The sequence below is a fragment of the Roseburia sp. CLA-AA-H209 genome (assembly GCF_020687575.1).
In the GTDB taxonomy this organism is placed as follows: Bacteria; Bacillota; Clostridia; order Lachnospirales; family Lachnospiraceae; genus Roseburia_C; species Roseburia_C amylophila.
The window spans coordinates 345,753-459,549 of the sequence record NZ_JAJEQU010000001.1 but is presented as its reverse complement, the minus strand read 5'-3'; the positions used below and the strand labels follow the sequence as shown (position 1 = coordinate 459,549).

130 protein-coding genes (2 of these 130 only partly in view) are annotated in these 113,797 nt (G+C 45.0%); 75 read left to right on the top strand and 55 right to left on the bottom strand.

All coding sequences use genetic code 11. From position 1 onward, the window contains the following. The 47 genes from LKD41_RS02345 to LKD41_RS02115 all read right to left on the bottom strand — a co-directional run. A protein-coding gene (locus LKD41_RS02345) for a baseplate J/gp47 family protein (RefSeq protein ID WP_227700268.1) crosses the window boundary here: on the bottom strand, positions 1-696 show its 5' portion. Its footprint begins 441 nt before the window's first position; the window shows 696 of its 1,137 coding nt (coding positions 1-696); it begins with the start codon at positions 694-696; its stop codon lies off the left edge, out of view. After that, positions 689-976, bottom strand: coding sequence for a hypothetical protein (locus LKD41_RS02340; RefSeq protein ID WP_006855481.1), 288 nt, complete (start codon positions 974-976; stop codon positions 689-691). The genes LKD41_RS02345 and LKD41_RS02340 overlap by 8 nt, the downstream gene beginning before the upstream one ends. A 13-nt stretch (positions 977-989) precedes the next feature. After that, positions 990-1,625, bottom strand: a complete 636-nt coding sequence (locus LKD41_RS02335; protein WP_024725538.1) for a hypothetical protein — start codon at positions 1,623-1,625, stop codon at positions 990-992. A 13-nt stretch (positions 1,626-1,638) separates the two neighbouring features. After that, on the bottom strand, positions 1,639-1,842 hold the full coding sequence (locus tag LKD41_RS02330; RefSeq protein WP_006855479.1) for a hypothetical protein: 204 nt from the start codon (positions 1,840-1,842) through the stop codon (positions 1,639-1,641). After that, positions 1,842-2,759 (bottom strand): phage late control D family protein, encoded by a 918-nt coding sequence (locus LKD41_RS02325; protein WP_227700267.1) that lies wholly within the window; start codon positions 2,757-2,759, stop codon positions 1,842-1,844. Before LKD41_RS02325 ends, LKD41_RS02330 begins: the two co-directional genes overlap by 1 nt. Further along, positions 2,756-2,983 (bottom strand): tail protein X, encoded by a 228-nt coding sequence (locus LKD41_RS02320; RefSeq protein WP_006855477.1) that lies wholly within the window; start codon positions 2,981-2,983, stop codon positions 2,756-2,758. The genes LKD41_RS02325 and LKD41_RS02320 overlap by 4 nt, the downstream gene beginning before the upstream one ends. Then, entirely contained in the window at positions 2,976-5,246 is a 2,271-nt protein-coding gene (locus LKD41_RS02315) for a phage tail tape measure protein (protein WP_227700266.1), read from the bottom strand. The genes LKD41_RS02320 and LKD41_RS02315 overlap by 8 nt, the downstream gene beginning before the upstream one ends. Positions 5,247-5,366: 120 nt before the next feature. Further along, positions 5,367-5,789, bottom strand: coding sequence for a hypothetical protein (locus tag LKD41_RS02310; RefSeq protein WP_044998488.1), 423 nt, complete (start codon positions 5,787-5,789; stop codon positions 5,367-5,369). Between the two features lie 57 nt (positions 5,790-5,846). Then, entirely contained in the window at positions 5,847-6,353 is a 507-nt protein-coding gene (locus LKD41_RS02305) for a phage major tail tube protein (protein WP_006855474.1), read from the bottom strand. Positions 6,354-6,355: 2 nt separating this feature from the next. Beyond that, complete coding sequence (locus LKD41_RS02300) at positions 6,356-7,837, bottom strand: phage tail sheath family protein (RefSeq protein ID WP_227700265.1); 1,482 nt, start codon at positions 7,835-7,837, stop codon at positions 6,356-6,358. A 15-nt stretch (positions 7,838-7,852) separates the two neighbouring features. After that, the gene (locus LKD41_RS02295) at positions 7,853-8,473 is read right to left on the bottom strand and encodes a hypothetical protein (protein WP_227700264.1); all 621 of its coding nucleotides are present in this window, start codon (positions 8,471-8,473) and stop codon (positions 7,853-7,855) included. A 10-nt stretch (positions 8,474-8,483) separates the two neighbouring features. Then, on the bottom strand, positions 8,484-8,807 hold the full coding sequence (locus LKD41_RS02290) for a sugar ABC transporter ATP-binding protein (protein ID WP_227700263.1): 324 nt from the start codon (positions 8,805-8,807) through the stop codon (positions 8,484-8,486). Further along, positions 8,800-9,282, bottom strand: coding sequence for a hypothetical protein (locus tag LKD41_RS02285; RefSeq protein WP_227700262.1), 483 nt, complete (start codon positions 9,280-9,282; stop codon positions 8,800-8,802). Before LKD41_RS02285 ends, LKD41_RS02290 begins: the two co-directional genes overlap by 8 nt. Before the next feature lie 25 nt (positions 9,283-9,307). Next, complete coding sequence (locus tag LKD41_RS02280; RefSeq protein ID WP_119216785.1) at positions 9,308-10,396, bottom strand: major capsid protein; 1,089 nt, start codon at positions 10,394-10,396, stop codon at positions 9,308-9,310. A 19-nt stretch (positions 10,397-10,415) separates the two neighbouring features. After that, entirely contained in the window at positions 10,416-10,790 is a 375-nt protein-coding gene (locus LKD41_RS02275) for a head decoration protein (RefSeq protein ID WP_117696813.1), read from the bottom strand. A gap of 13 nt (positions 10,791-10,803) precedes the next feature. Then, a complete protein-coding gene (locus LKD41_RS02270) occupies positions 10,804-12,063 on the bottom strand; it encodes a head maturation protease, ClpP-related (RefSeq protein ID WP_117696817.1) in 1,260 nt (419 codons plus the stop codon). Further along, positions 12,029-13,693 (bottom strand): phage portal protein, encoded by a 1,665-nt coding sequence (locus LKD41_RS02265; protein ID WP_134523082.1) that lies wholly within the window; start codon positions 13,691-13,693, stop codon positions 12,029-12,031. The genes LKD41_RS02270 and LKD41_RS02265 overlap by 35 nt, the downstream gene beginning before the upstream one ends. A 13-nt stretch (positions 13,694-13,706) precedes the next feature. After that, complete coding sequence (locus tag LKD41_RS02260) at positions 13,707-13,955, bottom strand: DUF6148 family protein (RefSeq protein ID WP_006855435.1); 249 nt, start codon at positions 13,953-13,955, stop codon at positions 13,707-13,709. 11 nt (positions 13,956-13,966) lie between these two features. Further along, complete coding sequence (locus LKD41_RS02255; RefSeq protein ID WP_227700261.1) at positions 13,967-15,859, bottom strand: phage terminase large subunit family protein; 1,893 nt, start codon at positions 15,857-15,859, stop codon at positions 13,967-13,969. Continuing rightward, the gene (locus LKD41_RS02250) at positions 15,843-16,433 is read right to left on the bottom strand and encodes a hypothetical protein (protein ID WP_006855432.1); all 591 of its coding nucleotides are present in this window, start codon (positions 16,431-16,433) and stop codon (positions 15,843-15,845) included. Before LKD41_RS02250 ends, LKD41_RS02255 begins: the two co-directional genes overlap by 17 nt. 442 nt (positions 16,434-16,875) lie before the next feature. Next, positions 16,876-17,487, bottom strand: coding sequence for a phage tail protein (locus LKD41_RS02245; protein WP_024725551.1), 612 nt, complete (start codon positions 17,485-17,487; stop codon positions 16,876-16,878). A 173-nt stretch (positions 17,488-17,660) separates the two neighbouring features. Then, the gene (locus LKD41_RS02240; RefSeq protein ID WP_118337604.1) at positions 17,661-18,212 is read right to left on the bottom strand and encodes an RNA polymerase sigma factor; all 552 of its coding nucleotides are present in this window, start codon (positions 18,210-18,212) and stop codon (positions 17,661-17,663) included. Next, positions 18,213-19,655, bottom strand: a complete 1,443-nt coding sequence (locus LKD41_RS02235) for a DNA methyltransferase (protein WP_227700260.1) — start codon at positions 19,653-19,655, stop codon at positions 18,213-18,215. Further along, a complete protein-coding gene (locus LKD41_RS02230; protein ID WP_227700259.1) occupies positions 19,656-20,033 on the bottom strand; it encodes a SprT-like domain-containing protein in 378 nt (125 codons plus the stop codon). It lies immediately after the preceding gene. Between the two features lie 73 nt (positions 20,034-20,106). Continuing rightward, positions 20,107-20,850 carry a hypothetical protein gene (locus LKD41_RS02225; protein WP_227700258.1) on the bottom strand — a complete coding sequence of 248 codons (744 nt, stop codon included), beginning with the start codon at positions 20,848-20,850 and terminating at the stop codon, positions 20,107-20,109. Positions 20,851-20,863: 13 nt separating this feature from the next. Then, positions 20,864-21,541, bottom strand: a complete 678-nt coding sequence (locus tag LKD41_RS02220; RefSeq protein WP_227700257.1) for a replication protein — start codon at positions 21,539-21,541, stop codon at positions 20,864-20,866. Beyond that, positions 21,516-21,749, bottom strand: coding sequence for a hypothetical protein (locus LKD41_RS02215; RefSeq protein WP_151197073.1), 234 nt, complete (start codon positions 21,747-21,749; stop codon positions 21,516-21,518). The genes LKD41_RS02220 and LKD41_RS02215 overlap by 26 nt, the downstream gene beginning before the upstream one ends. 243 nt (positions 21,750-21,992) lie before the next feature. Beyond that, a complete protein-coding gene (locus LKD41_RS02210) occupies positions 21,993-22,424 on the bottom strand; it encodes an ASCH domain-containing protein (RefSeq protein WP_227700256.1) in 432 nt (143 codons plus the stop codon). A 12-nt stretch (positions 22,425-22,436) separates the two neighbouring features. Beyond that, on the bottom strand, positions 22,437-22,802 hold the full coding sequence (locus LKD41_RS02205; protein ID WP_227700255.1) for a hypothetical protein: 366 nt from the start codon (positions 22,800-22,802) through the stop codon (positions 22,437-22,439). Then, positions 22,803-23,060 carry a hypothetical protein gene (locus LKD41_RS02200; RefSeq protein WP_006855709.1) on the bottom strand — a complete coding sequence of 86 codons (258 nt, stop codon included), beginning with the start codon at positions 23,058-23,060 and terminating at the stop codon, positions 22,803-22,805. Beyond that, positions 23,041-23,652: a Holliday junction resolvase RecU gene (locus tag LKD41_RS02195; protein WP_006855708.1), complete on the bottom strand. Its 612-nt coding sequence runs from the start codon at positions 23,650-23,652 to the stop codon at positions 23,041-23,043. Before LKD41_RS02195 ends, LKD41_RS02200 begins: the two co-directional genes overlap by 20 nt. Position 23,653: 1 nt before the next feature. Further along, a complete protein-coding gene (locus LKD41_RS02190; RefSeq protein ID WP_134523092.1) occupies positions 23,654-24,220 on the bottom strand; it encodes a DUF7768 domain-containing protein in 567 nt (188 codons plus the stop codon). 13 nt (positions 24,221-24,233) lie between these two features. Further along, complete coding sequence (locus LKD41_RS02185; RefSeq protein WP_227700254.1) at positions 24,234-24,797, bottom strand: class I SAM-dependent methyltransferase; 564 nt, start codon at positions 24,795-24,797, stop codon at positions 24,234-24,236. Between the two features lie 11 nt (positions 24,798-24,808). After that, a complete protein-coding gene (locus tag LKD41_RS02180) occupies positions 24,809-25,714 on the bottom strand; it encodes an ATP-binding protein (protein WP_227700253.1) in 906 nt (301 codons plus the stop codon). Further along, positions 25,653-26,504, bottom strand: coding sequence for a hypothetical protein (locus LKD41_RS02175; RefSeq protein WP_227700252.1), 852 nt, complete (start codon positions 26,502-26,504; stop codon positions 25,653-25,655). The genes LKD41_RS02180 and LKD41_RS02175 overlap by 62 nt, the downstream gene beginning before the upstream one ends. 110 nt (positions 26,505-26,614) lie before the next feature. Then, the gene (locus tag LKD41_RS02170) at positions 26,615-27,037 is read right to left on the bottom strand and encodes a single-stranded DNA-binding protein (protein ID WP_227700251.1); all 423 of its coding nucleotides are present in this window, start codon (positions 27,035-27,037) and stop codon (positions 26,615-26,617) included. Then, complete coding sequence (locus tag LKD41_RS02165; RefSeq protein ID WP_006855701.1) at positions 27,034-27,837, bottom strand: ERF family protein; 804 nt, start codon at positions 27,835-27,837, stop codon at positions 27,034-27,036. The genes LKD41_RS02170 and LKD41_RS02165 overlap by 4 nt, the downstream gene beginning before the upstream one ends. 49 nt (positions 27,838-27,886) lie before the next feature. Next, complete coding sequence (locus tag LKD41_RS02160; RefSeq protein WP_227700250.1) at positions 27,887-28,516, bottom strand: DUF6273 domain-containing protein; 630 nt, start codon at positions 28,514-28,516, stop codon at positions 27,887-27,889. After that, positions 28,509-28,928, bottom strand: coding sequence for a DNA cytosine methyltransferase (locus LKD41_RS02155; RefSeq protein ID WP_227700249.1), 420 nt, complete (start codon positions 28,926-28,928; stop codon positions 28,509-28,511). Before LKD41_RS02155 ends, LKD41_RS02160 begins: the two co-directional genes overlap by 8 nt. 297 nt (positions 28,929-29,225) lie before the next feature. Next, on the bottom strand, positions 29,226-30,227 hold the full coding sequence (locus tag LKD41_RS02150) for a DNA cytosine methyltransferase (protein ID WP_227700248.1): 1,002 nt from the start codon (positions 30,225-30,227) through the stop codon (positions 29,226-29,228). After that, positions 30,228-31,019: a spore cortex-lytic protein gene (locus LKD41_RS02145; protein WP_227700247.1), complete on the bottom strand. Its 792-nt coding sequence runs from the start codon at positions 31,017-31,019 to the stop codon at positions 30,228-30,230. Next, positions 31,006-31,284: a chitinase gene (locus tag LKD41_RS02140; RefSeq protein WP_227700246.1), complete on the bottom strand. Its 279-nt coding sequence runs from the start codon at positions 31,282-31,284 to the stop codon at positions 31,006-31,008. Before LKD41_RS02140 ends, LKD41_RS02145 begins: the two co-directional genes overlap by 14 nt. Positions 31,285-31,388: 104 nt before the next feature. Further along, entirely contained in the window at positions 31,389-32,087 is a 699-nt protein-coding gene (locus LKD41_RS02135) for a 3'-5' exonuclease (protein ID WP_227700245.1), read from the bottom strand. Next, positions 32,062-32,808, bottom strand: coding sequence for a DNA adenine methylase (locus LKD41_RS02130; protein WP_227700244.1), 747 nt, complete (start codon positions 32,806-32,808; stop codon positions 32,062-32,064). Before LKD41_RS02130 ends, LKD41_RS02135 begins: the two co-directional genes overlap by 26 nt. Beyond that, on the bottom strand, positions 32,805-33,014 hold the full coding sequence (locus LKD41_RS02125; RefSeq protein WP_024725574.1) for a hypothetical protein: 210 nt from the start codon (positions 33,012-33,014) through the stop codon (positions 32,805-32,807). The genes LKD41_RS02130 and LKD41_RS02125 overlap by 4 nt, the downstream gene beginning before the upstream one ends. A gap of 141 nt (positions 33,015-33,155) precedes the next feature. Next, a complete protein-coding gene (locus LKD41_RS02120) occupies positions 33,156-33,758 on the bottom strand; it encodes a hypothetical protein (protein ID WP_227700243.1) in 603 nt (200 codons plus the stop codon). A 21-nt stretch (positions 33,759-33,779) separates the two neighbouring features. After that, on the bottom strand, positions 33,780-34,019 hold the full coding sequence (locus tag LKD41_RS02115; RefSeq protein ID WP_006855690.1) for a helix-turn-helix domain-containing protein: 240 nt from the start codon (positions 34,017-34,019) through the stop codon (positions 33,780-33,782). A 178-nt stretch (positions 34,020-34,197) separates the two neighbouring features. On the opposite strand from LKD41_RS02115, the gene LKD41_RS02110 reads away from it, so the two are divergent. The 10 genes from LKD41_RS02110 (at position 34,198) to LKD41_RS02065 (ending at position 42,006) form a co-directional block, all read left to right on the top strand. After that, complete coding sequence (locus LKD41_RS02110) at positions 34,198-34,545, top strand: helix-turn-helix domain-containing protein (RefSeq protein WP_006855689.1); 348 nt, start codon at positions 34,198-34,200, stop codon at positions 34,543-34,545. A 132-nt stretch (positions 34,546-34,677) separates the two neighbouring features. Continuing rightward, the gene (locus LKD41_RS02105) at positions 34,678-35,265 is read left to right on the top strand and encodes a DUF4236 domain-containing protein (protein WP_227700242.1); all 588 of its coding nucleotides are present in this window, start codon (positions 34,678-34,680) and stop codon (positions 35,263-35,265) included. Then, positions 35,252-36,814 carry a recombinase family protein gene (locus LKD41_RS02100; protein WP_227700241.1) on the top strand — a complete coding sequence of 521 codons (1,563 nt, stop codon included), beginning with the start codon at positions 35,252-35,254 and terminating at the stop codon, positions 36,812-36,814. Before LKD41_RS02105 ends, LKD41_RS02100 begins: the two co-directional genes overlap by 14 nt. 463 nt (positions 36,815-37,277) lie before the next feature. Then, positions 37,278-37,958, top strand: coding sequence for a DUF6198 family protein (locus LKD41_RS02095; RefSeq protein ID WP_227700240.1), 681 nt, complete (start codon positions 37,278-37,280; stop codon positions 37,956-37,958). 107 nt (positions 37,959-38,065) lie between these two features. Next, a complete protein-coding gene (locus LKD41_RS02090; RefSeq protein ID WP_227700239.1) occupies positions 38,066-38,419 on the top strand; it encodes a hypothetical protein in 354 nt (117 codons plus the stop codon). A 103-nt stretch (positions 38,420-38,522) separates the two neighbouring features. Next, positions 38,523-38,867: a YlxM family DNA-binding protein gene (ylxM, locus tag LKD41_RS02085; RefSeq protein WP_117946616.1), complete on the top strand. Its 345-nt coding sequence runs from the start codon at positions 38,523-38,525 to the stop codon at positions 38,865-38,867. A gap of 1 nt (position 38,868) precedes the next feature. Then, on the top strand, positions 38,869-40,230 hold the full coding sequence (gene ffh / locus LKD41_RS02080; RefSeq protein WP_022243188.1) for a signal recognition particle protein: 1,362 nt from the start codon (positions 38,869-38,871) through the stop codon (positions 40,228-40,230). A gap of 49 nt (positions 40,231-40,279) precedes the next feature. Further along, positions 40,280-40,525: a 30S ribosomal protein S16 gene (gene rpsP / locus LKD41_RS02075; protein ID WP_022243187.1), complete on the top strand. Its 246-nt coding sequence runs from the start codon at positions 40,280-40,282 to the stop codon at positions 40,523-40,525. A gap of 12 nt (positions 40,526-40,537) precedes the next feature. Further along, entirely contained in the window at positions 40,538-40,765 is a 228-nt protein-coding gene (locus LKD41_RS02070; protein WP_022243186.1) for a KH domain-containing protein, read from the top strand. A 308-nt stretch (positions 40,766-41,073) separates the two neighbouring features. Continuing rightward, positions 41,074-42,006 carry a hypothetical protein gene (locus LKD41_RS02065; RefSeq protein ID WP_227700238.1) on the top strand — a complete coding sequence of 311 codons (933 nt, stop codon included), beginning with the start codon at positions 41,074-41,076 and terminating at the stop codon, positions 42,004-42,006. 108 nt (positions 42,007-42,114) lie between these two features. Here the strand turns inward: LKD41_RS02065 and LKD41_RS02060 are convergent, their stop codons facing one another. Beyond that, entirely contained in the window at positions 42,115-42,555 is a 441-nt protein-coding gene (locus LKD41_RS02060; protein ID WP_022243184.1) for an aspartate carbamoyltransferase regulatory subunit, read from the bottom strand. A 5-nt stretch (positions 42,556-42,560) separates the two neighbouring features. Next, on the bottom strand, positions 42,561-43,475 hold the full coding sequence (pyrB, locus tag LKD41_RS02055; protein WP_227700237.1) for an aspartate carbamoyltransferase: 915 nt from the start codon (positions 43,473-43,475) through the stop codon (positions 42,561-42,563). A gap of 179 nt (positions 43,476-43,654) precedes the next feature. On the opposite strand from pyrB, the gene LKD41_RS02050 reads away from it, so the two are divergent. Continuing rightward, positions 43,655-44,071 (top strand): PH domain-containing protein, encoded by a 417-nt coding sequence (locus LKD41_RS02050; protein ID WP_117698484.1) that lies wholly within the window; start codon positions 43,655-43,657, stop codon positions 44,069-44,071. Positions 44,072-44,157: 86 nt separating this feature from the next. Here LKD41_RS02050 and LKD41_RS02045 read toward each other — a convergent pair whose 3' ends face one another. Next, on the bottom strand, positions 44,158-44,556 hold the full coding sequence (locus tag LKD41_RS02045) for a putative ABC transporter permease (RefSeq protein WP_227700236.1): 399 nt from the start codon (positions 44,554-44,556) through the stop codon (positions 44,158-44,160). A 293-nt stretch (positions 44,557-44,849) separates the two neighbouring features. Here LKD41_RS02045 and LKD41_RS02040 point away from each other — a divergent pair, with 293 nt between their 5' ends. The 26 genes from LKD41_RS02040 to larE all read left to right on the top strand — a co-directional run bounded on the left by LKD41_RS02040 (position 44,850) and on the right by larE (position 72,799). Continuing rightward, positions 44,850-46,304, top strand: coding sequence for a UDP-N-acetylmuramoyl-L-alanyl-D-glutamate--2,6-diaminopimelate ligase (locus LKD41_RS02040; protein ID WP_227700235.1), 1,455 nt, complete (start codon positions 44,850-44,852; stop codon positions 46,302-46,304). Positions 46,305-46,313: 9 nt separating this feature from the next. Further along, positions 46,314-48,539 carry a replication restart helicase PriA gene (gene priA / locus LKD41_RS02035; protein ID WP_227700234.1) on the top strand — a complete coding sequence of 742 codons (2,226 nt, stop codon included), beginning with the start codon at positions 46,314-46,316 and terminating at the stop codon, positions 48,537-48,539. A gap of 27 nt (positions 48,540-48,566) precedes the next feature. After that, on the top strand, positions 48,567-49,037 hold the full coding sequence (gene def, locus LKD41_RS02030) for a peptide deformylase (RefSeq protein ID WP_022243178.1): 471 nt from the start codon (positions 48,567-48,569) through the stop codon (positions 49,035-49,037). Between the two features lie 2 nt (positions 49,038-49,039). Next, on the top strand, positions 49,040-49,981 hold the full coding sequence (gene fmt, locus LKD41_RS02025; protein WP_227700233.1) for a methionyl-tRNA formyltransferase: 942 nt from the start codon (positions 49,040-49,042) through the stop codon (positions 49,979-49,981). Positions 49,982-49,996: 15 nt separating this feature from the next. Then, positions 49,997-50,701, top strand: a complete 705-nt coding sequence (locus LKD41_RS02020) for a zinc metallopeptidase (protein WP_118172710.1) — start codon at positions 49,997-49,999, stop codon at positions 50,699-50,701. Then, positions 50,694-52,004 (top strand): 16S rRNA (cytosine(967)-C(5))-methyltransferase RsmB, encoded by a 1,311-nt coding sequence (gene rsmB / locus LKD41_RS02015; protein WP_227700232.1) that lies wholly within the window; start codon positions 50,694-50,696, stop codon positions 52,002-52,004. The genes LKD41_RS02020 and rsmB overlap by 8 nt, the downstream gene beginning before the upstream one ends. Further along, a complete protein-coding gene (gene rlmN, locus LKD41_RS02010; protein ID WP_227700231.1) occupies positions 52,001-53,038 on the top strand; it encodes a 23S rRNA (adenine(2503)-C(2))-methyltransferase RlmN in 1,038 nt (345 codons plus the stop codon). The genes rsmB and rlmN overlap by 4 nt, the downstream gene beginning before the upstream one ends. Positions 53,039-53,048: 10 nt before the next feature. After that, positions 53,049-53,792, top strand: coding sequence for a Stp1/IreP family PP2C-type Ser/Thr phosphatase (locus LKD41_RS02005; protein ID WP_022243173.1), 744 nt, complete (start codon positions 53,049-53,051; stop codon positions 53,790-53,792). Continuing rightward, positions 53,786-55,849 carry a Stk1 family PASTA domain-containing Ser/Thr kinase gene (gene pknB / locus LKD41_RS02000; protein ID WP_227700230.1) on the top strand — a complete coding sequence of 688 codons (2,064 nt, stop codon included), beginning with the start codon at positions 53,786-53,788 and terminating at the stop codon, positions 55,847-55,849. Before LKD41_RS02005 ends, pknB begins: the two co-directional genes overlap by 7 nt. A gap of 8 nt (positions 55,850-55,857) precedes the next feature. Continuing rightward, positions 55,858-56,736, top strand: coding sequence for a ribosome small subunit-dependent GTPase A (gene rsgA, locus LKD41_RS01995; protein ID WP_022243171.1), 879 nt, complete (start codon positions 55,858-55,860; stop codon positions 56,734-56,736). Between the two features lie 101 nt (positions 56,737-56,837). Then, positions 56,838-57,497 (top strand): ribulose-phosphate 3-epimerase, encoded by a 660-nt coding sequence (gene rpe / locus LKD41_RS01990; protein ID WP_227700229.1) that lies wholly within the window; start codon positions 56,838-56,840, stop codon positions 57,495-57,497. A gap of 1 nt (position 57,498) precedes the next feature. Beyond that, entirely contained in the window at positions 57,499-58,146 is a 648-nt protein-coding gene (locus tag LKD41_RS01985) for a thiamine diphosphokinase (protein ID WP_227700228.1), read from the top strand. A gap of 5 nt (positions 58,147-58,151) precedes the next feature. After that, on the top strand, positions 58,152-58,460 hold the full coding sequence (locus LKD41_RS01980) for a hypothetical protein (protein ID WP_227700227.1): 309 nt from the start codon (positions 58,152-58,154) through the stop codon (positions 58,458-58,460). 66 nt (positions 58,461-58,526) lie between these two features. Beyond that, the gene (locus LKD41_RS01975) at positions 58,527-59,567 is read left to right on the top strand and encodes an ABC transporter substrate-binding protein (RefSeq protein ID WP_227700226.1); all 1,041 of its coding nucleotides are present in this window, start codon (positions 58,527-58,529) and stop codon (positions 59,565-59,567) included. Between the two features lie 48 nt (positions 59,568-59,615). Beyond that, the gene (cobA, locus tag LKD41_RS01970; protein ID WP_227700225.1) at positions 59,616-61,085 is read left to right on the top strand and encodes a uroporphyrinogen-III C-methyltransferase; all 1,470 of its coding nucleotides are present in this window, start codon (positions 59,616-59,618) and stop codon (positions 61,083-61,085) included. Positions 61,086-61,214: 129 nt separating this feature from the next. Then, positions 61,215-62,147, top strand: a complete 933-nt coding sequence (gene cysK / locus LKD41_RS01965) for a cysteine synthase A (protein WP_227700224.1) — start codon at positions 61,215-61,217, stop codon at positions 62,145-62,147. A gap of 113 nt (positions 62,148-62,260) precedes the next feature. Next, positions 62,261-63,226 carry a sulfate ABC transporter substrate-binding protein gene (locus LKD41_RS01960; RefSeq protein ID WP_227700288.1) on the top strand — a complete coding sequence of 322 codons (966 nt, stop codon included), beginning with the start codon at positions 62,261-62,263 and terminating at the stop codon, positions 63,224-63,226. Between the two features lie 14 nt (positions 63,227-63,240). Further along, a complete protein-coding gene (gene cysT / locus LKD41_RS01955) occupies positions 63,241-64,089 on the top strand; it encodes a sulfate ABC transporter permease subunit CysT (RefSeq protein ID WP_022243163.1) in 849 nt (282 codons plus the stop codon). 12 nt (positions 64,090-64,101) lie between these two features. Further along, positions 64,102-64,965, top strand: coding sequence for a sulfate ABC transporter permease (locus LKD41_RS01950; protein WP_118638978.1), 864 nt, complete (start codon positions 64,102-64,104; stop codon positions 64,963-64,965). A 1-nt stretch (position 64,966) separates the two neighbouring features. Beyond that, positions 64,967-66,028, top strand: a complete 1,062-nt coding sequence (locus tag LKD41_RS01945) for an ABC transporter ATP-binding protein (RefSeq protein WP_022243161.1) — start codon at positions 64,967-64,969, stop codon at positions 66,026-66,028. Positions 66,029-66,034: 6 nt separating this feature from the next. After that, a complete protein-coding gene (locus tag LKD41_RS01940) occupies positions 66,035-67,747 on the top strand; it encodes an adenylyl-sulfate reductase subunit alpha (protein WP_227700223.1) in 1,713 nt (570 codons plus the stop codon). After that, positions 67,731-68,045 carry a 4Fe-4S dicluster domain-containing protein gene (locus tag LKD41_RS01935; RefSeq protein WP_022243159.1) on the top strand — a complete coding sequence of 105 codons (315 nt, stop codon included), beginning with the start codon at positions 67,731-67,733 and terminating at the stop codon, positions 68,043-68,045. Before LKD41_RS01940 ends, LKD41_RS01935 begins: the two co-directional genes overlap by 17 nt. Positions 68,046-68,078: 33 nt before the next feature. Then, positions 68,079-68,978, top strand: coding sequence for a sulfate adenylyltransferase subunit CysD (gene cysD, locus LKD41_RS01930; RefSeq protein WP_117840879.1), 900 nt, complete (start codon positions 68,079-68,081; stop codon positions 68,976-68,978). Position 68,979: 1 nt separating this feature from the next. After that, a complete protein-coding gene (locus LKD41_RS01925; RefSeq protein WP_227700222.1) occupies positions 68,980-70,677 on the top strand; it encodes a sulfate adenylyltransferase subunit 1 in 1,698 nt (565 codons plus the stop codon). Between the two features lie 380 nt (positions 70,678-71,057). After that, positions 71,058-71,954, top strand: coding sequence for an Rpn family recombination-promoting nuclease/putative transposase (locus LKD41_RS01920; protein ID WP_227700221.1), 897 nt, complete (start codon positions 71,058-71,060; stop codon positions 71,952-71,954). Positions 71,955-71,965: 11 nt separating this feature from the next. Beyond that, positions 71,966-72,799, top strand: coding sequence for an ATP-dependent sacrificial sulfur transferase LarE (larE, locus tag LKD41_RS01915; RefSeq protein WP_227700220.1), 834 nt, complete (start codon positions 71,966-71,968; stop codon positions 72,797-72,799). 5 nt (positions 72,800-72,804) lie between these two features. On the opposite strand, the gene LKD41_RS01910 is transcribed toward larE, so the two are convergent. Then, complete coding sequence (locus tag LKD41_RS01910; protein ID WP_227700219.1) at positions 72,805-73,563, bottom strand: ABC transporter ATP-binding protein; 759 nt, start codon at positions 73,561-73,563, stop codon at positions 72,805-72,807. Then, entirely contained in the window at positions 73,556-74,560 is a 1,005-nt protein-coding gene (locus tag LKD41_RS01905; RefSeq protein WP_227700218.1) for a FecCD family ABC transporter permease, read from the bottom strand. Before LKD41_RS01905 ends, LKD41_RS01910 begins: the two co-directional genes overlap by 8 nt. Positions 74,561-74,808: 248 nt before the next feature. Between LKD41_RS01905 and LKD41_RS01900 the strand changes: the two genes are divergently transcribed. The 20 genes from LKD41_RS01900 (at position 74,809) to LKD41_RS01810 (ending at position 91,306) form a co-directional block, all read left to right on the top strand. Beyond that, entirely contained in the window at positions 74,809-76,059 is a 1,251-nt protein-coding gene (locus LKD41_RS01900) for an O-acetylhomoserine aminocarboxypropyltransferase/cysteine synthase family protein (RefSeq protein WP_227700217.1), read from the top strand. A gap of 16 nt (positions 76,060-76,075) precedes the next feature. After that, positions 76,076-76,942: a 4Fe-4S binding protein gene (locus LKD41_RS01895; RefSeq protein WP_227700216.1), complete on the top strand. Its 867-nt coding sequence runs from the start codon at positions 76,076-76,078 to the stop codon at positions 76,940-76,942. 77 nt (positions 76,943-77,019) lie between these two features. After that, positions 77,020-77,271 carry a sulfurtransferase TusA family protein gene (locus LKD41_RS01890; protein WP_022243150.1) on the top strand — a complete coding sequence of 84 codons (252 nt, stop codon included), beginning with the start codon at positions 77,020-77,022 and terminating at the stop codon, positions 77,269-77,271. 21 nt (positions 77,272-77,292) lie between these two features. Continuing rightward, positions 77,293-77,616: a thioredoxin gene (gene trxA / locus LKD41_RS01885; protein WP_022243149.1), complete on the top strand. Its 324-nt coding sequence runs from the start codon at positions 77,293-77,295 to the stop codon at positions 77,614-77,616. Positions 77,617-77,645: 29 nt separating this feature from the next. Then, positions 77,646-77,867, top strand: a complete 222-nt coding sequence (gene thiS, locus LKD41_RS01880; RefSeq protein WP_022243148.1) for a sulfur carrier protein ThiS — start codon at positions 77,646-77,648, stop codon at positions 77,865-77,867. Beyond that, the gene (locus LKD41_RS01875) at positions 77,851-78,657 is read left to right on the top strand and encodes a HesA/MoeB/ThiF family protein (protein WP_022243147.1); all 807 of its coding nucleotides are present in this window, start codon (positions 77,851-77,853) and stop codon (positions 78,655-78,657) included. The genes thiS and LKD41_RS01875 overlap by 17 nt, the downstream gene beginning before the upstream one ends. A gap of 60 nt (positions 78,658-78,717) precedes the next feature. Further along, positions 78,718-79,128 carry a M67 family metallopeptidase gene (locus LKD41_RS01870; protein WP_022243146.1) on the top strand — a complete coding sequence of 137 codons (411 nt, stop codon included), beginning with the start codon at positions 78,718-78,720 and terminating at the stop codon, positions 79,126-79,128. Then, the gene (locus tag LKD41_RS01865; protein WP_022243145.1) at positions 79,122-80,024 is read left to right on the top strand and encodes an NAD(P)/FAD-dependent oxidoreductase; all 903 of its coding nucleotides are present in this window, start codon (positions 79,122-79,124) and stop codon (positions 80,022-80,024) included. Before LKD41_RS01870 ends, LKD41_RS01865 begins: the two co-directional genes overlap by 7 nt. Before the next feature lie 16 nt (positions 80,025-80,040). Beyond that, positions 80,041-80,976: a cysteine synthase A gene (gene cysK, locus LKD41_RS01860; RefSeq protein ID WP_022243144.1), complete on the top strand. Its 936-nt coding sequence runs from the start codon at positions 80,041-80,043 to the stop codon at positions 80,974-80,976. Positions 80,977-81,054: 78 nt separating this feature from the next. Beyond that, positions 81,055-83,682 carry an ATP-binding protein gene (locus tag LKD41_RS01855; protein ID WP_227700215.1) on the top strand — a complete coding sequence of 876 codons (2,628 nt, stop codon included), beginning with the start codon at positions 81,055-81,057 and terminating at the stop codon, positions 83,680-83,682. A 73-nt stretch (positions 83,683-83,755) separates the two neighbouring features. Further along, positions 83,756-83,881, top strand: a complete 126-nt coding sequence (locus LKD41_RS15635; RefSeq protein ID WP_255669402.1) for a hypothetical protein — start codon at positions 83,756-83,758, stop codon at positions 83,879-83,881. Positions 83,882-84,105: 224 nt separating this feature from the next. Next, positions 84,106-85,206, top strand: coding sequence for a redox-regulated ATPase YchF (ychF, locus tag LKD41_RS01850; protein WP_022243142.1), 1,101 nt, complete (start codon positions 84,106-84,108; stop codon positions 85,204-85,206). 60 nt (positions 85,207-85,266) lie between these two features. Continuing rightward, entirely contained in the window at positions 85,267-85,518 is a 252-nt protein-coding gene (locus LKD41_RS01845) for a YlmC/YmxH family sporulation protein (protein WP_022243141.1), read from the top strand. Between the two features lie 164 nt (positions 85,519-85,682). Next, positions 85,683-86,135, top strand: coding sequence for a transcriptional regulator NrdR (nrdR, locus tag LKD41_RS01840; protein WP_022243140.1), 453 nt, complete (start codon positions 85,683-85,685; stop codon positions 86,133-86,135). Between the two features lie 93 nt (positions 86,136-86,228). After that, a complete protein-coding gene (locus LKD41_RS01835) occupies positions 86,229-86,636 on the top strand; it encodes a hypothetical protein (protein ID WP_117947613.1) in 408 nt (135 codons plus the stop codon). Between the two features lie 162 nt (positions 86,637-86,798). Then, the gene (rimM, locus tag LKD41_RS01830; protein WP_022243138.1) at positions 86,799-87,344 is read left to right on the top strand and encodes a ribosome maturation factor RimM; all 546 of its coding nucleotides are present in this window, start codon (positions 86,799-86,801) and stop codon (positions 87,342-87,344) included. Positions 87,345-87,352: 8 nt separating this feature from the next. After that, complete coding sequence (gene trmD, locus LKD41_RS01825) at positions 87,353-88,099, top strand: tRNA (guanosine(37)-N1)-methyltransferase TrmD (protein WP_227700214.1); 747 nt, start codon at positions 87,353-87,355, stop codon at positions 88,097-88,099. Positions 88,100-88,152: 53 nt separating this feature from the next. Then, positions 88,153-88,947 carry a hypothetical protein gene (locus LKD41_RS01820; RefSeq protein WP_022243136.1) on the top strand — a complete coding sequence of 265 codons (795 nt, stop codon included), beginning with the start codon at positions 88,153-88,155 and terminating at the stop codon, positions 88,945-88,947. Between the two features lie 24 nt (positions 88,948-88,971). Next, positions 88,972-90,624 carry a putative manganese-dependent inorganic diphosphatase gene (locus LKD41_RS01815; protein ID WP_227700213.1) on the top strand — a complete coding sequence of 551 codons (1,653 nt, stop codon included), beginning with the start codon at positions 88,972-88,974 and terminating at the stop codon, positions 90,622-90,624. Between the two features lie 82 nt (positions 90,625-90,706). Beyond that, on the top strand, positions 90,707-91,306 hold the full coding sequence (locus tag LKD41_RS01810; protein ID WP_227700212.1) for a flavin reductase family protein: 600 nt from the start codon (positions 90,707-90,709) through the stop codon (positions 91,304-91,306). Positions 91,307-91,435: 129 nt separating this feature from the next. Here LKD41_RS01810 and LKD41_RS01805 read toward each other — a convergent pair whose 3' ends face one another. Genes LKD41_RS01805 through LKD41_RS01795 form a run of 3 tightly spaced genes read right to left on the bottom strand, consistent with a single transcriptional unit; the run spans position 91,436 to position 94,051 of the window. After that, a complete protein-coding gene (locus LKD41_RS01805; RefSeq protein ID WP_022243133.1) occupies positions 91,436-91,951 on the bottom strand; it encodes a DUF4364 family protein in 516 nt (171 codons plus the stop codon). A 4-nt stretch (positions 91,952-91,955) separates the two neighbouring features. After that, positions 91,956-92,900, bottom strand: a complete 945-nt coding sequence (locus LKD41_RS01800; RefSeq protein ID WP_227700211.1) for a TIGR01212 family radical SAM protein — start codon at positions 92,898-92,900, stop codon at positions 91,956-91,958. Beyond that, positions 92,900-94,051 carry an NAD(P)-dependent malic enzyme gene (locus LKD41_RS01795; RefSeq protein ID WP_022243131.1) on the bottom strand — a complete coding sequence of 384 codons (1,152 nt, stop codon included), beginning with the start codon at positions 94,049-94,051 and terminating at the stop codon, positions 92,900-92,902. The genes LKD41_RS01800 and LKD41_RS01795 overlap by 1 nt, the downstream gene beginning before the upstream one ends. A 208-nt stretch (positions 94,052-94,259) precedes the next feature. Here LKD41_RS01795 and rho point away from each other — a divergent pair, with 208 nt between their 5' ends. The 18 genes from rho to LKD41_RS01705 all read left to right on the top strand — a co-directional run. Beyond that, on the top strand, positions 94,260-95,738 hold the full coding sequence (rho, locus tag LKD41_RS01790; protein WP_117699010.1) for a transcription termination factor Rho: 1,479 nt from the start codon (positions 94,260-94,262) through the stop codon (positions 95,736-95,738). A gap of 129 nt (positions 95,739-95,867) precedes the next feature. After that, complete coding sequence (gene rpmE / locus LKD41_RS01785) at positions 95,868-96,068, top strand: 50S ribosomal protein L31 (RefSeq protein ID WP_022243129.1); 201 nt, start codon at positions 95,868-95,870, stop codon at positions 96,066-96,068. Positions 96,069-96,148: 80 nt separating this feature from the next. Next, complete coding sequence (locus tag LKD41_RS01780; protein ID WP_227700210.1) at positions 96,149-97,069, top strand: DUF1385 domain-containing protein; 921 nt, start codon at positions 96,149-96,151, stop codon at positions 97,067-97,069. A gap of 18 nt (positions 97,070-97,087) precedes the next feature. Further along, positions 97,088-97,918 carry a peptide chain release factor N(5)-glutamine methyltransferase gene (prmC, locus tag LKD41_RS01775; protein WP_022243127.1) on the top strand — a complete coding sequence of 277 codons (831 nt, stop codon included), beginning with the start codon at positions 97,088-97,090 and terminating at the stop codon, positions 97,916-97,918. Between the two features lies 1 nt (position 97,919). Continuing rightward, positions 97,920-98,993 (top strand): peptide chain release factor 1, encoded by a 1,074-nt coding sequence (prfA, locus tag LKD41_RS01770; RefSeq protein ID WP_022243126.1) that lies wholly within the window; start codon positions 97,920-97,922, stop codon positions 98,991-98,993. A gap of 274 nt (positions 98,994-99,267) precedes the next feature. Then, a complete protein-coding gene (locus LKD41_RS01765) occupies positions 99,268-99,528 on the top strand; it encodes a type II toxin-antitoxin system Phd/YefM family antitoxin (RefSeq protein ID WP_022243125.1) in 261 nt (86 codons plus the stop codon). Continuing rightward, positions 99,518-99,829, top strand: a complete 312-nt coding sequence (locus tag LKD41_RS01760; RefSeq protein ID WP_022243124.1) for a type II toxin-antitoxin system RelE/ParE family toxin — start codon at positions 99,518-99,520, stop codon at positions 99,827-99,829. Before LKD41_RS01765 ends, LKD41_RS01760 begins: the two co-directional genes overlap by 11 nt. Positions 99,830-100,009: 180 nt before the next feature. Further along, entirely contained in the window at positions 100,010-100,297 is a 288-nt protein-coding gene (locus tag LKD41_RS01755; RefSeq protein ID WP_022243123.1) for a hypothetical protein, read from the top strand. A gap of 240 nt (positions 100,298-100,537) precedes the next feature. Then, complete coding sequence (locus LKD41_RS01750) at positions 100,538-101,413, top strand: hypothetical protein (protein ID WP_227700209.1); 876 nt, start codon at positions 100,538-100,540, stop codon at positions 101,411-101,413. Between the two features lie 94 nt (positions 101,414-101,507). Then, complete coding sequence (locus tag LKD41_RS01745; protein ID WP_227700208.1) at positions 101,508-102,050, top strand: DUF3877 family protein; 543 nt, start codon at positions 101,508-101,510, stop codon at positions 102,048-102,050. A 36-nt stretch (positions 102,051-102,086) separates the two neighbouring features. Beyond that, positions 102,087-102,764 (top strand): DUF6198 family protein, encoded by a 678-nt coding sequence (locus LKD41_RS01740; protein WP_227700207.1) that lies wholly within the window; start codon positions 102,087-102,089, stop codon positions 102,762-102,764. A 105-nt stretch (positions 102,765-102,869) separates the two neighbouring features. After that, positions 102,870-103,463 (top strand): ribonuclease H1 domain-containing protein, encoded by a 594-nt coding sequence (locus LKD41_RS01735; RefSeq protein ID WP_227700206.1) that lies wholly within the window; start codon positions 102,870-102,872, stop codon positions 103,461-103,463. A 43-nt stretch (positions 103,464-103,506) separates the two neighbouring features. After that, complete coding sequence (locus LKD41_RS01730; protein WP_227700205.1) at positions 103,507-104,517, top strand: LacI family DNA-binding transcriptional regulator; 1,011 nt, start codon at positions 103,507-103,509, stop codon at positions 104,515-104,517. Between the two features lies 1 nt (position 104,518). Continuing rightward, positions 104,519-107,947: a helicase-exonuclease AddAB subunit AddB gene (gene addB, locus LKD41_RS01725; RefSeq protein WP_227700204.1), complete on the top strand. Its 3,429-nt coding sequence runs from the start codon at positions 104,519-104,521 to the stop codon at positions 107,945-107,947. A gap of 3 nt (positions 107,948-107,950) precedes the next feature. Then, positions 107,951-111,568, top strand: a complete 3,618-nt coding sequence (gene addA, locus LKD41_RS01720; RefSeq protein ID WP_227700203.1) for a helicase-exonuclease AddAB subunit AddA — start codon at positions 107,951-107,953, stop codon at positions 111,566-111,568. Between the two features lie 532 nt (positions 111,569-112,100). Continuing rightward, a complete protein-coding gene (locus LKD41_RS01715) occupies positions 112,101-112,706 on the top strand; it encodes a Maf family protein (protein WP_227700202.1) in 606 nt (201 codons plus the stop codon). Between the two features lie 18 nt (positions 112,707-112,724). Continuing rightward, a complete protein-coding gene (locus LKD41_RS01710; protein WP_022243115.1) occupies positions 112,725-112,985 on the top strand; it encodes a hypothetical protein in 261 nt (86 codons plus the stop codon). A gap of 18 nt (positions 112,986-113,003) precedes the next feature. Then, positions 113,004-113,797 carry the 5' portion of an NAD(P)/FAD-dependent oxidoreductase gene (locus LKD41_RS01705; protein ID WP_022243114.1) on the top strand. Its footprint extends 610 nt past the window's final position, so only the first 794 of its 1,404 coding nucleotides appear in the window; the start codon lies at positions 113,004-113,006; its stop codon lies beyond the right edge, outside the window.

Below are 113,797 nucleotides of genomic sequence, written 5' to 3'. Positions count from 1 at the left end.
GCCCGGGCTCGGCGAGCTTACATGCGCGTCGGCCACGGTTGCGTCAGCAGATACGGCGTAATATTTATATGAGTTTTTAGGCCCGGCCGTGGATCTGCTGGCTGGCGCGAGTCGGATCCTTTCTCTCAGATCCTCGTCGTTTTCCTCGTCGCCGCCTCCGGCTGTTTCCTCAGTGTTGGAAACTCCGTCAATAAATGGGATCATATCAACCAGCACATTGATCTCGCCGACTGGTATGCCGTTGTATGTTGTGCCGCCTTCCTCGCTTTCGACTTCGGCGTCGACATATAAGGAACCAGCCTGCAGGACTGTGGTCTCGGTGGTTTTGAAGTAGCGAGAGTAGTCCGAAGTTATGCGGGTTCCTTTGGTGATAATGATGTTTTGCGTTACTGCTTCTTTGAGAGAAAAGCGAACCGTTGTTGTCGCCGGTAGTGCTTCGATCCTGAACACTCCCGCAAATTCTCCCAGAGCGTCGAGAACGTCGCCCCTTGCATAGCGGAGAGTTGACTGCTTTGCTGAGTCGTTCATCGTGGAGTAAAGCGCTACAACGAGAGTCGCAAGCGTTTCTCCAAAAATTCGGCGCTCGTCTCCGGGGTATAATTCCTCGGTGACGCCATTCTCTAAAACGTACATGATAAAGTCGTAGATCTGGCCGGCGTCTGTTTCTATGAACTGCAATTCGCTGGTGCTACTCATTGTCCTCCTCCTCTCTTAGTTTAATTTGTGTTATAGTTGAAAAATCGCCGCCTTGTGCGTCTGGAGCCTCGAAGTCAATGCCTTCGACTTCGACGCGCGGCTCGTAAGTGTCAAGTACCCACTCAGCCTCCGCGATCGCGTCATATCGCGCCGAGGCGCTGGGTGCGTCTGTTATCGCTGCGTCGATCCCCTTGATACGATCATAGGGGTTTTCGCCTCTCGTAAGTTTCAGGAGATTGGCCGCGCATTGTCGCGGATCTCCGTTGTTGCTTGCCAGCATGTGATCGCCTCCTTTATGACACGAGGGACAGCGTGCTGATATATACCCAGCCGTCGACCTGCGGGAGGTATGCTTTGTTTCCGTTGATTTTTCCAACCTTCAGAACTCGCTTTTTTTCACTATTGAGAATTTTCTCACCGTCCGCATAGTATGAGCCGGTCAACTTCACGCTGCTGCCTACTGATATTGTCACTTTTTTGCCCTTTTTCTTGGCTGCTTTCTTCTCTGCTTTCTTTGCTTCTGAGGCGGCAGCTCGGGCGCCAGATTTTCCGCTGGTTTCTTTCTTGTTTACTTCCTCGAACGTGAGCCCGATCGTAGCGAAGCGGATCCGGCCGTAATCGTCCATAATGACGCCCGAGAGGCTTACCTCTTTTAGTCTGGTTTCTCTGCCAAAGCGACGGCCGTGCAAATATAACACTCCGGTGCTTTTAATGAGAGAGCACCACGACTCGTACTCTTTCTGAGGGTTTACTCCGGCGTTTGCATGTACGTCAATGTCGAAGGTAAAGGGTACGAGCTCGGTTTTTTTCTTTTTGCTCTTGGAGTCGTCGCCCTTGATCGTTGTCGAAGTAGAGAAGTTTTTCAGCGGGTTTACTTTCTTTCTGGAGACTTCGAAGGTTTTGTTTCTCCATTTTGCCATTACTGCCATGTGTGATCGCCTCCTAGCTCAGTGTTGCAAATATGAGGCCGGTGTCGTCCTCGAAGCAGACATAAGCCACGGCGGCGCCTTTTTTCAGCGTTGCCGCGTCGATGTTGTCAGCTATCTGGATATTAGGAGACACGAGCCGCGTGTCCTTCATCGGGGCCACCTTTGCGGTGTTGCCCTCAATGCTCAGGATCACGCCTTTGTTTATGGTTCCGTCCATTAGTAGCCCTCCAGTTTCTTTCTGAAAAATATTTTTGTTTTGTGCTTTCCGTAATCGTGCCGCACTTTGTAAATATAAAAGGCGCCGCTCCATGACGGGGCCTGCCGGTTTAGTATGTTCACCATTATTCCGGGCGCATATATCGGCATGAGGCTCGCCTCAATGCTGCCGCATACGAGCATTTTATTTTTTTCTCGCAATACTCCTGCAGCGAAGCGGATCGCCTCGAGGGTGCTCTGGCACTTAATAGGCTTTTGCGGTACCCATATTCGAGAATTTTCTCCCGGTGCCTTATATGTTCCGGTGTAAGGTCCGCAAGATACCGTTGCCGCTCCATACGATAGGACGCTGTTGTCCTCACATTCTACATGGCAACCGGTCGTGTCGATTGTGATCGCTGGCTCTATTGCCTCGAGATACGGCTCATAGGCTGTGATCAGTTTACCGTCGTATATTGTGAGAGCTGCACGCTCGAGCGCACATAGGCGGCCGAAGAACTTGAAGTCCTCCTCGTTTTCTTGCTTCCTGTATTCGTACACATGATCGGCTACGCCGTAGCTTTCAAACTCCAGCCCGTGCCGTTTTGCAATTTCTTGGCCGATCTGTGAAAAATGAACGCGCTCCCATGCTTTAGAGTTCGGGATCGTACCGCTCGGCGGCATAGAATAGGCGCGCAGGTCGTAGTAGCCGGAGTCAGGAGCCGAGGAGTACAAAAACATTTTTCCCGTGCCGGTTCCTGAGTCCTTAAATTCAACCGGTGATCCGGTTCTTAAATTCCATTTGTCGAACTGTCCGTCTGTGTCTGATATTCTGACGCGCAAAGAGTCAGAGCGTCCTCCCGCATACATTTCATGCACGCAGGAGGAGAGCGCCACCTTTTCGGAAACGTCCGTATGATTTAATAACAATTCGCTCATGCTGTCGCCCTCCACGGTGGTACTGTCTCCGAGGTTTCTGCCTCCTCAACAACGGGGAGCTTTAACTGCACGCCGCCCTCGAATACGATCACGTCGGCATAGTCCGGGTTGTATTCGATGATGTAATGAGCCAGACGCTCGTCGTTATACATATCTAACGCAAGCAGGTCGAATGTGTCGCCGTCTTGTGTGGTGTACTCGTAGTATGATGTAACTCTACGCAAAAGCAGTCACCTCCCTTGTTTGGATCCAGCGCTCCAGCCAGTCGAAGAATTCGGCCTCGTGAGCTTTGAGCCTCTGCATGAGGTCGTCGTTGTCCTCTGTAACCTTACCGCCAGCAATAACCGGGCTCCATGTGAAGCCGCTAAAATCGTAAACGATAGTGGTAGAAGGCTGAGATAGCTCAGCCAGAGAAAAGTCGTCAACGCTCAGGAGATTACCCGCGAGGGATGTCTCTGATTTGTCGTATACGCCCAGCATTTCTCCAGCCTTTTCCCAGTAGCCTATATTGGCAGCCCTGACACTTCGGTCGAATGAGATAACGGCCTCAGTGCCGGCCTCTCCGGCGATCGTTATGCCTTCAGTAAAGCCACCAGTCGCAAGCATTGGTATGTTTGGAATACTAAAGCCCATACCACCGACGCCCGGTACCCAGTCCGGGATCTTTATGCCGTTAATGCCATTGATAAAAGTGTTAATTCCACTAATGATCGCATTGATCGGAGCCTTGAAAATATTTGCAATTCCTGAAACGATACCCGAGAAAATGCTGACAATTCCCTGCCATGCTCCGCTCCAGTTTCCGGCGAATACATTAGTAATAAAGTCGATAAGGCCCTGAAAAATCTGAGTTATAGACTGCACGATCGGGGCTATTCCCTGAATAGCGGTACCGAGTACGCTCGTAAAAATTCCGGCTATAAATTGAAGGGCCGGGGCCAGAAGTTCCAAAACCTGAGAAATAAGCGATCCCAGCACTGAGATCAGAGGGGTGATCGCTGTCGCAATCAGGCTCACAATCGGCCCGATTAAATTCATAACGGTGTCGAGTATCGGCATGAGTAAGTTAATCAGCGTCATAAGGATAGGGAGCACCGTGTTGAGTAGTTCGATCACAACCGGCAAAACTGCCGATATAATCTGCATGATCGGCGGCAAAATTGCGGTTATGAGCTGCACCAGTACCGGCAAAACTGCCGCAATGATCTGAGATAGGAGCGGCAGGACGCTGCTCACTAACTGAATAACCAATGGGAGCACTTGCTGGATCATTTGAAGCAGCGGCGGGATCAACTGCTGGCCGATCGTCTGGGCTGTCTCCAAAAGTACCGGCACAAAATCTTGAAAAAGAGGGATCAACTGCGGCATTATGTCTTGAATTACCGGGATAATTGTCTCAGTCAAACCCTGAATAATTGGGATCAGTCCCTCCATAGCTTCACCGACTACCGGCATTAGCTGATTGAGGGTGTCAAACATGGTATTCGCAAGCGGCTCGAGAGCCACCTGAGCCTGCTGCTTGAACATTTGCAGACGCTCTCCGAAGTCGTAAGTATCTTCGGCAGCGCCTCCGATAGTCTCGGTGCTTTTTTCAAGCTCGGCAGTCAGATCGGAGACTGAGAGAGTCCCGTCTCTGATAGCAGCAGCCATTGTGGAGCCGGCTTTTGTTCCGAAAATTTCAGAAGCGATAGTGGTCGCCTCTGTCATGCTGCCTGCGTTCTTAATCTTTTCGGCATACTGTTCGAGGCCCTCGCTTGCAGATATTCCTTCCTTCGCAAGAGCTCCGACGCCTTTTTTCATAGCCGCGAGCACTTCGCTGGTATTTACACCGGCCTTGTCAAGCTGTCCGATCAGGGCGGTGGCTTCGTTGAATGAGTAGCCCATTTCTTGAAGCTGGGGGGCGAACTGCTGCACGCTGCTCATTAAGTCAGTGAAGCCGAGACCGGTTGACTGTGACGCCTTGAACACATAGTCCATAGCGTCGCCCATGTCGGCCGCGTCAATGTTCCATGCTTGGAAGGCTTGGCTTGACTCCTCAATAACGCCGCCGAGGTCGTCCCCCAGCATGTCCGACACTTGGATCGCCTGCTTTGAAATATTTTGCAATTCCGGGCCAGTCAAACCGAGGCGCGTGTTGTAGTCGGCGATCGCCTGACTGGCGTCCTCCATTGTTGTTGGTACGCTTTTGTAAACCTCATTAAAATCATCGGTGAGAGCGTCGAGGGCGTCCCCGGTGGCTCCGGTTCCGATCCTGATCGTGTCGACTACATTGTCGAATTGCCCGCCGAGATCTACGAGATACTTGCCGGCCTCAATGGTAGCTTTTCCGATAGCGGCACCCGCAGCAGCAACGCCAGCACCTACGGCGACAGCCTTCAGGTTTATGCCCTCGAGTGATTTGCTGGCCTCCTCTGCGGCTTTCCCGAGTGTTGGGCTTAATGAGCCCGCAATCTCCACGATCGCTTGTAGTGTTTTGCTACTCGCCACGGTATCACCTCCTTCGGCCTTTCTTGTGCTTTAACACTTGCGGTGGTCTGTTTTTCTGCCGACGTTTTTGCTCGGCGGCGAGATCCTCGGCCGCCTCTGCGTACTCGACTATAAAATCAATTACTCTTTTCCTTTCGAGCTCTGACGTGCTGGTGTGGAAGGTTCTGGAGTAGTCTCTGATTGCTCGTCTGAGCTGTCTGCCCCTGAGTCTCCCGATCCGATAAAAAAACCTCGGCCGATTTTAGAGAATTTAGTGAGGGACTTACCCTTGATCCTCTCCATGTCCTCGAATGTGTAAGAAGGGTTTACTGCAATGACAGCAGCGAAGCCGATGTATAAATGCAGGGAGTAGTCAAGCTCGACAGCTCCCGCAAGGTTTCCACCTTTTGAGCCGCTGGCTTTCATTTTGTGAGCCTCAGCCTGCGCATAGAGTTCGCCGCTGATCTCGTCGGTGTCGTAACTCATTTCAGCAACCTGCACGCCGTTGATAAGCACCGGCTTGTTGAGTGTGATTGTTCCTCTTTCTTCTGTCTGGGTTCTCATGATTTTGGTTCCTCCTTTTATAGAAAAAGCCGCCGGCGTTCTGCCAGCGGCCATGTTTTACAGTAATTTGTTAATGTCGCTCATGTAGTCCTTGCCGTCAATTCTGAGGATCTGGCTCAGTCTGTCGACGAGCAGGTACTCATAACCTCCGACAAAGATCTGCACGCGGTTCGCGGTGTAGGTGAGCTCGTTTTCCGAAGCGGATCCGATTTCTGCACCGATACCCGGGAGCGCGGTCGGTGGGAATGTTCTGACAAAAGCCTTGCAGCCCTCCGGTGAGGTGGAGCCGTCCGCTTTGACAACATTCTGTACCCATCTAAACTCAAAGCTGTGCTTGTCGAGCTTTGACATTTTCCCGAGTCCCTTATCCTCGCCGATCTTTGTGATCGAGAGCTCCATGTTTTCGAGCAGTCCGACAATAGGTACCGTCATTGTTCCCATTGCGTTGAGGTCTGCCGTCATTTGTGAAATTGCCGGGAGCGTGAAGCTGGTGTCCTTAGCCGTAAGCACACCGCTGTCGTATACGGTGTCAGCAACTACCGCACCTTTTAAGTCTAACCACATACTTACTCACCTCCTCCAAAATAAGCAGTAAAGCCTTCGTCTGTGTACGATACGCGCGCCGTTCCGCTCTTAAATGGCGGGGTAGGGGTTGCGCTAATATCCCAGACAAAGTCGCCGTTCATCAGGTTGCTGGTAGGGTTGGCCGTCTCCAAAAATTCAACGGTAGGATCTCCGATAAGAGCGCCGCGGCCCTTTAATGAGTCGAGTTCCTCCTGCTCGTCAATGAGTATGCTCTGCTGGAGGCTCAGATCCATAGTGCTGTCGATCTGGGTGCCATGTCGGCGCTGGAAGCCGTTAGTAATATACATAAGCATACGGATATTAACGTCGAAAATGTAGCGCGCAACGCCGTCGGAACCGTACTCGTAGTAGGCTGTGTGAGGTCCCCAGAGCACCCAGAGGCCGCCCCAAAATACTGCGGTAGTAATTCCCTTTGAATTGAGTTCGTTGCCGTCCTGCTGATCGAAGCCCTCATTTTCAGAGCTGACTCCAAAATACTGAGCGGTACACATGATCTCTTTATTGGACGGGCTCTCCATTGGAATACTGTCATGACTGTTGTCAACTCGCTGCATTGTGACGGTTGCCTGAGTGCTCAGGTGGTACGCTTTGCCAGCATACTGAACCTGCGGCCAGTAAACCTTCGAAAAACCGTTGTTGTAGCCGTTGCTGTCAGCCCACTCCTCGGCTTTTTTGAGCGTGTCAATGGCAGCCTTTGCCTTGCTGTCGTAAATCGGTAAGTCAGCATTTACGAAAGCGTCCCAGTGGCCGTTTAATTTCTGAACGGCCGAGATCATAGCCTTGTAAACGTCTGGATCTTCACTCCAGAACGGCGCAGCCAGAATGTTGAGCACGGCGTTGAACATGGTGTAGAGCTTGGAGAGAGCCTGCAGTCCGGTCCTCTTGCCGGAGGCTGTAACGCTTCCGATAATGTCGCTCTTGGTTACGAGAGATGGATCCACCTCTGTGAATGAAGCCTCCACCGTGCCGGTGATAGGATCGGCGTCATTCAATGACTCAATGACTACGGCACCTTTGGTATAGTTGTAGTCGAGAGAGTAGTCTGCACCCAGCACCTTGTCGGAGAGTGCAAAAGTGTCAAGGATAATTGTGTCGGTCACATACTCAGCGCGGCCGTTCTTGAATGTGAGCTCGACGGTTGTCTTGACGTCTTTCTGGTGTACGGCCGGATCTAATACGTTGATGATATAGATCGGCCCCACGTTTCCGATTGTGTTCGCAAAATGGCAGTCGAACGGCTCGCATAATGTGAATTTGTCCCAGTTGCTCGAGTAGCCGACTGTTGCCTGTGTTTTTGGCATGTTCTCCAGCTTGATCGGTGTGTTAATCAGGCCCTTCTCCTTATAACCTAAAACAAGGTTAATAGGCGCGGTTCCGATGTATGCCACAACGGTGTCAACCTGAACGGCGCTTTTTACTTTATCGTTTCCGATCTCGCCGTAAGCTCCGTGTTGATAGCTCATCTGTAAATCACTCCTTTACAATAATTTTTCATAGTCTGTGGGTATCTTGCGGGCCAGCCCGTGCTCGAGAGTGAACTGCACCCAGCAAAACCAGTACGGGTAATAGCTCACGAGAGCCCCGTCCTCAGTAAATGGGCCGTACTCTATGCCGTTTTCCTTAACGAGCCGCAGCCCCGCAATATACTCAGTGTTCTCGATTGCTTGCAGCACCTTGTCGGTAAAGCTCCAGACGTCCCGCCAGCCCTCGAGGTTTCTTTTGAAATTTTCGCTCGGCTCTCTGCGGTACTTCACGCCGCCGAGCGCCTGCGGATCCTGCTCTGGTACCGCCATTTCGCTGCCATGCTGCCCCGGGTTCCATGTCGCAAGCGCGAGCTGTATCGTCATTTGACCGATGTGCTGCGCTGGTGCGTGCTTGCCCTTTAAGAGCTGCACGCATAGTGAAGGAATGGGCGCCGCAACGTCTGGCGGCTTTCTGTCCTGAGTAGGAATGTACATAGCAAAGGCGGCCGGGTGTGCAGTCTGCACATTGTAGCCGCCGTCGTTTACTTTGTCGTCTGGAACTTTCAGAAGTATGCCGGGGCAGACTTCCTCCTCGAACCATTTGACAATATTGTCAAGATCGCTTGTTATAGCCATAGCGCACCTCCTAGACCATGCGGGTGTGGTGCAGGGCTATCTGGGTGATCCCCAGATTTTCAGTCCATGAGTCAACAGTACACTCTCGGCCGTCCACATTCAGTGCGGAGCCCGGAGCTTTTTCACCCTCCAGATCTTCGGTTCTGGCAAAAATAAGAGTGTCGGACTCAGCAACGCCCAAAATGTTGCCGTTTTTCATCGTGACAAGCGTGTCGTTGTCGATGATGATCGTTATACTTTTACCCTCGATTTTATGAACTTCTCCGAAGTCCTCGAGCTGCATGAATACGAGATCAATGTCCGACGCTATGAGGTCTTTGAGACTTTTACTCAACCGGATCCATAGCACCAAAAGCCGGAGGGGCTTCGGTGTCGTCCTCCTCTGCAAAGTAATCGTCAAGCAGCTTAATGACTTCGGCCTTTGTGCGCATATTCTGGGCGTCGAGTCCGCAAGCTCCAGCGAGTGCCTGCAACTCTGTGAGTTTCATTTTGTCGCTGTACTCTGGCTTTTCTGCTTTTTCTCTCTGAGGATCTTCGTCTCCGTCAGCTTCCGGCTCCAGATCCTGCTCTGGTTCCTCTGCTTCCGGTTCTGCCGGATCCTCTGCCGGTTGCTGCTCGGCGCCGGCGGTTTCTGGTTCCGGCTCCAGCTCGGCCTCTGGGATAATTACGTTTGCATATTCAGCAACGCCCTGAGCCACGAGCTCGGCCTCTCTCTCAGGATCGAGAGAGAAGGGCTCGGAGTCTTTGTCTTTGGGTAATATGATCCCGTTCTCTTTATAGCCGTATACTCCGGCGATAATTTTAATCATTTGGCGGCTCCTTTCTTCGCATTTCTTACAGTACGCTCGCAGATACCCACGGATTTTTACTTCTAGGAATTAAGAGCGGGCGGCTTGTGACTTTGATCTCTCTGGACTCGGCCTTTACGTCTGCCGTGTACTTAGGAATACGGCGGCCGGTGTAGGTGTGGAACTCGCCGTCGTCCTGCTCGATCTGGGTAACTGCTCCATAGAGACCGCGGCCTGCTGCCGGGGCTGTCATAATTACGGTACCAGCCGGGAGATATGGAACGATCTGACCGCTTTCGTCCTCGTAGGTCTCGTCGTAAGTGATAAGTTTTACCATGTGACCGTCTACGTTCAGGATAGCAAAGCAGCAAGCTCCCTCCGGTAAATTCATAGGCTCGATAGTTCCGAGCATAATGCTGCGGTTGTCGAGGTATTTCTGGATTGTAGGATCCTGCAGCACGATCTTTGAAACTCCTCGGGCCATTACGCACTCGGTAGCAGGGAGCCCGTTCTTTGTGAGCATGTAGATCATTTCAGAAAGATCTCCGTAAATGTCGGCGCCGGTTGCGTTCCATTTTACTGCAGGTGTGTACTTCGCCGGGTTGGCTGCTTCATCGTAGAAACGGATCTCGTACTCCTCATAGTCTCCGCTGCCGTACTTATCAGCGTAGTGTCTCAGCACATAGCCGTTGTTGAGCATACACTGGGCCGCCATGTACTCCTCGCGCCCTGAGATCATTGTGTCGAACTCTGTCAGGTCTCTGTTGAGGATCTGGGCCTGTCTCTGCTGAGGCGTTACGTTCTGGAAGAGCTGCTCGCCGAACCCTTTCTTGTTGAGATCGTCAATGGTGAGCGGTCTCTGTGGAGCGATAAACGGCGGCACATAACTGAAGGTCTTGTACCCCTCGCGCTCGATAGTGATACCACCCTTTCGAGGCATTACGCAGGGCGCGATCTTCTTGCTGCCGTTTCTATACTCGACGAGGACCTCCTCACCCGGGAAAATGTCCTCAGACACTCCATTGACCGGTGCGGTAGTAGGGAAGTAGCGATCTCTTAAAAATGTTCTGTGTGTAGGCATTGCCTGAATTGCCGCCAGCATAGTGACGGTTCTGTAAATTAACGGTGTAGGCATTTCGATTGTCCTCCTTTTCTTACATAGCAGAGTCGAGGAAAATGCCACCGTTGCGGAGCGCTGCCTCGTCTGCTTCTGTGATAGTGTAGTCGTCGTCAACGATAAGGGCCTCTCTGTTGAAATGGCCGGATCTGTACGCTGTTGTAAATGCGTCGGCGCTTGTTGCGTCTACCTCGTCGCAGAGAACGCCGAACGGTGTGAGCGTCTCACTTTCTCCGGCTGCTGTGCCGAGAATAACGCATTTTTTTGTTTTGCTGCTCATTGCAACGACTGTGCCGCGCGCGAGAACTCCTTCTCCGCTCGCGATTGTGACGCCCACGGCGTCAACCGGGAACTTGCCGTCAATAAAAAGATTGTCAGTGTCGCAAGCTCCAATTTTCTGATCTGCTCTCATTGTGATACCCTCCTTATTTTGTTGGTGTTGTAGGTGCCGGAACTGCGCCACCGTTAGCGATCATAGCAGCGAGCTGGGCTACCTGAGCGTTTTCGTCGGCTGCCTGATCCTTTGGTGCAGGTGCTCCTGAGTTCGGTGTCGTGCCGACTCCGGCTGCTCCAGAGGCGGTAAAGTCGTCGGCGCTGTTCTGAATGTGCTGAGTTCCGAGCTGGGCCTGCTTTTTCATAGCCTTAAAAGCAAGCTCCTGAGCTGAGCAGGCTGTCGGTCCGTATTTAGCTTCCTTGATAAGCTCAGGATCTCCGACTGTTGCCTCGATCGTCTCGATCTCCTGCAGTCTGGAACGCTCGGCGGTTACGGCTTCGCTTGCTGCTGCCTCGCGGGCTGCGTTCTCAATCTGTGCTACGACGTCAGGGTACTGCTGTCTTAATTCTTCTGGTGTCATTTTGGTGTTACCTCCTTTTGGTTTATTTGTTGAAACGCTCTGAGTCGGAGCTGCTGGCTTCGATGTAGGCGTTTTAACGCTGTTAATAATTGGCACATTGCCCGGGAAATTGCGAAAACCTTTGAGAGAGTGCAGCACTCCGTTGACGATAATCTCGTCTTTTTCTGAGCTCATGCACATGCTTGTCTCGCAGCCCTCGCGGATCGAAGTACAAAAACCATTTTCGACAGCTTCGCGGCCGGTGTACCATGTTTCCTTCGCCATGATCTGTCGGATCTTCTCGGTTCCGAGGCCGGTTGCGGCGTCGTATGTTTCGGCTGCTGCCTTGTTGGCTGCTTCGAGTCTCTTATTTACCTCGAGCAGGGCCTTGTGGTTGTAATTTCCCACGAGTGTGAGCAGGGCCTCGTGTACCATAAAAAGGGCGCCCTCAGCGATTTCGCGAGTTTTGCAGCCCATAGCAATGATAGTGGCGGCGCTGGCCGCAATTCCGTCGATAACTGCAACCGTGTCACCGTTTAGCTCTTTGAGTCTGTTGCAAATTCCGAGTGCGGTGTATAAGTCGCCGCCTACGGAGTTAATTCGCACGGTGATTTTTGCCTTGTCCTTGACCTGAGCCAGATCCTCGAGAAAGCCTTCCGGTGTGATATATAAGCCCTCGACCGGTTCGCCGGTCCACCAGTCTGTCGGTCTCTGGCTCACAACTTCACCGTACATGGTGATCTCGGCCTCCTCGTCGCTTACGTCGACGATGTTCCAGAACTTCTGGGCTGCGCCTGCGGGTGGAGCTGCGGGGCCATTAAGAACTCGCAGCGGGATTGTCTGCTTTTGCATGTTGTTGATCCTCCTTTAATGAATTTTGAAGTATAAGAGAGGCGATAGCCTGAGTAGCCTCAGCCTGAGCCTCCGGGGTGGTGCCGTTAGCTTCCGCGATCATTTCGTTTTCGCGTTTTAACTGGTTCATGTTGGCTTCCCACTGGCCGCCATTCAAGCGGATCGTACTCTGTTCGTGGGTGCTGTACCCGTGCTGGTTTGCAAGGATCTCGGCGCTGATTTCTTTCGTAGGATCGAGCTGTCCCTGAGACGGTCCGATCCAGTCACTCCCGAGCCATGCTGCACGAATGAGCGGATCACTGAAAAAGCCGGGCGCCTGAATACGTCCGAGAGCTACGGCCTCAGAGAGCCAGATCTCGTAAATGGGTTTGCAAAAGTCATTAGCAAACCACTCTCGGCGCATTTTGAACGCTTTCCATGCTTCCAGCAGCGCGGCTCTACTTGCTGAGTACGAGGCGTTGAACGATTTCAGGAGCAGATCGGCAGGGATCTCCAGCGCGGCGCCGCATTGTTCGCAGAGTGCTCTAATAAAAGCAGAAAAACCGCTTGCCGGTCTTGTCGGTGCTGCGAACTTGATATCTTCTCCCGGCTTCATTACGTTAATTGTTCCGGGGCCCATTTCGTAATCGTCAGGATCCGAAGGCTCTATCTCTGAGCCGTTTACTTCATTGAACGGCATTTCATCGGCGCCGGTGTCGGTTGTGACAAAAGCCGTGAAAAAGCTCTCGACAAGGGCGGCCATGAGCTCGCCCTCTGTGTAGCGTCTCATTTGCAGGAGCGGTTCAATGATCTGCGCCAGATATGTGACGCCTCTGTATTGCTCAGGTCTTTCGGACTCCATGACATGCAGGACATTAGGGAGCCCGGTTTTTTCACCGTATGCCTCGACTCTGGTCCATTCAGTTTCGGCCGCCGCGATAATATGCGGGTAGGTGTTGCGGAAATAATACGCTTGTATCATTCCGTTGTCGTTAATCTCTACGCCGTCAAAGATCCGGTTCCCGTTTTTGGCTTTGCCTTCGGTGGAAAAGCAGTAGTACCCCGAGTTAATCAGCGGGGTGCTGCAACGGTCAGCCTCTACGAGCTGGATCCTGAGAGAGTACGGACACATAGGAGTCGGATCGACTCGCTTAATGAGCCCGAACACGTCGCCGCTCATTAGCCAGCTCATAAGCGCGAGCTGCTGCATTGCGTAATAGTCATTTACTCCGGTAGCGTCGCAGGCATTTTTCTTTTCGGCCCAGATTTTGAACTCGGCCTCTGTTTTTTTCTGCCATTCTTTTGCAGCTTCCTGAGACATTCCCAGACGCTCGGCGTCTATGCGGCTATTTAATTTCAGGCCGCAGCCTATGACGTTTGTGCGGTTGGTCTTAATGGCAGAAGTAGCAACCGGCGCGGCCATATACAGCATACGAGCGCGCTGCCTTAGCGTGTCATTGTTGTGGTCTATATCCCATTGAGGGGAGGAGCTGCTGGCCTTGAAACTTTTCAGCGCCTTTTTCTTCCAGCTTGCGCCGGCCTCTGAATATCCATAGTTTGAAGCTCGCGGGGCTGCTGATCCCGGACGGGCTTCGGGTGTTGCCGCCTGAGCAGGTGGCCCTTGTGTTTTGCTTGGAGTTATTTGCTGCATGGTTTTCGCCTCCTTACCAGTCACGAGGGACGACTCCGACGGCCCTGCGCTGTGATTTGTTTTCGAGCGACGCGATCTCGTCCTCCATTTCCTTGATTGCTTTGCGGATAGCTGAGAGATCTGTCTGGTATCTGGTGGCGTTTCGTGTTCCTATACCATAGGACTGAACGCCGCCGCTGAGCATTTCCTCCTCGCGCTTATAGTAAAGCTCGAGGCGAGTCTTTAATTTGCTGATTTTTTCAGCCTTTTGTTGCTGTCTCATGGTTCACCTCCTTACCAGTCGTCGTACAGCTTCGAGCCGCTGGAGCGTTTTTTCTTTTCTTTTTTCTCGACGGTTTTCAGCGGTTGGCCTTTGAGGCGCCTTTCTACTGCCGTGAGATCTGGATCTAGTATTCTGAAGGCTGCCATTGCATAGTTGCGGCAGTCGAGAGCCTCGTTGCGGTTATGTCCCGGCAGCTTCTCCCATTGCCATTTGTCGCCGCGTCTAGTTCGGACGAGCGACAGCTTTTCAGATAGCAAGCCAGAAAAGAAAAGAGAGTCATAACCGCGATCCTCTCCGAGTGGAAAGTGGCAGTATTTGGCTCCCTTTTCTTGCACCTTAATGGCGTTCATTATTTTACTTTTTCCGGCGTCTACTCCCAGAGTGTAGAGCCAGCACTTGCCGATCAGTTTACCGTCTATGACGATCTTCACCTTTGAAGGCGGGGCGGTGTATGGTATGCCGTCGCCGCCTTTTCCTTTTATGGCAAAAACGCGCTTGTTTTGTCTGGCCTTGCACTCGGCGTATACCTCCTGCGTAAAGTGGCCGCCGGAGTCCACGCATGTGAATGATACCTTCAGGCCCTTGCCATTCTTGAAGCGGTAAACATGGTCGATCACATCGTCGAGTCGAGCCCATACCTCTGAGGTATCAGGCCGGCCGTTGATAATTCCCTTTTTTATGCCCCACGTTTCGCCGTAGAGTCCATGCCCGACCACTTCATACTCGAGGCGGTTGTCCTGAGTGTCAACTCCGATGGTCAGCACCAGAACGTCGTCAGGGAGCTCGGCGTCGTATTGTTCGCGCCGGCTGAGCATTGCGTCCTCGTCCTCTAAATCTCCGCGATCCTCCCACAACTCACCGAGCAGGGTGTTGAATACAACCTTCAATTTTTCAGGATCGCCCTGAGCTTCGAGGAACTTCGTGACGATTTTCTCCCACGGAGTCCACGGAGACGAAAAAGCGTTAAGCCAGAAAGAGCGGTGCCCTTTTAGGTATGCGTCCGGGTTCTCGGCAATCCATTTCGCCGGCTGCTTTTTCATGGTTGCTTCTGTCTGAATACAGCCGCAGCTCGGGCACACCCATGTTATTGACTTGACCTTGTAGGTCTTTTTATTTCGCACCTTTTTGACTTCGTGCTCAAAGTGAATATTGTCGAAAACAATATTGTGATACTCCCCGCAGTCCGGGCACTTATGGCACCAGCGCTCCTGAGTACCGGCAAAAAAACCGTTTTCAATGTTGCTGGCGCCCTTAATTGTCGGAGTCGATACCTCGATCGACTTCGCATTGTAGAAGGTCGTCTGTCTTGCCTCTGCCAGAGCCCACGGATCGCCCTCAGTTCCTGCGCTGGACGCCCAGCGGTCGCGCTCATCTCCGATAATATAGCGGGCCGGAGTAGAAGCGAGGGCACTCGGGCTGTTGGATCCGGTGATCGTCAACATGCCGCCCGGGAAAGATTTCTGCAAAATTGTATTGCCGGAGTCTCTCGTTTTAACGTCCGAGACTTTTTTCCTCAGCGGTTTCGAGTCTCTTATCATTGGAGCGATACGCAAGCGCGAGAACTTCCGGGCGTCGTCGAGAGTAGGCTGCACATAAATCGTAGATCCCGGATCCTGATCTATTATGTAGCCGATTATATTGAGCTCTACCTCGGATTTTCCAACCTGAGAAGCAGCTACAACGGTTAGCTTGTTGACTTTGGGATCCGTGAAGGCGTCCATTATGTCGACAAGGTACGGTGTTCGCTCATTCCTCCACGGGCCTGCCTCTGCTGAGCTTTCAGGAGATAAGCGGCGGTTTTTCTCAGCCCACTGGGACACTGTGAGGCGCTCGGGTGGTTTGAAATTCTTAACAGCTCGAACGAACGTATTGTTTAAGCTGTCAATTTCATTCTGCCTGCTCATCGTCCTCGATCATAGCCCAGCCCTGCCGATCCTTTACCCGCTTTTTATACTCCTCTGGATCGTAGTGGTACTGAGAGAGTGACAGAAGGATCTCGTTTACCTCCTCTTGTATTCTGGCAGAAGTTTCGGCCGGACTTGCAAGCTCCGCGGTATCAACCGCAAGCCGTCCCGGCATAGCCATTAACATGCTGCGGATATTAAAAACGAGGTCCGTCGTGATAGCTTCGACGTCCTCAGCTCTGTGCATGGTTCCTTCGAGTTCGGCGAGCTGGAGCTCTGCGACTCTGGCCTTTGCGCTTTTTATATCTACCTCAGCCTGCAGCTTGTCGGTCTCCAGCTTATCGTTTTGAGCTGACGCTTTGCGATCGAGCTGCGTGCGCAGGTATTTGATGTAGTCCTTTGTTGCCTCGCCGACATTGTACCGGCGGCCGGCCGGTGTGTCGTGAGTTTTCAGAACTCCGTCTTGTGTGAGCTGCTGGATCCTCCGGGCGGTCAGCTCAAACAGTTCGGCCATTTTTGTTGTCGGCCAGTAGCCCGGAGTCTCGGCCGGTTTTTCTTTTCGTGGTGTTGCCATGCCTTGCCTCCTTCCCGGCGTAACGAAACGGCCTAAAATTTTTCTATGAGTCTAGCAAGTTTTTGGGCTCGCAAGCACCGCAGGGAAAAAATTCGCTCAGAAGAACCTATTGAAAATTTTTTATTTTCTTTTGCCGGGTGCCCGGCGTTCGCGTTCTTTTTTCGCTTGCGTTTCTCTGCGGTGTTGGTGCGCCGACTCGGCGCGCGAGTGGTGACTTGCCTCGGCTTGCCCGAGCCTGCTGCCGGGGCTGCGCCTCTGGTGTGGCGTGGCCTTTTGGTGTGGTCCATGTCTGGGCCAGCTTGCCGCGCCTGATGTGGTGGCTCAGTCTTAGAGTGCTGAGCATATAGAAAGAGGCCAGCCGCTCGCATGGTGTGGAGTGGTTGGCCTCTGGTTCTCTGGTGGTGTATGGTGCCCGTGTGGCTGCGTGTGTGCCCCGTAGAGCTCACCCCTGAGCTTTGGCGAGCATTTGCTTGACGTGGTTCTCCAGTCGCTTGCTGAGGCCCTCGTCAATGTTCTGCTGTATGAGTGGTTGCACCTTTTCGTTTTCGATCATCTGCGGCACGCTCAATGTCTTTATGCTCTTGATAGGGTAGCGGCTTTCGCTTTCCCTCTGGAATGGTATCTGTGTAGAGCCTTCGCCTCCTGAGCTGGCAAGGAATACGCCGGCCGGCAGGTTCTTCCGCTGGCCCTTGAATACTTCCTGACTTACTCGGTATGGCTTCGGCTTCCGCTGGGTGGGCTTCATTTTGAAATGCGTCGGAGTCAGGACTCGGCCCTTGTATGTTAATACAACGGACTCGACGAGGTTGCCCTCGACTTTGAGCTGGCCGCCGCCTTTTCCTTTGCCGTCAAGCGCCGCCTTTACGTCAGCCTTCTTGATAGCGTAAACCTCGCACACGGCAGCAGATACCCACGCCTGCGCTCGGCTCTTTGCGTCTGAGGTGCATTTCTTTATTACCTTTTCAGCGTCTACCCCTGCAATATTGTCCAGCGTTTTGACGAGCTCCTCATAATTTGACAGCATACAAGTGGTTGTTCCTCTGGTGGCTGCCATGTGTGATCGCCTCCTCTCAGCCTGAAAACGGCAGCAAAAAACCGCCCGATTTTCTCGCGCGGTTTCTTTACCCATTTATTGCATTGTAAAAATTATAACACGGCTCAATTTCAAAGTAAATTGCATCTTTTTTGCACCGGTAAATTGCACGCTCAGCCTGCTGCCGGCGGCGGCTAATCAATGGCGGCCGTGCCATATAAACGGACGGAGAGGCTCTTAATAAGGCGCTGGCGGTTCCTCCAGACGGTTGTCGCGTCGCAGCCCAGTGACTCAGCAATGGCCTCGTTGTCAAGTCCCTCGAAGTAGCGGCCGCTTACTGACTCATAATACGGATCTGGTTTGATGATTTCGAGAGCCTCCTCGAGAACATCGACTTCGTGCTGATCCGACTCAATGCAGGCCTGCTTGTCTTTGATAATGGCCTCGAGAGCCTCCTCTGGATCCATGCGGGTGCTACTCTTTGAAAATCTGGTGATCGACTTGCTTCTCGCTGGGGTTCCGTAGGTTCTCAGCTCCTCGATCTTTTCCTCGTCGTCCTTAATCTTGACCTTCAGCACCGGGAGGGCATAGAGACGAGCCTCGGTGTTTTTAAACGCTGCCTTTGCGTTCTGCGGCTGCTGCAACGGCTTGTATGCGTCTGAGACTGCTGCCGCGGTTTTTTTCGCCACCTCGTCTATGTAGCTTTTGATCTCTGGCGGTATGCTTGGTTTTTTCTGTTTTGCCATTTATTCATATTCTCCTTCCTTGTATTCTGAGCTTATGCCTACATCGTCGAAAATCTCGGCGTATACTGCCGGATCTGCCGGGGCTCCGTCTCTTATGAGCTGGATCTGGTCCTTGTTGCCGGTGATCCTGAAATACCGCTTTACAATTACGTCGGTATAGCCCGGCGTTAATTCCATGAGATAGGCGGTGTGGCCGGTCTTTTCTGCTGCCGCGAGAGTGGTCCCGCTGCCTCCGAACGGATCGTAAACCGTTTTTACAAAATCCATGTTGTCGAGTATCATTTCCATAAGCTCGACTGGCTTCTGTGTCGGGTGTAACTCATTCCCGGACCTGCTGCACCTCAAAACATTGCCGTAACCTTTGTGGCCGTCGAATTTCGCCTTGCCTCTGCTGCCGAACAGACAGAGCTCGTGCTGGCTTCTCCAGCCGACGCCCATGCCGGGTGTCTCTTTGTCCCATACGATCATCGAACGGACTCCGAAGCCTGATTTTTCGATTATGTCATACAAATAGATCCACATGCGCCAGTCGGTGAACACATAAGCAAATAGAGGAGTGATACCCTCGAAGGCTGCGGTTAATAATTTAATATAACCGCGGGTGCTGAGTATGTCGTTTGCAATCTTCGGCGCGTCTGTCTGGCCTTTTCTTACGGTTCCGATACTTCCGGTAGACTTTCCGCTCTCTTGGTGGCCTCCGCTGCAATACGGTGGATCTGTGAGCATGAGCTCCGGTTCTGCTCCCGCCAGCAGCTCCTCGCGGTCCTTTGTGTTGGTGGAGTTTCCGCACATGAGTCTATGGCGGCCGAGGATCCACACATCCCCCAGCTTGCTGACTGGTTCCTCCGGCGGTGGGAGTACGGTGTCGTCGTCTGCTTCCTCCTTGTCGTGGTCCGCTTCGCATAGAGCTGTCGCAAGTTCCTGATAGAACGACTCCTCGTAGCCGGTCATTTCAAACGGGATCGCCCCGGTGTCTACCGCCTCAAAAGCCTCGGCCAGTTTCACGCTGTCGATTTCCGCAAGCTCCGCGATCCGGTTGTCTGCCATGAGGTCGGCCAGTTCCTCCTCCTCGCTGGCATAGTTCTGATAGTCGACTGGAGCCTCTTTGAATTTTCCATACTTTGCCGCCGCGAGTCTGCCGTGGCCCTTTACGATCAGGCCCGATCGGGTGCTCACGGTGATCGGCTGCCTCCAGCCGGTTGCCTTGATGATAGCAGCGAGGGCTCTGATCTGATCGTCCGGGTGCTTATTCGGGTTTAGAGGGTTTTCTCTGAGTTCCTTTATCGGCACAATTTTGTCATGTGCGCAAAAAACCGGCCGGCCGTCTGCGAACGCTTTCGGCTCAGCGCTGGTTGTGTAGTCCATGTCGTTGATCTGTATCTCCTGACGGTTGGCCTTCGTCTTTGTCTGGGTGATTTCGAGCGTTTTCTTTGATTTCGCCACTTAATCGCCTCCCTTCTGGTTTTCTTCTGGTTCCTGAGCTCCAAAACGAGCGATCGCGAGCTCGTTGTATTTGCTGTAAATAGCCTCGAAGGCTTTTTTCCATTCCGGCCCGTGTTCGTCGCCTACGGTTACGATATGAGCCAGCTCGTGCGCCAGTATCTCCGGGACTGCCTCTGCCGGGATATGTCCGGCCACCTCTATGAGCGGGAGAGTGCCGTCGTCCGGAAATGTGGTACAACCGACCATTTCTGTGCCGTCCTCTGTGGTGATTTTATCAACCAGTATGGCCTCGTATTCCGTGCCCGGGTAAATTTCAGCAAAAGCCTGAGCCACGAGGCTGCTCGGATCGTTTAAGAATGGGCTTTTTAATAATTCCATGAATAACCTCCTGCAATATGCGGGAGGGCAGCAGGGCCCTCCCTTGATGATTCCGACATTTATGTCGGTGACATTATGCAATGATTGTGATCTTGTCTCTGTCCGGTATGTCTTTGAGTGCTTCCGTGAGGTACGCCTTGACATTTGCCACCGCCTGAGACTTCCAGACGCCACCGTCAGCAGCCACGAGCTTGAATACCGGAGCGCCGCCTCTTCCTTCGCTTACTCTGAAAACAAAGTCGCTGGCCGGCTGCTCAACTTCCAAAAATGTGCGGTACGGGATCAGGTTTACCGGGTTCGGCACGAGTACGTTGTCCTTCGTGGTTATTCCGGTTTTCATAACTGCCTGCTGGGTTGTGCCGTTGTCTGAGAAGGTAGCCTCCTGAGTGTTCACGATATTGCTTGCCAGCATGGTGACAGCTTCGCGGTCGTCGCTTTCCTTGAAGCATGACTGCATAGAAATGAGAAAGCTCTCCTGATCGTATTCTCTGCCATATTCAAAACGAGGCAGCAGGGCATTGACCTCGAAAAGCGTCTCACGGTCGCGCTCAGCAAGCAGGCCAGAGTATAAAAGCACCTTTGTTTCGTTCACTACCTGAATAATCATACGATCGCGCAATTCTTCGCGGTTTTCTTTGATGTAGTCCACCAGTGAGGTGAGAGTGGTTGCGGAGATAGGCGCCGCCTTTTCCGGTGCGTCATATCTTACGAGATCCTTCGTGCAGTATGTCTTGCCGTTAATCTCGACCGTTTTCGGATCCTCGGCTTTTACTGCCAGTCCGGTGATATATGCGATAGCTTCCTTTATTCCTTCCATTGTTTCGTCCTCCTTATGCGTTTACGGCCTTTGGGCCCATTGTAATGACTTTGTGCTGGTTGCTTTTCGGCTGTTCTGTGGTTGTTGGTTGGTCGACCGGTGGGCGACCGTTCTCAAATACCTCGCCCGTCTCAGGATCGAAGTCTCTGCCCGGTACGAGTTCGCCTGCTGCCGCCTCTGCCTTTTCCTGCTCCTGATCGGTCGGAACCTCTGCTGGCTTTTTATTTCTGTTTTTCAGGTCCAGAGGCTTGCCGGTAGGTGCTGGCTGCTGTTCTTCGGCGCCTGCTGCCGGCTGTGTCTCATTAGCAGCGGGAGTGGTAGCCTGAGCCGGTTCTGCTGGCTGTTCCTGAGCCTGCAGATCGTTAAATGACATTTGGCCACGGATCTGGCCGTCATATTCTGCGATCTCGATCTGGCCGGTTCTCATATTTATGCCCATAATCATTTGAGTGTCGATTGCTTCGGTTGCTGCGAGCTTGGTCGTGACGGCGATCTGGGTGCTTACGAGCTGTCTCGTTTTGTTCGGTGCAAATTTGAGCGTGATCTGGATCTGTCTCTTGGTGGTTGCCTCTGTGTTCGGGTTCTGAATGTTCTCGGCCACCTGCATGAGTGCCTCGTTGAGCTTTTCAGCAAAAGCACCGCCGGCGAGAGTTTCGAGGTTGATGTTACTCTGTACGCTTGTTTTCTTCATTTTCTGGATCCTCCTTCTTGGTCTTGGAATTGTTCAGCTCGTCAATGCGAAGGCTGAGCTGATAGGTCGCATAAGCTACCATGTGGAGCTCTGCGGCTTTCTTTTTGGCGTCTTTGTGGGTTACTACGGTTCCGATTGCTGACAAAATCAGGAAAACGGCCCATAATGCACACACGACGGCGCCGAGCGTGATTTCTGCTGCGGTCATTTCTTCTTTTCACCTCCTCCCGGTGTGTTTGCGGCCCTGAGAGCGCACTCGGTACAAACTCCAGCGGCTCCCGCTGCCTTTACTTGACGCGCAAGCTCTGGCTCCCAGCACTCCCGGCCGCAGCTCGGGCATGTGACGAGGCGCCAGTCTGGGTGCTTGCTTGCGTCTGGTATATTGGAGCGGAGCGGAAGGCATATAAGCCCGCCGTCTCCGGGTTTCCACGGTTTTATTGTTATGTTCATGTTATGCCTCCCAGTTCCAGAGCCCCTGCTGGCCTTTGGCTTTTATGGGCTCCGGCAGTTCTTTGATGTTTCTCAGCTCCCATGCGTAACGGCCGAGAGAATAATCTCCGAGAGCCTTTTCGGTGTCAGGCAGAGTAGAGAGGTATTCTTCCGTTATGAGGTGGCACGCCACAAGCTCAGCCGTTGCAATTATTTCTCCGTAATTGAAATATGTCAGGAGCTCACCGTTTGCCATGCTTGCTTTTTCCAGCTTCTCAACCATGAGCCCGAAGGCTTTTTCTGACAGAAGCGGTACGACTTGGCGTATTGGCTTGACTGCTGCATGGATCGCAATTGGTCCTCTGTATTTTGTGGCCCAGCTTCTTGTCTCGTTATGTTTTACGCCGGCGGCTATAAATTCGGCCCACGGCTGCCATATTGTTATTGCTTTCATTTAGGCTCCTTTCTAAAAGCAAAATGTTAGTTGTCCCGTTTCGTCTGCCTGCGTATTCATTGGAATAACAAAGCCTTCCCAGTGCTCGTAGGCTCGCCCGGTCAGGCACTCAGCCGCTAAAATCAGCACATTTATGTCGCTGGCGTTTTTCATCCATGCGTATTCCTTTACATGGCGTTTTATTTGTTCCAGCAACGGGAGCAGGCCGTCGGCTTCGGCTGCTTTTTCAACGAGCCGAGCCCAGTCCTCGATCTCATATACTCCGCTGGGCGTTTTGTACGTTTCCCTGCCTTCTGTGATTTTTCTCCCGTTCTTATCCTTTCCGACTACCGTTGCTGTGAACATTCTCGAGGATAGTCTGGTGTAGTTCTCGATCATCTAGGCTCCTTTCTGGATAGCTGAGGCGCTCCAGTTCTTCGCGAAGGCCTCCGTGCTCTGATAAGGGCAAAAGAGCTGGCCGTCTCTGGTTTTCACCTCGAAGCGTCCACGGCTGCGGATATATCTCACGATCAGTTCGTAACGCTGGCCGGTGACAAATCCCATTGATCCGGTTGTCCCGGTGAATGTCGCAATAATCTGGAGCGATCCGGTTTTACTCTTTGGGTTTTTCAAATCATTAAGCGCGCGTGTCAGCATTGTGCGTTCCTCCCTTTGTCTTTTTCAAAAATTCCAGCGTACCCAGATGATTGAGGCCGATCTCATAGTCTTGGATCTCGCTGCGTTTCAAGTGCTTGTGGCCGTATATGTCCTTCATATCTCGCCAGACGCTCCACGGTATGCGGTAGAACTGCTCAAACTTGAAGCTCACGAGCACGAAGCAGCTCGCGCCCATTTTCTCGTAGTTCTCCAGCAGCTCAGCCTGCCGATCGCTCACGGCAGAGGCTTCGATCTTGTCGGCGTCTGTATGTTTGGCCTCGAAGGCAATGCATCGGCCGCCGTTGAGTATTCCCTTATAGTCGTTCTGGGCTTTCTTGGTGAAAACCGCGACATATTGGCCGCGTCTGCGATCTCCGTATGGTTTCAGTGGCCGCATAGGCTCCGGCGTTTTCTCAATGTCCGCAATATTCTGGGAGCGGTAGTAGTTGCACGCTGCGGAGATCATATTCTCGAAGCGTTCCCCGGCGTATTTAGCACGGCGGCCCTGCTGCCTGCGCTCATACTCGATATTTCTCTCGGCTTCGCATGGTGTAGGATCCGGGTAGCCCTCTGAATTTCGTCCGTTACTCATATCACGCACCCCCTCTCAACATTGAGGTGCCATTTTTCAGACTGTTCGCAATCATTTCGCCGAGTTCTGAGGCCTCCGTCGGATCTATGTTGATATGAACCGCAGTAACCTCTCTGAGACTCTTGCCGGCCTCTGCGAGTAGTGGAGCGGCAGCAGGCTGATCGGCGTATGCAGCAGCGGCAGAGACGGCGTGTTTTCTCAGAGGTCTGCGCTGTGTTACTGCTGCATGATTGTAGATCTCCAGCACGTTCTCGATAAATTCCGGCGGGCCGAAAACTTGGATCTCAATGTCGAGCACTCCGGCGAGCTGGATCTCGTCATACATTCCTGCAGATACCTTGCAGCCGTAAACTCTGATAAGCTGGCAATGTCTGAGGAGCTGGAGCCCGCAGCGCAGGCCGAGCTTTCTTTCCTCTGGGTTGGTGTCGTCCACAAACTGCGTAAAATACACATGAGGGGCGAGTGGCAGCAGGCCGTCATTCATTGCCTCGCGGCAGTATTCCTGCGCCTTGATGATGTTTTTCTCATAGTCACCGCGACACGGTGAGCAAATATAGGCTAATTTCATTCAGTGCCCTCCCTTAAATAATTTTTATTGTCTGGCGACTGCTGCCGGGCTGCCATACGAACCACGAGTAACTCGTGGCGTCCGTTCCGTGTCCGGTAAAGCTCGGGCGCTTATGTAGGGTATAGAGTCCGGCGAGCCGGTGATCTTCCTGCTGCCAGAACTCAAAACGCTGGTCGCTTTCCATGAATGCGGTGCGGAGCAGAAAAATGAGCCTGCCGCCCGGTTTAAGTAGCCCGAGACATTTCTCAACAAATTCGATCGCCTGATTAAATGGCGGGTTGCCGATGATAAGATCATATTTTTTCCCGAGGTCCATACTCAGGAAGTCGTCAATAATCACATTGACGCCGAGATCCTGCAGGTGTTGTGCCTCCTCTGGTCTGATCTCCACCGCGTCGATCGAAAAATCGCCGTATTTTTGTAGTGTCTTGATTATGTTGCCGCTACCTGCTCCCGGTTCCAGCACCTCGATCCCCCCCCTCAGAGGGAAAACGTCGAGAAATGTCTCGATCGTCGGGATCGGTGTAGGGTAGAAGTCGTGCGGCTTTCTGGTGCTTCCTCTGTTTGTTGCACTCATTGTCTGCCTCCTTATCTGCTGCGCCAGCTCTGGCCCTCCATGACGAGAGCCTCGCACATTTCTCGCAGTCGGTCCACAGTGGCCCTCGCTGTCATGTCGTCCCCATTCTGAGGAGTGAGGCGTTTCTCCAGCTCGGTGTCTGTGTAGTTGCTTGTTACAATCGTTGGCTTGTAGCCTTCGTAGCGGGCGTTTATGATCGCGTAGATCTTCGAGACGCCCCAATCTGTCGGCGGCTCTTTCCCCATATCGTCGATAATGAGGAGCGGGACCGTTTCGTAAACTCTCAGGATCTCACCCTCTGAGATTTCGCGCTTGTCGTATGTAGCCTTGATCCTTGCCAGCATGTCGATCATTGTCATGCAAATAACCGGCCGGCCTCTCTGGATCAGGTCGTTGGCAATAGCAGCAGCGAGGTGAGTCTTTCCGACGCCTATGTCGCCCAGTATGAAAAGCCCGTTTTTCTTCTGGCCCATATTGTCAAAATTCTGGGCGTATCGTATGGCCGTTTCTTTCGCTTTGGCTGTTCTCTCGTCCGGGGTGAGGTAGTTGCTGAAGGTTCGCTCTAAAAAGCGACCCCTCATTCCTGAGTCACATCTGAGACGTGACACCCGGCGTCTGATTTCGTCCTCGGCTTTCCGTTTTTCTTCCTGCTCTTGTTCGAGCCGTTCCTTTTCTCTTGCCTCGACCGCTCCCGGGCAGTTGCAAGGAATAGCGGTGGGGATCCAGAAGATCCGGTCGCCCATGTTGCTGAGTTCTTTGCCTCTGTGATACCGGAGCTTTCCGCAATATTCACACGGCACCGGCTCCGGTGGTGGTTCCGGCCAGTCTCTTTCCTCGTTGCTGTAAAACCAGCCGTCACTCGGCTGCTGTGAAGCCGGTGAGCTTGTAGCGTGATCCGCTTGGTGGTTCGTTGCCATTGTCCGGGCCTCCTTTGTCGTCATATTTGCCTTCCAGCACTTTACACATGTTTGTCGGTTTCATTATCCAGTCGAAGTCGGCCCGCCAGTTGCGATCGTTTTCGCCTTTCATAAAGCTGCTTGCCTCGGTTTTTCTGAATAGTGTCTCGAATGTCTCAATATTCGGGTAGGTTTTAAATCTTGCGGCCACTGCCTTGCGTCTGGCTCCGTCAATCTTCTGGATCTTCGAGAAGCTGACGCAAATCTCGTTGTATAACTGCATGATTTTCACATACGGAGTCGGATCTGATTTAGCAGGCGCCGCTGCTTCGTGCTCTGGAGGAGCACTTAAAGGATCCTTTATATCTCTAGTCTTATCTACTCTAGTCTTGTCTACTCTGCCAGCGGTTGTTTGTTGGTCGTCCGGCGGTCGTCCTTCGGTCTTTTTAGCAGCCGCTCGGCGGCGTCTGGAGCGTTCCTTTTCGGCTTCGCGCTGCTGGATCAGAGTGCCTGCATATTCCTCCCAGTCGTGGATCGTGAGAGTAGCAGGATCCTCGTTGCCCTGATCCAGCAAACCCGCAGAAATAAAGGCTTGCAGCAGTTCGTCGGCGTCTCCGTCCCACTGTGCTGCGCGGGCTATATTTCGCGCGCTTATCTCCGAGACGTTGCCGTCCGGGGCATTATCGAGAGCCCAGAGCCAGAACGAAGTCAGGAGCCCGATCATGTAGGGTGGAGCTATTTCGAGAGCGTCGGCTGCGTCTAAAATTTTTCTATGCTGTCTAATTGATTGATAAATTTTCAACCATGCCACGGCGTTTCCTCCTTCCTTTTTTGGTCGTCCTTTTTCTTGGCGTGTCTTTCTGTTTTGGTCGTTTGTCGGTCGTCCGGTGGTCGTCCACCGGTTGACCGGTAGGGCAAAAATCAATTAAAAGGGAGTTGATCGTCTGCGCCCTCCGGTATATTCATAAAACCGTCGCCACTTGCAGGACCGGTTGGAGGTTCCTGCTGGTTGCCGTTTTTATTCTTGCTTTCCGCAAACTCTGCCTCCTCAACAACAACCTCGGTAGTGTATACCTTGCGGCCCTCGCGGTCGTTGTAGCTTCCCGTCTGGATCCTGCCGGTTATTGCGATCTTTGCGCCTTGTCTCAGGTATTTCTCAGCAAATTCGGCGTTATTTCTAAAGGCAACGCACTGGATAAAGTCGGCAGTTGCTTCGCCTCCGTCTTTTCTGCCTCTGCGGTCCACGGCGAGAGTGTAGCGGGCTATCGCCATAGGCTCATTACCTTGCGTGTATCGTACTTCGGGATCTCTGGTGAGCCTCCCCATTAAAATGACTTTGTTCACTGTCTATTTCCTCCATTCCTCAGCTCTCTGGCCGTGTCGTCCATGCGCTTGCAAATGTCGTCATACTCTGCCCGAGTCATGTCGGCTGGTTTCTTGCTGTATAAATAATTGATCCTGCCGTCTGTCTGCTCTTTGGAGAGCCCGGCGTCCTGAGCTTTCCGGTACATTCTGTCGAGCTGGGCCGCTGTGAGCTTTTTCTCGGCTCCATTCTGGCCGCTCTGAGCGGTTTTATTGCCTTGTTGGCTCTGTTGGTTGCCTGCGGCATTTCTGACCGGCTGTGAGGCTGTTTGAGCGCTTGGCTTGCCCTTCATGTCTGGATCAGTCTCGCCCATGTCAATGCTGAATTTTTCAAAAAGATAATATTTTATAGCATAGGTCCACGCGCTGCCTTTTGCTTTGGCCGGATCGTCGTTCCATGCGATTGCGTGAGTCTGGGCCTCGTCGGTGTCGTCCTCGTTGTCTGCATTGGTCCAGCGCATTGTCAGATCGGACTCATAAAGGAACATGAGGCCGCCGTGCTGCGTGTTCATGGTTTTAATTTGGGCGTTTTCCTCCTGAATAATGTCGAAATTGACGCCGAGCTCATTCATCGTGGGAGTGATAGCTCTCCAGACGTCGTCAATCTTTGCAAACTTATAGGGAACCTCCTCGCTGTGCTGGCCCTTTTCAATCCTCGGGATCTGGCGCCGCAGTTCGATGAATTTCTCCTGCAGGCTCATTACCTCGATCGGTTTGTCCCGCCGCGTCTGGAATGAGGCAACCGGGGAGCCCGCTGCGGTTTCTTTCTGTTCTTCTTGCATGTGGTTTCTCCTCCTTATGCCGCCGCACATAGGCGGCGGGATTTATGATTTACTGAATTACGAAGCAGACCGGGACGCAAAGCTCGTGGCTGGCGTTCCAGTAGTTGGAGTACCCGCCGCTGCCGACGGTCACGCAATCAGTCGAGCTGCCACTCCTGACAGAAGCGGTCCAGTACCAATCAGGTGATCCACCTTTTCTGTTGCACTTGATACGGTTGCGGCGGTCCTTGTAGTATTCGATCTGGCTGTATGTGCCGTCCTCTGAATAGCAGCAGTCCCCGAACAACTCCGACTCGGTAGGTAAAAAGAGGCGACAGAGTGAGCTCTCGCCGTTTTCCTGCTTACGCTCAACCTCGGCGATCACATTGCGAAGCTCCTCCGGCAGATTATTGAAAACTTCCTCGTTTAAGTAGCGTTTGACGTCTGAGTCTGCGAAGCCGCCGGCGTTTCTGTTGTTCTGGTTGTAGGCAACTTCCACCGGCAGGCAGTCCTTGCTCTCGAAGCGAGCCCAGTCCGGGCCCATGTCAACGACTACGAGATCCATTTCCTCACCGTCGAGGGTTTTCTCTGTGATAATGTCGCCAATCTTTAATGTGCCGCCGCCTCCTTTTATCAGGTTAGCGAGTCCTTTCCATGTTGTTTCTGTCTCTGTTGTGGTTGTCTGAATTAACTTAGGCATTTTCTTTCCCTCCGTTCTGAATTGTTAAAATAGCAAGCTCGAGAGCCTCAACCTCTGTTCTGAGCTGACTTTCTTCGTTCATGAGCTCTGTGAGTCTTTCCTTTTTAGGCTGCAAAATAGCAGTTATCTGGGCTATGGCTGGGTTTTCAGTCTGTGCCTGAGCGCTGGTTGCCTTGTTCATTTCTTCCATTGTGGTGTCCTCCTTTAATATTCCGACGTGGCTCAAAAAGTCCGTTATCGACTCAGCTACGCCGGTTGCAACGGTTGTGGTTACTGCATTACCGAATTGCTTATAAGCCTGAGAGTCTGAGACTACCTGCTCCCAATGCTCCATAGGAAACGCCTGCAGGCGTCCGTATTCCGTTGGGGTTAGCTTTCTGACTCTGTATCGTTTTTTATCTAAAATTTTCACTTGTCTACACCCCCCCCCCGCAAGTCGTAAGGGTAGGAGCCAGACCGTCAGGATCGTACACTCGCCGAATGGAGTCTTGCCCCTTTATATCCAGCAAGCCGATCATTTCAAGTTTTGGCATTTTCGTCCTCCTTTGATATTTCAATGACAGCAGTCATGCCTTGACGCCCGAAGCCTTTAGAGTCTCTTGCCTGAAGGCAATTTGCTGTATCGGTGAATTTCTGCAAATTGGTGGCGTAGTCCGTCACCGTTATTCCGATGTGCTCAACAGTATGTGCTGGTAGTTGTGCTTCTTGGTCAATGACCCCCCCCGCCAACTCGGAGGGTTTTACCGCAGCCGTTTGGATCCAGCAGACCAGTCTCGTTGCATATCTCAGAGACAATAATGCCGTTTTCGTCGTCCTCCTCGGTTTGAATAATTACGCCGTGGAGATCCTGAGCCGTAAGCGTAAACATTGGATCCTCGTCGTCTTTGGCTCGTCGACCGTTTTGCCTTTTCTCGATACGGTCTGGCGTAATAGTTGCATGTACTTTCCCGAGTTCCTCCAGCCTTTTGAGCGCCTGCTCGATAATTTTCTGGGCTTTTTCGTTTGGAATGTAAAATCTCTCGGGGACGTTATCGTCCAGAAAAAGCGACAGTTTGGGAACCTTTTCAGGATCTTCGTTCTGCTCTGGCATTTGCAAAACGTCCGGCAGGTCGTCTCTGGTGGCCGCTATGTAGTAGCGTTCCCGGCTCTGTGCTACATTCCAAAATTTTGAGTTGTATAATTTAACGTGGGCGATATATCCGCGCTGTTTTAATTCAGCCGCAAGCACTGGAATATACGGAGTTAAGCCTTTTACATTTTCCGCGACAAGCACGGCGGGGAGTGAGCTCGGTGCGTGTTCTCTGGTTTCATCAATCAGGCGCATTATTTCATAGAAGCACCCAGAGCGACTGGCTGCTTTATAGTTTTTAGATCCGCAGCTCGGGCAGGTTGTCTGTCCCGTGAAATTGCTCGGATCAATAGCAAAATCGCTGTCGCAATCTTGGCATTTGAGCAGTAGCCCGGCTTGCTTACCGGCAACGCTCAGATCTTGACAAGGGAACCCAAAAGCCCAAACATGAGCAAAAGGGACGTCTTGCCATGTCATTTCTTTAATATCTGCCTGCTTTACATGGTGCCCGACGTTGTGGTCGTAGCTTTGCACCGCATATTTGTCAAAGTCCCACGCCCCGGCTATTTTATAGCCAGCATTAAGGAACCCGACGCCCATGCCTCCGCAGCCGCAGAAAAAGTCGTTTACTATCGGTTGCATTTAGTCCTCCTTCTCCGCATAGAAGCGGTGGTTGTTAATTGTCATTATGTAGCGCTGCGACTCGTGGAACTTACTCGCCACAAGATCGGGATTGTAAAAGTATTTGATCGGCTCGGTGCTTGCTGTCATTCCAAAGTCAAACACATACCGAACGGCCTGCATTGCCTCCACTGACGGCTCAGGTCTTTTCTTGGAATAGGAGTAGCGGTCTGCTGCCTCTGCCGGCCGGATCCCGTCGTCCTCACATGCCTGCAGGATACACTGGCAAATTGCAATTTTACCCGCCAGCGGTTCGCCCTCGGCCTCTGCTGTGACGATCTGGGCCACCTCGTAGCGCTCGGCGTCTGTCAGCTCGTACCGGAGTTCAAAACCGGCCTCAGAGGCCCATGATCTTGCGAGCTCCTCCATATCTACCGCGTGAGGTTCTCCGTTCTCTGTCAGATATGCGAAGTAGTAGCCGTCCGGCTGTGTTTCGTCCTGAATTATGAGAGTAGTCTCCTGCGGTGTCTCTGTTGTTTCTGCTGCCGGAGTGTTTACCGGTTCTTTTTTCTTGCTGCAAGATACCAGACTCACGGTAACGGTCACAACGAGCACCAGAGCGGCGCCTGCTGCCAGTCTGGCAAGGAAAACCTCGCGGCGCCTATTGGCTTTTCTGCGTTTTCGTGCTATAATTTCTCTGTGATCTTTGAAATTATGGACGGGCTCAGGCGAGAGCACCGTCTCCTTCTTCGCGGTCACTTGGGCTGGACGTTCTGGGCGTCTGGCCCTTTTTATGTCCTCATGTGTTTGCATTGGTCTGTATGCCTCCTTTTGGTTCGTAGTTTCTCAGCTCGCAGAGGGCGAGCGTGAAGTCTTGGAAGGCGAGCTGCTTCACCAGATCGACCACCAGCAAAACGCGATACCAGCCGGAGCGGTACGTCGCCGCGTCCTCTGGCTGCATTTCTGTGGCCCGCTCGAGCTTTCTGTCTGCATAAGACTCGGCCCGTTTCATTTCCTTGTCTGGGACCTCTTGGCCCAGTATCTCAAAAACCGCCTTGCGGCTGTATTCTTCGGCCATGTGTTGCGCGCCTCCTTTACTTTTTGTCGTTGTCTTTTCCACCTTTGTTGTTGTAGCTGATAATTACCAGCGTTACGCAAATAATCAGGGTAATAAGTACGCCGTTACTCACAAGATCCACCTCCATTCATAAGATCCGGCAGTCTGCACCCGAGTTTGTAAGACTGGGGCATGTATGTGATCTGTCTCAATTTCCGGCCGGTTATGCCGTACTTCGGGTTGTAGCCCAGAAGGTCGATGTAGTCCGTCAGGTCGTCCCGTTCTTCGCTCATGGCCTTAGTCACCTCGTAGAGCGCCAGAACGTCGTCGATCGCTCTGTGGCTGTTCTGGACCTTATCAGTGAGGCCGTAGTGCTCGATCGCGTTCGCCAGCTTGTGCGGGTACGCTGCGCGGTCCTTATATACCGTCAGGGAGTCGAGCGCCCGGAGCTTTGGAGCTTTCGGAACCATGCCGCAGCGTTTGAACATTTCCAGAATGAAAAGCAGGTCAAACTGGATATTGTGAGCCACCAGCAGCACCTCGCTGTCACTGTGGAGCATATTGCAGAAGATCCTGCAGGCTTCGCGGTAGTCGATCCCTTTATCTGCCAGTATGTCGTCGGTGATATGAGTCAGCTCGACGATCTTCTCCGGTATCTTTTCGCCCTCCGGCAGCTTGCAAAAAGCGTCGATTTTGAGCTCTATGCCGTTTTCGGTTACGAGAGCAGCAGCCAGCTCGATGATCTGATCCTTTTCAGGATCGAGGCCGGTTGTCTCAGTATCGAAAAATACAATTTTCTTAAACTGCTGCAACAATTTCCTCACGCTCGAGCACCTCCTTCGCAACGAATAGCTTTTCGGTGGCTGCTATCGTCTTATTTTGGTTCATGGTGCGGGTTACGCTGTGGATCCACACCGGCACGAAGTCGTCAGGAGCTTCCTGCTCGCTGATTAGTACAATGTTGTCATGGCTCCAGAGCCGTGCGACTCTCCAGAAGTCCGCGTGGTCGAAAATTTCAACCGATTTATACTGCTTTGTGTTCTCGTAGGGTGGATCCATGTAAATGACGCACCCGGTCGGGTTCCATGCCCGGTAGTCCTTATGTAAGAAAATGACGTCCTTCAGCTTGTCCCGCTGCGCCTCGATGTTGCGCCGGCCCTCGTCCTGATAGTCCCGGAGTCCTCCGGTTGTCTGAGTCTTGCCAGAGTAGCCACCGTCGAAAAATCTGCCATTATACGAAGCCACAAAACCGACATAGCCTGCGTACCATTCCGGGTAGTCGTCGCGGTTGGCTCGGACTTTGGCGTATTCCTCGCGCTCGATGTAGCCCGGGAGCTCGCCGCCTGCCTGAATGTGCTGCATGAGGGCGATCAGGTACTTGTTGCAATCGCTGGCGATCCGCTGCGGGGCTTCGATCTTGTCGATCACATTGCAGCCGCCGCAGAATGGCTCGAGATAGGTCTCATAGCCGGAGCGCTCGATCTGTTTCTGAATGATCGGCACGATGTAGCGGGCGACTTTCGCCTTGCTTCCCATGTATTTCATAGGGCTGCTGCCTCCTTTCTTTGCTGTCTCTGTTTCTTCCAGTTTTGATAATCTGCCATAACGGCAGGATCCTCGAACGCTCTCGACATTCCGCTGATTATGGTCCTGCAGAGCGCGTCGCTCTCATTTTCCGGGAGTGTATCGAGTTCGATGTTGATATTTTGCGGGGTTCTGGATCCCACGCTTTTGAGTGTTTTCATTGCCATAAAGTCGCTCCTTCCTCTGCTTGGTTTCACACACCGGGCAGACGTAACCACTCGGAGGGATAACGGCCAGAGCGCTGATCTGCCAGTCCTTACCGCATATTCGGCAGGCTGCTTGTCTCGCTTGTGAGTTCTTTCTTGCCATTAGGGAACCTCCTCGTCGTCGCCGGCCTCGGTGTCGTCCTGCTCCTCTGGGGTATCACACCCGAGAGAGTGGAGCAGCTTGCGGGCTCTGTCTCTTGCCATGCGTTTGATCTTGGTTCTGTACTTCTTGCGGATCCGGCGCTTTTTGTGGTGTTCTGCCATGTACCACCAGTGGCGATCATTGCACCAGATACGGTCTACCGCGTCGCGTACAACCTTCACAATTTTACCGGCCAGCTCTTTGATCCAGTCGAGCACTGGGGAGAGCGTGCGCTCTATGATTTCTTTGAGCTCCTCGAGCTTCTCACTGAGCTGTCGAATATCGTCCGGGATCTGTATGCCGTCGTCTGGGGAGCAGTCTCTAAAATAATCAGGGATCGGCGGGGCGGTGAGACCTCGGCAAAGTTCCGCGGTAGTCATTCCGCTGCGGCTTGTGTGCTGCATTACATTAAAGAGGACCGTCTCAAAATCTGAGGGGTGGCTGCTTACGGTTCGCAGGATCCGGTTGCGGTATTTCTTGCGGATCCGGTATTTTCTGCCATGCTCAGCGAAGTGGATCCACTTGCGCGGTATGTAAGTAGGGTAGTAGTCTTTTGCTTTCATTGTGCACCTCCGTTTCCTAACTTACGCGGTGCGTAAGATAAGGCTAAAAAAAATACGGCCGGCCTTTTCTGGCGGGATCTCCAGAGAAAATACGAGCTTTTCCATGACGTCGGACGAGGGCTGCACTTTCCCGTTTAATATGTTGCTAAGTGTGTTTCTATTGATCCCGGTTTTCTCCGCGAGCTCCTTAATTGTTTTGATTTCTTTCTCTGCCATGATCTTTTTGATCTCGATGTAGTCGGTTTTATAAATTTCTGCCATTGTGTGCCTCCTTTCTTAAAAACTTACCTACTGCGTAAGGTTATAGTAGCACCAGCAAGCAAGCGTGTCAATACTTTTTGCGTAAGTTTTTTGATATTATGCATAGTATTAGTTGCGTTTTGCGTAAGTTTGTGATATTCTAAGGGTGTTCTAAATAAGAAGGAAGGAGGTGCCAGACATGGCCGAGATCAACGACCGAATAAAGGAGCGGCGGCTCGCAGCCGGTAAAACGCTGTTAGAAGTGGCTGAGTATTTAGGAGTCAAAGAAGCGACAGCGCAGCGGTACGAGAGCGGAGAAATAAAGAACATTAAGCATGAGACGATCGTCTCACTGGCTCAGCTCTTTAATTGTTCTCCGGCGTACCTTATGGGCTGGGAGTCAAAGGCGGTTGTCAATGATTTCCCGCTATCTGATATAGAGAAGGAAATAATCATAGCATACCGCAAAACCGACGCAATAGGCAAGGCTTGTGTGCTTCGCACGCTCGGCGTTGACGAAAAAGGGGACAATCAAAAAATGGCATAAATTACCATAAGAAACGCCCCCGAACTTCCCGAGAGGGAAATGTTATAAAACTTGATTTTACATAACCGACGCGGCCGGCCCAGAACTCCGGCCGATGATCGGTTACAATAAAAGCGAAGGAGGTTCTTATATATGGGAATGAGATTTAGAAAGAGCAAAAAGATCGCGCCGGGTGTTCGCCTGAACCTGAGTGCAAAGAGCGCAAGCATATCAATCGGCCCGAAGGGTTTCAAGAAAACATTCAGCACCAGCGACCGGGTGACAACAACGGTAGGGATCCCGGGTACCGGGCTTTCCTACTCAACAAGTACGAAAATGGGCCAGACTGCTGCCGGATCCGCCTCTCAGGAGGCGCCTGCTGCCGCCGTGGTGGCCTCAAATAAAAACAAGTGGGTAACTCTTGCCCTCTGCGTGTTCCTCGGCTTCTTTGGGGCTCACCGCTTCTATGTTGGCAAGGTTGGCACCGGAGTCCTTTATATTTTTACCGTCGGTGGTCTGGGCTTCGGCTGGATCATTGACATGGTTATGATCTGTTGCAACAAATTCACCGACAGCACCGGCGCGGTGGTTGGTCTGAAGGTTGCTGAGTATACCAGACAGCCGGATCCTGATCTTGCAGAGGCTTCTCTGGAGGAGCAGCGGGAGGCAGCGGCCGAGACTGCCAGAGCTTACGGCTATACCGTAATAGAGTCAGGCACTCAGGATAATGCCGACAAGTAAAAACACGGCTCGAAAATATGCCGCAGGAGGTAGCTCGGATAATTCCTGCGGCGTAGAGCCATTACGGGCGGTCATATACGCAAGATATTCCAGCAGCGGCCAGCGTGAGGAGTCGATCGAGGGACAGCTCCGCGATTGCTACGAGTTCGCCAAAAAGCACGGCATTATTGTTATAGGCGAATACATCGACAAGGCAATGACTGGACGAGTGGACCGGCGGCCAGACTTTCAAAGAATGATGAAGGACAGCGAGAAGGGCCGCTTTAACTGCGTGCTGCTCTGGAAAATGGACCGTTTTGCCCGGAACCGTTACGATTCAGCCATGTATAAATATAAGCTCAAAAAGAACGGGATCTGTATTTTCTACGCAAAAGAGACCATACCGGACGGCCCGGAGGGTATTATATTAGAGTCAGTAATGGAGGGCTACGCTGAGTATTACAGCGAAAACCTCGCCCAGAACGTGAAGCGCGGCAACTATGACAGCGCGCTGGAGCTCAAAACGCTGGGAAAGACCTGCCTCGGGTTGAAAACCGGCCCAGACGGTCGCTATATGATAGATCAGGCCGAGGCCACTATCGTTCGCAGGATCTTCGAGGAGTATGCCGAGGGTGAGCGCGCGAAGGATATATACGAGAGACTAAACTCAGAGGGCTACCGGACGAGCCGGGGCGGTAAATTCAACAAGAACAGCCTCCGGCGTATTCTATCGAATAAAAAATATATTGGTGTCTATGAGTATGAGGACATTTATGTCGAGAATGGGATCCCGGCCATAATTACCGATCGGGATCTATTTGAGAGGGTTCAGAAAATGCTAAAAATAAACCACGACGCACCGGCCAGAGGCAAGGCGCAAAATTTCCTGCTTACAACAAAATTGTTTTGCGGGCTTTGTGGTTCTCCGATGATAGGCGACGGCGGCACCAGTCACACCGGAAAAGCATACGCCTATTACTCATGTACGAAGCGCAAGCGCGGCCGGAGCTGCAAGAAGGAGTCGGTGCCTAAAGACTGGATCGAGGACCTTGTTGTCGGTGAGCTTGTCAAAATCGTACACAACGACGAACTGATCGAGCAGATTGCCGATCGTGTCATGGAGTACCAGAAAAGAGAAAAGGATCAGTCCGGCCTTCATGCGCTGGAGATCCGACAGAAAGAAAACGAGAAAGCAATCAGCAACATGCTGGCGGCCATTGAAGCCGGCATAATTACCCCGAGTACAAAAACCCGGCTCATGGAGCTGGAGGCTGATCGCGCGGACATTGAAAAGGGAATAGCTCACGAGCTCTTAGCAGAGCCAGAGTTTGAGCGGGATCAAATTATCTATTTTTTAGAGAGGTTCCGCTCTGGAGATATAAACGACGAGGCGTATCGCATTATGTTGGTCGATACGTTCCTAAATTCCGTCTATTTGTACGACGACGATCATCTGGTTTTAGTGATGAATTACTCAGGAGAGAATTGCAAGGTTGATCTCAAACTGGTGGAAGGCGCTGTCAGTGGTGACGGTTGCAAAGGTTCAGCTTTTGCGCCGTCAAGCGCATAAAAAAAGCCTTGATGATATCAAGGCTTTTTTGTTGTTACAAAGCATCCGCAAGAAGCTGCTGGTGACAGGTTCTTTAGGTGTAATTTGAAATGCAGATTCGAATATACCGCAAACTATCTGGGCAAATCATTCGCTGACAAGCCTGGTAAGGGGTGTTAGGGGGACTTGGAATTTCCTGATATATTTAGCAACGCAGGCACAGGGATGTGCCTGCGAGGTGCATCTGAGCATGGATGCGAATATGCACCGGTTGCAGGAAGAAAAGTATGTAGTGGAAATTCTTAGTGCCCCTTTCAGCCCTTACGTGGTCTTGATGCGTAATGAATTGCCCAGATAGTTTATGGTTAAATATCTGCAGGAAACTACAGTGGCAGACTATACAACTCCAAAATTTCTTGACGAATCGCAAAAAGGAGCGTATAACAAATATTCGGAAAAAAGAAAGAAAAGAGCGTGTAATAGAATGGAACAGAAGAAAATGGTGCTGCGGGGAGAAGCAGCACTTATCATTGCAGTAATAATAAACAGTCTTGGTGTTTTGTTGATGTTGCAGTCCGGTTCGGGAATTTCGGCAATATCCAGCGTGCCATATGCATTTCATCAGGTATTTCCGAAACTGACATTAGGAACCTGGACATACATATTTCAGGGCTTATTAGTTCTTTCTTTGATGATTATGAGAAAGAAATTTGTGCCTTCCTACTTATTCAGCTTTGTGGTAGGATTTGCATTTGGCGAAATGATGGATGTGCATGGACTTTGGATTACAAGACTTCCACTTAATATTCCACTTCGGATACTTTATTTTGTGCTGAGTTATCTGATTATCTGCATTGGAATTGCATTATCCAATCGATGCAAACTTCCGATTATTCCAACGGATTTGTTTCCGAGAGAAGTGGCAGATATTACGAAAGCACTGTATGCCAGAATTAAAATCGGATTCGATGTAATCTGTCTTTTGGTAACTGCCGGCATGACATATTTTTGTCTGGGAAAAATCATGGGACTGGGTGTTGGAACCATTGTGGCAGCATTTACCATGGGAAAAGGAATTGCTATTGTCGGAAACTGGATGGATAAGAAAGTTACCTTTACTTCTATATTAGAAACGATGGAAAAGAAACGGGAAATGGTTTCATAACATGGATGAATAATGTTACATTATAAAAAATGCAAGACTATGATTGCAAAGTGTATCATGCTATAATTTATTTATAACATTTGATTAAAATTATGGAGGTAGGGTGTATGGCGAAAGAGAAGGTTGATTTGAGAAAAGAATTGCGCTCATATAAGTTTGAATTTAACTTATTGCAAAAAATTCCATGCTCGAAACAGGAGAACAGAAATTATCAAAAACTTTTGAAAGAGGGCAAGACACTTCCGAAAGATGTTTTTAGTTATACATATCAAACTGGAGAAACATCAACTACGGATTTTTATACAGTTTATGAGGCAGATTTATCTGAAGCAGAAATTGCAGAATATCTTACCTATAAAAAATTGAGTTTACTTAGAACAATTAAAAATTGTGCTGTATTCTTTACTATATTAGCAGTCATTGGAATAGCTGCATATTTTTTGTTCGTACTTAGTATGTAAAATAACAGTGGTTATAAAAAGAAAAAAGCATAGTGTCAAGAAAAAATACTTGACACCATGCTCCCTTTATAGTATGATAGCAAAGGTCGCAAGGAGTGAGAACATGGAAGAAAAAGTAGAACAGGCTTATTTATATGATTTTTATGGAGAGCTGCTCAATGAACATCAGAGAAGAATCTACGAAGATTTCGTGTTCAATGATTTATCTTTAGGCGAGATAGCTTCCTGCGAGGGCATCAGCCGCCAGGGTGTACATGACCTGATTAAGCGGTGCAATAAGATGCTGGAAGGCTATGAAGAGAAGCTTCATCTGGTAAAGAAGTTCCTAGAGACGAAGCAGAAGGTAGAAGAGATTAACAAATTAGCGGAAAGCTTCCGGGCAGGACGCAAGGATACAGTAATTGATGAAATAGAGAGAATTTCGGGAGAAATATTGGAGGAGCTGTAATATGGCATTTGACAGTCTTTCACAGAAACTTCAAAATGTATTTAAGAATCTTCGCAGTAAGGGAAGGCTTACGGAAGATGATGTGAAGGCAGCACTGAAAGAAGTAAAGATGGCTCTGCTTGAAGCAGATGTTAACTTTAAGGTAGTAAAACAGTTTACCAAAGCGGTGCAGGAGCGTGCAATTGGTTCCGATGTAATGAACGGACTGAATCCTGGACAGATGGTAATTAAAATTGTAAATGAAGAGATGGTCAGGCTCATGGGTTCCGAGACAACGGAGATAGCACTTCGTCCGGGACAGCAGATTACCGTTATTATGATGGTAGGTCTTCAGGGAGCTGGTAAAACCACCACAACCGCTAAGATTGCAGGTAAGTTAAAGCAGAAGGGCAAGAAACCACTGCTGGCAGCCTGTGATGTGTATCGCCCGGCTGCTATTGAACAGTTGAAAATCAATGGAGAGAAGCAGGAAGTTGAAGTATTCTCCATGGGCGATAAGAATAAGCCGGTAAATATTGCGAAAGCGGCAGTTGAGCATGCAGCAAAGAATGGCAATCAGGTTGTAATCTTAGATACCGCCGGACGTCTTCATGTAGATGAAGATATGATGGATGAGTTGATTGAGATAAAAGAAAATGTCGATGTGGCACAGACCATTTTGGTTGTAGATGCCATGACCGGACAGGATGCCGTAAATGTGGCAGGAACGTTCGATGAGAAGATTGGAATTGACGGAGTCGTGCTGACAAAGTTAGACGGTGATACCCGGGGTGGAGCAGCATTATCTATCCGTGCAGTAACCGGAAAGCCGATCCTTTATGTTGGTATGGGTGAGAAACTTTCCGATTTGGAACAGTTCTATCCGGATCGTATGGCAAGCAGAATTCTTGGCATGGGCGATGTGCTTACACTCATTGAAAAAGCACAGAGTGAGATTGATATAGATGAAGAAAAAGCCAAAGACATGCAGCAGCGTCTGAAGAAAGCAGACTTTACCTTTGATGATTATCTGCTTTCCATGGAACAGATGAAGAAAATGGGCGGTCTTGGCAATATTCTTGGAATGCTGCCGGGACTGGGCGGCGGAAAGATGCCGGATATTGATGAAGGTGAAGCTGAGAAAAATATGGCACGTACAACAGCCATCATCTATTCCATGACAAAGAAGGAAAGAAGTAATCCTTCACTTTTGAATCCGAGCCGTAAGCACCGGATTGCAAAAGGTGCAGGGGTAGATATTAGTGAAGTAAACCGTTTGGTAAAGCAGTTTGAACAGGCGAAGAAAATGATGAAACAGATGCCTGGACTTATGGGCGGACGTGGACGCGGTGGTAAAATGGGAAAATTCAAGTTTCCTTTTTAACATATAAGCATTTGCTTAGGATAGCATAATTCAAGGAGGTGAAACAGTAATGGCAGTAAAGATTAGATTAAGAAGATTAGGACAGAAAAAGGCTCCTTTCTATAGAATCGTAGTTGCAGATTCCCGTTCCCCAAGAGATGGAAAATGCATCGAAGAGATTGGAACTTATGACCCAACTAAGGATCCTAGTGAGTACCATGTAAATGAAGAACTGGCTAAGAAATGGTTAGCAAACGGCGCACAGCCAACAGAAACCGTAAACCGTATCTTCAAAGCAACCGGTATCGTAAAATAGTGAGGTGTACCTATGAAGGAATTAGTAGAAGTAATTGCAAAATCACTTGTAGATTACCCGGATGAGGTCAATGTCACAGAGACAGAGAACGAGAAAGCCATCGTATTGGAACTGCGCGTAGCTCAGTCCGACATGGGTAAGGTAATCGGAAAACAGGGACGCATTGCAAAGGCAATCCGTTCTGTTGTGAAAGCAGCAGCCTCAAAAGAAAACAAAAAAGTAATCGTTGATATTATGTAATAATATCAATGACATAAAAGGAAGCAGCAGAGTAATCTGTTGCTTCCTTTTTATCTATATGCACAGGAATTCGTTCCTGTGCACTTTTCCATCTTGTCCCATTGTGCGACATATGTTAAAATACAAAAAAGCATACATTAATACAATCGAAATAGCAAATTCTATTATTCAAATCTTGTTTCATTTTGAACATGACATTTCTGTGTCTATCTATGCTTTTATTCACTAATTAATCAAAAAAGCAGGAGAGGTACAGCAGTGGATTTTGTAGCAATGGTTCTCCTGCCACATACAAGGAGGACTTGCCTATGACAAGAGAAACAACTGAAAACACACCGGTAGCAAACCGTAAATTCAAGGACACTATTTTTCGCATGCTATTTTCGGAAAAGGAAGCTTTGCTGTCACTTTATAATGCGGTTAATGGCAGTAATTATACGGATGCAGATGCACTGGAAATTGTAACTTTAGAAAATGCTATTTATATGGGAATGAAGAATGACCTGGTTTTTATTCTGGATATGAATCTTTATCTATATGAACATCAATCCACAATAAATCCGAACATTCCGCTTCGGGATTTATTTTATATTGCAGCAGAATACCAGAGGCTTGTAGATAAGAAATCCCTATATTCTTCTGCATTACAGAAAATTCCCAATCCCCATTTTATTGTATTTTATAACGGAAGCATGCCGATAGAGGATTGTTGTACCAGCCGGCTGTCAGATGCGTTTTATCATGTAACGGACAAACCATCTTTGGAGCTTGTTGTTACCACATTTAATGTGAATGCGGGGCACAACACGGAGTTAATGTCCCAGTGCCGGATATTGAGGGAATATTCCATTTATGTCGCAAAAGTCCGTGCACTTACGGAACAGATGCCAGTAGATGCTGCTGTACAGAAAGCAGTTGCAGAATGCATCCATGAAAATATTCTGGCAGATTTCCTTAGGAAAAATCAGGCGGAGGTAATTGCTATGAGTATATTTGAATATGACAAAGAGGAAGAGGAAAAGAAATTAAGGAAAGCAGAATTTGAGGCAGGAGTCGAGCATGGAATAGAGCAGAGTTTAGTTTCGCTTGTAATAAAGAAAATGAAAAAAGGAAAATCTGTAGAAGAAATTGCGGATATGCTAGAAGAAACTCCAGAAAAAATTCAAAATATATATGAACTGGCAAGAGATATGGCACCAGACTATGATGTAGAGAAAATCTGTGGACAATTGTCAGGATAAAAAGATAAAGCAGTAAGTTTTTTTCTAGGGGAAATAAAGAAAAGCAGTTATATAGTTTCATAAAAAGTGCACAGGAATTCGTTCCTGTGCACTTTTTATCAATTTTACTTATGCGCGAAAACCGTAGTCGGTATACATTTCTTCGCAATATTTGCAACGATAGGTTTCTTCTTTTTCATCTGTGAGCAGGAAAATCTGGTCTAATTCCTGTTCGATGGAAGTAATGCAGCGTGGGTTCTTGCAACGGATTACATTTTTTACCTGCTTTGGAAGGTGCAGTTCTTTTTTCTCAACGATTTTATCGCCTTTGATAATATTTACGGTAATATTGTGGTCGATAAAACCTAAGATATCTAAGTCTAAGGCATCAATTGGGCATTCTACTTTGATGATGTCCTTTTTTCCCATTTTATTGCTTTTGGCATTTTTGATAATAGCAACGGTACAGTCTAACTTGTCCAGCTTTAAATTATGATAGATAGAAAGGCTCATACCGGCTTTGATATGGTCGAGAACGAAACCTTCATGAATTCCACTGATATTTAACATATTGATTACCTCCATTTTAATAGTGTAAGAATCAGAGCCATTCGCACATAGACACCGTACTGTGCCTGACGGAAATAAGCAGCTCTTGGGTCATCATCTACTTCTACGGATATTTCATTGACACGAGGAAGTGGATGAAGAACATACATATCGTCCTTGGCAAGTTTCATTTTTTTCTTGTCTAATATGTAATAGTTTTTCAGACGGACATAATCTTCTTCATTGAAGAAACGTTCCTTCTGCACTCTGGTCATATAAAGAATATCAAGTTTTGGCATTGCATCATCCAGTCTTGTTACTTCTTCAAACGGAATATTATTTTTTACCAGAACGTCTTCGCGGATATAGTCCGGAATTTTAAGTTCTTCCGGAGAAATAAGAACGAAGCGGATTCCGGGATAACGAATCAGTGCATTAATCAGAGAGTGCACGGTCCGGCCGAATTTTAAATCACCGCATAAACCGATTGTCATATTGTCTAATTTCCCTTTTAAAGAACGGATGGTTAATAAATCAGTTAATGTCTGGGTTGGATGTTGATGACCGCCATCACCGGCGTTGATTACTGGAATAGAAGATTTCTGGGAAGCTACGAGAGGCGCCCCTTCCTTTGGATGACGCATGGCACATATATCTGCGTAACAGGAAATGATTCGGATAGTATCGGAAACACTTTCGCCTTTTGCTGCGGATGAACTGTCTGCACTGGCAAAACCAAGAACAGAACCACCAAGGTTTAACATGGCAGCTTCAAAACTAAGACGGGTACGGGTACTTGGTTCATAGAAACAGGTTGCAAGTTTCATGCCATCACAGGCATGTGCATATTTTTGTGGATTTTTTTCAATATCACCTGCTAAATCCAGCAGTTGATCCAGCTCCTCTACGGATAAATCGAGGGGACTCATTAAGTGTCGCATAAGATTCCTCCTGTATGATGTTTTTAGTAATGTCATCTAGGCATTTTTACTATCATATAATAATAAAATATAAAATTCAAGACAAAATATAAAGACGCAATATTCTGAAATTTGAAAAATTTTTCAGTATATGATAAAGTAGGGTATCATAAGGTGATGCAAAGAGAAGGAGAGCAAAAATGATTGAGGAAAGAAATGACATGCAGATGGACTTTGATGAGGATGCCCAGTACACAGAACGCAAGAGAATACTCTTTTTCGGTCTGCCATGGACCTTTACCAAATATATCATCAAACCAAGTGTAATTACAGTAGATGCAGGCTTATTCAAAATTGAAGAAAATGACTGCTATATGTATAAGGTACAGGATGTAAAATTAACGGCAACTTTGCTGGAGCGGATGTTCGGACTTGGAACTGTAATCTGTTATACCGGAGATGTTACTACACCGGAGCTTCGACTGACACATATCAAACATTCAAGGGAAGTAAAAAATTACATCTTAAAAGCATCCGAAATTGCAAGAATGAAACGCCGTACTTTAAATACGTTAGATATTGGAGCTGGCGCAGATATTGATGATTTAGACTCATAAGCGTAACAGGACATTGCAGGATTCAGGCATCGCACGGACTTAAACAAGAAGTTCCGTGCGATGCTGTTTTATGCAGAAAAGGGGATTTAAGATTTTCTCCGGGGAACAGTGGTAACACGTTCAAATAGGAGACCTGCCATCATCCAGAGAGGCGCATAGTCTAAGCGGATGACACCGTTGATATTGGTTTTGGCATTGCTGTAATCCCATGGACAGATGCCCTTTTTCTTTAAGAAGGTTCCGGTCAGATACTCACAGACAAAGATACCGGCAGAGTAAATGGAACCCCGGAAGATGGCAGGCAGCTTATGAATGTGCTTATAAACAGGCGGAATAACCGCCGCCATGCCATAAATCGGGAACATCCAGATAGAAGTATGCCCCGTCAGTTTAAAATTGTTATTGCGGATAGAATCAAGGGAGGTGAAGATAATTTCCATGCACCAGCCCGTGAGTCCGCATATCATAAAATTATTCTTTATCATAAGAAAAGTATCTCCTTTGAATTTAGAAAAATACTATGAAATTATGAAACAGGGATGGAATGTGACTGGTAATTTTTGTGTGTGAAATAACAGTCCTTATCATGCATTCGGATTTCGTGAACATCCGGTTATTTCGGTTACACAATAAATACATTTGCAGCATCACCCTGTTTCGTAATTTCATAAAATATCTGTAAGAAATTATGAAATCTTTCATAAATAAAAAGTGGAAAACTTGTAAAAACCCACCCGGTAGCATATAATGATAAAAGTGTATTTTTAAGGATACGTCTATGGCATATCTTAAGGATTTACTAAAGCAGGTTACATATATTTGTACACGGGGAACGATGGATTGTAAGGTGACACATATCTGCCATGATTCCAGACAGGTGGTCAGAGGAAGCATGTTTATCTGCCTTGCGGGAAGCAGGGAAGATGGGCATGATTATCTTGCTCAGGCAATTCGTAAAGGTGCAGCAGTTTGTGTAGTATCAAAGCATGTCTGGGTGGAAGGTGATGTGACAGTCATCCGGGTACGCAATACCAGTGAAGCCATGGCATGGATAGCCAGAAATTATTATGGTGCACCGGCAGAAGCCATGCAGATGATAGGAATTACCGGAACAAAAGGAAAGACCACGACTGCCTGTATGCTGTATCAGATGTTAAAGGAAGCCGGGGTAAAATGCGGACTGATCGGAACTCTTGGCGTACGAAGAAGCGATGGATTAAAAAAGCCAGGCAGCAATACGACACCGGATGCCCTGGTATTACAGAAGGAACTGCGGGAAATGGCGGATGCCGGATGCAGTTGTTGTGTGATGGAAGTATCCTCCCAGGGACTGAAGCATTACCGGGTGGAAGGAATCACCTTTGCCATTGGAATTTATACTAATCTGTCCATGGACCATATCGGACCGGGGGAGCATCGGAGTTTTCGGGAGTATGCCTGCTGTAAAAAACGGCTTTTTGAGCGTAGCCGGGTGATTTGTATCAATGCAGATGATAAATATCATGGTTTTATGACAGCGAATCTTGAGGCTCCGGTATATACTTATGGAATCGAACAACCCTGCGATGTAAAAGCGGAGCATATCGTATATGAAAGAAGCAGTCGTGGATTAAATGTCACATATCAGACAACCGGGTGGATAAAGGATGAAATCGTATTAAAAATGCCCGGAACTGCCAATGTATATAATTCCCTTGCTGCCATGGAAGCAGCACATCTCCTTGGAATTTCCCCGGAGACGATAAGGAAAACCTTAAGAAATGTTTCAGTAAAAGGAAGAATTGAAGAAGTAAGAATTTCAGATAAATTTGATGTAGTCATTGATTATGCCCATAATGCGGCAAGTCTGGAATCCCTGATAAAGACATTGCGGCAGTATCAGCCCAAGCGTCTGGTATTATTGTTTGGCTGCGGTGGAAACCGTTCTCCGTTGCGGAGGTTTCAGATGGGTGAGACAGCCGGAAGACTTTCGGATGTCACGATATTGACATCGGATAATCCAAGATATGAAAAGCCGGAGGCAATCCTTTCTGACATCGAACAGGGAATGAAGAGGACGAAAGGAAAGTATAAAATTATCCCGGATAGAAGAGAAGCCATTTCTTATGCTATTTCCCAGGCACAGGAGGGCGATTTGATTGTAGTGGCAGGAAAAGGTCATGAAGAGTATCAGGAGATAGAAGGACATTTTTATCCGATGAACGAACGGGAAATGATAGAGAACAGTATATGAGGTGAATCTATGGCAAAATATGCCAATATCATAATTGATATTTCTCATGAAAAATTAGATAAAACTTTTCAGTATCGGATTCCACCGGAAATGAAGGATGAGATAACGGAAGGAATGCAGGTCATTGTTCCCTTTGGAAACCGGACGATAAAGGGTTACGTGATAGAACTGACAGATAAAGCAGAATTTGACACGGCAAAATTAAAGGACATTAAAGCTGTTGATAACAATGCCATGCAAATAGAATCACAGTTCATTGCCTTGGCAGCATGGATGCGTAAAAATTATGGCGGAACCATGAACCAGGCATTAAAGACAGTGATTCCGATTAAAGAGAAAGCAAAGGAAAAAAAGAGCCGTCTGGTGCGTCTTGTACTTCCTTTTAACGAGGCGGCAAGCCTTTTGGAAGAATTGAAAAGAAAGCACAGAACTGCCCGGGCAAGACTGTTAGAAGCACTGTTAGAAGAAACTGTCTTAAGTTATGATGTAATAACCAAAAAGCTTCATATTACGGCAGATGTCATCAAAGCAATGATGCAGCAGGGCGTTATAACGGTAGAAGAAGTGCGGACTTACCGTAACCCTGTCCGTACACAGGAGAAGGGAGCCTATACCCTGACCTTAAATGCAATGCAGCAAAAAGTGGTGGATGCAGTGATAGAAAATGCCAGAACAGAAAAGAAGCCGTGCCTCATTCACGGAGTGACCGGAAGCGGTAAGACAGAAGTCTACATGGAGCTGATTGCAGAAGCTGCCGGCAGGGGAAAGCAGTCCATCGTATTAATTCCGGAGATTGCACTGACCTATCAGACGGTGATGCGGTTTTACCATAGGTTTGGCGACCGGGTTTCCATTATGAATTCGAAACTGTCACCGGGAGAGCGTTCCGACCAGTTTGAACGGGCAAAAAAAGGTGAAATTGATGTTATGATTGGCCCTCGTTCTGCTTTGTTCACACCTTTTTCAAATCTTGGGTATATTATAATAGATGAAGAGCATGAGGGCACTTATAAAAGTGAGACGATACCAAGGTATCATGCAAGGGAAACCGCAATAGAGCGGGCGAGAATGTCCGGTGCCACCGTGATTTTAGGCTCGGCGACCCCTTCCATAGAAAGCTTTTATCATGCGAAAAAGGGTGATTATTTACTCCTTTCCATGGATAAGCGGGTGAAGGAAAAGCCACTGCCGCAATGTGAAATTGTGGACTTAAGAGAAGAATTAAAGGCAAGAAACTTTTCGATTTTAAGCAGAAGCCTTCATAAAAAAATAGAGCAGCGGTTATTGCGGAAAGAACAGGTTATGCTATTTATTAACCGCAGGGGAATGGCAGGCTTTGTATCTTGCCGTGCCTGTGGTCATGTAATGAAATGTCCCCACTGTGATGTGTCATTGCATGCACATAATAGTGGAAAACTGATATGTCACTATTGTGGTTATGAGCAAAATCATGTTAAGATATGTCCGAACTGTGGTTCAAAATATATCAGTGGTTTTAAAGCCGGAACCCAGAAAATTGAGGAACTGGTAAAAAAAGAATTTCCTAAGGCAAGGATTCTTCGGATGGATTTTGATACCACAAGAAGCAAAGACAGCTATGAGAAAATCCTCTCCGCATTTGCCAATCAGGAAGCAGATATCCTGATTGGAACCCAGATGATTGTAAAAGGACATGATTTTCCAAATGTAACATTAGTAGGAGTGCTGGCGGCAGACTTATCTCTTTATGTATCCGATTATCATGCCGCTGAGAGAACCTTTCAGCTTCTGACCCAGGCAGCCGGAAGGGCAGGACGAGGTGAGAAACCGGGAGAGGTCATTATCCAGACTTATAATCCGGAGCACTATAGCGTCATCTGTGCAAAGAATCAGGATTATAACCAGTTCTATGAAGAGGAAATTTTCTACCGGCAGGCAATGCGTTATCCGCCGGTATGGCATATGCTGGTTGTGCTTTGTGCATCAAAAGAAGAAGCAGAAGCCTATGCATGTGCAAAAGAGCTTGCAGATACCATGGAAAAAGTGCAGGCTGATAAAAAGCTTCAGATGATTGGACCAGCAGATGCAGCAGTAGCCAAGGTAAATGACATTTATAAAAAAGTACTTTATTTCAAACACCCGGATTATGGTGTGTTGATTCAGATAAAAGATAAAGTAGAACAGCTTATGGAAGAAAAACAGGGAGTAAAAAATATATCGGTGCAATTTGATTTTGACCCGGTAAATGGCTTTTAGAGAAAGGAATTTAAGGAGGAAGCAAAAATGGCATTAAGACAGATTCGGACCGTAGGAGATCCGGTATTGACAAAGACCTGTAAAGAAATTAAAGAGATAACACCAAAGATTTTAGAACTGGCAGATGATATGTTAGAAACCATGTATGAAGCCAATGGTGTGGGACTTGCTGCACCGCAGGTTGGAATCTTAAAGAGAATGGTAGTTATTGATATCGGAGATGGCCCGATTCTTATGATTAATCCTGAGATTATCGAGACTTCCGGAACCCAGACCGGAGATGAAGGCTGCTTAAGTCTTCCGGGCAAGGCAGGAACAGTTACAAGACCAAATTATGTAAAAGCCCGTGCATTTAATGAAGATGGTGATGAATATGAGATTGAGGGAACAGAGCTTTTAGCAAGAGCAATCTGTCATGAATTAGACCATCTGGATGGACATATGTATACGGAAAAAGTAGAGGGCGAGCTTCATGACGTAGTCTATGAGGAGGGCTAGAAATGAAAGTAATATTTATGGGAACACCGGATTTTGCGGTGGGTACATTAGAGGCAATTGTGGCAGCAGGCCATGAAGTAGTGCTTGCGGTAACACAGCCGGATAAACCCAAGGGAAGAGGAAAGAGCATGCAGTATCCTCCGGTAAAGGAAGCTGCAATCGCCTATGGAATTGAAGTGTATCAGCCGGAGCGGGTACGCCGTCCAGAATGTATAGAATATCTGGCAAAATATCAGCCGGACATCATTGTGGTAGCAGCCTTTGGACAGATACTTCCAAAAGAAATTTTAGAGATGCCAAAATATGGCTGTATCAATGTCCATGCATCCCTGCTTCCAAAATACCGTGGGGCTGCACCAATCCAGTGGGCAGTAATCAATGGAGAGAAGGCTTCCGGCGTAACGATTATGCGTATGGATGAAGGCCTGGATACCGGAGATATGATAGCATCTGTGGCTGTGGAACTGGATGCACAGGAGACCGGTGGCAGCCTTTTTGATAAATTGCAGGATGCCGGGGCACGATTATGTGTAGAAACCATGAAATCCATTGAAGATGGTACAGCAGTGTATACACCACAGGATAATGAGATTGCAACGCATACCAAAATGATTCAGAAGTCATTGGGAAAGATTAACTGGTCTTTATCTGCAGTGCAGATTGAGAGGCTGATTCGTGGACTGAATCCATGGCCGAGCGCCTATACTTACCTTTCCGGTAAGACATTGAAAATCTGGAAGGCAACGGTACATCCGGGCAATACGGATGCTGCACCGGGAACAGTGGTAAAGGCAGATAAACAGAGCCTTGTCATACAGACAGGCGTTGACCGTCTTTCGCTGGAAGAAGTGCAGTTAGAAGGAAAAAAGCGTATGCCGGTTGCTGATTTCTTACGTGGCTTTACAATCGAAAACGGAACGGTGCTTGGAACAAAACAGCAATAAAAAGGAGGAATTCATATGCCATATTATTATTGGTGGGACCCGACTTATTTCTTGGTAATTATTGGTGCAGTAATCTGCCTTCTGGCATCTGCCCATGTAAACAATACGTTTAAAAAATATTCAAAATACCGCAGTATGTCCGGAATGACAGGTGCACAGGCGGCACAGAGAATCTTAAATGCAGCAGGCATTTATGATGTGGAAATCCGCCATATTTCCGGAAACCTTACCGACCATTATGACCCGAGAAATAAGACCTTAAGTCTTTCAGACAGTGTCTATGGTTCGACATCTGTTGCAGCGGTTGGTGTAGCAGCCCATGAGTGTGGACATGCTATCCAGCATCAGAAGAATTATGCACCGCTTACCATTCGTGGTGCCATTGTTCCGGTAGCCAATATCGGTTCTACACTGGCATGGCCGCTGATTCTGATTGGATTATTTATCAGCAGCCGTAGTGGTCAGGCATTGATTACAGCAGGAATCATCTGCTTTTCACTGGCAGTATTATTTCAGATTGTAACACTTCCGGTAGAATTTAATGCATCGAGAAGAGCAGTAAGAATCCTTGGAGAGACAGGAATCTTAGGAGAACAGGAACTGGGCTATACGAGAAAAGTTTTAGGAGCTGCAGCGTTAACTTATGTAGCGGGAGCAGCTTCAGCGATTCTTCAGTTACTGCGTCTGATTTTATTATTTGGAGGACGACGGGATGACTGATTCGGTGAACAGCCGGGAACTGGTGCTTGCAATTTTGCTGGCGGTAACAAAGGATGGCATATACAGCCATGTGGCGATTTCTGATGTACTGACCAAATATCAGTATCTTGAGAAACAGGAGCGCAGCTTTATTACCAGAGTCAGCGAGGGCACATTGGAGCGCATGCTGGAACTTGATTATATTATCAATCAGTTTTCCAGTGTGAAGGTGAATAAAATGAAGCCGGTAATCCGTTGTATTATCCGGAGTGCCGTCTACGAAATGAAATATATGGACAGTGTTCCGGTATCGGCTTCCTGCAACGAAGCAGTAAAGCTTGCAAAGAAAAAAGGCTTTGGAAAGCTTTCCGGATTTGTCAATGGAGTGCTTCGGAATATCGGAAGAAATCTTGATAAGATTGCATACCCGGATAAGAAAAAAGCTTATAAACAGTATTTATCCGTAACCTGTTCCATCCCGGAATGGATGATTACGCTCTGGGAGAAAAATTATTCTCTGGAACGGATTGAAAAGATAGCAGAAGCATTTTTGAAAGAAGAACCACTGACCATAAGATGTAATCTTACGAAGATTACACCGGAAGTATTGATGAAGCGTTTAAAAAATCGTGGTATGGAAGTGAACATAGATGAAAAACTTCCTTATGCATTGCATGTAAGAGGTGTGGATTATCTTGGCAGCATTCCGGAATTTGCGGAAGGACTTTTTTATGTGCAGGATTTAAGCTCCATGAAGGTGGCTGAGGCGGCAGAGGTAAAAGAAAATGATACTGTCATTGATGTGTGCGGAGCACCCGGTGGAAAGAGTATACATATTGCACAGCTGCTTTCCGGCAGTGGAAGGGTCATCACCAGGGATGTCAGTGAGTATAAAGTCTCTTTGATAGAAGAGAATATCAGACGTCATCAGGTGACCAATATGACAGCCGAGCAGTGGGATGCCCGTGTATCAGATAAAGGCAGTATCGGCAAAGCAGATGTAGTTATTGCCGATTTACCATGTTCCGGACTGGGTGTGCTCCGGAAGAAACCGGATATCAAATACCGGATGCAGCCGGAAGATATCAAATCACTGATCGCATTACAGCGGGAGATTTTATCCACGGTTCATCAGTATGTGAAGCCGGGTGGCAGAATGATTTACAGTACCTGCACCATTGATGCGGGAGAGAATGAAGAAAATGTTGCATGGTTTACTTCAAATCATAAAGAATTTGAAGTAGAAAGCATGGAACAGATTCTGCCGGATGAATTAGGCAGTGACGGATTTTTCATTGCCAGATTAAGGAAACAGAATGTATGATAGAAAAAGTTGATGTAAAATCCTTGAATTTAAAAGAATTAGAAGAATTTCTTTTGTCTCTGGGAGAGAAGAAATTCCGGGCAAAGCAGATATATGAATGGATGCACATCCATCATGTCACCTCCTTTGATGAAATGACAAATCTTTCGAAGAATTTAAGGGAGACATTAAAAGAGAAAGCAGACCTTACAGTATTAGAAGAAGAACTGGTACAGATTTCGAAGATTGACGGAACGAGAAAGTACTTATTTGCATTGGCAGATGGGAATATGATAGAAAGTGTGCTGATGAAATATAAGCATGGCAATTCCGTATGTGTTTCTTCCCAGGTGGGCTGCCGTATGGGTTGCCGGTTCTGTGCATCAACACTGGACGGACTGGTGCGTAATCTGACACCATCGGAAATCTTAGAGCAGATATACCGGATTCAGGAGAGCATCGGAGAACGTATTTCCAATGTGGTAGTCATGGGAAGCGGAGAACCTATGGATAATTATGATAATATTGTAAAATTCATTGAACTGCTGACAGACGAGCATGGACTTCATATCAGCCAGAGAAATCTTACGGTATCTACCTGTGGACTGGTGCCACGGATGAAGCAGCTCGCTGATTTGAAGCTTCAGATTACACTGGCACTTTCCCTGCATGCATCCTCACAGGAAAAGAGGAAAGAGCTGATGCCGGTTGCCAACAGTTATGAGCTTTCCGAGGTCTTAGATGCCTGCAGATATTATTTTGACAAGACAGGACGAAGAATCACTTTTGAATACAGTCTGGTGGGCGGCGTCAATGATACGGATGAGGATGCAGAGCGGCTGGTTAAGCTGGTTTCCGGCATGAACTGCCACATTAATCTGATTCCGGTAAATCCCATTAAAGAGCGGGATTATGTGCAGTCAGACCATGAGGAAATCCTCAAATTTAAAAATAAACTTGAAAAAAACGGAATTAATGTTACTATTAGAAGGGAAATGGGCAGAGATATTGATGGTGCCTGTGGACAGTTAAGAAAGAAATTTTTAGAAAGGTAGGTGGACTATCATGAAGACTTTTTCAATTACAGATATCGGACAAAAGCGCAGCTCCAATCAGGACTATGTCTTTTCCTCTGAGCAGCCGATTGGTAATCTGCCAAATCTTTTCATTGTTGCAGATGGAATGGGAGGACATAAAGCGGGAGATTATGCTTCCAGATATACGGTAGAGACATTGGAGAAGCTGATTCGTGAGTCGACATTGTCAGAGCCGGCTGCAATTATTGAGTCTGCAGTAAAGCAGGCAAATACCATGCTGTTAGAGGAAGCAAATAACCATGAGGAAATGAAGGGAATGGGAACTACTCTGGTAATTTGTACCATTCATGACAACGTGCTTACGGTTGCCAATGTGGGAGACAGCAGACTATATGTAGTAAATCAGGAAATCAGACAGATTACGAAAGACCATTCGCTGGTAGAAGAAATGGTGCGGATGGGTGAGATGGACAAAGAAACAGCCCGGAATCACCGTGATAAAAACATTATTACAAGGGCAATCGGAGCAGTCCCGGAAGTGGATGTGGATTTCTTTGAGATTAATCTGGATCCGGAAGATGAAATACTTATGTGTACCGATGGATTAACCAACATGGTAGAGGATGCAGATATCAGAAATATTATGCTCAGTCAGCGTGATATTGCAGAACAAGCAGAAAGACTGGTAAAGACTGCCAATGAAAATGGCGGTAAAGACAACATTACAGTAATTGTAATAAAACCATTTTCGGATGAGGTGAAGATATGTTAACAGAGGGAATGTTTATCGCAGAACGTTATGAAATTATTGGAAAAATAGGCGCAGGCGGAATGTCTGATGTTTATAAGGCAAAGGATCATGTCTTAGGACGTTTTGTGGCAATTAAGGTTTTAAAGCAGGAATTCAGTGAAGATGTTAATTTTGTGACAAAGTTCCGTACCGAGGCACAGTCAGCAGCAGGATTAGAGCATCCAAACATCGTAAATATCTATGATGTCGGAAGCGAAAACGGCATGCATTATATTGTCATGGAGTATGTGGATGGAATCACATTAAAGACATATATTGAGAAGAAAGGCAAACTGACTTACAAAGAAGCAGTCAGCATTGCCATTCAGGTAGGCAGAGGTATTGAGGCTGCACACAATAAGAATATTGTGCACCGTGATATCAAGCCACAGAATATTATTATTTCCACAGAAGGAAAAGTAAAGGTAACCGATTTTGGAATTGCCCGTGCAGCAACTTCCAACACCATTAATTCAGATGTTATGGGTTCCGTACATTATTCTTCTCCGGAGCAGGCAAGAAACGGTTTCGTAGATGGCAAGAGTGATATTTATTCTCTTGGAATTGTCATGTATGAAATGGTAACCGGAAGAGTTCCTTTTGATGGAGATACTACGGTTGCGGTAGCAATCCAGCATTTACAGGAAGAAATGGTTCCACCAACTGCGTATACACCGGACCTTCCAATCAGCTTAGAGAAGATTATTTTAAAATGTACACAGAAGAACCCGGACCGCCGTTATGAGAATATGGGCGAACTGTTGATTGATTTAAAGAAATGTCTGATTAGTCCGAATGAAGATTTTGTTACCATGGTTCCACTTGGCAGCAATGATAAGACAAGAGTCATCGGACAGGATGAATTAGAGCAGATCCGGGAAGGCTCCGGAAAAGTTTCCTATGATGAAGAGGAAGAAGCAGGAGAGGAAGAAGAACCGGATGAGGATGAATTAACAGAGGATGAGGAGAAGGAGAATGGAATTCTCAATCCGAAGATGGAAAAAGCAGTTACTATTATGGGAATTGTCGCTGCAGTTATCATCGTAGGAATCGTCATTTGCCTGGTTGGTAATATCCTTGGAATTTTCCGATTTGGCGGCAACAAGAAAAATGATACCGAGACAGAGATTGCAACAGAAACCGAAACAGACACCGAAGATAAAATCGAAATGATTGATTTGCGTGGTCTTACTTTTGAAGAAGCACAGAATGAAATCAAAGATAAGAAGCTTGATATCAAGTTAGAAGAAGGCGAGGAGATTTCCTCTGATGATTATGAGGAAGGACAGATTGCCGAGCAGAGTGTGAAGAAGGGTGAATCTGTAAAGGCTGGCGATACCGTTACTGTCCGTATCAGCAGCGGAGCAGGAGATGTTCCGATTCCTGACGTAGCCGGTTATAAGTCTTCGGAAGCACAGAAAAAATTAGAGGATATGGGCTTTAAGGTAAGCACGGATTATGATTACAGCGATACCGTACAGCAGGATTATGTTATCAAGACTACACCAGATATCGGAACCAATGCGAAGAAGGGTGATACCATTACCCTGATTTTAAGCCGTGGTATTGAAAGCGTGCAGGTACCGGATGTCAGAGGACACTCAGAAACTGATGCGAAAAATGAATTAACCGGTGCAGGCTTAAATGTTACAACTAAGACCGATTACAGCGATGATGTGGCAGAAGGTCAGGTTATCAGCCAGGATCCGGTAAATGGCAAGTTTGTTGACCGGGGAACAACAGTTACCCTGACCATCAGTTTAGGAAAGAAGACAACATATTATTCTTATAAGAGCGATACATTAGCAGTACCGCAGGATGGTAAGAATTACATTGGCGGAACCGTTACACTGAAAGGTTCTGATGGAAGTACCCTCTGGACAACAACCTTCGAGGGAACAACACCTGGTTCTGTGAATGTAGATAATATTAAAAATATGAGCAGCGGTACCCTTGAGGTTGACTGGACGTATACCAACGAAGATGGTACAACAGGAACCAATGTGGTATCGACCTCTGTAAACTTTACTGAAAAATAAGGATGCACATGCAGGGAAAAATAGTCAAAGGAATTTCCGGATTCTACTACGTTCATGTAGTGGAATCCGGAATTTATGAATGTAAGGCAAAAGGAATATTCCGCCAGCAGAAGATGAAACCACTGGTGGGAGATGATGTAGAGATTGATATTATTTCAGAAGAGAAGAAGACCGGAAATGTCGCAGCAATTCTTCCAAGAAAAAATGCACTGATTCGTCCGGCAGTTGCCAATGTAGACCAGGCTCTTTTGATTTTCGCAGCGGCAAGTCCCAATCCCAATTTTAATCTTTTAGACCGTTTTCTGGTAATGATGGGACGGCAGGATGTTCCGGTAATCCTTTGTTTTAATAAGTGTGATTTGATTACGGAGGAACAGCAGCAGGAGATTGCATCTATTTATGAAGCAAGCGGCTGCAAGATACTCTTTGTCAGTGCAAAAAAGGAACTGGGACTGAAAGAACTTCAGGAAATATTAGAAGGAAAGACTACAACGGTAGCAGGACCTTCCGGAGTGGGAAAATCTTCACTTATTAATCTTTTAGCACCGGAAGCCTGTATGGAGACCGGTGAAATCAGTAAGAAGATAGAGCGCGGCCGGCATACCACAAGACATGCAGAACTGATTCAGCTTAAGGGCGATGGTTATATCATGGATACACCGGGATTTAGTTCTCTTTATCTTCCGGAAATGGAGAAGGAAGAATTGCAGGATTGTTATCCGGAGTTTGCAGCCTTTGAACCGTATTGCAGATTTCAGGGCTGTTCCCATATCAGTGAGCCGGACTGCGGAGTCAAAGAAGCTTTATCAGAAGGAAAGATTCATCCGGTGCGTTATGAGAATTACTGCCAGCTCTATGGAGAATTAAAGGACAGAAAGAAGTATTAAATAATTAGAGTATCGAAAGAGAAGAGAAAATAGGATATCGAAAATAAAGTACAGCCAAATAAGATACGAAAGAAATATCAGATACAGAAAGGAATCAGACGATGAATTGTTTATCCCCATCTATTTTATCAGCAGATTTTAGTAAATTAGGAGAAGAGATTAAGACGGTAGATGAAGCCGGGGCGCAGTACATTCATATCGATGTAATGGATGGAAGCTTTGTGCCAAGCATTTCTTTTGGAATGCCGGTAATCCGCTCCATTCGAAAATGTACCGATAAAATATTTGATGTTCATCTGATGATTGATGAGCCAATCCGTTATATTGATGAGCTGGTAGACTGCGGAGCTGATTTGATTACGGTGCATGCAGAAAGCTGTAAGCATTTAGAACGGACCATTGAAGCCATTAAGGAACGTGGCATCATTGCAGGAGTAGCATTAAATCCTGCTACACCATTAACTACCATTGAACATATTTTAGAAAAAGTGGATATGGTATTAATCATGACAGTAAATCCGGGCTTTGGCGGACAGAAGCTGATTCCTTATACTATCGATAAAGTGCGTCAGTTAAAGAAAATGGTGCAGGAGCGGAAGCTGAAGCTTGATATTGAAGTAGATGGCGGCGTAAACCTTTCCAATGTTGAAACATTGATGGATGCAGGAGCAAATATTATTGTTGCCGGAAGCGCAGTTTTTGGTGGAGATGCGGAAGAGAACACCAGATGTTTCTTAAATCTCATTAATGGTGGTAAATAAGATGAATACATTGATTATCAATGGCGGAACCATAGAGGATGCATTTGCATTAAGTTATATAGAGCGGGTAAAACCGGATTGTATCTTAGCAGCAGACCGTGGCATGGAATTCTGTTACCGCAATCAGATAAAACCGGATGTCATATTAGGAGATTATGATTCGGCAGATAAAACCATATTGGAAGCATTTCGACGGCAAAGCGGCATTGAGTGGCACCAGTATCAGCCGGAGAAGGATTATACCGATTCTGAAATTGCCATCGGAAAAGCCATGGAACGGAATAGCAGCGAAATCCATATATTAGGTGGCACCGGCACAAGGCTTGACCATGTGTTAGGTAATATACAGCTTTTGATGCAGCCGCTGGCAAAAGACATTCCATGCTTTCTCATAGATTCCCATAACCGGATTCGTCTGTTGAAAGAGCGCGCGGTTCTTCGAAAGAGTCAGCAGTTCGGAAGGTATGTATCCTTACTTCCTCTTACAACAGAAGTAACCGGAGTAACATTGACCGGAATGAAATATCCGCTGCAGGATGCAGCATTTACCAGTGATAATACATTGGGCGTCAGCAATGAAATTGTAGAGGACGAAGCGGTGATAGATTTAAAAAACGGAATATTGATTATGATTGAATCAAGAGACTGATTTTTATGAGACTGAATTCTGTAGGACGGAAAGAGGTCTCTTTTTTGTTTGACAGAATAGCGGCACAGTCTGTCCGCCACCAATACATTATAAAGTCTGCTAGGAGCACTTGGAATTTCGTCCGACAACAGGCAACGCTGGCACAGGGAAGTGCCAGCGAGGCGCATTTGAAAAAGGATGTGAATATGCGCCGGTTGCCGGAACTGATGAAAGATGCTATCGAAATTCTTAGTGCTCCGGCAGGCTTTATGCTTGTATTGGAGCGGATAGACTGTGCCATTATTCTTTTAACGGAAAGACCGTTTCTATCTTGACAAATCAAAAAAATATAGTACAATACAATTCATAGTAAATAAATAGGAAAAGGATGAAAAGGAAAAATGAACAGAAGTGTAAGAACAAAAATAACAGCACTCGGTCTTTGCGTAACATTAATGTTTACAGCACTGACAGGATGTGGAAATAAGGATGCAAAGGAGACCTTAAGCACGGAGCAGCAGTCTGTGACAGAGGTAATTGAGAGTACAGAAAATGTGACAGAAGCAGGAAATGAAGTGACAGAGGGAGCCAGTGAAGAGAATCCGGTTACTTTTACGGATGCACTGGGAAGAGATGTAACCGTAACTTCCCATGACCGTGTGGCAGCCATGATTGGAAGCTTTGCAGATGTCTGGTTATTATCCGGTGGTGAACTGGTGGCAACAGCCAATGACTCCTGGGAGTCATTAGACCTTGACTTAGGAGATGATGTGGTAAATCTTGGAAGTATTCAGGAGCCAAATACAGAAGCATTGCTTGCCGCACAGCCGGATCTTGTAATTGCAAGCACCAATACTACTTCTAATGTGGAGATGGAAAATATGCTGACAGAAGCAGGCGTTACAGTAGCATATTTTGATGTATCTGATTTTGACGCATATCTTCAGATGTTAGACATTTGTACAGATATTACCGGAAGAAAAGATTTATATGAGAAAAACGGACTTGAAGTTCAGAAACAGATTGAAGAAATCAAGGCAAGGGTAGATGATTCCCATCCAAGCGTATTATTTTTACGTGCAGCAGCAAGTGGTGTAAAAGCCAAAGGAAGTGAAGGCAGCGTAGGTGGTGAGCTGTTAAAGGATTTGGGATGTGTGAATATTGCAGACAGCGACAGCGGATTATTGGACAATCTGAGCCTTGAAGCAATCGTAACCGCAGATCCGGATTATATTTTCGTGACTACACAGGGAACCGATACAGATGCGGCACTGGAAAATGTGCAGGAAACATTAACTGACAGTCCGGTATGGAGCAGTCTTACTGCAGTGAAAGAGAATCACTATTATGTACTGGATAAACGGCTTTACAACCTGAAACCAAATGCCCGCTGGGGAGAAGCGTATAAAGAACTGGCAGACATTTTATATCAGGAAAACTAAGACGCAGAAACTTAAGTGACAGAGTATAGGCAATAAAGGAGAAGCGGGATGGGATATTTTCCATTTTTTGTGGAACTAAAAGGAAAAAGAGGACTGATTGTCGGTGGCGGTATTGTAGCAGAACGCAAGGTAAGAAAGCTGCTGCCTTATGAACCGGAGCTTCTGGTTGTTGCACCAGAGATTGATGATGGAATCTGGAAACTTTCCGAAGAAATAAAAGAGAAAAGAAAAAAGAACGAAGATACGTCGGAACTTATTTTATCCGAGCGGGATTTTGAAACTACAAATCTGGAAAAAATGGATTTTGTTATTGCGGCAACCTCGGATGAAACATTGAATGCAAGGATTGCAAAGCTTTGTGAAGAGAGGAATATTCTGGTAAATGTTGTAGATGATAAGGAAAAATGTGGATTCCTGTTCCCGTCGCTGATTCGGGAAGGAAAGCTCAGTATCGGCATTTCTACCGAAGGAGCAAGTCCAAGAGTAGCAACCACGTTCCGTGCCCGGTTAAGCGCAGACATCCCGGAGCGGATGGAAGAAATCTTGGATTATCTTGAAAAGATTCGTCCTTTTGCAAAAATGGCAATCGAAGATGACAAAAAGAGAGCTGCTTTTCTGATGGAATTGGCAGATGTGTGTATGGGAAAAGGACGTCCCCTGACAGAAACTGAATGTGAAATTTTACTGGAAAATTATCAAAGCAAAACCCTAAAAGAAGCATTTGCAGATAAAGAAGCACTTTCGGATAAGGAGGCACAATCAGGAAAAGAAGCTTGTCCGGTCAGGAAAGTATCCCCAGGAAAGGTGGTTCTGGTGGGAGCCGGTTGTCTGTCCTATGAATACATAACACTGCGCGGCATGCAGGAAATCAGAAAAGCACAGGTGCTGATTTATGATGCGTTAATTGATACAAGGCTTCTTGATTTTACCATTGAAAACTGTGAAAAAATCTGTGTAGGAAAACGCAGTGGCAGACACAGCATGAAGCAGGAAGAGATTAATATGCTGCTGATAGAGAAGGCAAAAGAAGGTGCGCATGTTGTAAGGTTAAAAGGCGGTGACCCATTTGTCTTTGGCAGAGGAAATGAAGAAGTAGACGCACTGACGGAGGAAGGCATTGAAACAGAAGTAATTCCCGGCATTTCCTCCTGCATTGCAGTGCCGGAACTTGCCGGAATTCCGGTGACGGAGCGGAAGGTCAGCCGGAGCTTTCATGTAATGACCGGGCATTTTGCCGGAGATGAGGAATCATTAAAAGATGAGATTCACAAAATGGCTGCCATGGATGGAACCTGTGTCTTTCTAATGGGATACACAAGACTTGCGGAGATTGTAAGAGAATTACAAAACGGCGGTGCAGCGGCAGAGACACCGGTAGCAGTAATTCATGGAACTTCTGATGGAAGCAGCTGGGCAGCATATGGAACACTTCTTACCATCGAAAAAGAAGTGCAGGAGAAACAGATTCCAATGCCGGCAGTGATTGTGGTAGGAGATACCGTCCGTTTACCGGAGTAAGAAAAAGAAAAAAATTCAGGACTTTTCGGAAAAACGAAGTCCTGAAAAAATTTTCTTACAATTCCTATTGACCATATATGAATTATAGGGTATTATGGTAAATAGTTACAGGAAAGGAGAAAAAAGGAAATGGCGAAAATAGCACAATCTCTGACAGAATTAGTTGGTAATACACCAATACTGGAACTGAAAAACTACGAAGAAGCAAAGCATCTTCCGGCACACCTTTTAGCAAAGCTTGAGTATTTTAATCCATTGGGCAGCGTAAAAGACCGTGTGGCAGAAGCAATGATAGAACAGGGAATAAAAGACGGGCTGATTAATGACAAGACCGTTATTATAGAGCCGACCAGTGGCAATACCGGAATCGGGCTGGCATTTGTATGTGCGGCAAAGAAGCTGCATCTGATTTTAACCATGCCGGATACCATGAGTGTTGAGCGAAGAAAGATTGTAACAGCACTGGGAGCAGAAGTGGTACTGACCCAGGGACGGCTTGGCATGCGGGGCGCTATTGAGAAGGCAGCCCAGTTAAAAGAAGAATATGGAAATGCATTTATTCCGCAACAGTTTGAAAATCCGGTCAATCCAAAAATCCATGAGCTTACTACCGCAGAAGAAATCTGGCGGGATACGGACGGGAAGATAGACATCTTTGTAGCTTCCGTAGGAACCGGTGGAACACTGACCGGAACAGCAAGAGGCTTAAAGGCAAAGAAAGCAGACATTAAGATTGTGGCAGTAGAACCTGCAACTTCCGCCGTTCTTTCCGGAAAAGAACCGGGACCACATAAGATACAGGGAATCGGAGCAGGATTTATTCCGAAGGTTATGGATTTGTCACTGGTTGATGAGATTATTCCGGTAGATAATGATGTGGCATTTGATACCACAAGAGAAGTGGCAAAGACGGATGGACTCCTGATTGGAATCTCGTCCGGTGCAGTCTTACATGCAGCAGGAGAACTGGCAGGCAGACCGGAGAATAAAGATAAAAATATTGTTATCTTAATGCCGGACAGCGGAGAGAGGTATTTATCCACCTCTTTATTCGAATTATAAAATCAATGAAAAGAGATAGAAAGGAAATGTTGGGTGACATGCAAAAGAGCAGAAAACAGCAGGGAAAGAAAATTACATATCGTTACCGCATCACTGCACTTTTGCTTGCAGCCATGATGTTGCTGCTCAGTGGATGTGGCAGACAAAAGAGTGATGTCATTACCATAACCAATGTTTCCTATGATCCGACCAGAGAGTTTTATGAAGCATATAATAAAATGTTCATACAGCATTATGAAGCAGAAACCGGAAAAAAAGTGGAAGTCATCCAGTCTCATGGAGGCTCCGGCATGCAGGCACGTTCCGTAGTGGAAGGTTGTAATGCGGATGTGGTGACACTGGCACTGGCACATGACATTTCGTTGATAGAGGATACCGGATTGATTAATGAGGGCTGGGTGGATCAGTTCCCGGATGAATCCGCACCATATACTTCAACCATTGTCTTTCTGGTACGAAAGGGAAATGAGAGAAATATCAAAGACTGGGATGATTTGATTCAACCGGGTGTTGAAGTAATCACACCGGACCCGAAGAGTAGCGGTGGTGCATGCTGGAACTTTCTGGCAGCATTAAGCTATGCAAAGGAAAAGGGTTACAGTGAAGCAGAACAAAAGGAATTCTTAAAAAAACTTTATGCCAACGTTTCCGTGATGGATTCCGGAGCAAGAGGTTCCACAACCACCTTTGTGGAAAATGGAAAAGGCGATGTTCTTATTGCATGGGAAAATGAAGCCATGACAGTACTTAAGAATTATCCGGGAGAATATGAACTGATTTCTCCGACGGTCAGTATCTTAGCACAGCCCAGTGTGGCAGTGGTAGATGATAATGTAGATTTCAATGGAACAAGAGATGTGGCAGAAGCATATTTATCTTATTTATATGAAGATGATGCACAGCGGCTCGCCGCAGAGAATGGTTACCGTCCATCCAATCAGAAAATTTTAAAGGAATATGAAGATACCTTTGATCTGACGATGACACTTTGGAGCATTGATGATTTTGGTGGCTGGGATCAGGCATACAAAGATTATTTTGATGATGATGCCTGGTTCGATGAGATATATAACTACTAGAAGAAGAGGCAAGTATGAAAAGACGATTCCGTAAAAATAAAAAAATCAGAGTCATACCGGGATTTCATTTAACGCTTGGAATTACAGTTACAATGCTTTCACTGATTGTACTGATTCCACTGGCATCCGTAATGGTATATTCCTTAAAGTTATCTCCGTCAGAATTTTTCGGACTTCTGACCAAGTCAAATGTATTATATGCATTTGCCACCAGCATCGGATGTTCTTTCTTAGCAGCATGTATCAATGTGGTATTTGGTGTGATATTAGCCTGGACGCTGACCCGGTATGATTTTCCGGGAAAACGGATTTTAGATGGATTTATTGAACTTCCATTTGCACTGCCTACTGCAGTTGCGGGTATTACTTTATCAAAGATGTATTCCAACACCGGAATCATTGGAAAGCCGTTAGCAGCTCTTGGAATAAAAGTAGCATATACCCATGTGGGACTGGTCATTGCACTGGTATTTGTGGGAATTCCGTTTGTTGTGCGTTCTGTCCAGCCTGTATTGGAAAAATTGGATGGACAGTATGAAGAGGCAGCTTATATCCTTGGAGCAACACCTTCGAAAACATTTTTCAAAGTAATCTTATCTGAGATGAAACCGGCAATTTTAACCGGATTTGGACTGGCATTTGCCAGAGGGGTAGGAGAATATGGAAGTGTTATCTACATATCCGGCAACAGTGCCAAGGAGCATACACAGGTAATTTCCTATGTCATTATGCAGAAATTAAATTATATTGATTATGCCTCTGCAACAGCAATTGCACTGGTTATGTTAATCATATCATTCCTTATTTTATTTGCGGTAAATATCATTCAGATGAAGCAGGCACAACGCACGAATCAGTTATAGAAGGAGAAAAGTATGAACGAGCTTGAAAAACTGGAAAAAAGAAAAAAACGTACGCGTCATATTCTGATTACAGTCAGTGTACTGTTCCTGTTCCTGATGCTGGTTCTTCCGCTGCTCTGCATCATTGCAAGTTCCTTAAAAGAAGGATTTGCCTTTTACATGCAGTCCATCCGGACAGATTATGTAAAGAGTGCTTTAAAGGTAACTCTGATTGCAACAGTGGCAGCGGTGGTGATTAACACATTCTTTGGATTATGTGTTTCATGGCTTTTAACCAAGTTTTCCTTCCGAGGAAAACAGGTGCTGGCAACCTTAATCGATATTCCGTTTTCCATTTCACCGGTTATCGTGGGACTGGCATTTTTGATGACATTTGGAAGACTGGGCTGGACATATCCATTTATCCGGGCAATCAACCAGTTCTTTGGAACGAATATCAGAATCGCTTTTGCAATTCCGGGCGTTATTTTAGCAACGGTATTTGTAACATTCCCTTATGTATCAAGAGAAGTGATTCCGGTTTTAAATGCTCAGGGCAAGGACGAAGAAGAAGCAGCCGCCCTGATGGGAGCCGGCGGACTGAAAATCTTTTTTAAGATTACATTTCCACAGATGAAATGGGCATTGCTCTATGGAGTCATCCTTTGTACATCGAGAGCATTGGGAGAGTTCGGTGCGGTCAATGCTCTGTCAAAGACAAGAGGAGAGACCTTTACACTTCCACTGGAAATCGATGCATTATATATGTCGGGTACAGAGCAGTCCGTTACTGCAGCATTTGCAGTATCCTCGCTTTTGGTTATTCTGGCAGTTATCATATTATTCCTTCGAAATATTCTGGAATATCGGGCAAAAACAAGAAGGGAGAGCCGCTGATATGTATGTTGAAATGAAAGATATATGCAAACAATATGGCAGTTTTAAAGCTTCTGATCATGTCAGCTTTGGCATTGAAAAAGGAAAACTGGTGGCACTGCTTGGACCATCCGGCAGTGGAAAGACAACACTGCTTCGTATGATTGCAGGACTGGAAATGCCAAATTCCGGAGACATTTACATCGACGGAAAACGGGTCAATGATGTACCGGCTTCCAAACGAGGCATCGGATTTGTTTTTCAGAACTACGCATTGTTCCGCTACATGACGGTATATGACAATGTGGCATTTGGACTGGAGCTTCAGAAGGTGCCAAAGAAAGAAATTAAGAAGCGGGTAACGGAGCTTTTGGAGATTACCGGACTTTCCGGTATGGAGAAGCGGTATCCGAACCAGTTGTCCGGCGGACAGCGGCAGAGAGTTGCTTTTGCAAGGGCATTGGCACCAAGACCACAGGTACTGCTTCTGGATGAACCGTTTGCAGCAATTGATGCCAAAGTTCGTTCGGAATTAAGACTCTGGCTTCGCAGTGTGGTTACAAAGCTTGGAATCACCAGCATTTTCGTAACCCATGACCAGGATGAAGCCGTTGAGGTGGCAGATGAGATTATCATTACTAATCACGGAACCATCGAACAGATTGGAACACCGGCAGAGATTTATAATACACCGGATACTCCGTTTGTAGCACAGTTTATCGGACGTTCTTCCCTGGTGGAACATTACGAAGAACTGCATGGATTTGATAAAATCGAGGGTGCAGCCAAAGCAGTCATCCGACCGGAATTTGTAAAGATACATAAATTTGGCAAAATTGACCGCTATATGAGTGCATCCCAGGATGGCATTGTAAAGGATATCGTATTCCGTGGAAACCGTCTGGATGTTACGGTAGACGTAGGCGGCATTGAGATAATCTGTGAGTGGCCATTGGAAAAAGAAAGTCTTGAAATCGGAGAGAAGGTAAGCCTTTTGATTTACCGGTTATATGTGCTGGATAAAGAGCGGACGTATCTCTGTGAAAATAAAGAAATGCAGGAGGATGATGTATTCTACATCTAAGTTGCTATGGAAATTAAGAACAGAAAAATATTGGATACAGACATTTTAATTATTGGCGGTGGAACCGCAGGCTGTTATGCAGCACTGACCATTGCAGAACAGTCCGATGCGAAAGTTATCATTGCAGAGAAAGCCAACATCAAAAGAAGCGGCTGTCTTGCAGCCGGAGTAAATGCCATTAATGCATATATTGTAGAGGGCAGAAAGCCGGAAGATTATGTGGATTATGCCAAAAAGGATGCAGACGGCATCGTAAGAGAGGATTTACTTCTTACCATGTCGGAGGGCTTAAACCGTGTAACAGAGAAAATGGAGAAGCTTGGTCTTGTCATTTTAAAGGATGAGAATGGCAAATATGTGGCAAGAGGAAACCGGAATATCAAAATCAACGGTGAGAATATCAAGCCGTTACTTGCTTCTGCAGTAGAAGCACTGCCGAATGTTACCATATTAAACCGGGTGGCAATTACCGATTATCTGGTAAAGGAGAACAGGATTTATGGCGCAGTGGGATTTTCCATTGAAGATGAGACAGCAGTAGAAATCCGGGCAAAGAAAGTGCTTTGTGCAACCGGTGGAGCATCCGGTCTTTACCGGCCGAACAATCCGGGATTCTCCAGACATAAGATGTGGTATCCGCCATTTAATACCGGAGCCGGTTATGCCATGGGAATTGAGTCGGGAGCAGAGATGACCACTTTTGAAATGCGTTTTATTGCACTGCGTTGTAAAGATACCATCGCACCGACCGGAACCATTGCACAGGGTGTGGGAGCAAAGCAGGTAAATGCCCTTGGCGAAGTATATGAGACAAAATACGGACTTACCACTTCACAGCGTGTGTATGGAACCGTAAAAGAGAATTTATTAGGACACGGTCCATGTTATCTTCGGACAGAAGGAATCAGTGCAGAGCAGGACGATTCCTTAAAGAAGGCTTATCTTAACATGGCACCGGGCCAGACCTTAAAATGGATTGAGCAGGGAAAGAACCCAAGTGAGCAGAATGTGGAAATCGAAGGAACCGAGCCGTATGTGGTAGGTGGACATACCGCCAGTGGTTACTGGGTTGACACCAGAAGAGAATCTACGATTCACGGACTGTATGCAGCCGGAGATGTGGCAGGAGGCTGTCCACAGAAATATGTAACAGGAGCCATGGTCGAGGGCGAGATTGCAGCAAAGGCAATGGTAGAAGACCTTGCAAAAGAAAAGGCTGCAAGCTATGAAATGACGGAAGAAGAAAAAGCATTCTGTGACAACAGATTTGAAGAAAAGATGAAAGAGTATGATAAGATTTTAACAAATCAGTCCGGTTTATATGATACGGAACAGTTAGAAGAAGCCATGCAGAAGGTAATGGATACCTATGCAGGCGGAATCAGCAATCATTATCAGTTTAATGAAAACCAGCTGAATCTGGCAGAAGAGAAAATCGAAAAGTTAAAGGAACTTTCGAAGGAGCTTGGAGCTTCCAATATGCATGAGCTGATGTTTGTCTATGAGCTTAAGAACCGGCTGACGGTCTGTGAGACACTGATTTATCATCTGAGAGCCAGAAAGGAAACCCGCTGGCACAGTTTTGCAGAAAACTTAGATTATCCGGATAAGAGTGATGAGTGGTTAAAATATGTGAATACCAGAAAAGAAAATGGAAAAATCCAAGTGCTCTTCCGGGAATTAGTAAAGCGAGGTGAGACCTATGAGCATAGCTATTAATCAAAGTAAATGTGTGGGATGTGGCAGATGCAGTCAGGTCTGTCCGGGAACACTGATTGGAATGGACTCTGACGGAAAGGCATGTATGCTGTATCCGAAGGACTGCTGGGGCTGTTGCTCCTGTATTAAGGAATGTAAGGTAGATGCCATAGCACTTTACTTGGGTGCAGATATGGGCGGCATGGGAAGTAAGATGAGTGTAGCAAGCCGGGAACAATATCTGGACTGGAAGATAGAGAAACGGGATGGCAGCGTAGAAACCATCGTTATTGACAGAAAGCAATCGAATCAATATTAATAAATCGCCACAGGGTGGCAGAAAGAGGTAAGTATGGGTGAATTATCACATTTGGATGAACTGGAAGCAGAAGCAATTTACATCATAAGAGAGGTGGCCGCAGAGTGCGAGAAGCCGGTTATGCTTTACTCCATTGGAAAAGACAGCTCCGTAATGCTGCATCTTGCCATGAAAGCATTTTATCCGGAGAAGCCGCCATTTCCATTCCTGCATGTAAATACCACATGGAAATTCAAGGAAATGATTCAATTCCGTGATGAGACAGCAAAGAAGCTTGGCATTGAAATGATAGAGTATATCAATGAAGATGGTGTAAAGAAGGGGATTAACCCATTCGACCATGGCTCTGCATATACCGACATCATGAAAACACAGGCATTGAAACAGGCATTAAATAAATATGGATTTACCGCAGCATTTGGCGGTGGCAGACGAGACGAGGAAAAATCCCGTGCAAAGGAAAGAATTTTCTCATTCCGTAATGAAAATCATGCCTGGGACCCGAAGAACCAGAGACCGGAAATGTGGAAGCTTTACAACGCTAAAATCAATAAAGGCGAAAGCATTCGAGTATTCCCGATTTCCAACTGGACAGAGACTGATATCTGGCAGTATATCAAACGTGAAAAAATTGACATTGTACCATTATATTTTGCAGCAGTACGTCCGGTAGTATATCGTGATGGAAATATTATCATGGTGGATGATGACCGTATGCGTCTGCTTCCGGGAGAAGAAATCCAGTACAAGAGTGTACGTTTCCGTACCTTAGGATGCTATCCTTTGACCGGAGGAACAGAGTCAACAGCAACTACATTGGATGAAATTATCGATGAGACTTTAAGTGCAGTATCTTCCGAGAGAACCACCCGTGTCATTGATAACGAAGCAGCAGGCAGTATGGAAAGAAGAAAGAGAGAGGGGTATTTCTAAGATGAGTGGATTATTAAAATTTATTACATGCGGTAGTGTGGATGACGGAAAGTCCACTTTGATTGGACACATTCTTTATGATGCAAAGCTTTTGTATACAGACCAGGAAAAAGCACTGGAATTAGATTCCAAAGTAGGAAGCCGCGGTGGAGCAATTGACTATTCTCTTCTGTTGGATGGACTGATGGCAGAGCGTGAGCAGGGTATTACCATTGACGTAGCATACCGTTATTTTACAACAGACAACAGAAGCTTTATCGTAGCAGATACACCGGGCCATGAAGAGTACACCAGAAACATGGCAGTTGGTGCATCCTTTGCAGACCTTGCAGTTATCTTAATTGATGCAAAACAGGGGGTACTGGTGCAGACCAGAAGACATGCCAGAATCTGTGCATTAATGGGAATCAAATTCTTCGTATTTGCAGTAAACAAAATGGATCTGGTAGACTACAGCGAAGAACGTTTCAAAGAAATCGAAGCACAGATTAAAGAATTAGCAGACGAACTGAAGTTAGAGAGCATTTACATTATTCCGGTTTCTGCAACAGAAGGTGATAATGTAACAACCAAATCCGATAAAATTAGCTGGTACAAGGGAGAGGCATTGCTTCCATACCTTGAAAAAGTAGATGTAACAGAGAAGAAGCAGGAAGAGGGCTTCTATATGCCGGTACAGAGAGTGTGCCGTCCTGACCATACTTTCCGTGGATTCCAGGGACAGATTGAATCCGGTGAAGTAAAAGTCGGAGACGAAATCGTTACCCTGCCAAGCAATGAGCGTGCGCATATCAAGAGCATTTTAGTAGGAGATAAAGACAGCCAGAGTGCCTTTATGGGACAGCCGGTTACACTGCAGCTTGATAAAGAAGTAGACGTATCCAGAGGCTGTGTCATTGCATCCGGCAATAACCTGCCAATCAGCAAATCCTTTACAGCAACCATTCTCTGGATGGATGATGAGGAGCTGACACCGGGAACCGATTATCTGGTAAAACTTGGAACAAAGCAGATTCCTGGTATCTTAAAGAACATCCAGTATAAGATTGATGTAAATACCGGTGAATTTATTCCGGCAGGACAGCTTAAGAAAAATGAGATTGCAGTCTGTGACCTTGATTTGCAGGAGCCGGTTGTCATTGATGAATTCAAAAAGCATAAGACTTTAGGAGAGCTGATTCTGATTGACCGTATTTCCAATATGACTTCTGCCTGCGGTGTAGTAGAAGATGCTACCGTAGATGAGAGCAAGGATTTAAAAGCAGCTTTCGTATATGGAAGCCTTAAGGGAAATGGAGACATTTTTGAAGAGTTCTATTATAACCTTGAGAGCATGACGATTGCCAAGGTACGTCCGGTTCAGAAGACCTATACCATTGGAGACGAAATCCCGGTAAGCGGAGAAAGCTATCAGTATCCGGATGACTTCGATATTGTCATCTTAAGAGAAAGAATCTTTGTACAGGTTCGTGGACGCAAGGTAGAAAAGATTGCACCGCTGGCAGAATACCAGTACAGCAATGTTCCGGTTATCAACGGAAGAGGCTTTGCCGTTGCCATTACATCTGCACAGGATGCACAGGCATTCTTAGACGAGCTGGCTGCAGCAGGTGAAAAACCATCCAGCGACTTCTTCAATAAGTGGTTACATTTTGAGACTTATCGTAAGATTATTTTCAAGGATGAAATCTGGTTATAAAAATAAGAAAGCTGTACTTCGCTGGAAAATACCAATCGTCTGGAGTACTACATCTAAAGTGATGCAGTTAAAGTACATGTGCGCAAACGTTTACATGGAAAATGACAAAAATGAGAAGAAAATAGTTACAAAAACAGAAAAAATGTTTTATCTTTGTAAAGATTATATAAATTCTATTAAATTAGATTAAAATATTCCGCAGAGTACTTGTGCTCTTCGGAATATTTTTGCTATTATACTTAAGTAAAATCAGTTCATAATAATATTCGTTATTCATCTATTATGCAGGCGTGTTGAACTGTCTGCATTCGTGATAATCTTATATTCATATTTTCAGAATCTTTTTTATCCAAAATATTTATTTAACAGGGGGAAAATACTTGGCAGATAAGGATTTGGCAGAAAAATATCTGGAATCATTTTCGGATGTTTTTGCTGACATATATAATGTATTACTTTTTCGAAAGGAGATTCTTTTGGAAGAAGGATTGGAAGAGGGACCAACGGAAAGCATCTATAAGGTGGAAGAAAACAATTTTCGGAATCAGTTTCGGGATACTGTGAAATTATATAAGAATGGGTTATACAAAGTGGCATCTTTTGGGATTGAAAATGAAAGTCGGATAGACAAAAATATGCCCATCTGGATTATGGGGTATGATTATGCCGTGTATCGGGTGCAGATTGATCGTGGGGAAGAACGAAAATATCCGGCAATTACGATTGTTTTAAATTTCAGTGATACAGAATGGAAAAGTCCGAATGCGCTATTTGACATTTTAGATGTTTCTCCGGAACTAAGACCTTATGTAAATGATTATAAAATATTTGTTTTTAATATTGCATTTTTGCCGGAGAAAATCCGAAAAGCGTTTAAAAGTGATTTTAAAATTGTAGCAGATTTTTTTGCGGAGAAACGTCTTGGAAGATACAATCCTAAGGAACATCCGGAGGCAATCTGCCATGTAGAAGCGGTTTTGAATCTGCTTCGGGTGTTTACAAATGATAAAACCTATGTCAAAATAGAGAAAACAGTAGCAGAACGTGTGAAGGCAGGAGAGGTGATTACAATGTGTACATTTGCAGAAGAGATGACCAATAAAGGAATAGAAATTGGCGAAGCGCAGGGTATTAAAATAGGCGAAGCCCGTGGAATTGCCAGAGAAAAAATCAGTGTTGCAAGAAACCTTTTAGATCTCCTGACAGATGAAATAATCGCAGAAAAGGTCGGACTGGAGCTTGCTACGGTGAAAGAACTCAGAGAAGGAACAAAGTAGAGGCATAAGAAATGGATAAAATAGCAGCACCAACTCCGGAACAGTTAAAAAAGCAGGAAGCGTTAAAACAATATTTTGAAAAATTAGGCAGCGTGGCAGTTGCATTCTCAAGTGGTGTGGATTCCACCTATCTTTTGAAAGTGGCGCATGATGTATTGGGAGAGCGGGCAATTGCTGTAACTGCGTCCTCCTGTTCATTTCCAAAGAGAGAGTTAGGGGAAGCAGAAGCATTTTGCCGGAAAGAAAATATAAGACATTTTATTACAGAATCGGAAGAACTTGAAATCGAAGGATTTGCACAGAATCCTAAGAATCGCTGTTATCTTTGCAAGCATGAATTATTTGAAAAGATATTAAAGATTGCAGAAGAACAGAAAATTGCCTATGTGGCGGAAGGCTCTAACCTTGATGATAACGGAGATTATCGTCCGGGATTAAAAGCAGTGGCAGAGCTTGGAATAAAAAGTCCGCTCAGAGACTGTGGTTTTACCAAGCAGGATATCCGTGTTCTTTCGAAGGCATTGAATCTTCCAACCTGGGAAAAGCAGTCTTTTGCCTGTCTGTCATCCCGGTTTGTCTATGGAGAGACCATATCCGAAGAGAAACTTACAATGGTGGATAAAGCGGAACAATTATTACTGGATTTAGGTTTTCATCAGGTGAGGGTAAGAATTCATGGAATGATGGCAAGAATTGAGATTGAGCCGGAAGAATTTTCGAAGCTGATGGAAAAGGAGAACCGGGAGAGAATTGCAAAAGCTTTCCGGGAATATGGATTTACCTATGTAACCTTAGACCTTTGCGGTTACCGGATGGGAAGTATGAATGAAACATTGGAAAAGTAAGGAACTTACTCAAAGAAGTAGTAAGTTCCTTCCGCATCAGAGAACGTCTTAAGTGAAGTATGAAATACTTTATTTAAGACGTTTTTTTGTACGCATTCATCCGGAGTGCCCTGAAAGCAGATGGCACCGGATTCCATGACGATAAGTTTGTCTGAAATAGTAAGTGCCTTGGCAAGGTCGTGCAGCACCAAAAGAATTGTTTTTCCCTGTGCCTTTAAGATTGGAAGCATCCGGTAGAAATTATTCTGGCTTACCAAGTCTAAGAAGGTAGTCGGTTCATCCAAAATAATCGTATCGCAGTTCTGGGCTAAAGTCATGGCAAAGAAGACACGCTGTCTTATTCCGCCGGAAAGAGTGTCAGTTGCAACGTTGCGGTAATCCGTAACATGGGTAAATTCCATGGCATCTTCCACCAGTCTGCGGTCTTCTTCGGTGAGGCGTCTGGAGAAGCCAAGATATGGAAAGCGTCCATGCTCCACTAAGGTATGAACCGGAAGAGCAGGAATTACTTCGCGAATCTGTGGTAAAAATGCAATTTTCTGGGCACGAAGGTGTCCACTCATATGATAAATATCTTCGCCATCTAATGTGATAGAGCCGTTAAAAAGCTGGCTGGATTTATTTAATACGGAAATCAGCGTTGTTTTGCCACAGCCATTTGGCCCTACGATGGTTGTGATGCTGCCGGTAGGAATTTCAACGGACAGATTTTTAATCAGAGGCACCTTGTGGTAGCCAATGGAAACGGAATCAAATTTAAGCATGGACTCTGCGGCCTCCTTTCTTTCCTAATAAAAGATATAAGAAAAACGGTCCGCCAACAAAAGAAAGAATAATGCCGGCAGGAAGTTCATATGGTGCGGCAATAACACGTCCAAGGGTGTCACAGAAGAGGACGAAACTTGCACCTAAGAGAGCACAAAGGGGAACTAAAAGCCGCAGATCATTGCCAAAGAGCCGTCTTGCAATATGAGGAACAATCAGCCCGACGAAGCTTAACAGTCCTGCATAGCTTACCACACAGCCTGCCAGTATACTGGAAAGCATCAACAGCAGAAAACGGAGCAGCGATACCGGAATGCCAAGGGAGCGGGCAACATCTTCTCCAAGACTCAGAACATTCATGTGGCTTCCGAAAAAGCAGGAGATGATAACCGCAATGACAATGGCAATGCCGGGAGCAAAAAGCGTTTTTGTGGTGACATCAGAAAGAGAACCAATCATAAAGGTAGTGAGGTTTAAAGTGATATCATCACTTAATAATTTTACCGTATTAATTCCGGCGCTTAAAAAAGAAGAAACGGTAATGCCGGCAAGAATGATGGTAGTACGTTTGCTGTCTGCCATATATGCCAGAGCAAAAATAAGAAGTGTCGTAAGGAAGGCACCTGCAAAAGCAAAAATGGCATTGTGAGTTGCATGGCCATGGAAGAGGGCAAGTCCAATCATAACGGCAAATCCGGCTCCGGAATTGACACCAATGGTATTCGGGCTGGCAAGGGAATTATTCATAACAGTCTGTAAGATAACTCCGGCGCAGGATAAACCCATGCCGGCAGCAATGGCGCCAAACATCCGTGGAATTCTGATATGAAAAAGTAAGAGACCTGTGACAGAAGTCCGGTCATTTTGAATCAGGCAGGATAAAATCTCTTTCGGATTTAATAAAACGCTGCCGAAAAAAAGACTTGCTGACATCATAAGAAGCAGCAGGAAAAACATTCCGGCAAAAGATAAAATAATTTTTTTTCTCGTGTACATAGGAAATCCTTTCCATAATTTCAGAAATATGTATTGTTGCAAGAAAGCGTTTATTTATGCGGCTTGCGTGAATAAAATAACATATTCGGAGAGAAATAACAATGCTCTGATAAATTAGTATTGACAAATTAGAAAAATATAGTAAAATATAATTCATACAAAACCAATAGGAATAATCGTAAATAGAATTCCTAAGGCAGTTCAAAGTATTTAGTGCACGATAAGACGTGCAGGAATTGGAGCGTAAGATGAAGTTTAATACCGCATTATTACATGGAGATTTTCAGGGAGAACCGAATACAGGTGCAACAACAACTCCGATTTATCAATCCAGTGCATTTGCACATGAGTCGGCAGAGAAGTTAGAAAAGATTTTTCATAATCAAGCACCGGGATATTCTTATACGAGAATCAGTAATCCTACGGTAGATGCATTTGAAAAAAGAGTAACGGCGTTAGAGGGTGGCGTAGCAAGCGTTGCCTGTGCATCAGGAATGGCAGCACTCTACAATGCATTTTGTAATATCCTTCGTTCCGGCGATGAAATCGTATCCAGTGCCAGTCTCTATGGCGGCAGCATTGATTTATTCCGTGACTTAGAGGCATTTGGTATCACAACACATTATGTGGAAAACAATGACCTGGCTGCATTTGAAGCAAAGACCAATGAACATACCCGTCTTTACTTTGCAGAGACCATTGGTAATCCAAGACTTGATGTGACAGATATTACGGCACTTGCAAATCTGGCACATGAGCATCAGATACCGCTCATTATAGATAATACGGTTGCTACTGCATTCTTAGTGAAGCCGCTTTCCCTAGGAGCGGATATTGTAATGAATTCTTCCTCTAAATACATCAATGGTCACAGCAATTCCATCAGCGGAATTATTACGGACAGCGGCAGATTTAAGTGGGATGTGGAAAAATATCCGGGCATGGCAGACTTTAAGAAGTTTGGACCATTTGCCTATACTGCCAAGCTTCGGAATGGACTGTTCCGCAACACAGGAGCCTGTCTGTCTCCGCAGAATGCATTTTATAACTGCATCGGGTTAGAGACACTGGGAATCCGGATGGAGCGTATCTGTGACAATGCAGCAGAACTGGCAAGGTTTTTTGTAAGAGAATATCCGGATGTAACAGTCAATTATCCGGGATTGGAGAGCAGTCCATGGCATGAAATCGCAAAGAAACAGTTTAAGGACCGTTTTGGTGGAATCTTAACCATACGGACCGGAAGCAAGAAACGGGCATTTGAAATAATCAATGCATTAAAGCTTCCGCTGATTATTTCCAATATCGGAGATACGAAGACATTAGTGATTCATCCGGAATCTACATTAAATGTACACAGTACCCCGGAAGAAAAAAGAGACGCCGGAGTATTTGATGATTTGATCCGCATCAGTGTCGGAATTGAAGATATCGAAGATTTAATCGAAGACTTCAGACAGGCAATGGATCAGAGCAAACCAGAGAAAAGCGAAGAGTAAATGGAGGAAGCAGACAATGGCAAAAATTGATTATGCGGCATTGAAAAAGGGCGGATTTATGCGCCAGAAACAGAAAGGATTCTTTTCTTTAAGAATCCAGGTGGTTGGAGGAAACCTGACAGCAGAAAATATTAAAGCAGTAGCAGATGTGGCAGAAAAATATGGAAAAGGCTATGTTCATATGACTTCCAGACAGGGCATTGAGATTCCATTTATTAACTTTGAAGATATAGAAGAGGTTCGTGCAAAGTTAGCAGACGGTGGTGTAAAACCTGGTGTATGTGGACCGAGAGTCCGTACCGTTACCGCATGTCAGGGTTCTAAAATCTGCCCGAGCGGATGTATCGATACCTATAGCCTGGCAAAGAAATTAGATGAGCATTACTTCGGAAGAGAGCTTCCGCACAAATTTAAATTTGGTGTTACCGGATGTCAGAACAACTGTCTTAAGGCAGAAGAAAATGATATCGGTGTAAAAGGTGGTATGGAAGTAAGCTGGGTAGCAGATAAATGTATCAATTGTGGTGTCTGCGAAAAGGCATGCCGTGAAGATGCTATCAAATGTACCGGAACAGAAGTTACCATTGATTATGATAAATGTACCAACTGCGGCCGTTGTGTAAAATCCTGCCCGACAGATGCATGGGAAGGAAAGAGCGGATATATCGTATCCTTTGGTGGATTATTTGGAAACCATATTTACAAAGGAGAACAGTTACTTCCACTGATTACCGATGAAGAGACATTATTCCGTGTGACTGATGCAGCCATTGGATTCTTTGAAGAACATGCAAATCCGGGTGAGCGTTTCCGTTTACTTTTACAGCGTGTAGGAGAAGATGAATTCCGCAAAGTAATCCGCAATGCATTTGAAGAAAAATAAAGTTGCCGGAAGCAGCAGAAAAAGAAAAAATTGGAATGGAAATTCAAAATAAAAATTATTATACGAGGAGAAATAAGATGGAAATCGAAGGAATCAGAATTGATGACACAGTAGATATTACCGATAAAGTGTGCCCGCTTACTTTTGTAAAGGCAAAGGTTGCAATTGATGAGTTAGAGGATGGTGAAGTCATTGCAATCCGTATGAATGACGGCGAGCCGGTACAGAACGTACCACGCAGTATTAAAGAAGAAGGACATCAGATTTTAAAACTGGTTAATAACGAAGATGGAACCTATAACCTCATTGTAAAGAAGGTTGAGGACTAAACATCTGGAAGGGAGAAAGAAATGGCAGAACGCGTAACAAAAGACACTTTTGAAGAAAAAGTATTGAAGAGCAGCCTTCCGGTGCTGATTGATTTTTACTCAGACAGTTGTGTTCCGTGCAAGAAAATGTCACCGGTCATTGGTGCTATCGCAGACGAACAGACAGAAAAATTAAATGTCTATAAAGTAAATACCAACTTTGATTCAGAACTGGCAGAAAAATACAGTGTAATGTCTGTACCAACCATTGTACTCTTCAAGGATGGCGAAGAAATTGCCCGTAAGAGTGGTGCAGAGAAAAAAGCGGTACTTGAGGAGTGGATTACCCAGTCCCTTGACAAATAAAAATAAAGAAAAGTGAGAGGAAGGAAATTATGCAGATTACAGTAGCAGGCGAAAAGAAAGAAGTAAAAGACGGATTAACACTTCCGGAATTAATTGAGCAGGAAAATGTAGAGACACCGGAATATGTAACCGTATCCATTAACGATGAATTTATAGAAACAGAAGCAAAGGCAACAACCGTTCTTAAGGATGGTGATAATGTAGAATTCCTTTACTTCATGGGAGGTGGAAGCTATGGCATTAACGGATGAGCAGATTGAACGTTATTCCAGACATATTATTTTAAAAGAAGTTGGCGCTAAGGGTCAGAAAAAACTTTTAAATGCAAAAGTTTTAATCATCGGAGCAGGCGGACTTGGAGCACCGGCAGCAATGTATCTTGGAGCAGCAGGTGTAGGTACCATCGGAATTGCAGATGCAGATGAAGTAGATTTAAGTAACCTTCAGAGACAGATTATTCATCAGACAGCAGATGTTGGCAAAGCAAAAGTGCAGTCTGCAAAAGAGACCATTCATGCAATGAACCCGGATGTAGAAGTACGTACATATCGTGAATTCATTACCAGTGAAAATATCATGGACATCATTGCAGATTATGAGTTTATCATTGACGGAACCGATAACTTCCCGGCAAAATTCTTAATTAACGATGCCTGTGTTATGGCAAAAAAACCATTTTCCCATGCAGGAATCATCCGTTTCAAAGGTCAGTTAATGACCTATGTTCCGGGAGAGGGACCATGTTACCGTTGTGTATTTAAGAATCCACCACCAAAGGATGCCGTACCGACCTGTAAGCAGGCTGGTGTTATCGGCGCAATGGGTGGTGTCATCGGAAGCCTTCAGGCAATGGAAGCAATCAAATACATCCTTGGAGTAGGAGATCTGCTGACCGGTCAGTTATTGACCTATGATGCAATTAAGCAGGAATTCCACAAGATTAAGCTTCCTTGGAATGGAAAGGGATGTGCCGTTTGTGGAGAACATCCGACCATAACAGAGCTGATTGATTATGAACAGGCAGAATGTACAGATAAATAAATGTATCAGTAAATAAATGTTATCAGATACATAACCCATGAAACATAGAAAGAGGATAGCATGATTTCATTAAAAAAAGCAGATTATGAAAAAATACTGGCACATGCCAAAAGCTGTGTACCAGAAGAGGCTTGCGGACTGATTGCCGGAACCAAAGAAGGAGAGGATAAGGTGGTAGAAAAGGTATATCTGTTGACCAATATCGACCATTCCAATGAGCATTTTACACTGGATCCGAAAGAGCAGTTAGCAGCCGTAAAGGATATGCGTGCCAATGGTCTCATTCCTTTAGGCAACTGGCACTCCCATCCGGAATCTCCTTCGAGACCATCCGAAGAAGATAAGCGTCTTGCATATGACAGTAAAGCAAGCTATATGATTCTTTCTCTGATGGAACCGGAACAGCCGGTACTCAATTCATTTCATATTGAAGGAGACGAATCAACAAAGGAAGATCTGGTAATATGTTAGATGTAGTTATCATTGGAAGTGGGCCGGCAGGTTTAAGTGCGGCAATCTATGCTAAGCGGGCAAACCTCGATGCGGTTGTACTGGAAAAAGAATATCTTGGAACCGGACAGATTGCATACAGTAGCCGGGTAGATAATTACCCGGGACTGCCAGGCAAAGACGGTTATTCTCTGGGAGAGGCATTCTTAGAGCATGCCGAAGGACTTGGAGTAACCATTGAAGAGGCAGAGGTTACAGCCATTACAAAAAAAGAGCAAAGCTTTGTCATTTCCTGTGAAGATGGAAAGAACATAGAAGCGAAAACCGTAGTCTATGCGGCAGGCTGTCAGAACCGCAGATTAGGGGTGCCGGGAGAAGAAAAGCTGCTGGCAAAAGGAGTTTCTTTTTGTGCAGTCTGTGACGGTGCCTTTTATAAGGGAAAGAAAGCTGCAGTCATCGGTGGTGGAGATACCGCATTGGATGATGCATTGTATTTATCCGATATCTGCGAACAGGTATATCTCATTCACCGGAGAGCAGAATTCCGTGGAGCAGAGAAGACAAAAAAGAAATTAGAAGAGCTTTCCAATGTAACGATACTTACCAATACGAGAGTACAGGAAATCACCGGGGAAGATAAAGTAGATGGTATTATTTTAGATAACGGTGGGACAATAGCTGTAGATGGTGTTTTTGAAGCGGTTGGAATGATTCCAAATACGGAATTATTAAAGAACCTTGACGTTCTCGATGAGAAAGGCTATGTGATTGCAGGAGAAGACTGCAGCAGCAGTCTTGCAGGACTGTTCGTGGCAGGAGATGTGCGGACAAAAAGCCTGCGTCAGGTAGTCACAGCAGTTGCAGATGGTGCAGTGGCAATTCAGTCTGCAACCGGATATATCAAAGGAATGGAATAGAAAGAAGGAAACGTGTGTGAAAGGAATAGTGGACAGTGCTTCGGAACTGATTGGAAAGACGCCGATGCTCTATCTTCATAATTATATGAAAGAGGCAGGTGTAGAGGATGCAGCAATCATTGCCAAGCTGGAATATTTTAATCCGGCAGGTTCGGTAAAAGACCGAGTGGCACTTGCCATGATTGAGGATGCAGAGAGAAAGGGCAAATTAAAGCCGGGAGCTACGATTATTGAGCCAACTTCCGGTAATACGGGAATCGGACTTGCTTCTGTGGCGGCTGCAAAAGGGTATCATGCAATTTTAACATTGCCGGAAACCATGACGGTAGAGCGTCGGAATCTTCTGCAGGCGTATGGAGCGCAGATTGTACTGACTTCCGGATATAAGGGAATGAAGGGTGCAATCGAAAAAGCAGAAGAACTTCATAAAGAGATTCCAGGTTCAATTATTTTAGGACAGTTTGAAAATCCGGCAAATCCAAAAGCCCATGAAGAAACCACAGGACCGGAAATCTGGGAACAGACAGAAGGCAGCGTTGATATTTTTGTGGCAGGAGTCGGAACCGGTGGAACCATAACCGGAGTTGGAAAATATCTGAAAAAGCAGAAGAAGTCCGTACACATTGTTGCAGTAGAACCTGCAACCAGTCCGGTTCTTTCCCAGGGAAAAGTCGGACCTCATAAAATTCAGGGAATCGGTGCCGGATTTATTCCGGACACACTGGATACTTCTGTTTACGATGAGATTATTCCAATCAAAAATGATGATGCCTTTGAAGAAGGAAGAGCATTTGCCCGCAGCGAGGGAATTCTTGTGGGAATCAGTGCAGGAGCTGCATTAAAGGCAGCTGTTGAGTTGGCAAAAAGAAAAGAAAATAAAGGAAAGAACATTGTGGTATTGCTTCCGGATTCCGGAGACCGTTATTTATCTACTCCTTTGTTTGCAAAATAAAATCAGTGGAAAAGCATCAGGCATTCCGCTATAATATGGTAAAAGAGTCAAAAAGACTTTTGCGAAAGGAAAAGAAGTATGTTCTATTTTCTTGTGTCGGTAAATATTATAGCGCTTATCCTGATGCTTTTTATGTTGGCAATCTGTCTTCGTAAAAAGCTCTCCAAAGTACAGCTTGCATTTATTATTTATGATATTTTTACCATGCTGTTTGTGGTGGGAGTTCATCTGGAACTGGTGCATTCAGATACCGTTGGTGAGGCACTTGCCGGGCTGTGCATCCAGTATGTTGGACAGGCAGGATTTTTAATGGCATTTCTCTGGTTTGCATCGGAGTTTGGAAGGCTTAAAATTCCTAAATTTATTTATTTTATTCAGGCAGTTGTAAATGCAATTGTGCTGGTGGCAGTATTTACTGCAGAATACCATCCGTATTTTTATAAAACGATGCGGATTTTAAAAGATGGTATGTATAACCGGATGGAAGTAACAGACGGGATTATCTGGGTGATTCATTATATCCATCTTGCAGTCGTTATACTGGCAGTATTTATTTTGTGTATCATGCGTTACGGGGAGAGTTCACCAATTCATAAAAAGCGGATTATTTATATGATAGCAGGTGTGGGAACTTTTGCACTGGAATTAATCTTAAAGGGCCTGGGTGTATTTGGCAGTTATAATCCGGTAGTCATTGCCATGACAATTATGATGTTCTGCATGATGATGGCAATGATTCGTTATGGATATTTTGGTTCTCTGCAGGCTGCGGTGGATAATGCATTTAATCATGGAAAAGAAGGCTTGATTATCCTGGATGCAGAAAATAAAATTATCTCCGTCAATCAGCGTATGAAGGAACTTTTCCCGGAAATAAAGGTAGGAAGTGCCGCAAGCAGGCAAAAAGAAATCCTGCAGGCACTGACAAACCGGGAAAGGCTGTTGCATAAAAATGACCGCATCTATGAACTTCGTATGGAGGATATTGTGGAAAATGGTGAGAAAGATGGCTGCATGCTCTGGTTTATCGATCAGACAGAAAACTTGGAAATGATGCAGAGACTTCGTAGTGCGGATGAAGCCAAGACCAGATTTTTAATGAAAGTGAGCCATGAGCTGCGGACTCCGATGCATACGATACTTGGTATGAATGAAGTGATTTCCGAAGAAACATCAGAAGAGAAAATCCGTAGATATACCAGAGAAATTGCATCTGCCGGTGACAGTATGATTGCACTGATAGAAGAAGTGTTAGATGCTTCACGGTTAGAAAGTGGTACGCTTCAGATAAAGAAGGATGCATTTGCTTTAGAAGAGGTTATCCATGACGCAGCAGTCCAGATGAGGCCACAGGCAGAGAAGAAATCTTTAAACTTCCGGCTGCGGATGGAGGAACCATTATTAAAACCGGGAAAACATTTCTATGGAGACAAGGCACATATCCGTCAGATTATCATTAATCTTCTGGAAAATGCGTTGAAATACACAGATGAAGGCTTTGTGGAGCTGGGTGTAGAAAAAGCAGCAGAAAATGGAGATACCTTTTTGAAGATAACTGTGGCAGACAGTGGAATTGGAATAGGAAAAGAAGAGCAGGATAAAATCTTTGAAAGCTTTGAACGGGGCAATGCGGCCAGGAACAGCAGGAAAGACGGAATCGGTCTCGGACTGGATATTGCCAAACAGCTGGCAGAGGCTATGGGTGGAAGCCTCAGTCTGATTAGTGAAGTGGCAAAGGGAAGTACTTTTACTGTCCGGATTCCATGGGTAGAAGTATCGGAAAAACATCATTTTACAAAGCAGAGTGAGAAAAGTATGAATGCGGATTACAGCAGCTTTACCATTCTTGCGGTAGATGATAATGAGCAGAATCTGATGGTATTAGAACATCTTTTACATAAGACAAAGGTTAAAATGGAAACCGTGATGGATGGAAATACTGCCGTTCAAAAATGTGAAGAGAAAACATATGATTTACTTCTTTTAGACCATATGATGCCAAAGCCGGATGGCATAGAGACGCTGCACCTCATCCGTGCAGATGAGAAAGGACGAAATCATTATACGCAGGCAGTGGCATTTACCGCTAATGCAACAGCTGGTGCAAAAGAACTGTACAAAAACGAAGGATTTGCAGAGTATATTACCAAGCCGGTAAAACCGGGTACACTGGAGATTATGCTGCAGAAATATCTTAGGGATTATCTGCCGGAAGAAAATATGGTTTTCCAGGGAAACATGGATGATACAAAGACAACAAAGCTAAGAGGCTTATTACATTATCTTGAGAAGAATGGAATTGCAGCAGAAGAAGGCTTATCCTATGCGGATGGAGATGAACAGTTCTATAAAGAATTGTTAGGTATCTTTGCAAAAGAAAAAGAGAAGAAGCAGCATCATTTAGAGAAAGCGTTCCAATCTCTTAAGGTAAATCATGTAGTAACAATGAAAGAAGCTGCAACTATCATAGATTCAGAAACTGCAACAGATACAGAAATGATGAACGAATTATGGAAAACATTCGTAACCCAGTCCCATGGACTAAAGGGTGAAGCCTGGGGCATCGGAGCCAGAACGCTTGGAGATTTCTTTTACCAGCTGGAGTGTGCCGGAAAAGAAAAAAACATCGAAAAGATAGAGCATTTTTATCCGAAAGCCATGGAAGAGTGGCAGCAGGTAGTAGATGCTATTCAAAGAGTATTATAAAAAGAGAACCGGAAGCCGGATAAAAAAAGCTGGTCTTTTCACTGGCTGCCTGTAATGGTGGTAAGACTATAGTGTGTTTGTAGAGACAGACCTCAACAAAGCAAGTGCTATTGAAAAGAACAAGAGGGAATCCAAAGAACAGCTTGAAAAGGGCAATTTTTCTGTCCGGAATCTTGCAGAGATATCTGTGGATGAATAAAGTTTTCACCGATAATAGGCGGAAACTATGAACTTTAAATTTTGATGGTTTCAAAATAATAAGACTTATGATATAATAATAGGCTGTATTAAGCTCCTTTTGCCAACATGGCAGAAAAGAGTTTGATACAGCTTAAAAATTTGCATGATAAATTATGTAGTAAAATAACATAGAAAGGCGAAAAACCTGATAACTTAAGGATTTTCGAACAGGTAAAAGATAAAATGAAACTTGGAATCGTAGGTTTACCAAACGTAGGAAAAAGTACATTATTTAATTCACTGACCAAAGCAGGCGCAGAATCAGCCAATTATCCGTTTTGTACCATTGACCCGAATGTGGGAATCGTAACCGTACCGGATAACCGTCTGAAGGTGTTAGGCGAGATGTATCATTCCAAGAAAGTGACACCGGCAGTCATTGAATTTGTAGATATTGCAGGACTTGTAAAAGGAGCCAGCAAAGGAGAGGGACTTGGAAACCAGTTCCTTGCCAATATTCGTGAAGTAGATGCCATCGTTCATGTTGTACGTTGTTTTGAAGATACCAACGTAGTCCATGTAGACGGAAGCATTGACCCGGTTCGTGATATTGAGACCATTAATTTAGAGCTTATTTTTTCTGATATTGAAATCTTAGAGAGAAGAATTGCAAAAGTTACCAAACAGGCAAGAATGGACAAGACACTTGCAAAAGAAGAGGCACTTTTGAAATCCTTAAAGGCACATCTGGAAGAAGGAAAGATGGCAAAGACTTATCCGTTGAGTGATGATGAGGACGAGCAGGCATGGTTTGCATCTTATAATTTATTAACTGCAAAACCGGTTATCTATGCAGCAAATGTAAGTGAGGATGACCTTGCAGATGATGGCGCAAACAATCCACATGTTGCAAGAGTAAGAGAACAGGCAGCCGCAGAAAACAGTGAAGTATTTGTTATCTGCGCACAGATTGAACAGGAAATTGCAGAATTAGATGATGATGAAAAAGCAATGTTCTTAGAGGACCTTGGATTAAAAGAATCCGGACTTGAGAAACTGATTGCAGCAAGTTATAAATTGTTAGGACTTATCAGCTACCTTACATCGGGAGAAGATGAGACAAGAGCATGGACTATTACCAAAGGAACCAAGGCACCGCAGGCGGCAGGAAAGATTCATACCGACTTTGAACGTGGATTTATCCGTGCAGAGGTGGTATCCTATGACCATCTGATTGAGTGTGGAAGCATGACAGCGGCAAAAGAAAAGGGACTGGTAAGACTGGAAGGAAAAGATTACGTTGTTCAGGATGGCGATATTATTTTATTCCGTTTCAACGTATAGGAAACTTTTGAAAAATCCGGCATAGTATAAATAGAAGAAAAGGCACAGTGGGGCAGGCACATGATACGCTATTGTGAATTGTGTGAAAAGCAGGTGATTAATATTGCAGACTGTTGCTGCCTGGGAAATGTGGTGGATTTGGAACTGGATGAGTGCAATGGAAGAATCTGTGCACTGGTTGTAGCTGCGCCGGGAAAATTTTTCTGTATTTTTTGTCCGGCATGCGAATATATTATTCCATGGAAACGTGTTGTGCGGATTGGACCGGATATTATTCTGGTAGATGTCTGTGTAGAAGATGTGAAAAGTTAGTTGACATAAGAATACGAGAAAGTTATACTAAAAATAGTACGACCAATATTTGTAAAAGCTGATATCAGCAGTTCTTTATGAACGTTTGGTGATGGAAAAACGGTATTATTTACGCAAAATTCACAAAGCGTGTTTTGCGTAGCTTTTAGAATAGGAGAAAAAAGATGAAGTGCCCATTTTGCAGCAGTGAAAATACCAGAGTAATTGATTCGAGACCGGCAGATGACAATAACTCCATTCGTCGGAGAAGATTATGTGACGATTGTGGAAAACGTTTCACAACTTATGAAAAAGTTGAGACAATTCCATTGATTGTAATAAAAAAGGATAACTGCAGAGAGCAGTATGACCGTTCCAAGATTGAAGCAGGTGTACTTCGTGCCTGCCATAAGAGACCGGTATCCGTGGAGCAGATAACCAGACTGGTTGATGAAGTGGAGACAGAGATTTTTAATCGGGAAGAAAAGGAAATCCCAAGTACTGTAATTGGTGAGATTCTGATGGATAAGATTAAAGATTTAGATGCAGTGGCGTATGTTCGTTTTGCATCTGTATATCGTGAATTTAAGGATGTAAATACCTTTATGAATGAGTTAAAGAAAATGCTGGATAAATAAAAGAAAATCTTTTTGGAGAAAAGGGTTGATTTTGGTTGAATTTATCCGATAAAATTAGTAGCAGATAATTATGATGTGAGGAACGTGATCGTTATGAATATTTCAGGAATTCGTCCCAATGCGGGATTTTACGATTACAACAGCATACAGAATATCCGGAATGCAGTAGAAGATACACCGGTTGTTAAGACGGCAGCAGATGCCGGTGCATCTGAACAGCAGCAGAAGGATACCTTAGAGACTACGGTACGAAGAGAACAGGATTTTGGGGCAGCAGATTATGCAGCACAGTACCAGCCGGATCGTACCTACGAGATGAAAGGTTCTGAAAGTGATATACATAGCCTGGATGTTGAGAAGGCATTATCCGATATGCACAAGGATCAGGTACTGCAGCAGTATCAGTTCTTTGTGGGAGAGAACATTGAACAGAGCGGAATCCGGCAGATTACTGCAACGGATACTGCAAAAGTGCGAAATGTAGAAAACTTTAATTTATAAGAGCAATTTTGATTATAAAAAAGTAAGAGACCGTTAGAAGGTAAGATTCCTAAGAATTCTTAAGAATCTTACCTTTTTTACTTGCGGCAGTTATGCTTCTTTTGTATAATTAAATTCAGGCTTGCCTGAAGAACGGGAAGTATAAGAGAAAGAGGATAGGATATGAAGAAAGTGCAGGAAGACTGGAAGGAAGAAATGCTGCAGGTAGGTGTACTTACCAATACACATGGTGTGCGTGGCGAAGTGAAGGTATATCCGACAACAGATGATGTCATGCGTTTTAAAAAGCTGAAGCAGGTATTTTTGGATACTGGAAAAGAACCGATGGAGCTTCAGGTTACACAGGCGCGCTTCTTTAAAAATCTGGTAATATTAAAATTCAAAGAATTTGATAATATAAATGATGTAGAGAAGTATAAGAGCAGAGGGCTATATGTAACAAGGGAAAATGCTGTAAAGCTGGCTCCGAATGAATATTTCGTGGCTGATTTGATTGGCTTAAAGGCAGTCGGAGATGACGGAGAAGATTTAGGTGAAGTAAAGGATGTACTTCAGACCGGTGCAAATGACATTTATGTATTACATAAAGATGGGGAAGATGATATTTTACTTCCGGCAATTAAGGATTGTGTAAAAAATGTCAATATAGAGGAAGGCACCATTACGGTACACCTTTTAAATGGGCTTCGTGATATTAATAAGAAGTAGGTAGCAAAATGAATTTTCATATATTAACATTATTTCCGGATATGGTAGAACGGGGACTGAATACCAGTATCATCGGAAGAGCAGTTGGCAAAGGACTTTTAAATATAGAAACAATTAACATCCGGGATTATACGTTAGACCGTCATAAAAAAGTAGATGATTATCCGTATGGTGGCGGAGCCGGGATGGTAATGCAGGCACAGCCGATTTATGATGCGTGGCAGGCAGTGGCGCAGAAGATTGGAAGAAAGCCAAGAACAGTATATCTTACACCTCAGGGCAATACGTTTCAGCAGGAAATGGCAAAGGATTATGCGAAGGAAGAAGACCTGGTATTGCTTTGTGGGCATTATGAGGGCATCGATGAACGTGTGTTAGAAGAAATTGTGACGGATTATGTGTCGATTGGAGATTATGTGCTGACAGGAGGAGAACTTCCGGCAATGGTCATGGTGGATGCGATATCCCGTATGGTGCCTGGTGTACTGGCAAATGATGAATCCGGAACCACAGAATCCTTTGAAGGAAATTTATTGGAATATCCGCAGTATAGCAGACCGGAAGACTGGATGGGAAAGAAAGTTCCAGCTATTTTACTTTCCGGAGACCATGCAAAGGTAGAAGCATGGAGGAGAGAACAATCCATTAAAAGAACCATGGAACGAAGACCGGATTTGCTGGCAGATGCAGATTTGACAGCAAAGGAGAAAGCAATAGTTGAGCATTTGCTGGACAAATCACAGGGTAAATGCTAGAATGTGTCTAGCAGTAATAGGAATGGAAGAGATTCCGCAGGAGGAAGACGGTAGTGAAAAGCTTTTTTGATGTGCTGAAAACGATGTTTTACCGTAAAAATGCGAAGAGTTATGGGACGCCGGACCGGAGCAGAAAAGAGCCGGTGACACAACAGAAGGTACAGATAAGAAATACAGAGACCAGAAAGGCAGCCCCTTCGTTAAAAGAAAACGAACAGCATAACAGGTCAGAGAGGACAAACAGTAAGGTGGATAAAGGAATGGATAAGGAAGATTTCTTATTAAAGCAGATTGATGAATTCCGTGAGAAAGCAAAACAGCTTCAGGCTTTGCTTGTTACAAAAGAAGACAAAGTGCAGGAATTACAGAATATCGTAGATGAAAGAGAAGAAAAAGCAAAAGAACTGCAGCATGTTTTAAATGCACGTAAATCAGAAGCAGATGTTCTTCTTACCGGAGTACACGGTCAGATGGAAGAAATGATTAACCGTGTAGAAGAAAAATTGAATGCACTGTCTGAAAAGATTGCAGCAGACGTAAGTGATTCCACCGGAAGAACCGCAGAACAGACTGCACAGATGCAGGCATCTTTACAGGAAATTTCCCAGCAGTTAGACAGCATGAAACTGGAACTGGCTGAGAAAATACATACCGAAGATGTAAAGTGCTACCGCAATATGCAGGACTTAATTAAAGAGCTTACCGTTAAGTTAGAGGAAAATGATACTTTAGAGAAGAGCTTGAATACCGTAAAAGGTTATGCAAAATGCTTAACCTGGTTTTCTGTTATCAATTTTGTAGTATTGGTGGCATTTATTCTTTATTCTCTTGGAGTATTTAATTTTTAAGCAGTAGTTAAAACGAGGAATTATATGACACAGGGAAAGAGAAAGACATGGGTAATTGGACATAAGAATCCGGACACAGATTCTATTTGTGCGGCGATTGCCTATGCAGATTTAAAAAATCAAACAGAGGACGGTATTTTTATACCGAAAAGAGCAGGACATATGAACGAAGAGACGAAGTATGTCCTAAAATTTTTTGATGTACCGGAACCGGAACTGGTAACAGATGTCGGTGCACAGATTAAGGATATTGAATATCGTAGAACGGAGGGCGTCAGCAGTCACATTTCCATTAAACGGGCATGGGAGCTGATGAAGAATTTAGATGTCGTGTCATTGCCGATTACTGACAATGAGAACAATCTGCAGGGAATGGTTGTTACCAGTGATATTGCAAAATCCTATATGGATGTATTGGACAACCGGATTCTTGCAACTGCCCGGACGCAGTATAAGAATATTGTTGAAACTTTAAATGGAACTCTTGTAACAGGAAATGAGCATGGTTACTTCATAAAAGGTAAGGTTGTTGTTGCGGCTACCACACCGGATATGATGGAGCAGTATATTGAAGATGACGATATGGTTATCTTAGGAGACCGTTATGAATCACAGTTCTGTGCATTGGAAATGAATGCAAGCTGTGTGATTGTCTGTTCCGGAGCGAAGATTACAAAGACCATTGTGCAGCTTGCAGAAGAGAAAGACTGTATGCTTATCAGCACACCATATGACACATTTACCGTGGCGCGTTTAATTAATCAGAGTATGCCGATTAAATATATTATGAAAAAGGAGCATCTGATTACATTCGAATTAGAGGATTATGTGGATGATGTGAAAGAGACTATGTCTAAAGTGCGTCATCGTGATTTCCCGGTACTGGATGAGAATGGAAAATATGTCGGTATGTTTTCCAGACGAAATCTTTTAAATTTACAGAAAAAACAGGTGATCCTTGTTGACCATAATGAAAAATCCCAGGCAGTAGATGGAATCGAAGATGCAGAAATCTTAGAAATTATTGACCATCACCGACTGGGCAGCCTTGAGACGATTGCTCCGGTATTTTTCCGGAACCAGCCATTGGGCTGTACTTCAACGATTATTTATCAGATGTATCAGGAAAAGGGAGCAATCATTGATAAAAAGACAGCCGGAATTCTTTTGGCAGCAATTATTTCAGATACCTTGATGTTCCGTTCACCGACCTGTACACAGATGGACCGGGCAGCAGCAGAAGCACTGGCGAAGATCGCAGAAGTAGATATTGAAGAGCTGGCCAAGAAGATGTTTGAAGCCGGCAGTGATTTTAAGAAAAAGACAACAGAAGAACTGTTTTATCAGGATTTTAAAACCTTCCATACCGATGAATTTGATTTTGGTGTAGCACAGCTTAGTGCCATGAGTGACGTGCAGCTTGGCATGGCGAAGAAGAAGCTGCAGCCATATCTGGAAATTGCATTGGGAGAGCAGAAACTGGATGCCGTATTTGTGATGCTGACGGACATTCTGGATGAGAATTCGGAAGTAATCTATGCCGGAGCACAGGCAGGCAGCCTTTTAAAGGAGTGCTTTGGAGAGCCGGATGAATCAGGCAGCTTTTACTTAAATGGAGTAGTATCCCGTAAGAAACAGATGATTCCGGCATTAATGGCAGGATTGCAGCAAGCGTAAATGTTTACGGCAGGATGACAGCAGGTATAAATGCCCATATCAGAGACAGAAATAAGATAACAACTTATACAGGAGAATTGAAATGGCGAAAGAAACATGGAAGCCGGGTAATATGTTATATCCGGTTCCAGCAGTGATGGTAAGCTGCCAGAGACCGACAGAAAAACCGAATATTATTACGGTAGCATGGGCAGGAACGGTATGTACGAATCCGCCAATGCTTTCCATATCTGTCCGTCCGGAACGATATTCCCATGGAATAATCGCGGAAACCGGCGAATTTGTTGTAAATCTTGTGACGAAGGATCTGGTCTGTGCCACGGATTATTGTGGCGTAAAATCCGGCCGTGACGTTGACAAGTTTGATGCCATGCATCTGACACCACTGAACCTTCCGCAGGTATCGGCACCGGGAATTGCAGAAAGTCCGGTAAACATTGCCTGCAAGGTAAGCCGGATATTACATCTTGGAAGCCATGATATGTTTCTGGCAGATGTAGTAGGCGTTACCGTTGATGATTCCTATATGAATGAAAAAGGTAAATTCGAACTGAATCAGAGCGGGCTGGTGACTTATTCCCATGGAGAATATTTTCTGCTGGGTAAGAAGCTTGGAAGCTTTGGTTACAGCGTAAAGAAGCAGAAGCCTTCAAAGAATGGCAGAAAGAAGAAAGCGAAGTAAAAGAGCGAAATAAAAAAGAATAAAATAAAAAGGACAAAATAACTGAAAATATAAGAAATTATAGAAAGCGGAACAGAGAGAAAAATCTTCTCGTTGTTCCGCTTTTTGAATAACATTTATTTTAGATATTTATTTTAAAAGTAAATCCATCAGACAGGCAAATACATCATCTGCCTGATTCTGCCAGTTGGTGCAGATGGCTTCCGCCTGTTCCTTTGTCTGGACAGTTAAAGTAAAATCAAGGCGGGTACGGCCTTTTTCCCGGAGCTGGCATCGCACACCGTATTCCTGTTCCGGTGTTTTGTAATAATCGGATAGATATGCATTTTCTGTTTTAATGGCCAGCTTATTTGCCTGAAAATAAGCAGCAATATCTTCTTCAATAGAAGGGGATATTTTGTCATGAAAAAAATGCAGCGTTTCTTTTCCTGCAGGAGTAATGATATATCGTGTACTGTTGTGGGTGTTTTCCGTACGGACAAGCCCGGAATCCATCAGGTCATGAATGACCTGCTGAATCGTAAAGTAGTCGGTATATTCCCTGTCTAAAAAGAAATCTGAAATCTGCGCATTGGACAAGGGAAAATCAATATGTTCAAGCATGTGCAGAATAATTAATTTATATAAAGTAGCTGGTTCAGCCATAAAATCACCTCTTAGTTGCTAAGCGTCCCTGGTAAGTATTCCGTTCTTTTAAGCGGCGGTGAATCTGATTTAAAACAGTCCGTTTTCCAGTGCTCCACATCGGCGCAATCAGTAAATCCTTCGGACCATCGCCGGTAATCCGGTGAATCACCATTTCCGGCGGCAGAAGCTCCAGACAGTCAATAATCATTTCACAGTATTCATCCATGGAAAATACCGGAAAGTGCGTTTTTTCATAATAAGCGGCTAAATCGGTGCCGGATAATACATGAAGCAGCTGCAGCTTGATTCCCCAGACCGGGAGATTTGCAATTGCCTGAACGGATGCAGACATCATTTCTCTTGTTTCGTGGGGCAGTCCTAAAATCAGATGAACAATCACCTTGATAGAAAGGGCGTGAAGGGCGAAGAGACTTTTTTGAAAAGTCTCATAAGTAAAGCCGCTTCGTGTAAACTCTCTGGTGTCATCATGGATTGTCTGTAAACCAAGTTCCACCCAGACGGTTTTCTTTTCATTGATTTCGGCAAGCAGTGAAAGAATCTCAGGCTGCAGACAGTCAGGTCTTGTGGCAATGGAAATAATAACCACATCCGGGTCATTTACTGCCTGCATATAAAGATCCCGCAGGTGTTCCACAGAACCATAAGTATTCGTGAATGCCTGAAAATATGCAATGAATTTGTTGCAGTTTCTTTTTGCTCTCAGAATCCTTTTCTCAGTTTCTAACTGCTCTGTGATAGAAAGTGTGGGAGAGGCGGCAAAATCTCCGGAGCCACCGGCAGAGCAGAAAATACAGCCTCTGGTATCTAAGCGTCCGTCACGGTTGGGACAACTGAGTCCGGCATTTAATGCAATCCGGTATACCTTTTCGTGATAGGTATTTTTTAAATAGTAGTCCAGAGAGTGGTAGCGCTTCTCCCCCCACAGTGAAATCGTGTCGTTTTTCATTAGCGGATGTGTGATTTGACTGCCTGGCTTACCACTTCGGCAACACGCGGGTCAAATGCTTCCGGCATAATAAAGTCTTCATTTAATTCTTCATCAGATACTAACCCTGCAATTGCTTTTGCAGCAGCAAGCTTCATTTCTTCTGTAATCTGGGAAGCGTGTCCTTCTAAAGCACCTTTGAAGATTCCCGGGAAAGCAACGACGTTGTTTACCTGATTTGGGAAATCGCTTCTTCCGGTTCCGACCACTTTAGCACCTGCAGCTTTGGCAAGGTCTGGCATGATTTCCGGAGTAGGATTTGCCATGGCAAAAAGAATGGCATCTTTATTCATGGATGCAACCATTTCCTGAGTCACGATATTCGGTGCGGAAACACCAACGAAGATATCAGCACCCTTTAATGCATCGGCAAGGGTACCGGATTCATTGGAAAGGTTGGTAACTTCGGTCATTTTCTTCTGCATCCAGTTTAAGTCAGGATAATCTTTGCCGATGATTCCCATGCGGTCACACATAATAACATTTTTAAAGCCGTAAGTCAGTAACAGTTTGGTGATGGCAACACCGGCAGAACCGGCACCATTTACAACAACGCGGCAGTTTTCTTTTTCTTTTCCGGTTACTTTTAATGCGTTGATGATTCCGGCAAGAACAACAATAGCAGTACCATGCTGGTCGTCATGGAAGACCGGAATATCAAGCATTTCCTTTAAACGCTCTTCAATTTCAAAACAACGTGGAGCGGAAATATCCTCTAAGTTGATGCCGCCGAATCCCGGAGCAATATTTTTAACAGTTTTTATAATTTCTTCGGTATCCTGTGTGTCAAGGCAGATTGGAACAGCATTGACATTTCCGAATTCTTTAAACAGTACACATTTTCCTTCCATAACCGGCATGGCTGCGTACGGTCCGATGTTTCCAAGACCAAGAACAGCACTTCCGTCTGATACAACGGCAACGGTGTTGGCTTTCATGGTATAAGTATAAGCTTCTTCTTTATTTTCTGCGATGATACGGCAAGGTGCCGCAACACCAGGTGTGTATGCGATAGATAAATCTTCCCGGGTCTTTACCGGTGTCTTGGAGATGGTTTCTAATTTTCCATTCCATTTTTTATGCATTTCAATTGCTTTTTCGTTGGTATCCATAGTTCGTCTCCTTTTCTTAGCCATTGATTACTTCCGTCTAGTATCATATCATTAAAAAATTTTTAAAGCAAGAAAAAGGACTTCCTATTTGAAAGAAACTGTTGTATAATACGAAAAGACGAATCTTACGTTCCAATTATTTTTATTTCAAAAAGAAATCCCAATTATTTAGCAGATAATCAAATAAGCAAGAGGTAAGGAGAATAGAATGAGAGAGAAGTATGAAAGTCTTTCTGCAGCAGTGCTGCGTGAACTGGCGAAAGCAAGGGGAATGAAAGGAATTTCTACCTTAAAGAAAGCTGAATTAGTAGAAGCTATGCTGGCGGAAGATGAAAAGGAAGCAAAGGTGCAGGAAGCAAAGAAAGAAGCAGAAGGCACAACAGAAACTACGGAGCAGGTAGCAGAAACCAGAACCTATCGCGCAGAACGTCCGCACCGGGAAAATGCAGCGAGGGGACATGAGGGCGAGATGCGTCGAAGCACAGTAAGACATACACCGGATGAGCATATTTCGGAAAAAGATGAAACGGAGCGTGTGGCAGAAGAAAACAAGGACTTAGACAGCGGTGTGAAGGCACATGGAATTCTTGAAGTTATGCCGGATGGATTCGGATTTATCCGTTGTGAAAATTATCTGCCGGGAGAGCATGATGTCTATGTTTCTCCATCCCAGATTCGTAAGTTCAATCTGAAAACCGGAGATATTGTGACCGGAAATACCAGAATTAAGACACAGGCTGAGAAATTCTCCGCATTATTATACATTACTTCTATTAATGACCTGCATCCGTCAGAGGCTGTAAAACGGAAGAATTTTGAAGATTTAACTCCGATTTTTCCGGATGAGAGAATCCGGCTTGAGACAAGCCATAGTGCAATGGCAATGCGAATTGTAGATTTAGTATCTCCGATTGGTAAGGGACAGCGTGGAATGATTGTTTCCCCACCAAAAGCAGGTAAGACTACATTATTAAAAGGTGTGGCACAGGCAGTAAAGCAGAATAACCCGGAGATGCATCTGATTATCTTATTAATTGATGAGCGGCCGGAGGAAGTTACCGATATTAAGGAAGCAATTGAAGGACCGAATGTAGAAGTTATTTATTCTACCTTTGACGAATTGCCGGAGCATCATAAGAGAGTATCCGAGATGGTAATTGAGAGGGCAAAACGTCTGGTAGAACATAAGAAGGATGTTATGATTCTCTTAGACAGTATTACAAGACTTGCAAGAGCATATAACCTTACAGTTCCGCCAAGTGGAAGAACCTTATCCGGTGGTCTTGACCCGGCAGCCCTCCATATGCCGAAGCGTTTCTTTGGTGCAGCCCGTAATATGCGTGAGGGCGGAAGCCTTACGATTCTTGCAACAGCACTGGTAGATACCGGAAGCAAGATGGATGATGTTGTTTACGAGGAATTTAAGGGAACCGGTAACATGGAACTGGTGCTTGACCGTAAGTTATCTGAGAAACGTGTATTCCCTGCAATTGACATTGTAAAATCCGGTACAAGAAGAGAAGACCTCTTACTGACACAGGAAGAGCAGGAGGCTGTATTTATTATGCGTAAGGCAATCAATGGCATGCGTACCGATGAAGCGGTTGAGAGCATCTTGAATATGTTTGTCCGGACGAAAAACAACCGGGAATATATCCAGACTGTAAAAAAGACAAAATTTGTTTAAAAACACTTGCATAACAGCTTTTCCTATGCTACAATGAATAAGCTGTTTATTCGGAAACTAAACAGTATCGCACTTAAATTAGACAAATGTCGTAATTGCGAAGCAATTCATATATGAGAGGTGAGAGACATGAGAGAAGGAATCCATCCAGATTATTATCAGGCAACAGTTACATGTAACTGTGGTAACACATTCGTAACTGGTTCAACCAAAGAGGATATTCACGTTGAAATTTGTTCCAAATGCCATCCATTCTATACTGGACAGCAGAAAGCTAACCAGGCTCGTGGACGTATTGAGCAGTTCAATAAGAAATACGGCATGAAATAGAAATTGCACAATGTGACTGAAAGATAAGGTTGAGGTTTCTAATCTCAACCTTTTTTTAGAAACAGGAAGAGAGGTCACACATGAAATATTCGGGAATCGGTGGACAGGCAGTTTTAGAAGGCGTAATGATGAAAAATAAGGAAAAGTACGCCGTGGCAGTCCGGAAGCCGGATGGAGAGATTACCGTTGATACCAAAGAGTATTATGAACTGATTAAAAACAAGACATTGCGGAACATTCCAATTTTACGTGGAGTGTTAAGTTTTGTGGAGTCTTTGACACTTGGAATATCAACGCTTACATATTCCGCATCTTTCTTTGAAGAGGATGAGGAAGATACCAAAGCAAAAAAGAAAGAATTATCAAAAGAGGTAGCAGCAAAAAAAGAAAAAGCAGAAATGGGTATTACTGTTGCATTTTCCTTTGTACTTGCCATTGGAATCTTTATGATTCTGCCATATTATCTTTCTTTGATTTTTCAGAAATTTATTACATCCCATGTGGCACTGGCGCTGATTGAAGGTATCATCCGAATGATGATTTTTTTGGCATATATTGCCTCAATTTCCTTAATGAAGGATATCCAGCGTGTATTCATGTATCATGGAGCAGAGCACAAATGCATTAACTGCATTGAACATGGAATGGAGCTGAATGTAGAAAACGTGAGAAAGAGTTCCAGACTGCATAAGCGGTGTGGTACAAGTTTTCTCCTGTTTGTAATGATTATCAGTATTATTTTCTTTGCATTTATTGATGTAAAGAGCCGGATTTTGAAGGTAGTGCTTCGTTTGCTGCTGATACCGGTGATTGCTGGTGTGTCATATGAATTTATCCGGCTTGCCGGAAAAAGTGATAATCCGGTAGTGAATTTCTTAAGTAAACCTGGATTGTGGCTGCAGAGGCTTACAACAAGAGAACCGGACGATTCTATGATTGAGGTTGGTATTGCTTCCGTGGAAGCAGTATTTGACTGGAAAAAATATTTGAGCGAGATGTAAAAGAAAAGGGCGTAATATATGACTTATAGAGAGGCAGTGGAATTTGGTACAAAGTGTCTTACAGATGCAGGAGTGCCAGATGCCGCACTGGATGCATGGTATCTTTTACAGATGGTATGCAAGATTGAGCGCAGTTACTACTACGTTCACGGGGAAGAAGATATTACACAGGATGCTCAGAAGGAATATGAGATTGCAGTACAAAAACGTGCCGAACATATTCCGTTACAGTATATTATTGGAGAACAGGAATTTATGGGGCTTCGATTCAAAGTAAATTCCAATGTTCTGATACCGCGGCAGGATACCGAGACTTTAGTGGAGCAGGTATTGAAGATTGTAAAGCCGGGGATGAAAGTATTAGACCTTTGTACAGGGTCTGGTTGTGTATTGATTAGTGTGTTGAAAAATGCACCGGAACTTACCGGTATGGGAAGTGACATTTCCAAAACAGCTTTATTGGTAGCGAAGGAAAACGCAAAGCTGCATGAAGTGGATGCCGAGTGGGTACGGAGTGATTTATTTGATAATATAACAGAGACCTTTGATGTCATTATGGCAAATCCACCATATATCCCGACAGGAGAGATTCTGTCACTGATGCCGGAGGTACGGGATTTTGAGCCGGAAAACGCATTAGATGGCGGAGCGGATGGTCTTGATTTTTATCGGAAGATTGCCGGACAGGTAAAGGATTATTTGAATCCTGGCGGATATGTTTACATGGAAATCGGATATGACCAGGGAGAAGCTGTCTCAGAGCTGATGCGTAACGCAGGATTTACAGAAGTTGAAGTAATCAAAGACCTTGCACGAAATGACCGTGTGGTAAAAGGGAAAGGAAATTAAAATGTTTGATCGTTTAGAGGATTTATTGATTCGTTATGAAGAGTTGATGAGTGAGTTAAGTGAACCGGATGTGGCAAATAATCCGGAGCGTTTTCGTAAGCTGATGAAGGAGCAGAGCGATTTAACTCCTATCGTGGAAGCTTATAAAGAATATAAACAGTGTAAGCAGAATATTGAAGATTCTCTTGCTATGCTGGACGAAGAAACAGATGAAGAAATGAAGGAGCTTGCAAAGGAAGAGTTAAATGATTCCAAAGCAAGAGTAGAAGAATTAGAGCAGAAACTAAAAATTCTTCTTCTTCCAAAAGACCCGAATGATGACAAGAACGTTATTGTGGAAATCCGTGCCGGTGCCGGCGGAGATGAAGCTGCTTTATTTGCAGCTGAGATTTATCGTATGTATGTCCATTATGCTGAAAGCAGACGCTGGAAAGTAGAGACAATGGAGTGCGAAGAAATCGGAATTGGTGGAATGAAGAGTGTTACTTTCATGATTACCGGACAGGGTGCTTACTCTGTTATGAAATATGAATCCGGTGTACATCGTGTACAGCGTGTACCTGAGACAGAGTCCGGCGGACGTATCCATACGTCTACCATTACAGTAGCAGTAATGCCGGAGGCAGAAGAAGTTGATGTCCAGATTGATGAAAAGGATATCCGAATCGACGTTATGCGTGCATCCGGAAACGGTGGTCAGTGTGTCAATACTACAGACTCTGCAGTTCGTCTGACTCATTATCCAACCGGAATTGTAATCTACAGCCAGACAGAAAAATCACAGCTGCAGAATAAAGAGAAAGCATTTGCACTTTTACGTGCCAAATTATACGACATAGAATGCCAGAAGGCGCATGATGCAGAAGCAGAAGCCAGAAGAAGCCAGATTGGTACCGGTGACCGTTCTGAGAAGATTCGTACTTACAACTTCCCACAGGGACGTGTAACCGACCACAGAATCAATCTTACCCTTTATAAACTGGACAAGATTATGAATGGTGATATCCAGGAAATCTTAGATGCATTGATTGCAGCAGATCAGGCAGCAAAATTAGCGAAGATGAATGAGAATTAATAAGAATTAGTAAGAATCAAGAAAAGCGGTCTTTTGATTAGGTCAAAGGATTGCTTTTTTCTTGTGGTTAGGAGTATGGTTTGAATAATAATTAATGATTTAACGGAAATGTAAATCATTCTAATTATAAAATGGGCGAAGATTTTGAAAAACAAATATGAGGTCGTATAAAAAAGCAAGAAATGGAGAGATAATAACAGAGAATTGATTATAATTAAATTGAAAAAGGACATAATTATGGTATAATTAGACCGTGAATAGGGAGGTGTATATTATGCCACAAATAATTCCAATTAAAGATTTGAAGAATACATCAGAGATATCGGATATGTGCCATAAGGCAGCGGAACCAATTTATGTTACGAAAAATGGATATGGAGATATGGTAATTATGAGCATGGAGACTTATGAGTCAACCATGAGACAGATTGCCATGTACAGAGATATTGAAATATCTGAAAAGCAAATAGAGGCAGGACAGGTAAAGGATGCCAGAACTGCGCTTAGAGAAATGAAGGCGAAGTATGGCATATAAAATAAATGTTACTGAACATGCGAATGAACTGCTTGATAATCTTGTGTATCATTTAATTTATTGCTTAAGGAATGAACAGGCAGCAAAGCATCTGTTGGATAGTATAGATACTATCTATGACAGGCTAGAGGTTAATCCATTTCAGTTCGCAGAGTGCAGAGATGCATATCTTGCTAAAAGAGGATATCGTGAGGCAGTTGTATCACAGATGAATTATATTATCGTTTTTGATGTGAGAGCAGATGTTGTAAATGTAGTTGGTATTTTTCATCAGTTAGAGAATTATCAAAGTAAATTATAAAAAATGTGTTGTATTCATCCTACAAATTAAATTTAGTATAATAGAAATACTGCAAAGTAAAATTTGGTAATGGAAGATATTGCAACTAATAAAAATGACAGGTCTGTTAGTTCCGTATAAATAAAATTCAATTGGAAATACTATTTGAAGAAGTAGAATATATAGATGAGGTGAGCACATATGGAACAGGAAACACAGGAGCAAACTAATAAGTTTAATAATAAAATCTATTATATTCTTCCAGAGTTTTCAGGTAAGAATGTTCCTATTATAGAAGTTGCTAAACTAATGGGAAAAGACCAGCAGTTTATTCGGCAGGGAATAATAAGGGGGATTTTGCCGATTGGAGTTGCATTTAAGAAAACAATCCCAAATGGTAGTTATGAAGGGAAAGAATCATCTCAATACGATTTTTATGTTAGCCCAAAATTATTATGGGAATATACTGGAATAATTTATAAAGAATAATATAAAAGTAATACAGGAGAGGTTATTGTGTGCCACCACCAAAAGTTAGGTTTCAAATCTAACGATTGGTGGCTGTTTTTTGCTAAATATAACTACAGAGTATATACCGCAATTATCTTTCTATTAACTCCTTGCACTTCCCCTTCATCTACGGTATAATCGTAAAGTCCGTGTGCAACCAATCGCATGCGGGGATAAGAACGAATATATTGTGTTATGGATAGAGTGAAGGAGCAGGAAATGAAGAAGAAAATATGGGCGGCAGCTTTGATTTGTATTGTCGTACTGGGAATGCTGGATGGATGCGGACCAAAGGAGAAAGATACAGACAAGGAAGCAGCAGGAAATACAGAAACAGAAGCAGTGGAAGGAATCCATGCCACAGAGACGGAGACAGAGGCACAGGGAAACCTTAAGGAAGATACCTGGTATGTTTTATCCGGTATGTATCAGCACAAAATGGAAACCGAAGAGAATACCGCTGTGATAAAAAATGTCAATGTATACAATATGGCAGGAACCATGGATGGTGAGACCTTTGTGCAGGCATCTGATTTTACCAATCATTTAAATCAGGCGGAGTATGAGATAAGCTGGAATCGTACTGAGGCAGACGAAGAAGGAAATACAGTTTATAAGGTTACTTTATCTGCAAAGATTCCGTGGAATGGCATACAGACGGATGCAGAAGCTTATATCGAATATGAAGACATCAGCCTCGTGGATGCAACTACCGGAATGGTGCTGCCGCAGCATGTAGCTGCCACAGACAGTTCCATGGCTATGATGGCAGAAGTGGCTTGTGCCGGCACAACATATCAGGTGGCAGCCACAGAAGATACAGAGACAACATTTGGTGACTGGACGGTAGAGGATGGCAGTGAGTATCCGATGGTGACTTACTACGAAATAAAAGAGACTTATAAAGTAACAGCACCGGCAGAATATAAGGGACTGCTATTCGTATTACAGACACAGCGTACCGCAGAAGAATATGAAAATGGAATTGTAAAGGGTCTTGGAACAGATGAAGCACATACATTTGATGGCACAATCAATGATGGAAGTGTGGCAATTGAGTTAGACCGGGATTATGAGTATATCAATGCAGAATAGAAACTGAGCAAAGTGGGCAAAGCTTACTTTGTATCAGCATGAAACAGAATCGTCGAAAGGTGGTTCTGTTTTTCCACGTCTAAAGGAGCATATAATGGATTATAGCAGATTAGAAAAAGGAATTATGGATTTCATACAGGAAGAGCAGGTAAAACTTGGATACCGGAAAGAAAAAATCCGGTTATATTATCCTTTGAGTTCATTAAAGCATTTTCTGGGAGAAGAAGTGAGCGGAAAATCAACGGAAGAATTGGAAAAGGAATTTTATGAAGCAGCAGGAATACGGCTTGGCAGAGTAGAAATTAGCAGAAACAAGGACCGCTTTTGTTTTGTAGTGTCGGAAGAAGGTGCAGAATATGTGCATGAAAAAAGAAGTGGAAATTCTTTTATTAAAAAGCTGGTGGCTCTGCTGCAGACACATCCTTGCACCATAGAGGACATTCATAAGCTGTTCTTAGAAACCGGCGAGAAGATACATTTTGAGAAAATTGAGACAGAGGATTTTGACTATCTCATTTATTTTGAAAGCGGAGAGGATTCCTATTATTATTGCTTTAAGGTCGAAGGCTGCCATATCATCTATCATCGTTTTATGCCGGAGGATTATCAGGATTTGTTTTCTGAAAGTGTAGAGTAAGAACTATTTTATGATAAAAGAAAAGAGGAAGAGAAGTTGCAAAAGAAAATAAACAGAGGAATCGTATATGTGGCAGGATTACTGTTACTTGCCATGGGAATTATATTAAATACCAAGACGGGACTTGGCGTATCTCCGATTATTTCGGTGGCATACAGTGTATCGGTAATCAGTGGAATGAATTTTGGCAATATGACGCTGATTTTATATAGCATTTTTGTATTGATAGAAATGATATTACATACCATCCGGCGCAAAAAAGGAGAATATGTAAAACGCCTGTTTTTGGATATTCTGCAGATACCACTTAGTATTGTATTTACCCGGTTTATGAACCTTTTTGCAAGATTCGTTCCTGAATATGCCAAAGACTGTGCAGGTACTTTCTGGGGCAGCGTTCCGGCACGTTTGATGCTTTTGATACTGGCAATCATATTGACAGGTGTAGGAGCCGCAATGTCTTTAAATATGCGTATCATACCAAATCCGGGAGATGGAATTGTACAGGCAATTGCAGACTTTACCGGAAAGTCGGTAGGGTTTACCAAAAACTGCTTTGATGTGTGTAACGTTACGATAACCTGTATCGCTGGACTTATTATAAAGGGAGAAATTATCGGGATTGGAGCCGGTACACTATTGTCAGTACTTGGTGTGGGAAGAGTAATTGCAGTATACAATCATTTCTTTGGAAAATATCGTTACGAATCCTAAGCTTGTCCTAGCCATTCGAAGGGAAAAATGGTAAAATAGAACTAATGATGTAAGTTAAGAAAAGAAGAAAATTCACAGAAATAAAAGATAGTAAGAGGAAGAAGAATGGCAGCAAAGTTTTATGCAGTCCGAAAAGGAAAGAAACCGGGTATTTATATGAGCTGGGATATATGTAAGCAGCAGACCGATGGTTTTCCGGGAGCAGAGTTTAAAAGCTTTCCAACAAGGGAAGCGGCAGAAGAATATATCGGTCAGAAGCAGCAGACAGTAGAAAAAGAGCCGGAAAATTATGCCTTTGTGGATGGTTCCTATAATATTGCAACTAAGGTATACGGATATGGCGGCTTTCTGATGGCAGATGGGAAAAAAGAAGTACTGCAGGGTTCAGGCTCGGAAGAAGAAATGGCTTCCATGCGTAATGTGGCAGGAGAAGTATTAGGAAGTATGGCTGCCATTGAGAAGGCGGTGGAGCTTGGACTGGCAGAGCTTACGATATATTATGACTATATGGGCATTGAAATGTGGGCAACAGGAGCATGGAAACGGAATAAGAAAGGAACCATTGCTTATTATGACTATATTCAGAGCATAAAGGATAAAATTACGCTTCATTTTGTAAAAGTAAAAGGGCACTCAGGGGTAGAAGGAAATGAAGAAGCAGACCGGCTGGCAAAAGAGGCGGTCGGAATTGAAATATAGTATCTGCAGATGAGTGGATACGGGGATAAAAAGGAGGAAAGAAATGGTTTCATTAAAGGACGTGGCGAAGCGTTGCGGTGTCTCAACGGCAACAGTAAGTAAAGCGTTGAATGGACATAGTGATATAGGGGAGAAGACCAGGATACGGATTAAAGAAGCAGCACAGGAGATGGGATATTTTCCGAATGCGGCAGCAAGGGCATTAAAGACGAACCGTTCTTATAACTTAGGAGTACTTTTTAAAGAGGAGGCCGGAAGAGGGCTTACCCATGAATATTTCTCTGGCATCTTAAATGGATTTAAAGAAAAGGCGGAAGAATTAGGCTATGATATCACTTTTATTAATAATGAGCATGTGAATCATAAGATGTCATATCTTGAACACTGCAAATACCGGAATTTTGACGGAGTTGGAATTGTGTGTGCCAGGTTTGAGGAACCGGAGGTACAGGAACTTTTGCAGAGTAATATTCCGATTGTTACTGTAGATTATGTATATCACAACTGCACGGTTGTTTCTTCTAATAATGTAAAAGGGATGAATGAACTGGTACGTTATATTTATTCCAAGGGACACCGGAAAATTGCATACATTTATGGGGAAAAACATTCGGCTGTTACCAGAGATCGTCTGACCAGCTTTTTCCAGACAATGGAGAGCTTTAATCTGAATGTTCCGGATGACTACTTAAAGGAAGGAGAATATTTAGATACCAGGCTTGTGGCAAAGGCAACCAGGGAACTTTTAAATCTGCCTGACCCGCCGACCTGTATTCTCTACCCGGATGATACAGCATTAATTGGTGGGATTAATGTAATTGATGAAATGGGACTAAAAGTACCGGATGATATTTCTATTGCAGGTTTTGATGGAACAAAAGTATCCCAGCTGATGAGCCCAAAGATTACAACCATACGGCAGAATACCAGAAAGATTGGAGAAGAGGCCGTAAAACGTCTGGTACAGAGAATCGAGCAGCCTAAGACAACGCTGGTGGAGCGTGTGATTATCAATGGAGAACTTTTGGTAGGAGAATCAGTAGGAGGAATCTGATATGGCACTGCAATTTGTGCTGGGCAGTGCTGGAAGCGGAAAGTCAGGCTATGTATTCCGCAAAACAGTCAAAGAAGCTCAGAAGAATTTAAAGAAAAATTATTATGTAGTAGTACCGGAACAGTTCACGATGCAGACGCAGCGTGAACTTGTTCGGTTACAGGAAAAAAACAGTATTATGAATATAGATGTGGTCAGCTTCCAGCGACTGGCATATCGTATTTTCGATGAATTAGGAAAGACGAATATGGCAGTTTTAGAAGAGACCGGGAAAAACCTTGTATTGCGTAAGGTTGCCGAAGAGCGGATGGATGATTTATGCGTCATGCAGGGAAATATGAAAAAGATGGGATATATCAGTGAAGTGAAGTCCCTGATATCAGAGCTGACACAGTATAATATCGATCCGGATACTTTGGAAACATTTATTGAAGAGCAGAATATGCCACCGGCATTTTCCTATAAACTGCAGGATATCCTGACCATGTACCGGGGCTTTCGAAGTGCAATTTCCGGGATGTATATTACTGCTGAAGAAGTTTTAGAAGCCTTCTGTGATATGGCAGAGGAATCAAAGCTTTTACAGGATGCCGTGCTGGTTTTCGATGGATTTACCGGATTTACACCGATTCAGAATAACGTGCTATACCGCCTGATGGGAATTGTATCAGATATATATGTGACAGTAACCATTGACCCGGCAGAGGATATTTATTCTTATCATGATATGCAGGAGCTGTTTGCCATGAGTAAGAAGACTGTAGCCAGCCTAATGAAAATGGCGGAAGAGAAGCATTTTGAAGTAACAGAGCCGGTGGTATTAAAGAATCCCAAAGCTGACCGGTTCCGGGAGGCACCGGTACTGCGGTTCTTAGAGCAGAATCTGTTCCGTACCAGACATCATAGCTACGAAAAGAAGGATGAGAAAGAAATCAAAGAAGGCATAGAGATTTTATCCCTGCCAAATCCAAGAAGAGAACTGCAGTATGCAGCAGAAGAGATTGCAAGGCTGGTGCATACCGGAGCATACCGCTACCGGGATTTTGCCATTATTTCCGGTGCCATAGAAGAGTATGGAAGCTATGTGCCGCAGATTATGGAGGAGTTTGGCATTCCGTTTTTTTTAGATACAACGAAAAATATTTTACTGCATCCATTTTTGGAATTTGTCCGGTCTCTTTTGCAGGTAATCGAGGACAATTTTTCGGAGGAAGCAATGTTCCGTTATCTGCGCTGCGGATTATCAAAAATCAGTGAGGATGAGATTGACCTGCTGGAAAATTATGTACTGGCAGCAGGCATCCGTGGAAAGAAAAAATGGGAGGCAAGATTTATTTATACCACCCATGAGGTTACGGAAGAAGATTTAGAAGCTTTAAATGAACTCCGGATCCGTGTAATGGAGCCATTTTCGGAATTGACGGCTGTATTTCGTAAAAAAGGTGCTACCGTACGGGAATGCACGACAGCACTCTATCAGTTTATTGTGTCCTTACAGATAGAGCAGCAGTTAAAATACCGGGAGAATCAGTATAAAGAGGCGAAGGACTTAGCCAAGGCAAAGGAATATGCACAGATTTATCGCATCGTAATGGATATTTTGGATAAGATGGCAACGCTTCTGGGTGATGAAGTCATGGACATATCCGAATATGCCAAGGTCTTAGAGGCTGGCTTTGAAGCAGCCAAAGTAGGCGTGATTCCGGGTGGCTATGACTACGTGATGATTGGTGATATCGAAAGAACCCGTCTTGACGATATAAAAGTATTGTTTATCGTGGGAGTCAATGAAGGTATTGTGCCAAAATCCGATAATCGTGGCGGCATCATTTCCCAGCTGGAAAGAGAAGAACTTGCGAAAAATCATATGGAACTGGCTCCTACAGCAAGGGAACGTGTTTTTATCCAGCGTTTTTACCTTTATCTTGCAGTGACAAAGCCATCGAAAAAACTTTATCTTACCTATGCAAGGGTAGGCAGTGATGGAAGTGCAAAGCGCCCGTCCTATTTTATTCATATGATTGAGGGACTGTTCCCGGGGTTAAAAGCAGAACTGATAACGGGAGAACAGGTTGATGAAACACTGGTAACACCGGAGAGCAGCATGGCATTTCTGTTAGAGGGACTGTATCAGGAAGATGCCGGGTGGAATGATGAGAAGGAAGTCCTCTGGCAGGCTTTGCTGCACTGGTATGAAAAGGAACCGGCATATCGGGAGCAGGTAAAAGCTATTCTTGATGCAGCAGAGCTTAAATATCATGCAGAGCCAATCAGCCGGGCTGTGGCAAAGGCTCTTTATGGAAATGAGTTAAAGAACAGTGTTACGCGGCTGGAACAGTATGCAGCCTGTGCCTGTGCCCATTTCCTGACTTATGGACTGCGTTTACAGGAACGGGAACTCTTTGAATTCCGTATGGCGGATATGGGAAATATCTATCATCAGGCATTGGAAAATTATGGCCGGTATCTGAAAGAATCATCCTATAGCTGGTTTGATATTACAGAAGAAGCACAAAAACAGCTTATGGAGCGGGCAATGGAAGAAGCAATTGCTTCCAGTGGAAATGCAGCCATGGCAGATACAGCGGCAAACCGTTACCAGGTAGCAAAGATGAAAAAGATTTTTGCACGGACCATCTGGGCACTGACCAGCCAGATCCGTCAGGGAAAATTTGAACCATCGCAGTTTGAGGTGGGATTTTCCTATACGGATGATTTAAATGCAGTGAATTTTAAACTCAGTGAAGAAGAGCATATGCGGCTCCAGGGAAGAATTGACCGTATTGATACTTATGAAGACAAAGATAAGTTATATGTAAAGATTATTGATTATAAATCCGGTAATACCGGTTTTGAACTGCTATCTTTGTATCATGGACTAAAGCTTCAGCTTGTGGTTTATATGAATGCAGCAATGGAATTATTTGCAAAGCAAAATCCGGCAAAAGAGGTAGTGCCGGCAGGTATGTTCTACTATCATATTGATGATCCGATGGTGGAAGGAACCGGTAGTGAATCTGAAGAAGAGATTCGAAGAAAGATATTGGAAAATTTACGTCTGGATGGAGTGGTAAATACAGAGGATGATATTTACCGTGCCATGGATGTGGAACTTTCCGGTAAATCCAATGTCCTTCCGATTTCTGTAAATAAGGACGGAACGGTGCGAAAGAGCGATAAGGCTGTGGATAAGGAAGAATTTAGGCTGATTGCGGATTATGCCAACTATCGGATTGCAGAAGCTGGAAATGCTATTTTAAAGGGAAATACAGAGGTGAATCCGTATCTTTTAAAGAACCGGAGCAGCTGTGATTATTGTCCATATGCTGCGGTCTGTGGATTTGATAAAAAAATTCCGGGATATGAAGTAAGGCGGTTGGAAGAATTATCTTCCGAGGAAATCTATGAACGCATGAAGGAGGTTTTTTAAGAAATGGGAATGACATGGACAAAAGAACAGCAGCAGGTCATTGATTTAAGAAACCGTAATATCTTAGTGTCTGCGGCAGCAGGTTCCGGAAAGACAGCCGTACTGGTAGAGAGAATCAAAGAGCTGGTATTGGATAAGAAGCATCCGGTAGACATTGACCATCTTCTGGTGGTAACCTTCACCAATGCGGCAGCAGCCCAGATGAAAGAGCGTGTAGCAAAAGCCTTGGAAAAGGCATTGCAGGAGAATCCTTCCGATGTGAGATTACAGCAGCAGGCTGCACTGGTGCAGAATGCGCAGATTACTACCATAGACAGTTTCTGCCTTTATGTGCTTCGGAATCATTTTCATGAAATCGGTCTGGAGCCGAATTTCCGTATTGGAGATGAAGGCGAGTTAAAGCTTCTTCGGGAAGATGTAATGACCGGATTGTTTGAACAGTGTTATGAAGAAAAACATCCGGGGTTTTTGCATCTCATTTCCTGTTATGGAACCAGTAGAAGTGATGCACCGGTGCGGGATATGATTTTTAAACTTTATTCCTATGCACAGAGTTATCCATGGCCGAAGCAGTGGCTTCGGGAAGCGTTAAGCTGTTATGAGATAAAAACAGAGCAGGAATTAGAGCAGGCGCCTTTTATTGAAATGACGGTAGAATATGGGAAGCAGATGGTAAAGGGCTATTTAGAGCAGGCAGAGCATTATCATGAACTTTGTCAGGATGTCGATGGCCCCTATATGTATGAGGAAGCCTGTGAGCAGGATGTAGAACTGATGGAGGAATTGCTTTCCTGCAGTACTTATCAGGATTTTTATGAAGAATTAGGAAAATGTAAATTTGCAACATTAGGCAGAACAAAGGATTATATTGGAAGTCCGGAAAAGCAGGAGCAGGTAAAGACAGAACGTAAGAAGCTTAAGGATGGAATCGGAAAGTTAAAAAGTGACTGCTTTGCCCTTACTTTTCAGGAAATCTTAGAGCAGCTCACTCTGGTGCAGCCATCAGCAGAAGCGTTAGCTGAAGTGACGGAGCGTTTTATCGATGCTTTCGCAGAAAGAAAGCAGGATAAGAATCTGGTGGATTTCTCAGACCTTGAGCATTTTGCATTAGAAATATTGGTAGAGGAAGAGACCGGGAAACCAACGGAGACTGCAAAGGAATTTCAAAATGCCTATGAAGAAATTATGATTGATGAGTATCAGGACAGCAACTATGTGCAGGAGACGATTCTCCGGGCAATTTCAAGAGAAGTGGTCGGACAGAATAATCTTTTTATGGTAGGAGATGTAAAACAGAGTATTTACCGTTTTCGTCTGGCGAGACCGGAGCTTTTTATGGAAAAGTTTGATACTTATGAGACAACAGATGCACCCTGCCAGCGGATTGATCTGCATAAGAACTTCCGAAGCAGAGATACGGTGCTTACTTTTACCAATGATATTTTCTATCAGATTATGAAACGGAATCTTGGCGGTGTGGATTATACCGATGAGGCGGCATTGTATTGTGGTGCAGATTATCCGGCGGGCGAGAAAGAGGATGCTTTTGACAGTGAGATTCTTCTTACAACTACACAGGAACTGGAAGAGGGAACAAAACAGCAGATTTCAAAACAGGAACTGGAAGCAAAATTAATTGCAGACCGGATTCGGAAGATGGTAGGCAAAGAAGAGGTGGTAGACGAAGAAACCGGAGAATTCCGGAAAGTCCGCTATGGCGATATTGTAATTTTACTGCGTAGTTTAAGTGAATGGGCGGATCTTTTTGCAGAGGTTTTAAATGCCAATGGAATTCCGGCACATACGGTTTCAAGAACCGGATATTTTTCCACATTAGAAATCAGGACGGTATTAAATTATCTTAGGATATTAGATAATCCAAGACAGGATATTCCACTGGCGGCAGTATTAAAATCCCCAATGGCAGGTCTTTCCGATGAGCAGCTTGCAAGACTCCGGTTACTGGCAGAGGACAAGCCGTATCATCAGTGTGTAAAGATGTTTTTGGAAGCGGAAGAAGAGCTGACAGAAAAAGAATCAACAGCGGATGAAGACATGCGGGCAAAATTAAAACGTTTTTCCGAAACATATAAAAAACTTCGTAGACAGACCATGGATATACCAATGCACGAACTGTTGCAGAAGGTATTGAAGGAAACGGGATATGCCAGATATGCATCGGCATTGCCGGCGGGCAGACAGAGACTTGCAAATCTTCATATGCTGTCAGAGAAAGCCATTGCCTATGAGAAAACCAGTTATCGCGGACTTTATCATTTTATAAGATACATTGATGAACTGCAGAAGTATGATGTGGACTTTGGGGAAGCAGAACTTGTGGGTGAAAATGAAGATGCAGTAAATATAATGAGTATACACAAGAGTAAGGGACTGGAATTTCCGGTCTGCTTTGTCAGTGGAATGGGCAAATCCTTTAATAAGCAGGATAGCCGCAGCAAGATGATTCTGCATCCGAACCTTGGCGTTGGACTTGATATTATTGAGGAAGACAGGCGGATAAAAGTACCTGCATTTTTTAAGAAGGTAATTGCAAGGCAGACAGAATTAGAAAGTCTCGGTGAGGAGCTTCGTGTCTTATATGTGGCATTTACAAGAGCCAAAGAAAAATTGATTATAACGGGCTGCATCAAGGATGAAGAAATGCTGCAGCAGATAAGAGAAATTTATTGCGGAAGTAACCGAAAAGCACTTAATTTTAAGGAGCGGGCAGAAGCAAAGACCTTCTTGGAGTGGATTCTTCCGGCGGCAGCCGCCAGTGGCAGCTGGGACAAGGTTTCCTATGTGACACCATGGAGCATGTTAGAGGACGAGGCGGCGCATCAGATAACAGAACATGTGTCATTGAGGCAGCGTGTGCAGCAGGCGGAGGAAGTTTCGGATACTTTGTATGAAAAGATAAAGGAACAATTATCCTATCAGTATCCGAACCCGGATGCCATTCATCTGGTGACAAAATATTCTGTATCGGAATTAAAACACCGGGCAATGAGGGAGCTTGCAGCAAAGGAAGAAGAGGATGTTACACCGAAATTCTTAGAAGAAGTATCTACCCCATATGTCCCGGCATTTATGGAAGGAAAAGCAGAAGTAAATCAGGGAGCACTGCGTGGAACAGCAATGCATCGTCTGATGGAATGCTATGATTTTACAAAAATGCCGGATCGTTCCGATGAATTTGCAGAGAATATAAAAAAGCAGTTGACAGGACTGGTACAAATGGGTAAAGTATCTGAGGATATGCAAAAATTAATCCGTATACCATCCGTGGAATTATTCTTAAAATCGCAGCTTGCACCCCGTATGAAAGCAGCTGCAATGCGGGATGATTTGTTCCGCGAGAAGCCGTTTGTCATGGGAAATCATGAGATGGAAGAAGAGATGGTCTTAATCCAGGGAATCATAGATGTTTTCTGGGTGGAAGAAGATGGAATCGTACTGCTTGATTATAAGACAGACCGGGTAGATAGTGCCACAAGGCTGCGGGATATGTATAAAGAACAGCTGGATTTATATGCAGAAGCGTTAGAACGGATATTCCGGCTGCCGGTGAAGGAGAAGTATCTTTATTCCTTCCGGCTGAATCAGGCAATTGAAGTATAAGGTGTCATAAGCGATGAAGGAGAAAAAGTTTGTATAGGAAAGGCTTTTGTTTGAAGGCATTTGCTTGCCCATTGAAATACCGAAGTTCTAAGGCATATGTTTTCCTTTTTTCTATAAATACAGTCTTTCCAATGTTTGACAGACACATTGCACGGTTCGCTGCCTGCGGATACATGAATAGGCTTGTTAGGGGCACTTAGAATTTCGTCTGCAACCAGGCAACACTGGTACAGGGATGTACCAGCGAGGCACAGATGAACACGGATGTGAATTTGTGCCGGTTGCCAGACGAAGTTCATATATTAGCCGAAATTCTTAGTGCCCCTTACAGGCGTATGCGGTATCCGCAGACAACGGACAGTGCGACGTGTCAGTCCAAGCAACGGAAAGACAGTTTATCATCAAGGAAAACATACGCCTAAGAACTACTGGTATTTCAATGAAAAAAGCAAATGTTCTCCAAACAAAACCTTTTCCGGTAAACTTTTTCATCCACTCACTTATAATATACCGGAACACAAGGAGAAAAAACGTGAAAATAATTTTAGCATCAGCTTCCCCACGAAGAAAAGAACTTTTAGAGCAGCTTGGACTTACCTTTCTGGTATTTCCGGCACAGGGAGAAGAAAAGCAGGTGGGAGATACGCCTTCTGAGGTTGTCATGAATCTGGCGAAGCAGAAAGCGGGAGAGATTTATGAGAAGATGATAGAAGCCAAAGTAGGAGAACAGGACAGTCTGGTAATCGGAGCAGATACCGTCGTGGTAAAGGATGGCAAAGTGCTTGGTAAACCGAAGAACCGGGAGGATGCATTTACAATGTTAAAAGGACTTTCCGGAGGTATCCATGAAGTATATACCGGAGTTTCGCTCTGGATGCGGGAGGATGGAAAGAAAGTACAATACAGTTTTTATGAATGTACGAAAGTAACCATGTATCCGGTTACAGATGAGGAACTGAACCGTTACATAGATACCGGGGAACCGATGGATAAAGCAGGTGCATATGGAATTCAGGGAAAAGCAGCTGCATTTATCGAAAAAATCGAAGGTGATTACAACAATGTAGTAGGTCTGCCGATTGCCCGGATTTATCAGGAATTAAAACAATTAGGTATTGATGTGTATAAATTTTCTTAAAACAGGAGGAAAGAATAAATGGAATACGATGAGGTATGTCTGAATTACTTTTTGGAGCATCAGTCACAGTTATTTGATGAAAATGTGGCAGACAGTTTAGAAGAGGCAGAAGCGTTTTTAGAGGACTGTATGGCGGTTATCTGTGACAGCATCAAAGAAGTAAAACAGTTCTTAGACGAAAGCGGTGCGGATGTATCCGGAATGAGTAATCATGAAATTGAAGAAGCAGAAGAAGTATTTTCACTGCCAGATGGCAGATATCTGGTGGTAGAAGCGTAAACGAAAGGGGTATTAAATATGAGCAATAACTATGATGTAATCATTATCGGTGCAGGTCCGTCCGGAATTTTCTGCGCCTATGAACTAAAGGAAAAAAGACCGGATTTAAAGGTCCTCATGATAGAAAAGGGAAGAAGCATTGAGAAACGCCAGTGTCCGAAGCGTAAGACAAAGGTCTGTGTAGGATGTCAGCCGTGTTCAATTACAACAGGATTTGCCGGAGCAGGTGCATTCTCTGATGGTAAATTATCATTATCACCGGATGTAGGTGGCAATCTGCCGGAAATCTTAGGATATGAAGAAGCATTATCCTTAATTAAAGAATCGGATGATATTTATCTGAAATTCGGTGCAGACACCAATGTCTATGGTGTGGATAAAGAAAAAGAAATCCGCGAGATTCGTAGAAAAGCAATCAATGCCAACTTAAAATTAATCGAGTGTCCGATTCGTCATCTTGGAACAGAAGAAGGATATAAGATTTATGCACGTCTGCAGAAGCATTTGTTAGACCTTGGTGTGGAGATTCTCTTTAATACCATGGTAGCAGATATTCTGGTAGAAGATAATGCCGTAACCGGTGTTGTAACAGAAAAGGGAGATACATATTATGCGAAAGAAATCATTTCCGCAGTAGGACGTGAAGGTGCAGACTGGTTCTCACATATCTGTAAGGAAAAAGAGATTGAAACAAAGGTAGGTACGGTTGATATCGGTGTTCGTGTGGAAGTGCGTGATGAGGTTATGGATTTCTTAAATACAAACCTTTATGAAGCAAAACTGGTTTATCATACACCAACATTTGACGATAA

Excerpts from the sequence above, each read along its gene's own strand:
- LKD41_RS01760 (WP_022243124.1), top strand. The coding sequence starts at position 99,518 with ATGGCATATAAAATAAATGTTACTGAACATGCGAATGAACTGCTTGAT.
- LKD41_RS02005 (WP_022243173.1), top strand. The coding sequence starts at position 53,049 with ATGAAGACTTTTTCAATTACAGATATCGGACAAAAGCGCAGCTCCAAT.
- LKD41_RS01950 (WP_118638978.1), top strand. The coding sequence starts at position 64,102 with ATGAACGAGCTTGAAAAACTGGAAAAAAGAAAAAAACGTACGCGTCAT.
- LKD41_RS01805 (WP_022243133.1), bottom strand. The coding sequence starts at position 91,951 with ATGGCTGAACCAGCTACTTTATATAAATTAATTATTCTGCACATGCTT.
- LKD41_RS02045 (WP_227700236.1), bottom strand. The coding sequence starts at position 44,556 with ATGATAAAGAATAATTTTATGATATGCGGACTCACGGGCTGGTGCATG.
- LKD41_RS02090 (WP_227700239.1), top strand. The coding sequence starts at position 38,066 with ATGGCGAAAGAGAAGGTTGATTTGAGAAAAGAATTGCGCTCATATAAG.
- LKD41_RS02185 (WP_227700254.1), bottom strand. The coding sequence starts at position 24,797 with ATGAGTGCAACAAACAGAGGAAGCACCAGAAAGCCGCACGACTTCTAC.
- LKD41_RS02105 (WP_227700242.1), top strand. The coding sequence starts at position 34,678 with ATGGGAATGAGATTTAGAAAGAGCAAAAAGATCGCGCCGGGTGTTCGC.
- LKD41_RS01765 (WP_022243125.1), top strand. The coding sequence starts at position 99,268 with ATGCCACAAATAATTCCAATTAAAGATTTGAAGAATACATCAGAGATA.
- fmt (WP_227700233.1), top strand. The coding sequence starts at position 49,040 with ATGAAAGTAATATTTATGGGAACACCGGATTTTGCGGTGGGTACATTA.
- LKD41_RS01755 (WP_022243123.1), top strand. The coding sequence starts at position 100,010 with ATGGAACAGGAAACACAGGAGCAAACTAATAAGTTTAATAATAAAATC.
- LKD41_RS01875 (WP_022243147.1), top strand. The coding sequence starts at position 77,851 with ATGGCATTAACGGATGAGCAGATTGAACGTTATTCCAGACATATTATT.
- LKD41_RS02195 (WP_006855708.1), bottom strand. The coding sequence starts at position 23,652 with ATGAGTAACGGACGAAATTCAGAGGGCTACCCGGATCCTACACCATGC.
- rho (WP_117699010.1), top strand. The coding sequence starts at position 94,260 with ATGAGAGAGAAGTATGAAAGTCTTTCTGCAGCAGTGCTGCGTGAACTG.
- LKD41_RS01810 (WP_227700212.1), top strand. The coding sequence starts at position 90,707 with ATGGCGAAAGAAACATGGAAGCCGGGTAATATGTTATATCCGGTTCCA.
- rlmN (WP_227700231.1), top strand. The coding sequence starts at position 52,001 with ATGATAGAAAAAGTTGATGTAAAATCCTTGAATTTAAAAGAATTAGAA.
- LKD41_RS02265 (WP_134523082.1), bottom strand. The coding sequence starts at position 13,693 with ATGCAGCAAATAACTCCAAGCAAAACACAAGGGCCACCTGCTCAGGCG.
- rsgA (WP_022243171.1), top strand. The coding sequence starts at position 55,858 with ATGCAGGGAAAAATAGTCAAAGGAATTTCCGGATTCTACTACGTTCAT.
- LKD41_RS01750 (WP_227700209.1), top strand. The coding sequence starts at position 100,538 with ATGAAGAAGAAAATATGGGCGGCAGCTTTGATTTGTATTGTCGTACTG.
- rpsP (WP_022243187.1), top strand. The coding sequence starts at position 40,280 with ATGGCAGTAAAGATTAGATTAAGAAGATTAGGACAGAAAAAGGCTCCT.
- LKD41_RS02300 (WP_227700265.1), bottom strand. The coding sequence starts at position 7,837 with ATGAGCTATCAACACGGAGCTTACGGCGAGATCGGAAACGATAAAGTA.
- LKD41_RS02280 (WP_119216785.1), bottom strand. The coding sequence starts at position 10,396 with ATGCCTACACCGTTAATTTACAGAACCGTCACTATGCTGGCGGCAATT.
- LKD41_RS02295 (WP_227700264.1), bottom strand. The coding sequence starts at position 8,473 with ATGGCTATAACAAGCGATCTTGACAATATTGTCAAATGGTTCGAGGAG.
- pknB (WP_227700230.1), top strand. The coding sequence starts at position 53,786 with ATGTTAACAGAGGGAATGTTTATCGCAGAACGTTATGAAATTATTGGA.
- LKD41_RS02260 (WP_006855435.1), bottom strand. The coding sequence starts at position 13,955 with ATGAGACAGCAACAAAAGGCTGAAAAAATCAGCAAATTAAAGACTCGC.
- LKD41_RS01980 (WP_227700227.1), top strand. The coding sequence starts at position 58,152 with ATGAGACTGAATTCTGTAGGACGGAAAGAGGTCTCTTTTTTGTTTGAC.
- LKD41_RS01845 (WP_022243141.1), top strand. The coding sequence starts at position 85,267 with ATGATACGCTATTGTGAATTGTGTGAAAAGCAGGTGATTAATATTGCA.
- ylxM (WP_117946616.1), top strand. The coding sequence starts at position 38,523 with ATGGAAGAAAAAGTAGAACAGGCTTATTTATATGATTTTTATGGAGAG.
- prfA (WP_022243126.1), top strand. The coding sequence starts at position 97,920 with ATGTTTGATCGTTTAGAGGATTTATTGATTCGTTATGAAGAGTTGATG.
- LKD41_RS02240 (WP_118337604.1), bottom strand. The coding sequence starts at position 18,212 with ATGGCAAAACAGAAAAAACCAAGCATACCGCCAGAGATCAAAAGCTAC.
- LKD41_RS02285 (WP_227700262.1), bottom strand. The coding sequence starts at position 9,282 with ATGATTAAAATTATCGCCGGAGTATACGGCTATAAAGAGAACGGGATC.
- LKD41_RS01910 (WP_227700219.1), bottom strand. The coding sequence starts at position 73,563 with ATGCTTAAATTTGATTCCGTTTCCATTGGCTACCACAAGGTGCCTCTG.
- LKD41_RS02200 (WP_006855709.1), bottom strand. The coding sequence starts at position 23,060 with ATGCTGACACGCGCGCTTAATGATTTGAAAAACCCAAAGAGTAAAACC.
- LKD41_RS01895 (WP_227700216.1), top strand. The coding sequence starts at position 76,076 with ATGGCAAAAATTGATTATGCGGCATTGAAAAAGGGCGGATTTATGCGC.
- LKD41_RS02340 (WP_006855481.1), bottom strand. The coding sequence starts at position 976 with ATGCTGGCAAGCAACAACGGAGATCCGCGACAATGCGCGGCCAATCTC.
- LKD41_RS01945 (WP_022243161.1), top strand. The coding sequence starts at position 64,967 with ATGTATGTTGAAATGAAAGATATATGCAAACAATATGGCAGTTTTAAA.
- LKD41_RS01975 (WP_227700226.1), top strand. The coding sequence starts at position 58,527 with ATGAACAGAAGTGTAAGAACAAAAATAACAGCACTCGGTCTTTGCGTA.
- LKD41_RS02305 (WP_006855474.1), bottom strand. The coding sequence starts at position 6,353 with ATGTGGTTAGACTTAAAAGGTGCGGTAGTTGCTGACACCGTATACGAC.
- cysK (WP_227700224.1), top strand. The coding sequence starts at position 61,215 with ATGGCGAAAATAGCACAATCTCTGACAGAATTAGTTGGTAATACACCA.
- rimM (WP_022243138.1), top strand. The coding sequence starts at position 86,799 with ATGAAGAAAGTGCAGGAAGACTGGAAGGAAGAAATGCTGCAGGTAGGT.
- LKD41_RS02255 (WP_227700261.1), bottom strand. The coding sequence starts at position 15,859 with ATGAGCAGGCAGAATGAAATTGACAGCTTAAACAATACGTTCGTTCGA.
- larE (WP_227700220.1), top strand. The coding sequence starts at position 71,966 with ATGGATAAAATAGCAGCACCAACTCCGGAACAGTTAAAAAAGCAGGAA.
- LKD41_RS01865 (WP_022243145.1), top strand. The coding sequence starts at position 79,122 with ATGTTAGATGTAGTTATCATTGGAAGTGGGCCGGCAGGTTTAAGTGCG.
- nrdR (WP_022243140.1), top strand. The coding sequence starts at position 85,683 with ATGAAGTGCCCATTTTGCAGCAGTGAAAATACCAGAGTAATTGATTCG.
- LKD41_RS01795 (WP_022243131.1), bottom strand. The coding sequence starts at position 94,051 with ATGGATACCAACGAAAAAGCAATTGAAATGCATAAAAAATGGAATGGA.
- LKD41_RS02020 (WP_118172710.1), top strand. The coding sequence starts at position 49,997 with ATGCCATATTATTATTGGTGGGACCCGACTTATTTCTTGGTAATTATT.
- LKD41_RS02050 (WP_117698484.1), top strand. The coding sequence starts at position 43,655 with ATGATTGAGGAAAGAAATGACATGCAGATGGACTTTGATGAGGATGCC.
- LKD41_RS02245 (WP_024725551.1), bottom strand. The coding sequence starts at position 17,487 with ATGGCAGCCACCAGAGGAACAACCACTTGTATGCTGTCAAATTATGAG.
- LKD41_RS01835 (WP_117947613.1), top strand. The coding sequence starts at position 86,229 with ATGAATATTTCAGGAATTCGTCCCAATGCGGGATTTTACGATTACAAC.
- LKD41_RS02100 (WP_227700241.1), top strand. The coding sequence starts at position 35,252 with ATGCCGACAAGTAAAAACACGGCTCGAAAATATGCCGCAGGAGGTAGC.
- rpmE (WP_022243129.1), top strand. The coding sequence starts at position 95,868 with ATGAGAGAAGGAATCCATCCAGATTATTATCAGGCAACAGTTACATGT.
- LKD41_RS02070 (WP_022243186.1), top strand. The coding sequence starts at position 40,538 with ATGAAGGAATTAGTAGAAGTAATTGCAAAATCACTTGTAGATTACCCG.
- LKD41_RS01735 (WP_227700206.1), top strand. The coding sequence starts at position 102,870 with ATGGCAGCAAAGTTTTATGCAGTCCGAAAAGGAAAGAAACCGGGTATT.
- LKD41_RS01940 (WP_227700223.1), top strand. The coding sequence starts at position 66,035 with ATGGAAATTAAGAACAGAAAAATATTGGATACAGACATTTTAATTATT.
- def (WP_022243178.1), top strand. The coding sequence starts at position 48,567 with ATGGCATTAAGACAGATTCGGACCGTAGGAGATCCGGTATTGACAAAG.
- LKD41_RS02225 (WP_227700258.1), bottom strand. The coding sequence starts at position 20,850 with ATGGAAGGAATAAAGGAAGCTATCGCATATATCACCGGACTGGCAGTA.
- rsmB (WP_227700232.1), top strand. The coding sequence starts at position 50,694 with ATGACTGATTCGGTGAACAGCCGGGAACTGGTGCTTGCAATTTTGCTG.
- LKD41_RS01780 (WP_227700210.1), top strand. The coding sequence starts at position 96,149 with ATGAAATATTCGGGAATCGGTGGACAGGCAGTTTTAGAAGGCGTAATG.
- LKD41_RS01900 (WP_227700217.1), top strand. The coding sequence starts at position 74,809 with ATGAAGTTTAATACCGCATTATTACATGGAGATTTTCAGGGAGAACCG.
- LKD41_RS01935 (WP_022243159.1), top strand. The coding sequence starts at position 67,731 with ATGAGCATAGCTATTAATCAAAGTAAATGTGTGGGATGTGGCAGATGC.
- LKD41_RS02310 (WP_044998488.1), bottom strand. The coding sequence starts at position 5,789 with ATGAGAACCCAGACAGAAGAAAGAGGAACAATCACACTCAACAAGCCG.
- LKD41_RS02220 (WP_227700257.1), bottom strand. The coding sequence starts at position 21,541 with ATGAAGAAAACAAGCGTACAGAGTAACATCAACCTCGAAACTCTCGCC.
- ychF (WP_022243142.1), top strand. The coding sequence starts at position 84,106 with ATGAAACTTGGAATCGTAGGTTTACCAAACGTAGGAAAAAGTACATTA.
- priA (WP_227700234.1), top strand. The coding sequence starts at position 46,314 with ATGGCAAAATATGCCAATATCATAATTGATATTTCTCATGAAAAATTA.
- cysT (WP_022243163.1), top strand. The coding sequence starts at position 63,241 with ATGAAAAGACGATTCCGTAAAAATAAAAAAATCAGAGTCATACCGGGA.
- LKD41_RS02180 (WP_227700253.1), bottom strand. The coding sequence starts at position 25,714 with ATGGCAACGAACCACCAAGCGGATCACGCTACAAGCTCACCGGCTTCA.
- LKD41_RS02095 (WP_227700240.1), top strand. The coding sequence starts at position 37,278 with ATGGAACAGAAGAAAATGGTGCTGCGGGGAGAAGCAGCACTTATCATT.
- LKD41_RS02165 (WP_006855701.1), bottom strand. The coding sequence starts at position 27,837 with ATGCAAGAAGAACAGAAAGAAACCGCAGCGGGCTCCCCGGTTGCCTCA.
- LKD41_RS02130 (WP_227700244.1), bottom strand. The coding sequence starts at position 32,808 with ATGAAATACATGGGAAGCAAGGCGAAAGTCGCCCGCTACATCGTGCCG.
- cysD (WP_117840879.1), top strand. The coding sequence starts at position 68,079 with ATGGGTGAATTATCACATTTGGATGAACTGGAAGCAGAAGCAATTTAC.
- LKD41_RS02110 (WP_006855689.1), top strand. The coding sequence starts at position 34,198 with ATGGCCGAGATCAACGACCGAATAAAGGAGCGGCGGCTCGCAGCCGGT.
- LKD41_RS01905 (WP_227700218.1), bottom strand. The coding sequence starts at position 74,560 with ATGTACACGAGAAAAAAAATTATTTTATCTTTTGCCGGAATGTTTTTC.
- LKD41_RS02230 (WP_227700259.1), bottom strand. The coding sequence starts at position 20,033 with ATGGAATTATTAAAAAGCCCATTCTTAAACGATCCGAGCAGCCTCGTG.
- LKD41_RS02335 (WP_024725538.1), bottom strand. The coding sequence starts at position 1,625 with ATGGCAGTAATGGCAAAATGGAGAAACAAAACCTTCGAAGTCTCCAGA.
- pyrB (WP_227700237.1), bottom strand. The coding sequence starts at position 43,475 with ATGCGACACTTAATGAGTCCCCTCGATTTATCCGTAGAGGAGCTGGAT.
- LKD41_RS02060 (WP_022243184.1), bottom strand. The coding sequence starts at position 42,555 with ATGTTAAATATCAGTGGAATTCATGAAGGTTTCGTTCTCGACCATATC.
- LKD41_RS01985 (WP_227700228.1), top strand. The coding sequence starts at position 57,499 with ATGAATACATTGATTATCAATGGCGGAACCATAGAGGATGCATTTGCA.
- thiS (WP_022243148.1), top strand. The coding sequence starts at position 77,646 with ATGCAGATTACAGTAGCAGGCGAAAAGAAAGAAGTAAAAGACGGATTA.
- LKD41_RS01710 (WP_022243115.1), top strand. The coding sequence starts at position 112,725 with ATGGAATACGATGAGGTATGTCTGAATTACTTTTTGGAGCATCAGTCA.
- LKD41_RS02330 (WP_006855479.1), bottom strand. The coding sequence starts at position 1,842 with ATGGACGGAACCATAAACAAAGGCGTGATCCTGAGCATTGAGGGCAAC.
- LKD41_RS02160 (WP_227700250.1), bottom strand. The coding sequence starts at position 28,516 with ATGCCTAAGTTAATTCAGACAACCACAACAGAGACAGAAACAACATGG.
- LKD41_RS02250 (WP_006855432.1), bottom strand. The coding sequence starts at position 16,433 with ATGGCAACACCACGAAAAGAAAAACCGGCCGAGACTCCGGGCTACTGG.
- LKD41_RS01925 (WP_227700222.1), top strand. The coding sequence starts at position 68,980 with ATGAGTGGATTATTAAAATTTATTACATGCGGTAGTGTGGATGACGGA.
- LKD41_RS02065 (WP_227700238.1), top strand. The coding sequence starts at position 41,074 with ATGACAAGAGAAACAACTGAAAACACACCGGTAGCAAACCGTAAATTC.
- LKD41_RS02115 (WP_006855690.1), bottom strand. The coding sequence starts at position 34,019 with ATGGCAGAAATTTATAAAACCGACTACATCGAGATCAAAAAGATCATG.
- LKD41_RS02125 (WP_024725574.1), bottom strand. The coding sequence starts at position 33,014 with ATGGCAATGAAAACACTCAAAAGCGTGGGATCCAGAACCCCGCAAAAT.
- trmD (WP_227700214.1), top strand. The coding sequence starts at position 87,353 with ATGAATTTTCATATATTAACATTATTTCCGGATATGGTAGAACGGGGA.
- LKD41_RS02040 (WP_227700235.1), top strand. The coding sequence starts at position 44,850 with ATGGCATATCTTAAGGATTTACTAAAGCAGGTTACATATATTTGTACA.
- LKD41_RS02215 (WP_151197073.1), bottom strand. The coding sequence starts at position 21,749 with ATGACCGCAGCAGAAATCACGCTCGGCGCCGTCGTGTGTGCATTATGG.
- ffh (WP_022243188.1), top strand. The coding sequence starts at position 38,869 with ATGGCATTTGACAGTCTTTCACAGAAACTTCAAAATGTATTTAAGAAT.
- prmC (WP_022243127.1), top strand. The coding sequence starts at position 97,088 with ATGACTTATAGAGAGGCAGTGGAATTTGGTACAAAGTGTCTTACAGAT.
- LKD41_RS01870 (WP_022243146.1), top strand. The coding sequence starts at position 78,718 with ATGATTTCATTAAAAAAAGCAGATTATGAAAAAATACTGGCACATGCC.
- rpe (WP_227700229.1), top strand. The coding sequence starts at position 56,838 with ATGAATTGTTTATCCCCATCTATTTTATCAGCAGATTTTAGTAAATTA.
- LKD41_RS01960 (WP_227700288.1), top strand. The coding sequence starts at position 62,261 with ATGATGTTGCTGCTCAGTGGATGTGGCAGACAAAAGAGTGATGTCATT.
- cobA (WP_227700225.1), top strand. The coding sequence starts at position 59,616 with ATGGGATATTTTCCATTTTTTGTGGAACTAAAAGGAAAAAGAGGACTG.
- LKD41_RS02190 (WP_134523092.1), bottom strand. The coding sequence starts at position 24,220 with ATGAAATTAGCCTATATTTGCTCACCGTGTCGCGGTGACTATGAGAAA.
- LKD41_RS01730 (WP_227700205.1), top strand. The coding sequence starts at position 103,507 with ATGGTTTCATTAAAGGACGTGGCGAAGCGTTGCGGTGTCTCAACGGCA.
- LKD41_RS02205 (WP_227700255.1), bottom strand. The coding sequence starts at position 22,802 with ATGATCGAGAACTACACCAGACTATCCTCGAGAATGTTCACAGCAACG.
- LKD41_RS01855 (WP_227700215.1), top strand. The coding sequence starts at position 81,055 with ATGTTCTATTTTCTTGTGTCGGTAAATATTATAGCGCTTATCCTGATG.
- LKD41_RS01815 (WP_227700213.1), top strand. The coding sequence starts at position 88,972 with ATGACACAGGGAAAGAGAAAGACATGGGTAATTGGACATAAGAATCCG.
- LKD41_RS01745 (WP_227700208.1), top strand. The coding sequence starts at position 101,508 with ATGGATTATAGCAGATTAGAAAAAGGAATTATGGATTTCATACAGGAA.
- LKD41_RS02120 (WP_227700243.1), bottom strand. The coding sequence starts at position 33,758 with ATGAAAGCAAAAGACTACTACCCTACTTACATACCGCGCAAGTGGATC.
- LKD41_RS02145 (WP_227700247.1), bottom strand. The coding sequence starts at position 31,019 with ATGCAAACACATGAGGACATAAAAAGGGCCAGACGCCCAGAACGTCCA.
- LKD41_RS02210 (WP_227700256.1), bottom strand. The coding sequence starts at position 22,424 with ATGAAAGCAATAACAATATGGCAGCCGTGGGCCGAATTTATAGCCGCC.
- LKD41_RS01800 (WP_227700211.1), bottom strand. The coding sequence starts at position 92,900 with ATGAAAAACGACACGATTTCACTGTGGGGGGAGAAGCGCTACCACTCT.
- trxA (WP_022243149.1), top strand. The coding sequence starts at position 77,293 with ATGGCAGAACGCGTAACAAAAGACACTTTTGAAGAAAAAGTATTGAAG.
- LKD41_RS02325 (WP_227700267.1), bottom strand. The coding sequence starts at position 2,759 with ATGAGCGAATTGTTATTAAATCATACGGACGTTTCCGAAAAGGTGGCG.
- addA (WP_227700203.1), top strand. The coding sequence starts at position 107,951 with ATGGGAATGACATGGACAAAAGAACAGCAGCAGGTCATTGATTTAAGA.
- LKD41_RS02270 (WP_117696817.1), bottom strand. The coding sequence starts at position 12,063 with ATGCAAAAGCAGACAATCCCGCTGCGAGTTCTTAATGGCCCCGCAGCT.
- LKD41_RS02150 (WP_227700248.1), bottom strand. The coding sequence starts at position 30,227 with ATGCAACCGATAGTAAACGACTTTTTCTGCGGCTGCGGAGGCATGGGC.
- LKD41_RS02140 (WP_227700246.1), bottom strand. The coding sequence starts at position 31,284 with ATGGCCGAAGAATACAGCCGCAAGGCGGTTTTTGAGATACTGGGCCAA.
- LKD41_RS02275 (WP_117696813.1), bottom strand. The coding sequence starts at position 10,790 with ATGAGAGCAGATCAGAAAATTGGAGCTTGCGACACTGACAATCTTTTT.
- LKD41_RS01890 (WP_022243150.1), top strand. The coding sequence starts at position 77,020 with ATGGAAATCGAAGGAATCAGAATTGATGACACAGTAGATATTACCGAT.
- addB (WP_227700204.1), top strand. The coding sequence starts at position 104,519 with ATGGCACTGCAATTTGTGCTGGGCAGTGCTGGAAGCGGAAAGTCAGGC.